The following is a 101038-nucleotide window of genomic DNA, read 5'->3' on the forward strand; positions in this document are numbered from 1 at the left end:
GCGCTGGTGCGCTTATTGGCATGATTGCAGGCTTTGGCGTTGCGCAAGTGATTGGATTTAGCGTGTTTGGTTCTGCGATTTCGCTTCGACCAATGGTATTTGTGCTGGTGTTTGTGCTTCTTGCGATTACTGTTCTTGCTGCTGCTGGCTCTTCTATTCGCTCTATTTTGCATGTGCGTCCTGCGGAGGTGCTTCATGGGCGTTAAATCTGGTTCGGGTATGACTTCTAATAGCGCAATGTTTGCGACTATGCTTTTTGGCGCGGTTTTTCGCCGAAAGTCGCGTGCGCTTATGGCAGTAGTTGCCACTCTTGTTGGTGCCGCTACGCTATTTTGCTTGGCTGCAATCTGCATTGTTGTTCCTCAACAAATGAGTAACGAAATGCGCGCATACGGAGCGAATATTATTGTGACGCCGCTTGCAGGCGAGTGGAAAAATGGCATTGATCGCGCAATGGTTTTGCACACTAACGACATGGTTCTTGCAAAAGGTGCTATGCGATCTGCTACCTACCGTTACGAAAATGTGCGCATTAATGCGGCTCCGTACGTGCTTGCTGGAGTGGATGTCTCCGCTGTTAAGTCGCTTAATAAGCATTGGAACGTGGACGGCGCTTGGCCTAGCAGTGGCAACGTTATGGTTGGGCGAGATGTTGCTTCGGCTATGGGATTGAAGATTGGTTCGCGCATTGCAATCGCGTATCGCGCTGGCGATAATTCCTCGGATTCGGATAGCCTTGCGCAAAAATCGCAAGGTAATCAAGCAGGCAATCAAACAGATAATCAAACAGATAAATCTTCTCAAAATAAGCTTGTTGAAGGCAGAGTTTCCACAGATATTATGGATACTCACGGCACAACTTTCCGCGTTTGCGGCATTTTAGATACGGGAGATGCCGAAGATTCCATGCTTTACGCAACTAACGCGGATTTGCGTGCGCTTACAGGCGTTAAGCGCGGTGCGGACGTGATTGCTTACTCGTCTTCTGCGCCGAACGTAGATGCTGTTGTGCGCAGCATTAACGATATGACTTCTATGCGTGTTCGTGCGCAACAAGTTACTAAAGTTACGGCGGCAGATACTGGCATTATTGCTATGCTTCGCAGCCTATTTTGGATTGTTTCGCTGGTTGTTCTTGCGTTGATGATGGTTGGCGTAAGCACTACGATTTCTTCGATTGTGCAGCAGCGCCGAAATGAGATTGGCTTGCGCAAAGCTTTGGGTGCGAGCGCTAAAAGCATTGGCATTGAGTTCACTGCAGAATCTGGGCTTTATGGTTTTATTGGCGGAATCGCTGGTACAGCAGTGGGGTATGGATTTGCGCGATTGCTTGCGTCAATGGTGTTTGCGCGAGATTTGAGCGTAAATTGGTGGCTGGTTGTGTTTTCTATTGTGTTTAGCGTTGCAGCGTCTTGCGTTGCTGCGTTGCCGCCTGTTTTGCGCGCTTCAAAAATAGACCCTGCGATTGTGCTTCGAGAAGAATAGCTTTTATAGTGATTTTAGAGTGTTTAGTTAAGGATTTTAGTTAAGGATTTAATATGACAGAGAATAAAGAAACTAAGCTGGAGAGCACAAAAGCTGAGCCAGAAATGCTGTTGACTTTGGACCATGTTTCCAAGATATACGGCTCTCTTCGCGCTGTTGACGATTTGTCGCTTACTGTGCCGCAAGGCGAGTGGCTTTCGATTGTTGGCTCGAGCGGCTCTGGCAAAACTACGCTAATGAACATTATTGGGTGCATGGATTCGCCGTCTAAAGGCTCCGTTGCTTTGCAAGGCCGCAAACTCGAGGATTTGAACGCGGGCCAGCTTGCAGACGTTCGCAAAAACGTAATCGGTCTTGTGTTTCAAAAGTTTTATCTTGTGCCACATTTAACAGCTGTAGAAAATGTGATGGTTGCGCAATATTATCATTCAGTTGTAGATGAATCGCAAGCAATGGAAGCCTTGGAACGCGTGGGATTAAAGGACAGAGCACATCATTTACCAAGCCAGCTTTCTGGCGGTGAGCAGCAGCGCGTTTGCGTTGCGCGTGCTCTTATTAACTGCCCGAAGTTGCTTCTTGCGGATGAGCCGACTGGTAATTTGGACGAAAAGAATGAGCAGATTGTACTCGACTTGTTTAAGCAGCTTCATTCCCAGGGAACTACGATTATTGTTGTAACGCACGATTCTTTGGTTGCTCAATGCGCGGATCGTGAAATTATGCTCAACCACGGTGTGCTTGTTGGTGAACGTTGGAATAATGAGGTTGCGCGCAAAGCGTACGAGGCGATTGGTGGCAAGCCTGCGTTTACGAGTGCACATGTTGATGAAAGCGTTGCGGAAGCTTTGCAAAATCATGAGCCTACTAAGTCACCTAAATTAGCGAATTTAGATGATTAGTTTTTAAATGATTAGTTGCGCATAGTTTTAATTTAAGATTTAAAGGCGATGATTTATGATTTTAGACAATATGTTTCACAATGTTTCACGCTGCACTAATTTGCGTGATGATTTGAAGTCTAAAAAAATTGCAAAAACGGTTGCTGCGATTGCGGTTTTGGCTAGCTCAAGTGCGTTTCTTGCATCTTGCGGCGAGCCGAGTGCCGTTCCAATGAATGATGAGTTTGCAGGAAACTCTGGTCAAAGCGAAAACGATAGTGGCAATGCTTCGAAATCTTACGATTCTGGTGCTCAACAATCGCACGCTTCCGCGCAAAGTGAGGATTCGCAAAATCAGCAAAATCAGCAAAATTCGCCTAAAACAGACACTGGCAATTACAAAGATGGCGATTACAAAATCAAAGCTAAGTATGGGCCAGTTGCAGAAGATAGCATTGACGTGAATTTAAGCGTTGCAAATGGAAATATTAGCAGTGTGCAAATAACGTCTCATCCGTTTACGCCAATCTCCAAAAAACACATGAGCGCTTTCAGTGAGGCTATTCCAGGAAAAATCGTTGGAAAACCGTTAAAAGATTTGCATATTTCGGTTGTTGCTGGAGCAAGTTGGACTAGTGATGCCTTCAACAAAGCGCTTGACGTTGCTCGCCAAGAGGCTTCAATTCAATCCGCAAAATAATCTTGAACTACCTTACTTTATTAATATAATCGTGACTATAATAATCGTGATTATATTGTTGAATATTTGCGTGTAATTAATAGGGGTTAGTAGTGCAGTTGTTTACAATACTAACCCCTATTTTGTTTGTTTTTTTCTTATGAAATTATTGTTTATTTATTTTTATGTGCTTTAATTTTTGCTATGATTTCAGCAAGTCCAAACGTTAAAATTGTAGAAAAAGCGGTTAGTGATATTGCGCTTCCTGTTTTTGGAAGTTGGTTATTATCATTTTTGCGTTTTTCTACGATTTTATTATTTGGATTTTCTTTTGGTAGTGGCGTAATGTTTGGTGTTTTTTCTGGAGTCGGCTTATATTTTGGCCATGGTGTTTTTTCTGGTGTTTGTTTTGGTGTTGGTTCAGGAACAGGCGTAGGTTCAGGAACAGGCGTAGGTTCAGGAACAGGCGTAGGTTCAGGAACAGGAGTAGGCGGTGTAGGTGGCGTTGGAGGTGTCGGAGGAGTTTGTGGATCATATTCTACGGTGAGAGAAATATCATTAGCGCCTGCTGCTGCGTCAGAGTTCTTACCATCGTTTGTTTGTGAGCCGTTCCAAGTAAAGTCAAATAATTTCGTTGTTCCATTAAATGTTGCAGCTGCGTGGAATGAGCCAGATACTGTTCCAACGATTGTAGCTTTTCCGGAGAAATCTTGATTTATCTTTATTCCCGGAATAGTGATTTTCATTGCGTCGCCAAGATTTGTTTGTACTGCTGTCTGCAATGCTGCATACGTTGTAATGCCAGATTTCAAATTAATAGTAACTGTTACAGTCTTGTCTTTAACTTGCACATCCTGGATAGCAAAAGTATCTGAGAACCCATCGAGCTTAAGTGTATTTTTTGTGATATTTTCAGGCAGCGTTAAACCGTCTGGGATAGTAAATGTAGCCATGAACGAAGATGTCATATCTTCGAGAGTAATTTTGTCATAATCTTTCGCATTTACTGTGTTAAATTTCTTTTCTATCGTCTTCATTTGGTCTTTTACTACTGAAGCTGTGATTGTGCCAGTGAAATCAATAGTTTGTCCTGGAGTAACTTTATACGCTGTAGTTGCTGTGTTCTCGCCAGTTAATAAATCTGCAGGAAGATTAATATCCTCCTGTTGTATCTGTTTAACATTTGGATTAATCTCCCACTTAAGGTAGAAGGTAAGATCGTCGTTCACTCGTAAATTGTTATCAATACTAGCTTTTTCAGTTCCATTCTTGTCTTTGAACCAATAGTAGTAACTTCCAATCGTAATTCCGAATATACTGTACGATTCATCTTTATTCTTAAGCGTGTAGTATTTGCGCGTGGCTAGATTTGTATAAGTTGTGTCTGAATCAGAATCTGCTTTGCCACTAATGCCAGGTGTGTCTATATTGACATTATCATCCAAACTTTTAATAAGATTGATTAGCGTCCTGTTTTCGCTAAATGTTGCTGTTTTCTTAACAACAGCAACATCTCCACCGCGCTTATCTTTTTTAATCTCAAATACTTTTGTATTTGTCTTAAATATACTGTTATTGGAGAAAGTTCCGCCATTTGCAGAGAATTTTACTGTAAATTCTTTTTCTTCCCAATTTGCATATAAGTCAATTAAGTTTTCACTTTGCGATATAGAAATATTGCTACCTGCTTTTACAGTCTTGCCTTTGCCGTTTTTATCGGTAGTCCAACCTTTGAAGACCATTCCCTTTCGGGCAAATTTTGCATTATTTTTAACAACTTCGTAGAATGAAAGAACTTTGCTAGTGCGTTTTGGACTAGTTTCACTAACAATGTATGTTGCATCATCTTGAGCGCAATTATGGTAGCGAACAGCATAAGATGAGGAATCTTTTTCCCACTTTGCGTACACTGTTGTGTCGCTTTTAATTATCATTTTTTCAGTAAATTTTTGCTCGCTATGCTGAGCGTTTTTGCAGAACCACCCGAGGAACTTATATCCAGGAGCAATTGGATTTGCTGGTACTTCAGTACTTCCTCCTGCCACTGTTTTTGCAAAGTTTAATGCGTAACCGCGTATAGCAAGGGATTCTTTTGCTTTAGTTGAAGAGTCAGAGAATATAGCTCCTTTAGCTTTTTTAGAATCCTCAGCTTTTGTATCATTGAGCTCGAATGTCACTTTTGCTGCTGGAACCCATACGTGCTTTTCGTTATCTTTAGAAGCTTTATTAACTGAGTATATGTAGGTATTTCCTTTTTTGTTAATTGGTTTTATCTCATTCACAGAACTATCAGCAAGAGTAAAGAGACTTAGCTTTTCGTTACCGTTTTCTTCACCGTTTACAGGAACAGTGCTTCCCTTGTTGCTGTGATATCCAGGAGCATATGTAACCATGTGTGAGCCTCCAGTCACAACATAGTTATTTCCTGTTCCAGCTCCACCGTCTGCATTTTTATTTGCTGGGCTATCTATTAAGCAGTCTCCCTTAAGTTCAATAGATCCACTGTTTTGAGCTCCAAAAAGCGCTCCACTATTTTTTCCATCACCTTTGATTGTAGAATTGGTGAGAATTACTTTTCCGGTATTTACATTTAAGCCGCCAGTGCCACCATTATTAAATTCAAGAGTAGAGTTGATAACAGTTAATTTTCCGTTTGATATTCCAACGGAAATGCCTGCAGTAGATCCTGCATTAGCAACAATTCGTGAATTATTGGTAACAGTTGAGTCGCCTTGAATTGTTAAACCAGTTGAGTGTCTCCAACCAATTTTATTAATCACAAACTCCGAATTGTCCATGTTTAATTTGTTTACATAGTATGACATTCCGAAGCCTGCTACAGTAAGTGAAGAATTTTTCAAAGTTAAATCATATGCGTCAAACCATGTGCGAATTTGTGATTTAACGTTAATAGTAGCATTTTCGAAAGTAATACCATCAGCATAAAAACCTGTATTACATTTGTCATCAGCAGTAATTTTTAATTTATCTTTGCTTGTGCCTTTTACTGTTCCCGCAAGGTAAATTCCGTGACTGTCTTCTACTGCGTTATCTTTGAAAGTGTATGTGCCATCTGTAATAAGAGAGCCTTTTTCCGCTGTAAGAGCTACCTTAAATGCAGTCATTTTCAATTCGCCGTCACCGCGAAGTGTGGAACCAGATTTCAGCGTGATGCCATCGTTGGTATTATTCGAGCCTGCTATTGTGGCGCCGGATTTATCGATAGAAAGTGTAATGCCTTGTGGAATTTCTATAGGTGCATTAAGTGAAAAATTGCCTTTAATGTTGATATTTGCAGGTTTTTGTGTGGCTTTTTCAAGAGCTTTTTGAATAGTTTTTAATGGCTTACTTTCAGATCCATCGTTTGTGTCTGATCCGTTTGTGCCATCTACAACAAGTTGTGTTTTTGGAGCTGGGTTACTTACGGTTACTTCTGTTGATGGGGGGGGGTAATAGCTAATGCACTTATTGGATATACAGAAAGTATCGACATTGCTGCAATGATAGTTGAAGCAGTAAGTATGCGCATGCCTTTATATTTATTATTTCTTCTCATTGTTAGCTCCATATTGTCCGCTGAAGTTGGGCGCTAGTTAATGCATCATATTAATACAGTTTCTACACTATACCTGTAGAAGGCAAAAGTATACTCGTATTTGTATTAAATACAATAGTTTATAAATATTTGCATAATCTAATTAATAGTGCAATAGTAGCTGCGCTGTGTTTATAACTGTAGAATGTTGAATATTTCATATAAAATATTCTCATGCAAATTCTTTTTTTGGACGAGAGTGGAACTGCTCCTAAACGTGATGCTGTAGAGCAAAATCCTTATTTTGTTTTGGGCGGATTAGTCATTCCAGAATCGCAATGGAAATCATTACAAAGTAATCTGCATGGATTAAAAAAGAAATATGGGATTGAGGGGGAAGTTAAGTGGCGTTATTTCATTAATCATCCATTAAGCAACAAGACCACGCCTCTTTCTAATTTGAGTGTTAATGAATTGAATGAATTGCGTGAGAATCTGTTTAAGCTGATTTCGGAAAATGAAGATTTTAAAATTATTGCTGCTGTAGTGAACACTAAGGAGTATTACGATAAATATAAAGATGGCAATGCTGAAAATATGTATCACACTGCGTTTGAAAAAATATGTGAACGTTTTCAGTATTATCTTCAAGATTTAAGTAAAAATGCTGGTACAAAAGTTTATGGAATGATAGTTATTGATGCTCGTAATAGTAAACAAAATAAGCAACTTGATGATTTCCATTTTGATCTACTCAATAATCATGACTCACATCGAGCTGATTATAACAATCTAATTGAAGGATTATTTATAGCAGCTTCTCATCACAGTGTAGGTGTGCAGTTTGCAGATTTAGTTGCAGGAGCAGTTTATAGAAAATGTTCTAAAAGAGATTCAACTTTTTATAATATGATAAGAAATAACGTTCGTAGAAATAGTCAAGGTAAAGCGGAAGGATTTGGAGTAGTGGCTGTACCTAGTGGCAGCCGTATTATTGAAAATTGAAATAATAAAAATAGACGCCGTGTTGAAGATTAACCTCAAACCTACAATATGGCGCAGTCACGGCGTAGTAAAATTATATCATAAATTGTTTATTGTTTGCAATATTGTGTTTTAGCGCCATAACCACCTTAATCTTTGACTTCAAAAATAGTGCCTTCGTTTCGACTCATCGTTGCTGTCATGGCTCCGGTTGTTGCCATAAATGGAATAATAGCATTACTGTATTCGTGCATGAACCGTGCAAAATCATGATTCCAAGAAATAATTGCAACGTACAAAAGAAGAAATTCGACTGCTGTAGATATTGCCCACTTAAGAATCCAAATAAGCGTTTTTTTAATAAGTTTTATAGAGTCCTTGCTCATGAGTTGTTTCCCTTCCAATTTGCTGTTTTGTTCGTGAGCATTGTAGCTAATTCATGTACATTGCTTCTCGTTCGTATGTATTTTGTATTTCTAGTATAAATATTGCAATTCTTTGCAGCAATACTATGTACTCAGAACTCAGTACTCAAGATTGCGCGGAAAATGTTTGTAATTAGACTTAAAGCAACGCACAAATATATTGAAAATATGTGTTGCGAATATAAGTTGTGAATATGTTACAAATACAAGGAGACACAAACATGAGTAGCGCAAATATGGGTAGTGTAAGCATGAGTGATTTTGGTATAAACTCTTGGCAGCCAGAAGATAACGTAAACAAAATAGGAAACGTTAGTGAAAATAGCATTAATCAAATTCAAAAGCAGGAAGATAACTTTGCGGAAAATAGTAGCGAAGAGCTTTCACAAGATGAAATTGATGAATTAGCTAAGCAATTAGAAGAATTCTTTACAAAATATATTGTGCTAGAAAATGGCTCTTTTGTTGTAAAAGAGGATGCTATTATTGCAGACGGTTATGGCGATCACATAGAATATTTTCGCAATGCTGCAAAAGGATTAAATCTTTCAATGGAAGATCAGCAATAAGCTTAAATCCTTAAAGTCTTAAATCTTTAAAAATCGCTTTCATCAATAGGGTGACCTTGTGGACGCTTTATTACTCGCCACAGAATCACTAATGTTAAAACGCCATTTGCAATTCCGTAGTAATAAATCCAAGGAACGTGAATAAGCCCACAAATAAAGCATGTAATAATATTTATTAAATTATTTGAGTAATTGTTGAGTATTTGATTATTTTGTGATTCGACTTTTTTGCGCTCTCGCTCAAGAGTCATTATGTAATCTTTGTTGTTTTCTATATTCTCAACATCACTACTTATGCTGTTAGCGCCCGCGCCGCTAAGCTTAGATATATTATTTTCTATATACGCATTTTTTGCTTTAATAACGCTTTTGAGCAAGAAAAAATATGCACAAGAATACATTGCAACAGAAAGAAGTCCTAGAACAAGCCACAAAGCGAAAAAGTCAAAGCTACGCATAAAAGCAGCTGCTGAGGCAAACGCCATCGCAGCTACTTCTGCGGAGTGCAATACTACTAGTCGTTTTTTCATATAATCCTGCTGCAATCATTATTAAAAATAAATTTTCAACGCAACCAAAAGTCACATATTGTCACTCATTATAATCACATTTGATTTACATGCATTACTTGTAATCATTTATTACTACACGATTTGCTCTATTTTGCGCATGCTTATAAAGTAGAATGTAGGAAAAGTAGCATAAGATTGCAAGAAAGCCATTATGCAAAAAACGTATGCAATAGTAGATAACGACACATTAGTTTTAGCGGTTATGCAAAACGTGCTCAGCAAGCTTTTGCCAAGCGAGTACGAGTGCAAATGGTGCGTAAAATCAGGCGTGCAAGCTTTGAAATATTGCCAAGTAGCAAAAACTACTCCAGATTATATTCTGATAGATATGTCAATGAAAGACATGTCTGGAGTAGACGTAATACGCGCAATTCGTGAGAAAAACAACAGCATTATTTTAATTGGCATGACTTCTTACGATTGTAGATCCTACGCTTCTATGGTTTCGCAAGTTGGCGGGCAAGCGATGGTTGCTAAAGACAATTTCAAAGGGCTAGCAGAAGCTTTGCAATATTGCGATAAGCAGAATGTGTATGGCTGCCGTTGCGTTAAAGACGTTGTTTACGATTTTGCTACTCCGCAAGAATCTTTTATTAGGCTTTCTAAATCAAGATCGCGCAGCGTTTTGCCGCCTCAAGAACTAAAAATTATGGATCTTCTTGCTAAAGGGTACACAACGAATCAGATTGCGTCTCAACTTGGTCTTATGCCAAACACTATTAACACGCATATTCATAGAATTTACAAAAAATTACATGTTTCTAACCGAGTGCAAGCAATATCCGCGTTTGCTGCAATGCAAAATCGTGAGCAAAATAGCAATATGCAATATTTTAATGATTCGCCGCAGAATCATCCGAATCTTTTGCAAGAAACGGATAACGCATGTTAATGAAAACATTTTCGCGCGTTATTGAGTTGGTTAAAAGCTGGAAAATTCAGCGAACTTTATTCATAATATTGGCGATTCTTGTAGTGTCAATGGATGTGCAATCTTGCAATACAGCTGGTTTGTGGCATAATCCATTACAATCTGTGTGCCAATACGTTTGGATGTTCGCAATATTTCTTTTGATTGCTTTTCCTCGTCAAATATCCCTCGTAACTCCGATTTTATATTGCGTAACGTTAGCAGTACCAGGCGTAAATGCAACTTGCTTTCTTTTTTCATTGATCGCTAGCATGTTTGTTGCAGGCTTTTACGATTCGTGGAAGTATTTGCTTTGTGCGTACATAGTTTCGCTGAATATTATGTACTTTGCAAAAATGGCGTATATTCCGCTTACTTTCCCTTGTTTTATTCTTATTTCCATGATTTGCGGTTACGCTTTGCGCAAGTATTTGAACATGTTGGAGGAAAATAATCGCGCAAAAATGGATATTGTGCGCAGTGAGTTCCAGTCTTATATTGCTTCTGTTGCATTGCAATTGCACGACGATGTGAACAATGAGATTACGGATATTACATTGCTTGCGACTGATGCTTTGTATGCCGAGAAAAGTGATCATACAAAAGAGTCGCTAGAGCAGATTGTTGAGCATTCTCGTAATGCGCTTTCTAAAACGCGACTTGTTATTAATCTACTTGAACAAGCTGAGCATAAGTATGATGATTCTTTAGATTCAAATATTGCCAGCACGCAGTTTATTTATAGTTCTAATAGCAATAATCGCATAAGTTTGACTGATTTCTTATGCAATATTCGCGCACGCTTACAGGCTGAACGTAAGATTTGCGAGCAGCTTGGGTACTATGGCTCTCTAACAGTGAATGATAAAAGTTCGGGGAGTGGTGATTTTACTGCATCTGCAACTATTAGTACTGAAAAAGCTCAATGTGCTATTCGCATGTGCAGCGAGCTGCTTACTAATATTCGTAAGCATTGCAATACTAGCGTTGATTTTTCTATGAACGTTACGGTTGATAAGCGCGAATGCAGAATAATGTGTATGAATTCGATTTCGACGTTGAATAAGTTTGGCGAAAGACTTGTTTTTGGCAAAGGTCTACTATTCCACAAAAAATCTGTGGAACGTTTAGGTGGATCTTTAAGCGCGCAAAAAGATGACGACACTTGGCTGGTCAATGTTGTTATTCCGCTAAACTAGTATCAATCAGACTCTTGCGTTATCGTGGCAAAAATCGCAAATCTAACAGAATCTGCCACGATAACTCCATAAGTACGCCTCTATTTAAAAATAATTCCAAAACGGAAATATTCTTAAATGTTGATTGTTGAGAACATACAAACTGCTAATAGTAAAAGTTTTTTAAAAGTTTTCTAAAAGCACTATCGTTAAAAATAGGTACGCTTATTTGTGTAGATAAAATCTGCACGCTAGTATGTTGGTAATTTACAAAACGAGAATCACGAGGAGGTGCTTATTATGACTAATCCTTTGCGCGGTATACGAGAAGAAGATATCGTCAAGTATTTTAAAGATCACAATCTTTCAGTTGATAAGACGTATGTATTTACAATGAAATACGACCCTTGGTGGAAAGATTTAATCAAACTATTTTTGTTACCTAAATTATTCTATGTAGCGCAAGGCGTTGTTGCGCGTATTATTGCTGCCACTAATAATGAGTTTATTATTGTTAATCCGAATGTCATTTTAGGCTCGGGTAATCTAGCTAAATTAGACGATAAGTATCTTCGTCGTATTGCGTGGAATCAACTCACTAATTTTGAAGTTATAAGTAAACCAACAACTCAAATAATTCGTTTTACTGCGAATGGCAAAACCGAAGAATGGAGTGTGCCAACGGAAAGTGCTAGCGTATGGCACTTTAATGTGTACAATCTTGATAATTTGAGAAAAACAATACAATCGCACATCTCTTGATAAGCAGATTCCAAAACAAGATATCATATATTGTATGAACACTACTTACGCAATTGTTGATAATGACACGCTTGTATTGCGATATATGCAACTTCTTCTTAAAAGTCGTTTGCCTGAAAACTTTGTTTGTGCATGGATGTGTTCTTCTGCAAAACAAGCTATTCATCGTTGCGTTGCAGAGAATACTCCTGACGTACTTTTAGTAGATATGTCAATGAGAGAAATGAGTGGTGTTGATGTAATTAAGGCAATTCGCGAGCGCAATAGCAATATTGTTTTAATTGGCATTACTTCCTACATGCTAGATGAATACGTATTGCAAGTTGCTAAGTCGGGTGGTCAAGCGCTAGTACATAAAGACAATTTAGCAGACGTAGTTGCAGCCATCCAATCGCGCGCAACAAGCTACGGTTGCCCAGAATTGCCACAATATATTGACTATTTTCACACTCCGCAAGAATCATTTAATATGATTTCTCAACTTCCGAAGACTTCAGTTTTGTCTCCTCAAGAATCGGAAATTATGCGCTTGTGCAAACAGGGATCTTCTACGAAAGAGATTGCAGATCAGCTTAATGTGAAAGTTTCAACAGTCAACACGCATTTACGGCGTATTTATGGAAAACTTCAAGTTAAAAGTCGCATGCAGGCGCTCGCTGCGCTCGCAAAATACTCGCATGACATATAACGTGTAAGAAATTAACGTGTAAAAGTAGGTAGTTATGAAATTATTAATGCGTATGATCAATTTTTTGCCGCATGATGCTTGGCAGAAAATTGGAATTGGTGCAATCATAAGTTGTACTTTGATTCTTGAAATTTGTTCCTATAATAATCTTCATTACTACTCTAATTGGCATGCAATTACAGTTGAAATAGTATGGATTGTAATATGCTTATGTATTGCAATATGGCCACGTAAGGCATCTTTTATTGTGCTCATTTGGATGCCGTTGGTAATTGTTGCACCCAATATCAACTATTCATCTATGATGCTTACCATATTGATTTGTTTGGCAATTGCTGTAATTACTCAACCTTGGTACACCGTGCTTGCTTCTTGCGGAGTATCTTCATGGCTCTTTATTATATGCGATTTTCAAAACGCTTATGTGTTGGGGTGGTGGCTTCTTATCACTCTTATTTCTAGCGCAATCGTAAAATACTATATTTCTACTATTCACCAACAGCAGGAACAGTTATTTGCACAGCGTTACAACGTTTTTCAAAAATATGCCACTATTGCCGCAATTCGCATGCACGATGAAGTAACTAATGAGCTTTCCAGCATTATGATGATGGCTCAACAATCTATTGAACCTCAAACGACTCATGACCAAGAGCATGAAAATTCGCGAGAGATTCTTCAATGTGCTACTACAACTATTCATAAAGCACGTAATATCATTTCTCTTCTTGACAATGCTACAACTGCAAGCACTGGTGATGTTATGCAATCTACTACATGTTATAAAGATTTTTGCACAGGCTTACGCGTTTTATTTGATGGTGAGCAAAAGTCATTTGAGAAGCTTGGCTATATTGGTTCCATTGATTTGAACAGTGATTTAGTTGCTGAAGATTCGAGATCAGCGCATTTGCCTTTTGAAGAATGTGCTCAAATTGAATATATTTGCCGAGAACTACTTGCAAACGTAAAAAAGCATGCTGCAAAGCCTAAAGAATACGCCATGAATGTAATGCTTAATGACAATGAATGTCATATTACGTGTATAAATAGTGCGCAACGCGGTATTCTTGCTAACTTGCAATTAGGATATGGACTGCGTCTTCATAAGATGCTTGCGGAACGGGCTGGTGGAACTTTTAAAGTTATTGAAGATGACGATTCGTGGATTATTAATGTACACGTTCCGCTTCATGTAGAGAAATAGCCATTATGAAAGAATAATTAATTATTGTGCTTTCTTGCGATTTAATCGAGTATTTGGACGCTTTTCAATCGAGTATTTGGACGCGCCTTTGTGCAGCAGATGCAAGTAAGCGGTTAATATGTGATGCAGAATGCTGTTTCGTTGCTATTTTATAAGAGTTATCGTGGCAAAAATTGCAAATCTAGCAAAAACTGCCACGATAACTCGGTTTTGTGTTTTATAAGTCCTGTAACGCAATTCTTTTATCTTCTGCAGACTGCTTAGATGACTTATCGTCCTTTTTAAGAGAATGCGCATATCGAATAAGACTTCTTGCGATAAAGAACACTAAAGCACATATAGCAAGTGCGATAAGAATGTCAATTATCGGACCAAATAATGCATAGCTCATGATTCATCCTTTCTTTTTCTATATTCGTTTATGAGTGTTCGAGCTGTGTCAACATCGTATTTATCGTCAATAGCAAGACTCTTTACTAAAAGAACGAACGGGTCTTCTGGTTCATTGTCGCTTATACGCAGTTTTTCAATGAGCCTGTTAAGCCTGATTCTCATCGTTGGGTAAGAGACTTGATACATTTGCGACATTTCTTTTAACGATCCAGACGATAATACAAAGTTCTTTATAAACGACATGTCTTCGTCTGTGAGATTAGCCATCCATCTTGGAATATGATCCATATCACCCCTTTCTTCAGCCTATAAACTTTAATTAAATTAAACTTTTATTAAAAATATTAAAGTTGCTGTATGAGTTTGTCAAGAATAAACATGGGAAATATGGCACAAAGCGACATTTTTATGTCGCCAAAATTGTCGTTTTGTCGCAAAAATAATAAAGATATATATTTACGTAACATATGAGAAGATGAAGTTATCGTGACAAAAATTGCAAATCTTATAAAAACTGACGCGATAACGCGTGATTTCGGCTGCGCGATATAGTACGTAACTATTGTCGCGCAATCAGTTAAAAAACATTGTTTGTGCGTCAACGAAGTTGATGATTGTTTTAGCATGACGAGGATTGTAAGAAGTTGGATGTTTTGTAAACAACATAAATATTTTCTTATAATCGCTATTTTTTGCATTCTCAACTAAAGTTGCGCGCTGCAACAACTTGCTCACTGCTTCAGCTTCGTTAAGATTATTACGCCACTTACATTCTGCAATAAGAAGCTGCTTGTTAATATCGTCTTCTGCAACAATATCAATATCGGTTTGCTCACGAGCAATAGGATCCGCACCCCACCATTTACCTAACTTAGTTGGCAAAAAGTCCATTCCGTCAACTTTGCATTGGTGCACAATCCACTGTTCGCACATTTTCTCAAACTGTTGACCTACAAAAGTACTAAACGCTTCATGCTCACCGCCAAGAACACTACTTGCGGCAGCGTGTGAAAGTCCGCGTTCGATCAATCCTTTATTAGGCGCTACAAACCTATACCAATACGCAAAGAATGGGTCACAAATCTGCCATAATCCTTTTTTGCAATGAAGTGGATTCATGCCAAATGGAATATTTCTTTCAATTAATCCAAGGCCTTCTAATGTTTTCAAATACACGTTCACTGATGTAGCTGGCAATCCAATGCGATCCGATATTAAAGTCGGAGTATTGCATCCCGTAGCAAGAGCATTTAGCACACTATTGTATGTTGAAGGATCGCGCAATTCCTGGCGCATGAGCATGTCTGGTTCAGCGTACAAAATTCCCGAAATGTTAAAGCATAATTGCTCAAGATTTTCCGCAAACGAAGACTTATTATCTAACTGCTCTATATAGTATGGTGTTCCTCCAAGGGATGCAAAATAGTTGATTTTATCTTCCCAAGTAGCATTATTTGGCATAAGCTCAGATGCTTCAAAAAGATTAAATGGTTGCAAGCGAATCTGTGCGGTACGTCTTCCATAAAGCGGACTCTTTTTGCCAAGCACTTCACTTTCCATGAATCCTTCGTTACTGCCGCACAAAATAAGAGTCATGTTCGCGTTTTTAAATTTATGATCTATTGCGACTTGGAATGTTGACGCTAAGGATTTATCTGCTTGAGCTGCGTACGGAAATTCGTCGAAAACTAGAATAAGTGGAGATTTAGGAGCATTCTGGTCTACGGCGTTAGATTGTTGCGCAACAAAATCGAGAGCGTCGTTCCAATTATTAAACGATCCTGTAGTTGACGGTAGATTGAAGAAGTCGTACACAGTGCGCGAGAAATCACGCAAATTCTCGATATTAGTTTGCTCGCGAGCAGTAAAAAGTATTGCGTGCTTATTTTTACAGAATTGTGAAATAAGCGAAGTTTTTCCTATTCGTCTTCGACCATAAACTATTGCCATCTGGAACGAGTGTTTGCTGTTCTCATATAATTTTTCAAGTACTTGTAACTCGTCTTGTCTGCCAACAAAAACCATATTCCACCTGCCGTTACGCCAATAATTGCAATACTTTTCAGCGCATCTTATTGCTGCTGAATCTGCACTCTAGTTAATATAATCGCGATTATTATAATCATAATTATAATAATCTAAATTATATTATTTTTCAATATGCTCAACGCAATCATGCGTTATCGTGACAGTTTTTGCTAACTAGAATAAGTCGTCATGAGATCCTAAGCGTAGGAATATAATGCAATCTTCTTTAACTTGATACAACAGTAGAACATCTCGCAGATAGATTGGACTATAAAATGGCGGTTTAGGCATTGCGCATCAGCTCAGCAAAATCGTCAACAGTACCTGCAGCTATTGGTTTTCTTTCATAGCTTCATCAATAGAGTGCTCATATGGAGAACTTTCAAGTGAAAATGGGAAACGTTGCGTATTTACAATCTGATACAAAAATAGGTTGACTGCTGAACTCATATCAAGACCATAATGTTCAAGAACTTGCGATGCACTATCTCGTATTTCTGGATTAACTCTTACACTTAATCTGCCTGTTTTAACCGTTTTTGTAGAAGTCATGTCGTTTCCTTTAAGCTTAGAATCATAAATTTGTTATTCGTGCTTTGCTTTATTGTAGCAGACATGTAGCACCCAACGTAATGCCAAAGTAGCGCCATTGTGTACACAATTATTACAAAATAACAAGTTATCATGGCAAAAATTGCAAAATTGTATCCTGCAGGATAAAATATTTTTATGGAGATACTTAAAACAGATGAGTATCGCAATTGGATGAGAAAATGGTAAATATAAGTAAATGGGATGCGAGTGAGTATCTTGAGAACGATGATGATGTTATTGCGTATCTCAATGCTGCAGCAGAACTTAACGATCCTCGCTTGTTGCAAGCCGCTATAGGCGATATTGCAAAAGCTAGAGGAATGAAAGAAATTGCTCAAAAAGCCGAGGTTGGAAGGGAAAGCCTTTACAAAAGCTTAAGACGAGACGGAAATCCTAGTTTTCAAACTATTGCGAAGGTTGTTCAAGCGTTGGGTGGACGTATTGCAATAGAACCAGCAAATGCGTGACGCACATAGTTATCGTGGCAAAAAATGCAAAATTAGCAAAAACTGCCACGATAACTCCATAAGTACGCGGATATTTAAAAATAGTTCCAAAACGGAAATGTTCTTAAATAATTAAATAAAAAAGGTTGCTTATGAAAGTGCATAAACAACCTAATTAATTAGTAAAGCGACTAGCGACTAGAAATCCCAATCATCGTCATCGGTTTCAACAGACTTGCCCATAATGTAGCTGGAACCAGAGCCGGAGAAGAAGTCGTGATTTTCGTCGGCTGCAGGAGAAAGAGCCGCAAGAATCTCAGGGCTTACGTGAGTTTCTTCTTCGCTGTACTTAGCAGGGTAGCCAAGGTTCATCAAAGCCTTGTTAGCGTTGTAACGAACGAAGTCAAAAACGTCATCGTGGAAGTCAAATCCTTCGTAAATCTGACCAGAATACTCAACTTCCAAATCATACAAAGTATCAAGCAAGTTCATAGTGAACTTTTCAAGATTCTTCTTGTCGTTCTCGCTTCTAAGCTCCAAACCGCGCTGGAACTTGTAGCCAGAATAGTAGCCGTGAATCGCCTTATCTCGCAAAATCAAGCGAATCATATCGGCAGTATTCATCATCTTGCCGCGGGAAGCAAAGTAAAGCGGAAGGTAGAAACCTGCGTAAAGAAGCAACGAAGAAAGCATAGTTGCAGCAATCTTACGCTTAAGTGGATCTTCGCTCTCGTACTCGCAAAGCACGGTGGTAACACGCTGCTGCAAAACGTCGTTTCCAACGGCCCAACGGTAAGCTTCATCAATCTCCTCGCTAGAGCAAAGAGTGGAGAAAATAGAGGAGTAGGAGCGAGCGTGAATTGACTGCATAAAAGCAATATTCGTGTAAATAGCCTGCTCGTGCTCCGTGCGAGCGTGCTCAATCTGGCAAAGCTCACCAATAGTTGCCTGGCTGGTATCAAGCAAAGTTAAGCCTGTAAAAACGCGAGTAGTTGTCTTGCGTTCAAGATCGGTGAGGGAACGCCAAGAAGGAATATCGTTGCTCAGCGGAACCTTTTCAGGAAGCCAGAAGTTAGCAATAAGACGATTCCAAACGTCCAAATCCTTGTCGTCAACAATATTATTCCAATTAACTGGGCGCACGCGCGAACCGTGATGATAGCGGTATTGAGCTGGGGTGATGGAATCTGCCATCATAGCGTCGTCTGCGATTACGCGGTTCGTGCCGAAAGGCTTATCGAGGCTACTTCTAAGCGCTGTTGGGTCGAGCTCGGTTGGGCTGAGTTCTGTCATAATTACTCCTGATTCTGTGTTTAAGTTTTATAAAATTTTTAAGTTTTTGATTTAATTTGCGAAAGATTTACAACCATAAGGTTTACAGCGTGCAGCTTACGCAACCCTCGATTTCTGTACCTTCCAAAGCCTTCTGGCGAATACGAATGTAGTAAAGAGTCTTAATACCCTTACGCCACGCGTAAATCTGAGCTTTGTTCAAATCGCGAGTAGTCGTAGTGTCTGGGAAGAACAAAGTAAGAGACAATCCCTGATCTACATGCTGAGTTGCCTCCGCGTAAGTGTCAATAATTGCCTTCCAACCAATCTCGTAAGCATCCTTAAAGTACTGCATATTGTCATTCGTCATGTATGCAGCAGGGTAGTAGACGCGGCCAACTTTGCCCTCTTTGCGAATCTCAATGCGAGAAGCAATCGGGTGAATCGAACTCGTGGAATGGTTTATGTACGAGATGGAACCAGTTGGAGGAACAGCCTGCAAATACTCGTTGTAAATGCCATCGCGCAAAATCTCGTCGCGCAACTGCTCCCAATCCGAAACGGTTGGAATTGCAACGTTAAAACGAGCAAATAAATCGCGAACAGCTTGAGTTTTAGGCTCAAGCGAGCGGCTGCCATCAGTGTACTTATCGAAGTAGTTGCCTTTTCCTGCAGGCTTAGCGTAAGCGCTAGTCTTAAAGCTTGCAAAAGCAGTCCCGCGCTCTACAGCCAAAGCGTGAGAAGCCTTATAAGCGTGGTAGGCAACCGTCATAAAGTACATGTCTGTAAAGTCAAGAGCTTCCTCGCTTCCGTACTGCATATGCTCGCGCGCAAGGAAACCGTGCAAATTCATTTGACCCAAGCCGATAGCATGGCCTTCTGCGTTTCCGCGACGAATCGAAGGCACAGAATCAATCGAAGTGTGCTCCGAAACAGAAGTGAGCGCGCGCACAGCCAAATCAACGCTTGTACCCAAGTCGCCGTCCATCGCCTTAGCAATATTAAGCGAGCCAAGATTGCAAGAAATATCGCGACCAACGTGGCTATAAGACAAGTCGGCGTTATAAGTGCTTGCCTCTTGAGTTTGCAAAATCTCGGAGCACAAGTTGCTCATAGTAATGCGGCCTTCAATAGGATTTGTGCGATTTACAGTATCTTCAAACAAAATGTAAGGGTAGCCAGACTCAAACTGAATCTCCGCAAGCGTCATAAAGAATTCGCGAGCGTCAATGTACTTCTTGTGAATGCGAGGATTTGCAACCATCTCATCGTAATGCTCAGTAACAGAAATGTCTGCAAAAGGCTTTCCGTACTCACGCTCAACGTCGTAAGGGCTAAACAAAGCCATCTTTTCCTTACGCTTAGCAAGCTCAAAAGTAATATCCGGAATCACAACACCCAAAGAAAGCGACTTAATACGAATCTTCTCGTCCGCATTCTCTCGCTTAGTGTCAAGAAAACGCATAATATCTGGGTGGTGAGCACTAATATACACGGCACCAGCGCCCTGACGAGCGCCAAGCTGATTAGCGTAAGAGAATGAATCTTCCAAAAGCTTCATAACAGGCACAACGCCACTTGACTGATTCTCGATTCGCTTAATAGGAGCGCCAAGCTCACGCAAATTCGTAAGGAGCAGAGCCACGCCGCCGCCGCGCTTAGAAAGCTGCAAAGCAGAGTTAATTCCGCGTGCAATAGACTCCATATTATCTTCCAAACGCACGAGGAAGCAGCTCACAGCCTCTCCGCGCTGAGCTTTACCAAGATTCAAGAACGTTGGAGTGGCTGGCTGGAAGCGGCCTGCAAGCATCTCGTCCAAATAGTTGAGCGCTGCTTTTTCGTCTCCGTCTGCAAGTTCCAAAGCGACTGCAGCTGCGCGCTGAGCGAAGTTTTCCAAATATTGCTTGCCGTCGAAAGTCTTCAAAGCGTAAGAAGTGTAGAACTTAAAAGCACCCAAGAATGTGCCAAAAGTGTGGTGAGCAGATTCCGCGTGCTCGTAGAACTTATCTAGAAACTCGCTGCTATACTTGCCGAACACGTTTCCGTTGTAGTAGTAGTTGCTAATCAAATAGTTCAAGCGCTCATGAGTTGAAGCAAACTTCATGCTGTGTTCTTGCACGTAACCCGAAACGTAAAGCTTTTCTGCTTCCTGATCTTTATCAAACTGAATACCTTTTTCTGGGTCGAAAAGACCGAGCATAGCGTTAAGAACGTGGTAGTCGCGGCTGTTGCGAATGCGCTCTGCTGTGCTGCTAGCAGTGTTGGTGTCGTCAGTGTGATCAAGATTAAGCGAAGTAGATTCGCTCATCGGATCCGTGCTATTCATGGTGTTTATTCCTTTCCTCGTGCGTTAGTTTTGCTTTTCAAACGCTGTTTTTTGTTTATTTGTTGATTTTGTTTATTTGTTTATTTCGTTTTTTCTGTTTCTTTTAATTGCCGTAAAAATCTTGGTATTCCCTGCGCTACTTTTTCTATATCTTCTTGAGTTCCCGTAAGTTCAAACGAGTACATATTTGGGATTGCGCATTTTCCAGCGATTTGACCTCCTGCAGCGCAATATGCGTCTCCAAAATTCGTATTTCCAGAAGATATTACGCCGCGAATAAACGAACGATTTTCGCGATTGTTTAGGAATTTTCGCACTTGCATTGGTATTGCTTTAGAAATATTTCCGCCGCCGTAAGTTGGCACAATCAAAACGTATGGCTCGCGCACGTGCAATTCTGGCTCTTTTGGTCGAAGCGGTATGCGATATACGTTCACATTGTTGCTTGGAAAATCGCAATTTTTCACGAATCGTAGTGTGTTTTCGGAGACGGAAGAAAAATAGACTACAGCTCCGATTGATTCGCCTTGTGCGCGCGCTTCTGGCTCGCTTGGTTGTGACATATTTTCTTGATCACACATTTTTATGCTTCTTGATTGCTTTGATTATTTTGATTGTTGATTGTTTATTCTTGATTCTTGATTGCTTTAATCGTTTTTATTTTCGTCTTCTAGTTGACTTGCGATTTGGGCAATCAAATCTGGGCGGTATCCGCTCCACGACGAGTTTGGAGTAATCACCACTGGCGCTTGGCGATATCCTGCTGCGCGCAACTGGTCTAAAGTAGAAGGGCTTTGAGTTAAGTCTACTGTTTCAAAATTCACGCCTAGCTTAGTGAATTGACGCTTTGTGGCATCGCACTGTGGGCAATGTGGCTTGGTGAAAACTGTAATAGTCACGGTTCTTCTCCCTTCGTTGAGTGTATTCTAAGTCTTTTTTCTTTATGATTATTTAAGTTTGTGCTTTTTGGCACGATTTAACAGTCTACTACCACTTAACACTATTTATAGTGGCGTGTTGTATGTCTAATCCCTATATTTAGTGTGTCCAAATTTTGGCTATCACGCGTGTCTGTAAGATTTAAGCGGTATTTATGTTTTTTTAATAGCGACTAATAAAAGTAAAAATGTAATCTTTATCACAAAATTGCCATTAACGCGTGGGATATGTCGTAGGCTTTGTGATCGTATGAATGACGCTTGTGCATATAGGTAGATAAACTTAAAAAAGTGTGTTTTGATTGGTTAAGTGTTAAAAATAAAGCAATCATAAAATAATAAAACGGTTATAAATATTACGGTTATAAATATTAAAAGATAGAGGTGCAAAATGGCGGAAAATCAAGCTAGAGCAAATATTGGCGTTGTTGGCTTGGCTGCAATGGGATCGAATTTAGCGCGAAATCTTGCGCATCACGGGAATACAGTTGCTGTTTACAATCGTCATTATTCGCGCACCGAAACTTTAATGAATGAGTACGGCAGTGAAGGTGCTTTCGTTCCTGCTAAAACTGTTGAAGAATTTGTGTCTTCGCTTAAGCGTCCACGCACTGCAATCATTATGGTAAAAGCTGGTGCTCCTACAGACGCTGTTATTGAAGAGCTTGCAAACGCTATGGAGCCAGGAGATATTATTGTTGACGGCGGAAACTCCTACTTTGAAGACACAATTCGCAGAGAGCGTAACATTCGCGCGCGCGGTCTTCACTACGTTGGTTGCGGTGTTTCTGGTGGCGAAGAAGGCGCGCTTCGCGGTCCTTCGATGATGCCAGGTGGCACGGAGGAGTCTTGGAAGACTCTTGGCCCTATTTTAAAGTCGATTGCAGCTGTTGCAGAAGGTGAGCCTTGCGTAACCCATATTGGCACTGATGGCGCTGGCCACTTTGTGAAGATGGTTCACAACGGTATTGAGTACTCGGATATGCAACTTATTGCAGAAAGCTACGATTTAATGCTTCGTGGTTTGGGCATGAAGTCTGACGAAATTGCGGACGTGTTTAGCGAGTGGAACAAGGGCGAGCTTGATTCTTATTTGATTGAGATTACGGCAGATGTGCTTCGACAGAAGGATGCTAAGACTGGTAAGCCTTTGGTTGAGATGATGGTGGATCACGCTGGTATGAAGGGCACGGGTACTTGGACTGTGCAGTCTGCGCTTTCTCTCGGAATACCTGTAACGGGTATTGCTGAAGCTGTGTTTGCTCGCGGACTTTCAAGCCAAGTTGCTTTGCGAGAAGCTGCTGAAAGTCAAGGCTTGACTGGTCCAGATATGCATTTTGATTTGAACGATGCTGAGCGTAAGGCGTTTATTGAGGATATTCGCCAAGCTTTGTATGCTTCTAAGATTGTTTCTTACGCTCAGGGATTCGACGAGATTGCAGCTGCTGCAATTGAGCATGATTGGAAGATTGACCAGGCTGCTGTTGCTCGCATTTGGCGAGGCGGATGCATTATTCGTGCACAATTCTTAAACCGCGTTTCCGAGGCTTTTGAATCTGGGCAGGCGAGTGTTTCCTTGATTTTTGCTCCTTACTTTAAGGATGCTATTGAAAAGTCTCAAGCTGCTTGGCGTCGTGTTATTGCGCGCGCAGTTGAGCACGGGGTTCCTGTGCCAGCATTCTCTAGCTTGCTTGCATACTACGATGGCTTGCGTTCCAAGCGTTTGCCAGCTTCGCTTATTCAGGCTCAGCGCGATTTCTTCGGCGCTCACACTTACGGTCGCATTGACGAGCCAGGAGTATTCCACACTTTGTGGGCAGAGCCTAATCGCTCAGAAGTAAAGCAAGATTAAATCAAATAATATTTATAACTAACATGCCTTTGCATTATTATGCAGAGGCATGTACTCTATTCTGATCTTTTTTAGCATATTTTATTGCTGAATTTTACTAATATTCTTAAATTGATTGATTTCCTTGATATTTCAATGGTTTTATGAAGATTTTCCCAAATGCGCCATGTTTTAAACATGCTATTTTCGCATTTGCGCCAATTTATGTAGCGCATTTAATTTTTGACTTGCTGAATATTATGCAGATTACTGAATTGCAGCGTGCAAAGTTTCTGCGGTGGTTAGCCATGCGATTTCTTCCGTGCCGTTGGCAAAAGACGCAGGATAATCTGGGTTATTATCCGAAGAAAGCGCGTTCATTAAAGCTTTTCCTTTTTGCTCTCCAGCCGTTAAGAACCAAGTGCGGCGGCTATGAGCCAGCACGGGTGCGCTAAGAGTTAATCTCATTGGCGGTTGCTTAGGGGAGTGATTCACGCCTAAAACTATGCGATCGCGATTATGAATTTGCGGCAATCCTGGGAAAAGTGAAGCCATATGTGCGTCTGGTCCCATGCCAAGAATTGCCAAATCAAACACAGGCTCTTTGCCTAGTAAGCCTATAATTTCTTCTTCGTAATCGCGTGCTGCTGCGTCTAAAATCGCATTGTTTTCAGCATCGCTAGCATTTGCCACTTCTTGCGCATTGCGATCATCTGCAGGCATTTCGTGAATATGAGACTCCTGCAAAACTTTGTGATCGCTAAGCATATTAAGAAGTAGCTCGCGAGCCTTGAGCGCATTGCGATCGTCGCTGTTATAAGCTACAAAACGTTCATCTGCCCACCAAATATGAACATTGGACCAGTTGATTGCTGGAAGCAATGGGTTGCTAGCTAACATTTGAAACATGCGAATAGAATCTGTTCCACCTGTTAGCAAAAGATGGAATGGCTTATTAAGATTTTCAACATTGTTTTGCCATTGCATAATCAAAGTCACAAGTTTTTGCGCAGCAACAGCAGCTAGAATATCTTGATTATCGTAGCCGTACACTGTTGCGTTATGCGCAAATCTAAAATCTTCAGCCATAATGAATCCTTTTATTATTTTTTACCCGTTGTATTAAAGTTCGTTATCTTGCATTGTGCAACAATCTGCGTGAACAAGTTGAGCATAGATCTCATCTGGATCGATTCTACGCAACTCCTCACTCAAGCAATCTTCTAAAGATCTAATTGGCATTGCAATTGGCTGTGTTGCTTGTCCTGGAAGACTTATCATTGCTTGTTCTTCTCCAGAAGGACGAGTCAAAGAAAGCACGCCATCTTGTCTTTTAAGACTTACCTCCGTAATTGCATGCGCACTCGAATCCTCAACAATTTCAACAGGAACATTAAGCGATATTTTTAGCCATTGTGCGAGCAAATGCATCGGAACATAATGCTTTGGACCGCTAACCTTAGCGCTAATAACAGGTAAATGCGGAGGCTGATCAAGCATAGAAGCTAGCATTGCACGCCAAGGAGTAAGACGAGTCCAAGAAAGATCAACATCTTTAGAAGACCAGTTTTTGCGCAAATTTTTCACAGTTTCAAGGGTATTGTCCGCATTTTGAGCATCAGTGATTCTGCTACTTGCCATAGTTCCAAGCAAGTCCTTAGCAGGATTTTCTGGTGCATTTGTAGGCCACCACGCAACAATCGGCGCGTCTGGAACAAGCAGAGGAATAACAAGCGTATCTGGATGTCGAACTAAGCCATTATGAGGGTAGAGAATAATGATTTCCCCAGCTCCAGCATCTGCGCCAAAGCGTACTTGCGCGTCTAAGTTTGGCGTTTCTTCGCTTTGTGAATCTGCTATATTGACTTGTGATTCGCGAACAATGGCAATAACTCTACAAGGGTGTTCGCGACTAGCTGCATTTGCTGCTCCCAGTGCGTTTTCAAGATCTTTAAGAGTGGTGTCAATAAGAAGAGTTAGCACGCGTCCAGTTGCAGATTCTCCACGCTCTTCGTGAAGCTCGTCGATTTTTGCAGAGATTTTAGACGTGTTTGTGTTAGGAAGATTAATAATCATGGCAGCCTCCAATGGCGATTATCGCGAGCAAGCATAGCGTCAGCTTCCGCTGGACCCCACGTTCCAGCACGGTATGGCTGAGGCTGTGTACCAAGCGAACTCCAAAAATCTTCAATAGGATCTAAGATTTTCCAACTTAAATCAACTTCTTGTGTAGTTGGGAAAAGCGGTGGCTCGCCAAGTAAAACGTCTAGAATAAGGCGCTCGTAGGCTTCTGGAGAGTTTTCTGTAAAAGATCTTCCATAACTAAAGTCCATAGAAACATCGCGAACTTCCATAGATGTTCCGCCTGGCACTTTTGCGCCAAATCGCATTGTTACGCCTTCATCTGGCTGAACGCGAATCACAATCGCATTACTACCAAGTTCGCGCACAGCAGTGGACTCAAAAGGCAAGTGTGGAGCGCGCTTAAAAATCACGGCAATCTCTGTAACGCGCTTTCCTAAGCGCTTTCCGGTTCGCAAATAGAACGGAACTCCAGCCCAGCGACGAGTGTCTACGTCTAAACGCACGGCAGCGTATGTTTCCGTAGTGCTATCCGGGCTAATTCCTTGCTCTTGCAAATATCCAACGGCTTTATACGATCCTTGCCAACCTTCTGCGTATTGACCTCTCGCAGTATTTGTTGCTAAATCTTTAGGCAAGCGTATAGCAGACAAGACCTTAGTTTTTTCAGCCGTCAAGTCACTAGCACTAAAACTTACTGGCTCTTCCATAGCAGTAAGAGCCATTAGTTGCAGCAGATGATTTTGAATAACATCTCTGGCTGCTCCAATCCCATCATAATATCCAGCTCTGCCGCCTATGCCAATATCTTCTGCCATAGTAATCTGCACGTGGTCAACATAATTAGCGTTCCAAATTGGCTCATACATTGCATTTGCAAAACGAAAAGCCAGCAAATTTTGCACAGTTTCTTTGCCTAAATAGTGGTCTATGCGGAATACAGAATTAGGGTCAAAAACTTCGGAAACTACGCGATCCAACTCTTGTGCGCTTGTTAAATCGTGACCAAAAGGTTTTTCTATTATCACTCGTCTCCACGCGTTTTCGGAGGAATGTGAAAGCCCCGATGCTGCTAACTGCTGTGCCACAACAGGGAAGCTAGAAGGCGGAACCGACATGTAAAACGCGTGATTTCCGCGAGTTCCGAGATCTCTGTCTAATTCGCTTACGGTTTTGCTTAAGCGCTCAAATGCGCTTGCGTCGTCGAATGTTCCGCGAACAAAACGTATGCCTTTAGCAAGGTTAATCCATGTTGATTCACGAAATGGTGTGCGGCAGTGTTGTTGAATATTTTCACGCACAAAGTTTACAAAATGTTCATCTGTCCAGTCGCGTCTTGCGAAGCCCGTTAAACCAAATCCAGGTGGCAAAAGCCCTCGATTCGCCAAATCGTATACGGCTGGCATAAGTTTTTTGCGCGCTAAATCGCCAGTAATTCCGAATATTACTAAACTACATGGTCCTGCAATACGAGCCAAACGCAAGTCTCGTGGATCGCGTAGCGGATTTTTCCAAGCTGTTGTTTCTTCGCTATGCGCAGTCGAGCATATTGCGGTTCTTAATTCAGTCATGTATACCATCGTAATGTTTCGACTTGATTTGCTGCGCAGGACTTACCAAAATTTGCGCAGGACTTACCATGATTCTTACTAGGATTTACCAGTAAATTATCCTCCGCACACGGCTAGTCTTATCATTCGCGCGTATTGTGGACCTCCAATAGGAGTCAAATGTATTCCATCGTCTGTTAAGAATTCGGAGTGTCCTGCGCTTAAACCATACCAGTCTATTATTCCAACGTTTTTGCGTTTCGCTGCAAAAGCGCGCAGTCTTGCGTTTGTTTCGTCTTGCCAAGGCTGTGGAACACGGGTTGTTACAAAATACACTGGTTTGCCACCTGTAACATTTACCATATTTTGCAAAACAGATTCGTCTCTAGGAGGTCCGTTTGTTCCAAGCTCATAGATTACAACGCTTCCAGGGTGTTTCCCAACTAAATCTTGCTGATAATCTTCCGCTCCGTGGAATATTTGTCTGCTCACTTTTCCGTCAATCCAAGCGTTTGGTAATGCTTGCATAAGGTATGGTTTTGCGCCTTCTGTTACGGAATCTCCAACCATTGTTATGTCTGCAGTGCAAACATTGCGTTTTGAGTCTATTTTCCATGGTTTTGTATTTATGTTTTCTGGCACTTTTTCTGCAATCGGGTTGAGAATCCTATGGTCAGATGGTTTTGTTGGAAGCGTTTGTTTTTCTATGTTCTCGCGCTTTCCGCCTGTTTTTTTCTTCGTATTAGCGGAATTTTTTTCTTGTGCAGTTTTGTTTTGTGCAGTTTTGTTTTGAGTATTCGCGTCTTGCGCGTTTAATTCTGGTCTTAATTGTATAGCTCGCGCTTGCGCAATACTATTCCAGTTAACTGGCGCTGCAATTATTGCTAGCCCAACTATTGCACAAATCACTATTACCGTTCTTCTTAAAACAAACGGCAATCTTATATTCTTACTTTTAACGTTTAACGTATCTGAAGATAAATCAGGAGATAAATCAGGGTTTTTCGCGTCGATATTGTCCGAGATAATATCGTCTTTCTGGCTAATACTAAAGGTTATATGCTTATTTGCAAGAGGCATCTCGAATATTCTGTAAAAAACCTCTGCTGCAATAATAACTATTACGCATTGCCCTGCCTGTTCCCAAAGAGTTATCTGTGTGGTTCTTGTAGCAGGGTTTAGTATTTCTAGAATAGGGAAGTGGACTATGTAAATCGCAAAAGATCTTAGACCTATATATTTCAGTGGAGCAATTTCAAGTATTTTAGTGCAAATACTATTTTTCTGTAGGCAGGACCACATTAAAATCGCGCAAACTATTGCGAATATCGTGTATCCGCCGTAAACAATCCAGGTTTTTGAACCGTCTTCTTTCACTAAGCACCATAGAATAAAAATTAACGCAGCCAATCCTATAATCGATTTTTGTAGTGTGCTTAGAGGTTTTTGAAGAGTTTTTGCTATTTTTGCGAATTTACCAGATTCTGATTTATTTTTTAGATCAGTTTTTACTTTATCAGTGTTTTCTGATTCGTTGGTTTGTTGCCACTTTTCCCCAGCAATTTCATTATTAGATTCATCGGATTCGTCATATTCGCCATCTTTATCAGATTCCATCATGTTTACTTGCAATCCTGCTAGTAAATCGTCTGGTATCGAGGCTTCTGAGGATTGGCTTTTATTTTGCGTATTTTGTGTATTTTGCGCTTCTATCTCTGATGAATCCTCTATTTTTTCGATTTGTGTTTTTTTGCTTTTGTTTCCAACAATATATTTACAAGCATCTGCAATAATTTTGATAATGGAACGTTCGCTAAACCATGTGCAATACATTGCTAGTAATGCACCAATTAAGAATTCTCCAGCTCGAGTGTCAATAGAGTAATACACGCGCGCAATGGTTTGGCCATCTCCATAAAAAATCGTAATTGCTAGGTTTGCCAACGAACATGCAATCATAAGAATCGCCGTAACGCACATTCTTACAAATTTAGAGTGCACAATTTTAAGAATCGCCCATAGTATAATCGGCCAAAATACAAAGATTTGCATAATAAGTCCCAAATACCAAAGGTGTTTTATTGGGGATGGTAGTCCTGATTGTTCAAAGTAAGATACTTTTCGTAAAATATACGCCATATTGCTTGTAAAGCTAGCGCCTGTTAGTGCGTCAGATTGTAGTTTTGTTAAAAGACTTGGTGAAAATAGCCACATTAGTGGGGCGCTCAGAGCAATAATCCCTATAGTAGACGGCCAAATTCGTTTTACGCGTTTAAACAAGTATTTTAAGTAGGCGAATATTTTAGACTTTACCGGTATTTTGGTTTGTTCGCTGGTTGCTGGCGACTTTTGCGCATTTGATGTTTCAAACATTTTTAGCAGAGATACAGTGCTGAAGTATCCAGCCATAACAAGAAACATTGTTACTCCCAAGAATCCTCCTGGAAGTACTATTGGACGTAGGTGGAACGCTACAATCGCAATAACAGCAATAGCACGCATGCCATCTATTGCAGCGTTGCGTTTGCTTGTAGTGTTAGCTGCGTTGTTTATCTCTGTCATTTTGCCTGCAACTTGCTAATACGTGGTTTAATTTTGGTTGTGGACATGATGTGGGTATGAATTGTTTTATGACTAACATCGCCCAAAACGTAGTCATATTATCTACGTATTAAGACACTGTAGTTAGTTATAGCGTGTCTTAGTTTTTCCCTAGTTTTTCCTTGATTTTTCTTATGTTTTTTGCAAGTTTTATGAAATTTTTTAATATGGATTTAAATATTTTTCAAGGTAATTATTCGTTTTTATTAAGATTTTTCTCTGTTATTTTTTAGTGCGGTTGCTTTCGACTTTTGTTTGCTAAAATGCCAATGTTATACAACGCGTTTTACGTGCTCTTTGCTGCGCGCTAGAGTTAGACTGAACAGTCTAATTTAGGTGTATAAACGTTAGATTGATAAACAGTGTGTTTTACGCATTATTTTACGCATTAAGGAGTAAACATGGCAGAAACATTCAATGTTGTGGTAGAAATCCCACGCGGATCCAAGAATAAGTATGAAGTTGATCACGAAACTGGTCGTGTTTTCTTGGATCGTACCCTTTTCACAGCTATGGGTTATCCAGATGATTACGGTTACATTGATGGAACTTTGGGCGAAGATGGCGATCCACTCGATGCTCTTGTTATGATTCCAAACTCTGTGTTCCCAGGATGCGTTGTTGAGTGCCGCGCTGTTGGCTTGTATCACATGGTTGACGAAGCTGGCGGAGACGATAAGGTTTTGTGCGTTCCAGCAGATGTTCGTTTCGACGACATCAAGGATATTGATGACGTGAATGAGTATCACAAGGCTGAAATCAAGCACTTCTTCGAGCAGTACAAGGCTTTGGAGCCAGGTAAGGAAGTTCTTCCTGGTGACTTCTGGGCTGGAGTTGAGCAGGCTGAAAAGGAAATTGTCGCAGCTCGCAAGCGTCTTGAAGAAAGCGAAAAGTAGTTTTCGATATTAGTCGCGAATCTTCCGAGCGTTTTAGAAACGCGTTTGCTAGTGTCTAACACATTTTTATGTGTTAGACACTTTTTTTATTCTAAAAAATTTAAGCGATTAGTAGCATTCCTAAACCAGTTGCGTAAACAACCATTCCGCCCATCATCACGGGAATCAAAGCAGTACCAACTTGTGGCAAAAGCATGTCAGTATTGTATTTTGCATCTTTAACCCAAAGATGAGAAAGTCCAGATAGAACAATCACGGCAAGCAAACCCAATACTGCTACCAGTATGCCAAGTTCTAGAATACGCACGGAGAATGTGAAACGAATAATCGAAGGCAAAAAAAGCCATCCTGGAAGAGCTGCACAAGCGATACTTGCTGTAAGAGAATGTGAAATATTTCTTACCAGATTAGATCTCTCTTCCCTAAGCATTTGACGACCAAAGCTAACAAAAGTTGCAGCAACAAGAATTAGAGCAAAGCTAACAGCCCAACGTTCATATGGGTGAATAGCTGCAATGAACTTATCCATACTAACTTCTGTATTATCTATTACGCTGCTAGGAAGCCAACCTTTTAAAGCTAATGTCGCGCACCACATGGATGCGATTCCGGCAAAAAGCGGAATAGCTTTATCTGCTGTAGAACCTTGTAACGGCCAGAAAGTAACTAGAGCAAGAAGAATAATCACGCAAACGGTTATAACGGCTTTTGTTGTTGCTATTGGCAGAATGGCTGCAATTGCTAAAAGAGCTATAGCAACGAATTGAGTTACAATAATCGTAATGTGATTGTGCATTGCATTATGTGCGATGTTATCGTTGCTCATATTACGCTCCTATCGCGTTTTATAAGATAATTTTAATAAAATGTTTAGCCGTATTAACTTATTTTATATGTAAGCGTACACTTGCATGCTTCGATTCTTATTAAGTATCTTAAGTATGGATTACAATTCTCTTTTAACAGCTTGATTTTGAATTTGTTATTCAATTCTATGCGTTCTGGAGGTATCAATATGACGGATATTACATTGATGACCTCTTGTGCCGCGCCTGCAAAAGTTTTGCCATCTTTGACTCTACTTTCGCATAGAGTGCGAGTGCTCCCAATGGAACCGTCTAGTATGCTTAAGATGCCAGAAAACACTATTCTTCTTGTAGATGCTAGAGAAGATTTGTCTTTGGCGAAATCTTTATGCTCTATTGTTCGTGCTTCTAATTTAACAATGTCTGTTATCTTAATTCTTACAGAAGGCGGATTCACAGTTGTTAATGCATCTTGGGGTGTTAGCGATGTTATGCTAACAACCGCTTCTCCAGCCGAAGTAGAAGGCAGACTTAGACTAGCTTCTCAACGGGGTGGGTCGGCTGAATCTACTTCTAAAGAACATGTAGCTGATTCTGGTAGCGTGGAAATTAACAGTAGCGGTCAAATGTGCTCTGGGGATTTAGTCGTAGATACGCAGAGTTACACGGTTAGTTTGCATGGAAAGCCTATTGATTTAGCGTATAAAGAATTTGAGCTTCTTAAATACTTTGTTCAGCATCCTCGGCGAGTATTCACTCGTGCTCACTTACTTCAAGAGGTTTGGGGTTACGATTATTACGGTGGAACTCGTACAGTAGATGTTCACATTCGTAGGTTACGAGCGAAATTAGGCGTTGAATATGAGCATGTTATTGGAACGGTTAGGAATGTTGGGTATCGTTTCGATCCTTTAGAGTCTCAGGATGAAGTTGTAGATTCTACAGATTCTGATAATAATGATTCGTCGGCGGCTTCCGACTAGAATTCCTGTAGCGGATTAGTGGTTTATTATATTGGTTAAATTACAAAGCGTGAATAGTAGTCAAGAATCATCTTCCAATTCTAGAAAATCTAAAAAAATCGCTAGGATGAGCGAAGAGTATAGGATTTTATGCGAAGAAATACCGAATCCAAAGTGTGCATTAAATTTTACAAATCCATTTGAACTACTAATAGCCACTGTTCTTAGCGCACAAACCACTGATAGACGTGTAAATATTGTAACGGAACAACTTTTTAGAACTTATCCTACGCCAAAAGATTTAGCGCGCGCACCAATATATAAGGTACAAGAGATCATCCATCAACTTGGATTTTATAGAGTAAAATCGCAGCATATTATAGAGCTTTCGCAAAAACTTATGGACGATTTCAATGGTGTAGTTCCAAATAATATGGATGATCTTACAAAACTTCCAGGTGTAGGAAGAAAAACAGCAAACGTTGTATTGGGCAATGCTTTTGGTATCCCAGGGTTTCCAGTAGATACCCACGTTATGCGTGTGACGTCAAGGCTTAGATGGAGAAGCGATTGGAAAATCGCTAAGTCAGATCCTATAAAAGTTGAGCGTGAAATTACATCTTATTTTCCGCCAGAAGAATGGACTAATTTGTCTCACCGCCTTATTCTTCATGGTAGAAAAATATGTACAGCTAGGAATCCGCATTGTGCTGACTGCCCTCTAAGATTTCTGTGCCCATCTGTTTCGTTGTAGCTATGTTGTAGGTTTTGTTGTAGCTGCGTTGTGGTTGTCGTAACGGATTTTTCTAATATCTCATATAATTAACTTTTAGAATATTCTTAGGGTATTTTTAGATTATTTTCTGCATAAATTCTACGTATGATTCAATCGATGATATACACTGTTGGCTATGTCTGAATTTGAAAGATACTCATCTGGATCACATATGAGAAAAGCACGTTATGCAAAAAAAGCTAAAAAAGGCGTGTCCTCGTGGGTTATTTTTATAGTCTTAATTGCCATTATGTCTGTTGTTGCATGGGGTGGATGGCGATTTTTAGATGGAAGATCAATAGTTCCAGAAAGTATTGTTCCAGCATCAGGCTCAGTTTTAAAAATAGGCTTGCGTACAGCCCCAGCATCCTTAGATATTAGGACTGACGACAGTGATTCACTGCAACAAGCTCTTATTGAAAACGTTTATGAAACGCTTATTAAACGAGACGGCAATAATGCTTTAAAACCAGGTCTTGCTCAGTCTTGGAGCGTATCTTCCGACGGTTTGAATTATAAGTTTAGGATTCGTTCAGGCGTGAAGTTTGCAAATGGAGACGTAATGGACTCTGGCTCCGTACTGCAATCACTTCAACAAGGTATTACAAAAAGCTATCCAGGCTATGAAAAGTTGACGAATATTACAAGCGTATCTAACTCAGGACCTGATATTCTAAACATTTCATTAAAAATGCCAGATCCATTACTGCTGCGAAGATTAGCAGGTAGAGCTGGAATTGTATATGACACTCGCGCTTCATTAAACTACGCTTCAGACGCTATGGGAACAGGACCTTTTAAAGTTAACGGCTATAGTAAAGGTTCAGACCTTGTTCTTGTGAGAAACGACAAATATTGGGGTACAGCATCTGGCTGCGCTAGAATAACTCTTAAATACTTTAATGACGATACATCTTTAGCAAATGCCATGCAGAATGGCGATATTCAAATGGCAGTTCCTCTTGATGGCAATGAAAACAAACGTATGGCGTCAATGCCAAATACTCAACTTGTTGAAGGTCAGAGCACTAGAATACGAATGATTGCTTATAACACTGGAATATCGTCTATTTTCTGCGATCAGCACGTTCGTAGAGCAAGCAGTTACGCAATGGATATAAACACTGTTTTATCGGCTGATCCATTTGGTGGTCAAATTGTGCGTGGACCAATTTCTCCATTGTCGCCAGGATACGAGGATTTAAGCGGCACTTATCCACATGATCCTCAAAAAGCTCGATCTCTATTCTCATATTTCTCTGCTGCCTACCTTGGTAAAATTACATTCCTCGTACCTCTTGGAATGAGCAATATTGGTAATGCGCTTGGTTCTCAGCTAAACGCTACTGGCGGTTTCCGTGTGAATGTCGAAGAAGTAGATGAGAACACTATGAAGCAACGGATTCATGATGGTAAATATGACTTAGCACTCACATGGATGAATCACACTTTGGATTCTGGAGCGTATGCAGACACAAAGTCTACTTATTTGTTCCAAGATCATGAGTCGCAGAAATATTTTGCCCAAGCAATGAAATCAACCAATGCAGAAGGATATGAGTCAAATATCAAACAGTATGCTAAAGAGTTGAATAATTACGCTGTTTCGAACTGGATGTATGCGCGAAAGAGCATTGTGGTAGCTAAATCTAATGTTAGTGGATATCCTACAAACATGACTGATCAACTTTTACCATTGCACGATGTAAACGTAAAATAAATCCAAGATTATTTCAGGAATATAAGTGCGTGTGGTTTGGGATTAGTCGCCAGCAACCGTTGATTTGAATAATTTTTACAAATATTTGTAAAAATATTGACGTTGTCGCGCTGAGTTTCTAATATTCAGTTCATGAGTGAACAGGATAATAACACAGTAAAACACGCACATTTAACGCCGCTTCCTAACAAAGTTGGCGTTGATGGTCTTGAAGACAAGTGGCGTAGTAATTGGGACGAAGCTAAGACTTACGCATTCCATAATTCTCGCGATCGTAAGGCCGTGTATTCTATCGATACTCCACCTCCAACCGTTAGTGGCCACTTGCACGTTGGTCACGTATTTTCTTACACGCATACGGATGTTATTGCACGATATAAGCGCATGCAAGGTTTTGACGTTTTCTACCCAATGGGTTGGGATGATAACGGCTTGCCAACAGAACGCCGCGTGCAGAATTATTACGGTGTGCGAGTGGATACTTCGTTGAAGTATGACCCTGATTTTAAGCCGCCTTTTGAAGGCACTGAAGGCAAGAAGATTGAAGCTAAGGATCAGGTTCCTGTAAGCAGACAGAACTTTATTGAGCTTTGTGAGCGCTTGACTTCTCAAGATGAGAAGCTTTTTGAAGCTTTGTGGCGTAGGCTTGGTCTTTCTGTTGATTGGTCGCAAACTTATCACACTATTGGCGAGCAGCCTCGCCGAGTTGCACAAAAAGCATTCTTGCGCAATCTTGCTCGTGGAGAGGCTTATCAGAAAGACGCTCCAGGCTTGTGGGATGTTACATTCCAGACTGCTGTTGCGCAAGCAGAGCTTGAAGCGCGCGAGTACCCTGGTTTCTATCATAAGATTGCGTTCCGTTTTGAAGATGGTACGCCAATCTACATTGAAACTACGCGCCCAGAATTGCTTGCTGCTTGCACATCTTTGATTGCGCACCCAGACGATGAGCGTTACAAGAAGTATTTTGGCAAGGAAGTTTACTCACCGCTGTTTAAGGTGAAGGTTCCGATTTTGGCGCATCCTGCAGCTCAAATGGACAAGGGTGCTGGCATTGCAATGTGCTGCACTTTTGGTGATGTAACAGACGTTGAGTGGTGGCGCGATTTGAGTTTGCCAACTCGACCAATCATTCAGCGAAACGGCCGCATTGTTATGACTACTCCTGATTGGATTACGGACGAGTCTGGCCGCGAAATGTTCGAGAAGATTGCTGGCAAAACCACGTTCTCTGCTCGCAAGGAAGTTGTTGAAGCTTTGCAAGCAGCTGGAGATATGGAAGGCGATCCAAAGCCAACAACGCGTATGACGAACTTCTACGAAAAGGGCGATAAGCCTTTGGAAATCGTCACTTCTCGCCAGTGGTACTTAAAGAACGGCGGTACGGACGAAAAGCTGAACGCAGAGCTTATTGAGCGCGGTAAGGAACTTAACTTCCACCCAGACTTTATGCGCGTGCGCTACGAGAATTGGGTTCACGGCTTGAATGGTGACTGGCTTATTTCTCGCCAGCGCTTCTTTGGTGTGCCATTCCCACTTTGGTATCCAGTAAATGAAAATGGTGAAGTGGATTACGAGCATCCTTTGACGCCTAGCGAAGATCGTTTGCCAATCGACCCAACTATTGACGTTCCAGAAGGCTTCGATGAATCTCAGCGAGACCAGCCAAATGGCTTTACTGCTGAGCAGGATATTATGGACACTTGGGCTACATCTTCCTTAACACCACAAATTGTGACTCGTTGGGAAGAGCCAGGTGAGGAAAATCAGGCTTTGTTTAAGGCTACTTTCCCAATGGATTTGCGTCCACAAGGCCAGGATATTATTCGTACTTGGCTGTTTAGTACGGTTGATCGTGCGCATCTTGAAAACGGATGCTTGCCTTGGAAGCATGCTGCGCTTTCTGGCTGGATTCTTGATCCTGACCATAAGAAGATGTCTAAATCTAAAGGCAACGTGGTTGTGCCAAATAAGCCAATCGAAGAGTTTGGTGCGGATGCTGTGCGCTACTGGGCAACTTCTGCAAAGCTTGGCTTGGATGCAACTTACGACGAAGGTCAAATGAAGATTGGCCGCCGCCTTGCGATTAAGCTTTTGAACGCTACGAAGTTTGCGCTCGCAATTGGTCGTGAGAACGAGGAACATCAGGTTCTGGAGTCTGCCAGCGCGGATTGGGATTTTGCAGACGTTACGGAAGTTTTGGATCGCTCTGTTATGGCAAAGCTTGCATCCGTTATTCGTACCGCAACTGATGCACTTGAATCTTACGAGCATTCTAAGGCTTTGGAAGCAATCGAAACCTTCTTCTGGGAATTCTGTGACGATTACATTGAGCTTGCAAAGAATCGTGCTTACGGTACTGCAGAATCTACTGGACGCACTCCAAGCGAATCTGCTGTAAAGTCTGCTCGCACAACTCTTGGCCTTGCACTCGATGCTTTGGCTCGTTTGCTTGCTCCTTACTTGCCTTACGCTACTGAAGAAGTGTGGAGCTGGATGCATGAAGGCGAAGGTTCTGTGCATCGTGCTAGCTGGCCATGCGCTAAGCCGTATGAGGCTGCTGCAAACGGTGTTTCTGCAGACACCTTGGCTTACGCGGGTGAAGCTTTGGCTACTTTGCGCAAGATTAAGTCTGAAGCAAAAGTTTCTATGAAGACTCCTATTTTGCAAGTGACTTTGAACGTAGCAGACAATGCTTATAAGGCTGTTGAGGAGACTTTGGATGACGTTGCTGAAGCTGGACGCGTTACTGGAGAGGTAAAGCTTAACGCTGTTGCGGCTGCGGCTGCTGCGGATTCTTCTGATTCTGAATCTGCGGAATCTGATGCAACTAATGTAAACGTTTCAGTTGCTCAAAGCGAACTCGGTGAAGCTCCTGCAAAAAAGAAGTAGTTGCAAGTAGTCGAAAATAATTAGTCGCAAAACAAAAGCGCTGGAAGTCAATCTTCGACTCCAGCGCTTTTTGTGTATTGTAATCGCGAAGCATCGTCATTTGCTATAAATTCTGCTGCGATGATCAATATCTACAACAAAAACGGTCAGCACATTATTTTCAATTGCACAAATTATTCTGTAATCCCTTACTCTATATCTCCAAAACCCCGAATAGTTGCCAGTTAGCGCTTTGCCTCTGATTCGAGGATTGTCGAGGTTGCTAATTTCGCGAAGTTCCTTAACGATTTGCTTAGCAATTGTTTTGTCAATTTTCCCTAGCTGTTTTTCAGCCCTTTTAGATAAATTAATCTTCCAAATCAAGGCGCTTCACCACATCGTCGAGTGGAGATGTTTCTAATTCTCCACGTTTGTATGCTTCAATATCTGCCATTAGTCCATATTCATGTTCAAGTTCATCGATTTGAGCTTCTAGCGCTTGATTCATGTAAAATGAACGAGTGCGGTGAGTGGTTTTAGCGAGCTTATCATAACGATCTAAAACGTTAGACGGTACTCTTAATCCTGTAATTGTTGCAGCCATTTCTAATCTCCATTGTAAAACATGTAAAACATATATTACCTTATATGCAGAATAACGCAATCCAATACGTTATAATCGCGAAGCATCGCGCGGTAACGCTAGACTGTAAACCATGAATCCAGAAAGCTTAAGTGAATTAATTGAAAAAATCGCTAAAGATTTAGTAGCAAGCGGTAAAGCTGGCAGTCTAACAGAAGATTTGATTCCTGCTGCCGAAAAACTCGCAGTTATGAGGCCAAAAGATCGCGCACACGGCGATTGGGCCACGAATGTTGCTATGCAACTCGCTAAAAAAGCTGGTATGAAGCCTCATGATTTAGCCGAACTTTTTGCCGAGCGTTTGCAAGAAGCGCAAGGTATTGCGCGCGTAGAAGTGGCAGGCCCTGGCTTTATTAATATAACGCTTGATTCTGCGTCTGCAGCGGCTGTTGTTGACGCAGTATTAAAGCAGGGCGCGGATTTTGGTAAGAATGCGCACTTGGGCGGAAAAACCCTAAACCTTGAGTTTGTTTCCGCAAACCCAACTGGCCCAATTCATATTGGTGGCACTCGCTGGGCGGCAGTTGGTGATTCTATGGCTCGAGTTTTGGAAGCGAACGGCGCAAAAGTTGTGCGCGAATACTATTTCAACGATCATGGCGAGCAAATTAACCGTTTTGCAAAGTCTTTAGTTGCTGCAGCTCACGGCGAAGAAACACCTGCAGACGGATACAAAGGCGCGTATATTAACGAAATCGCGGACGCTGTTATAAAAGAAGCACAAGCAGACGGCGTTGATGTTCTTTCCTTACCTCGAATTGATCTTGGTAAAGACGAGGAAGGTTTGCCGCTTGGTGAAGGCGATTCCGAGCAGCGAGAAGAGTTCCGCAAGCGTGCGGTTCCAATGATGTTTGCGGAAATTCGCAAGTCAATGCGCGATTTTCGTGTTGGTTTTGACGTGTGGTTCCACGAAAACAGCTTGTACGAGGATGGCGAAGTTGAGCGCGCTATTGCAGATTTGCGTTCTCGCGGAGACATTTTTGAAAAAGATGGCGCAACTTGGTTTGAATCTACTAAGCATGGCGACGACAAGGATCGCGTAATTATTAAGTCTGACGGCAATTACGCCTATTTTGCTGCAGATATTGCGTACTATCGCAACAAGCGTCATCGCGAACAGAATCCTGCGGACGTAGCAATCTACATGCTTGGCGCGGATCATCACGGCTATATTGGCAGAATGATGGCAATGTGCGCGGCTTTTGGGGATGAGCCAGGCGAAAACATGCAGATTCTTATTGGTCAGATGGTAAACGTTATGAAAGATGGTAAGCCTGTGCGCATGAGTAAGCGTGCTGGAAACGTTATTACGATTGACGATTTAGTTGATGCAATTGGTGTTGATGCTTCTCGCTACTCGCTTGCTCGCACAGATTACAATACAAGCGTTGATATTGATTTGGATTTGCTTGCTTCCCACAGCAACGATAATCCTGTGTATTACGTGCAATACGCTCACGCACGCAGCTGCAATGTGGCTCGTAACGCTGCGGATGCTGGAATCAGTGCAGATGGAGCCGATTTAAGCTTGCTTAATACCGAGGCAGATGGCGAAGTGTTGGCTGCTTTGGCGCAATGGCCTGCAGCTCTTGCACAAGCTGGCGATTTGCGCGCTCCACACAGAGTTGCGCATTATCTTGAAGATTTGGCAGCAAGCTACCACAAGTGGTACAACCTTGAGCGCGTAGTGCCAATGGAGTTGAGCGACCCAGAAAATCGTTTGCCAGAAGCAGAGCGCGAAGCTCAGCGCATTGCAAAGTGCCCAGAGCCAGCACGCGCTGCAGCTCGCTTAAAGCTTAACGAGGCTGTTCGCACAGTTATTGCATCTGGCCTTGATTTGCTTGGAGTTTCTGCTCCAGACAAGATGTGATTTAGTGCATTTGCTTTTTTATTTAGGACGTTAGTTTTTACGCTAGCGTCCTTTTATTTTTGACTAGTAGACACGCGCGAAATTGCAAATTTTTGTCGATTAAGTACATGCGATTGATTAGTATACCCCCTAATATTATTTTTCGGTTTCAGTTTTGTTATTCAATGCGTTAAATAATATGCTTAAACAATTTTTCACCATATAGGAGGTGTAGCATGAGCGTCACAACACAAAGTGTCAGCACAGACAGTGCCCCGAAAAAAAGGAACTTGACAATTATTGAATCCGCATACGTGGCGGTCATGTTGTTCGGCATGTTCTTTGGCGCTGGAAACCTGATTTTCCCAGTATTCCTTGGTGCTAACGCAGGAAACAATTCTGCGCCTGCAGCAATCGGTTTTATTGTTACTGGCGTTGGCTTGCCATTGTTGGGCGTTACGGCTCTTGCAATGAGTCGCGCAAACGGTCTTTTTGAGCTTTCTAGCAAAGCTAGCAAAAAATACGGCATGTTCTTTACATGCGTTCTTTATTTAACAATCGGCCCGTTCTTCGCAATTCCGCGCTGTGCAACAACTTCATACACTGTTGGATTGGAGCGAATTATTCCGCAAGACGGAAACGGACAACTATACTTGTTCTTGTTCTCTGTAGTGTTCTTTGCGCTCGCATTCTTCTTTGCTATGAAACCAAGCGGCATACTTACGTGGGTTGGTAAAGTTCTTACGCCAATCTTCCTTGTGTTCCTAGCTGTTTTGGTATTTACTGCACTATTTTCTCCTATAAGCGGTGCTTCTTCGGATGCTGCTCCTATAGGAAATTATGTTAATAAGTCATTCTTTACAGGATTCTTAGATGGCTACAACACAATGGATGCTTTAGCTAGCTTGGCATTTGGAATTGTTGTTGTTAGCACCATTCGTCAGTTTGGTGTAAAAGATCCTAAAGATGTGGCAGTTAATACTGCCCGCTCTGGATTCTTTAGCTGCTTGCTTATGGCGTTGATTTACGTTGCGATTGTTGTTGTTGGTGTGCGTAGCCGCGCGCTGTTCCCACCTGCGGAAAATGGTGGCGTGACTTTGGCGCAAGTTGCACGCTATCATCTTGGAAACGTTGGCTTATTCGTGCTTGCTGCAACTGTAACTCTTGCATGCTTAAAGACGGCAGTTGGCTTAATCGTAAGCTGTTCGGAAACTTTCTCTAAGCTATTCCCTAAAGGTCCTAGCTATCGTGTTTGGTCTGTATTGATTACGCTTGTTTCGTTTGGCCTTGCAAACTTTGGTTTGAGCGCAATCATCGAATATGCGGTTCCAGTATTAATGTTCTTGTATCCGCTGTCAATCGTGCTGATTCTTTTGGCTTTGTGTGGTCGACTTTTTGGAAATTCCAAAGTTGTGTACGCTTGGACACTTGGTTTTACTGGTGTTGCAGCTGTATTTGACTTTTTAAATAGTTTGCCATCCGCTTTGCGCAACGCATTGCATATGAACGATATGTTGTTGGTTGCTCAAAACTGGTTGCCGTTCTCGGAATTTGGAATGGCTTGGGTTTGCCCTGCTGCTGTTGGATTTGTTGTTGGCTATGTTCGTATGGTTTTATGTGACAACAAAGGTATGGAAGAAGTGGCTCGCGTAGCTGCTGGCCCAGATCTTGAAGGCAGCGTTGCTAATAGCGATGATTATTCTTCAAGCGATGCTGATTTTGACGAGTCGGATGCGTTCGCTGTATCTGCTAAGTCTACTGTTGACGAGCCTAATTTTGGCAATCAATCCTAGTGACTAATTCACAACTATTTGTATAGATAGTTGTAATAATAAATAATCGCCATATTAATGCTCATATGAGCTGCGATATGGCGATTTTTGCGAGTTGAGATTTTAGGCTTGCGACTTGCGACTAGAAGTTGCCGCCGTTCCAACCCCAGTCAGTTGTTGCAGTGTAACGAATGTAAGTGCGATCCTGTGGTATTCCAAGCTCGCGATTCAAAGCTGCCAGAATCTGCTCAGTCAACTTTTCCCAAGCGGATCCTGGTACGCTAGAACCAAACACGTTAACTTCAACGTAAGCTGCAGGCTTAGAATTGTCTCCTGCAAAATAAATTGGCATATTGTCTTCAAACGGGCACATGAGCCAATGTTCGCTTTTGCCTGGAACTGCGCTAATCGCCTTGCCGTATGCTGCTTTTAATGCATCGCGCTGTTCTGGCGTAGTGCTTACAGAAACATGAGTGTGAATAACTGGCATAATCGCTCCTTTGCTAAGTTTTATGAATTTTTTAAGTTTATAAACTTGTGCTGCGCAACATATGTTACGCAATAATAAACCTGTGTTACGCAATAATTATAGTAAATTGTTAGCCTCCGCGTGTTTAATTGAATGTATGAAAAAACTTATTGAACAGGTTGTTAAGTTTGGAATCGTAGGAATCATTGCGCTTATTATTGACGTAGTATTGCTAAATCTGCTTCTTCTTGTGCATCTTAATAACGTTGTTGCTGGAACAATATCTTTTATAATCTCACTTATTTTTAACTATATTGCCAGCATGAAGTACGTGTTTAAGCACCGCGAAGACATGGCTCGTTGGATGGAATTGCTGATTTTTGTTATTTCTGCAGTTATTGGTTTGCTTATTAACGATGCGATTATTTGGCTTAGCACGCTTGGAATGGTTGAAGCTTTGCGTGGTACTGCGATTTACATGCTTCGCACAAACATTGGCAAGCTTATTGCAACAGTTGTTGTAGCTGTGTGGAATTTTGTTATTAGAAAATGGCTTTTAGATGACACAAAGTCGCAAAAACCTGATTATGATGCCGCTAAAGACAATACTTTTGCTCACAAGTTGGGTGAATGGTCGTTAAGTCACACTCCAAAAGGCTGGAAGTAGGTTTGGAAGTAGGTTTAGAAAATATGCAAGCTACGACTATTCATTTTGTGCGCCACGGGGAAGTGGAAAATCCAAATCACGTGCTTTACGAGAGGCTTCCGGGATTTCACTTATCTAATCGCGGCTTAAAAATGGCTTGCGCTACAGCAAAATACATTGCGACTGTGCCACAAATGCGCGGAATTAGTGCGATTTACTCATCTCCTTTAGAGCGCACACAAGAAACGGCGCAACAAATCGCAAACGCTTTACAAATCAGCCCAATTATTTTAGACAGTCGTCTAATCGAAGCGGAAAACAATTTTCGAGGGAAAAGAATCGGCTATGGCGAAGGCGCTTTGTGGAAGAACAACAATTGGAAGCTTGTATCTAACTTGTGGAAGCCGAGTTGGGGAGAATCTTACAAAAACATCGCAGCACGCGTTGGCGATTTTGCGCGCGAACAAGTGAAAAATCACCCAGGTGAACAAATCGTAGCTGTAACGCACGAATCGCCAATATGGTCTTACCGTCATTTGCTAGAAACGGGTCATGCGGAGCACAATATGCTTTTACGCAAAACGGCTTTGGCGTCAATTACGTCAATTACATATGATTGCGAAAATATGAATGTGCTTTCCATCACATATGTGGATCCTGCTGCGCGTGTGCAATAGAACGTGTGGAATAATAAGCAATAGACTTAAAAATATGCATGAAAGATGCGTAGAAACTGTTTTTTACAGCTAATGCGAAGGAGCGTTATTATGGGTGATTCTGTAGAAAAGCTGGATTCAAAGGCTTTGAGTCTGCTTGAGTCTGCTGCAAAGTCGGCCGCGGATTTAACTAAATTGTGGCCTTTAAGCGAAGCTCGCCATTTAGATAATGACGCAAAATATGCTGAAAATCTTGAGGTTAGGGCGATTCGCACTATTGCTCGAATTATTACAGATTTAGACGTTACTGTTCCAGATGCAGAGTTTGTGTATGAAGGTGCAGACGAAATTCCAGGACGCCCTCAAGAGATAGTTGACGCGCTTTTGGCTGCTGCAAACGCTTACGATGATATGGATTTATGCTACGAACCAGACTACAGCGAAGCGCAAGAAGAGCTAGAAAATAACACGAATGATGTTAGCGCTATTTTTAACAAGCTTGAATCAAATCTTTCTAATGATGTTAACGCAATCAACGGTGCTGCGGATTCTTTAAGCGTTGCAGGTAATTGGAGTGTTGATAGCTTGCAAGATGCGTTTAGATGCGCAAAACAAGAGTGTGATTTTTGCGGACTTAATTCTGTAGAATCGCAAAAAATTACAGCAATACTGTCTATTCTTAAAAGTCTTATTGAAAAAACAAGCAACATTTACGAAACTTTGCCTATATTCCTATATATTAACGAAGTGTGTGAGTGCGCGGGAGTTCCGCGAATGATGTTTAAGGATAATCAATGGCGTGAGCTTGTTGATCGCGTAAAAAGTGGTAAAGCTAGCGAAAATGGCGAAAATGGCGAAAATAGTATGAGCACGCTACTTGAAATTGCAGCCCCATTGCTTGAGCGCGAATGGTTAAAGCATAAGGAAGACGTACTTTGGGATCCAGAAGAGGCTAAGAAGCTTGCAAAAGAAGAAGACGATAGAAAGTCTCGCGAGGCTCTTGCTGCAAAGTTTGCGCATGTGGAAGGTAATAAGGAATCAACGCAAGCGCTTGACTAGATAGGCACGTCCGTAACGCGCGGCACAATGGAACCTATGACTGATACAGAGGAAACTCAAGAAGTTGCTAATAATGCAACAAAATCCACAAAGCCTGAACTTCCAAAGAATGTTCGTGTGCGTTTTTGCCCTTCGCCAACCGGCACGCCTCACGTTGGCATGGTTCGTACAGCGCTGTTTAACTGGGCGGAAGCTCGCCACACGCATGGTAAATTGCTTTTCCGCATTGAAGATACAGATAATGAGCGAGATAGCGAGGAAAGCTACCAGCAGATTATTGAGGCTCTTCGTTGGCTCAATATTGATTGGGACGAAGGCATTGATGTTGGCGGAGAAAATGGCCCTTACCGCCAGTCTCAGCGTATGGAAATTTATAAGGATGTAGCGAAAAAGCTTTTTGATGCAGGATACGCTTACGAGTCCTTCTCTACTCCAGAAGAGATTAAAGAGCGCAATATTGCTGCAGGGCGCCCAGCTGAGTTTGGTTACGATGGTTATGATCGCAACCTTACTGAGGAGCAGAAGCAAGCTTTCCGCGATGGAGGTCGCAAGCCTGCACTTCGCTTGAAGATGCCAAATGAAGACATTACTTTTAACGATTTAATTCGTGGCGAAATCACCTTTAAAGCTGGATCTGTTCCAGATTATGTGATTGTGCGCCCGAATGGTGATCCGCTTTACACGCTTACGAACCCTGTTGATGACGCGTTAATGGATGTGAACGTTGTTTTGCGCGGTGAGGATATTCTTAGCTCCACACCTCGTCAGATTGTGCTTTACCGTTATCTTATGGAAATGGGTATTGCGAAGGAAACTCCGCTTTACGGCCACATGCCTTACGTTATGGGCGAAGGCAAGAAGAAGCTTTCTAAGAGAGACCCTGAGTCCAACTTGTTCTTGCATAGAGATAACGGCTTTATTCCAGAAGGCTTGCTGAACTACTTGGCTTTGCTTGGATGGTCTATTGCGCCTGATCGCGACGTGTTCACTATGGACGAGATGATTGAAAAGTTTGATGTGCGAGACGTTAAGGCAAACCCTGCACACTTTGACTTGGATAAAGCAATTTCCATTAACGCTGAGCATATTCGCATGCTTGATTCGCAAGACTTCTTAAATCGCTCTGTGCCTTATTTGCATAAGGATGGCGTAGTTAGCGCGGACAATTGGGATGCCTTAACTGACCGTGAGCGTGAAGTGCTCACCGCTGCTGCTCCTCTTGTTCAGCCTCGAGTGCGTTTGCTTGGTGAAGTTGCTGGAATGGTTTCTAGCTTGTTGAGCGAAGATGGCTATATTGAGCCAGATGACGACGCTCGTAAGCAGCTTAAGGAATCTGCTGGTGATGTGCTTGACGCTGCGCTCGCTGCTTTGCAAAGTGTTGATGCTTCTGATTGGCATACGGATTCTTTGCACGAGCTTTTGAACAAGAAGCTTGTTGAAGAAGCTGGATACAAGCCGCGATTGGCATTTGGCCCTGTGCGAGTGGCTCTTTCTGGTCGCAGAGTTTCGCCTCCGCTTTTTGAGTCCATGGAAATCGTCGGTAAAGACGTGACTTTGGCTCGTTTGACTGGATTGCGTGAGCATTTGTAAATCGCAAATAGCTTTTAAATCTTAAGTAGATTTTGTATAAAGCGGGAATGTAGTGGAATTCTGCATTTCCGCTTTTTGTGTTTTTTAGGAGTTTTAGCGTATTTTCGACACGCCGCGGTTGCGTATTGAGCTGTTATGTTGTAAAGTCGACATTTGTTGCGTCTAGAGGCGTAGCAGATAAATGAAGCCCCCGTCGTCTAGCGGCCTAGGACTACGCCCTCTCACGGCGCCAACACCGGTTCAAATCCGGTCGGGGGTACAAAGACGGAACGGTTCCAAGAGCCGCGAAGCCTGCCAATTGGGGTATGGTGTAATTGGCAACACAGGTGATTCTGGTTCATCCATTCTTGGTTCGAGTCCAGGTACCCCAGCGAATAACCCTCGTATTTTACGAGGGCTTTTTTGTATTTCAAAGATAAAAGATATAGCTTACATTGCTCGTACTTTTCTTGTTTCTTATATTTGTATCGCGTGTGAGGCATTTGTAACGTTTTTTGGCTGTTTTTCGTTATATTTGTATCATTGATGAGATGTTTGTAACGTTTTTTGGCTGTTTTTCGTTATATTTGCATCATTGGTGAGATAAATATAACGCAAGCGATATTCCATATTTGTTGCGCGAGGGCTGGGTGTTTCTACGTTCGTGCTTAGACCGCGCAAGTGATTTTCCTATTTACTGTTGTGCGAGGTTTGATGTATTTCTCTCCTCGCAAGTTCCGTCGCTACGCTCCTCTTTTATTGCTCGTATAGAAATACATCAAACCTTCTGAATATCTAGGACTTTTGCGTGGTTTTTATCACCGAGATTCTCGATTTTTCTTGCTCTCTCGGCGTGTCGCGCGTTGTGTGTGTTGAACGTTGATTTTGCAAGGATTTGGCTAATATGATGTTGGCAATCGAGTGATTCTATAATAAGTCTTATAAAAATATTTAAAAACATAAAATTCGGTGTTTTTACGGTTGAATCATTGTTAATACGCATTTTTTACGGCGAAGCTGTTGTTTGGTGTGAATTGTTTTTTAGATTATTTTATTTTCTACTCTTTAAACAATGTTGTTAAAACTTGACTTTTGCCAACGGGGGGGGGTATACATGTTAAAAGCTGCTTAAGAATCGTTGAATTAGCGTTGCGCTTTTTAAAAAGCGTTAGATTCTAATTGCTTAATTTGAGACTGAAGGTTTTACCGCTGGCTAAAAGAAACCAGTAAAGGAGAAAACGCAGTATGAAAATGCCAGTTTTCCGTAGCTTTTTTCGTTCTTTAATGCGTTCTGTTTGCGATTTTGTTGGTATTGATTATTGTAGTGCAAAAGATTATAAATCTGATTATAAGTCTTCTATTTCTAGCAAATCTAAGTGTGCATTACGCGCTGTAATCGCGTTTTTTGTTGCAAGCGCAACGCTTATTACTACGTTTGTTATTGCTCCAAGTTCCGCGTTGAGCGCTTCGCAAGATGGTGCTCAGCAAAATGTTGAGCGAAGTACTAACGCTCAAAACAATGTGCAACAAAGCAGTGCTCAAAATAACAGTGCTCAAAATGGCATTAATAAAGATGAAGTTAAGAGGCAAGTTAATTCGTATGAGCCGCCAAATTCACCTGAGCCGCCAAATTCTTACGGAAATGCTTACGGCAGTAGTGTTATGGCGGATGGTTCTAATCGAGATAATAAAAAAGAAGCTGCGCATGGTAGCGATAACGCTAGCAGCAAAGATAAAAATAAAGTAGACGCTAACGTTAGTAACAAAGTAGATAACAATAACAATATAAATAATGCGTCTAAAGATGACGAAAAGCTTAACAATGGTGTTAAGCGTAATGGAAAAGCTTCTGATAAAGCAAGTAATTTAAATAATAAAGACGATTCTAATAAAGATAATTCCAACAAAGATAATTCCAACAAAGACGATTCCAACAAGGCGGGCGATTCTGCCAAACTAGACAGCAAGCTTGAAAAATCTGCTAAACACCGCAGAGTAAAAAGGGCGCTAAATGGGAGTGAAGGGAACGAGCCCTGGCGTGAAGCCTTAAAATTATGCAAAAAAGAGGGTCGCAAAACTTTTGCTGAGTGCTATTGGTTTATATATAAGTCGCCTGATAAAATAGATAGGAGTAAATATTTTTTAGAAGATAGTTTAGGCGGCGGTTATCCTATACCGCTTTATTCGGGTAAAACATATTCTTTTGATTTAAAACTTGTTTATTATCCTTTTTATGGTGAAAGTGTACCTATTCCTGCTGGGACAAAGTTTAGAATAACCAAAATTGAATGCGATGGAGGTCATCGCATTGGAAACTCTACTGATGCGATTGTGCAGGATTGGGTTAGTATAGACAATAATGCAAGAATTACTATACATGCAACAAGCAAGTGGATTTACCCAACTACTAATTATCGCGCGAATATTGAAATAAAATATCCAGATGGGTCAATTGGAAAAGATTATTTTGAGTTTAAACATGACGATCTTGGTATAAGAAATCATGATTTAAATATAAATGTTTATAATAATCAGAATATAGATGAGAATAAGCGTAACTACGGTAGTGTTACGTTAAAAAAGAAAAACGATGGTTCTTATAATTCCTTGAATATGCTTATCGATTCAACGTCTAAGCGTGGTCCTGGAACGATTAAACATCGCATGTTATGCCATAAAGATTCTGATACTAATTATGATTTTAACTCGTATAGTTTAGATGGAATAGCAGGGTTAAAACTTAAACCATTAGATAGCAAAACTAGTAGTGGTGATAATTCTTTGAATCAGCTTGAGTGGAAGATTAATCCAGGTAAGAACCGTGCGAGTGGTAATAAAAACAGCGGTGAGGAATTGTATGAAGATGATGATTATACTGAAAGATCTCAAAGCTTATTTACAGGCACACCAAACGCGAATAGTGATGGTAATTATACGTGTAGGATTTTTGCGATAAAGAAAACTGTTCGTAAATATCAGCCAGATTTTGATCATCTAATATTTACTGAATATTCAAAACCGCGCATGAGCAAAAGACTAATCGAAAGTAGAGAGAAACTAAGGCAAAGAACTGTAAAAAATCTTTTTAAAAATACTAATGGGACTTTTCTAAGTAAACCGATTTCTGTCCTTTTTGATGATTATGGTCTTAGCGGTTTACATGTAGATATGCTTCCAGGAGACCCTGAATACGTTAGATTTTTTCGCGCTGGTTATATTCAGTCTATTTTCTCTCTTCTTGGATGTGGTTTTCAAACTATTGATTGGGATTATAAAACACTAAAAATACATATAGGCAAAGATAATCCTCCTTCTGATAACACTGGTGATCTTAATCTAAAAGTGTATTCTTCTAAGCGGCAGAATAATCCTAGCAGCGAAGCATCTAGCCAAGCGTTAATTGATAGCAATAGTGGCATTAATGTAATGAATGGAATAAAGTTCAGTACGTTCATTAATGCTACTTCTGTAAACGATAACAGTAAAATCACGCTAAAAACGCTATGTGCAAAAGGCGAATACGCAGGCAAAACATCTAGCGATAGTGATAACGATGCATCCGAAAATATTTTTGAGCAGTCCGGTAAGGGGCTTATATACCAGCATTGGAAAGATGATTTTCTAGATGTAAGTTCTCAAAAAAGTTGCACATCTAATAAAAGCGGACTCAAAACATGCGATGATGGAAAATTTGGTGCGCAAACAACAGCAGATGCAGAAGGAAAACCGTTGCAAATGAGCGAACATAAGTGTGTTGTGTACGCTTTTAAGCCAAAAGCTTTAGAAGAATTCAGCAAAATAACAACAAACATAACGCCAGATAAAGTAGATTATGCTCTCGCAACAGCTAACTTTGTTGAAGCAAAAGATTATGCAAAATTCACGTTCCCTATTCACATCAGGTTCAGTTTGCCAAATACTGGCGAACGAAATTGGAACTTGCAGCTGGGAGCTATAGCCGCCGTTATGGTGAGTGTGCTTGCAGCAGCTTTCATACTAAACCACTTAAACTGGCAGCGAGAACAAGCTGCTTTGCGGAAGGCGGCGGTGCCAATGTGAAAATTTGCTTATATTTCGGTTGGCTAATCCGATTATTTTGGATGGTTAATTCGACTGCTTCGGTCGGTTAATCTGACAGTTTTGGCTCATTAATCCAAATTATTAACAATTTAAAAATTATCCCCTAATCCCCTTAATTTTTCCAAAAAATATGCTGTAATAAGCATCGAGAAAAGGAGAAAATATGAATAAGTTAACAAGAAAGTGCGTTGCGGCGATTGCGTCGCTCGCGATGGCTGGCACGTTGTGCGTTGCTGGCGCTGTGACTATGGCTAGCGTTGCGTGGGGTACTCCTAGGCCACCAGTTATTCAAACTCCTGCCGCTAAGGCTCCGTGGGAGCAGGGCGCTCCAGGTATGGGCACTTTGAAGATTGTAAAGTGCGATGCCGCGACAGTAAGTGGCTCGAATGGAGCATCTGAATGCCCAGCTGATCATAAGCCTATTAAAGATGTTGAATTCACTGTAACAAAGATCGATAAGATCAAGGTTGACAATTCAGATGTTACTTTGAATCTTAAAGAGTATTCTTCTTGGCAAGCAATTTCGAAAATCGTAACAAAGCTCAACACGGGCGACATTGCTGCAGGTGATTTGACGCTTGCTACTACCTCTGAGACTTTAAAAACTGACGAAAATGGCAAGGCAGAGAAGACGGGTCTTGCTATTGGCTTGTACAAGGTTGAAGAAACGAAAACGCCAGAAGGATATGGCGCAAACGATGTGCAAGTGTTTTACATGACGCTGCCTCTGATCGAGTACAAAACTGAAGGCAACACAACTAAAGCTATCTACAACTACAATCCAGTAGTTAAGCCAAAGAACAAGGATATTTCCAAAAATATCACAAAGACTTTGGATAAAAGCAAGACCTTTGCTGTAGTTGGAGACACAATTGCTTATACGATTAGCGCAGAAGTGAACAAGTCTAAGCCTGCTAATGGTAATCTTACTAAGGATGATATTCAAGGTTTTGCTGTGTTTGATGATGCGCCAAACGCTGCTTTTGCGTCGGTAACTAGTGATGCTGTGAAGAAAGTTAAGGTTGATGGCGAAGAGTTGACCAATGCTGGAAACACTACTTATTACAGTGTGTCAACTATTGCTGCATCTAATGCGACTGATGGTAAAAATCTTGCTGCTAATCACACGCGTATTTTAGTTAAGTTTGAAGAAGCAGGTCTTGACAAGATTGCTGAAAAGATAAATGGTCGTACTAACACTGGCGACACGATTAAGGTTGAAGTAGATCTTGAGTTTACAATCAGCAATGATTACAAGAACACTACTGCTCCAGAAGGTGATGCTACCAGTGCTGATACAACCAAAGAAGAAATCGTTAATAAGTCTGGCTTCTTTACAGGGCATAAGAAAGGTGAGACGCCAACTCCTCCTATTATCCCAGACGGCGGAAAGTCCACTGTTGACTTTGGTTATTTGCAAGTAGATAAATACAATTCGGAAGATGATACTAATAAGCTTGAAAATGCTGAGTTCAAACTCTTTACTGATAAAGATAAAGCAGATGCATGCTCTAAAGGTCTTATGGAAAATAAGGAACTTGCAAATATTGATGCTTGCAAAGCTGCTTCAGCAAGTTTCGACGGAAAGACTAACGCTGAAGGTAAGTTCCAAACTCCGTTCAAGACAATAGCTGGCGTGCCTGTTTATCTTGTTGAGTCTAAAGCTCCTGAAGGCTATGCGAGAACTCCTGAAGTTCACACTGTAACGATAACAAAGAATAAAACCAAAGTTGAAAAATTCGCTAACTTCCCAGTAAAAGGTGGAGACGATGGAAACAAATTCTGGTTCAATCTTCCTGCTACTGGTGCCGCTGGCGTAATTCTATTCGCTGTGGCTGGCATTGGATTGATCTTTACAAGCGTGTTCCTCTATGTGCGCAATCGCAAAGAAGAACAGCGTGCGTGATTGGATGTGATTAGCCAACGCTGAATTAGGTGGCGTTTGGTTTAATCATGCAAAAGATTAGAGCACTTTGTACCAGAAGACACGCCGCAGCATTTAAAACAAAATGCATTGAGCATTTTGTTTCTACGCTGGCGTGTCCTAGTACAAAGTGCCTAAATCTTTTGCGCTGTAATTGCGCAAGCAATTTGCGTCAAGTGATGTGGAGATTCGAGATTTTTCGCAGCGGATGAAGCGAACCTCAGCATGAAATGGTGATTCGCTGAAGTAGCAAGAAAAATCGAGAATCTCGGTGATTAAGCAATACGCAATTGTTCAAGCACGTAAGAGGGCTGGGTGATTCTTGGTCGAACAGTATAAGAGCGGCAGCCGATACCAAATAATCCAAATGATCAACCACTACAAACAAACATCAACCCAAAAACAAAATCAAAGACAAAACGGAACAACCGCAACAACAACCAACACGTAAGAGGCGGAGCGTTGTGAGACAAGAATTAGCCAGCCCTCTCACAACACCAAGTAAGGAAAACACGCAATGCTTAGCAGGAGAAAAGTGTGAAAAGGAATGAAGGATAAGGAAAAAGAAAAGCACGCAAAGCGTTCTAAGTCGCGTTTGCGCCGCATCCTCGAGCCTATAGCGTTTGCAATAGCAGCAATATTGTGCTTCACGTATCCTGTGGCGTCAACGCTGTGGAATAACAAGGTGTCGAAAGAAATATCCGTAGCGTACGACAAGCTTAGTAAACAGCGGTCGAAGCGTTTGCGTAACACAAGTATGGAAAAAGCTCGAGAATATAATGCTAAGCGCAACTCGATTTTTACGGCAGACCCATATAATGGCACCGACGATTTTAAGAAAACTCCTGATTACAAAAAATATGATAGCATGCTAGAAGAGCCAATGGGGATTATGGGCATTGTAAAAATCCCAAAGATTGGCGTAAAACTGCCGATTTATCACGGTAGTTCGCAAGATGTTCTTGCATATGGTGCTGGTCACTTGTATGGTACTGATTTGCCTGTTGGTGGCAGAAGCAGGCATTCGGTTATTACGGCTCACACAGGTTTGCCTAATGCAACTATGTTTGACGACTTAACTAGTCTTAAAAAAGGCGATTTTTTCTATATTGATATTCAGGCTGAGACCTTACGCTACAAGGTTTTTCGTATTAGCGTGGTTGATCCGCATGATATTAGGCTGATTCAGCGCGAGAAGGGGCGCGATTTAGTTACACTTCTTACTTGCACGCCGTATGGAGTGAACACACAACGCTTGCTTGTTACGGGTTATCGTGTGTTGCCAAATCCTGTTGCAGCTCCAGAAGATAAGTTGCAATGGCCGCTTTGGATGACTTTGTTTGTGATTGCGCTTATTTCGTGTGCGGCTATTCTTGCCACAATGATTGTGGCTGCTGTTGGAAGGAAACACAACAAGTCTGACATTCGCGCTAAGCATTTGTCGATTCTTGCTTACAAGCTGCTTTAGTCGAAAGTCGATTCGCACGCAACCGCTATTCGCGCAATATACACAAAGCATGACACAATAGTATGTAGTGTGTTTTTTGAAGGGAGCAGGTTCCGTGGGAAGTCGACAAACCTTGCAGCGTTGGATGATTACAGTAGGTGGTGTCGAGCAGGCGCGCGTTGGAGCGGGTCAGTCTGTGGAGATTGGCAGAAAGCCTATACGACCTTTGCGCGAAGACGGTTTTATGCGTGTAGACATTGTAGACAATAAGCGCTCAATGTCTAAAAGGCATGCGCTTCTTATAGTAGACACAAGTGGCGTGGCGACTATTCGAGATTTGCATTCTACAAACGGAACTTATCTTGTAAACGAAAGCGGAGATTTGCTGCGACTAGATCCAGATGTTGATTTTCATATGCCAGATAGCATTGTTCGCATGCAATTTGGAGATGTGCCAATTGACTTTGTGCGTATAGAAGAGCCAGTTCCTTTGGCTGAAAATAGTGCGGAGCCTGTACGCGACTTGTTCTCTTATGCTGCTGACGGTTCCATTAAAGAGCCAGATGCTTCGGATTTGTCGGTCGATGATATTCTTGATATTCGTGCTGGAGAGCCAACAGGCGTTTTCCGTGCACAATCTGTTTCACACCCTAATTTAGTGTGGGATAATCAGTCCAAATTAAATGCTGCCGGTAAAGCTGATGATGTTTATAGTGCAAGCAAGGCTGATATTTCAGTAAATCCTGTAAAACAAAGCGATCCCGTGATTGCTAGTCAGGTTGTTCTTCCTGTTGTGCGTGAAGATTTTGAGTCTGCTGCAGAACCTCGTAATCTTTTTGATGATGCAGCACAAGCTAATGCATCACAAGTTAATGCAGCACAAGCTAGTAGTGACAAAACTAATAGTGATGAAACTGTAAATCCAGATAATATTGTGGATAACAGTGCTGTTGCAGGTAACGCTGCTATTTCTGACAACAGTGTTGTTGCAAATGATTCTTTTGATTCTCACGATGTTCAAGACGATTCTAAAATTCAGTACTCACAAAATGTAGATGTTGAAAACGAGGATCACACAACGCAAGATCAGAATACTGAACAAGAGGAGATAGCAGAAATTCAAATCAATTATCAAGATGAGAATGAATTACAAGATGGGGCAGAAGATGAGTCGCCAGCAACCGACGATTCATTGCAAGATGAGCCTCAAATTCAATTAAATCATGAACAATTCATTCGATCCAATTCAGTCAATATTCAAGAAGATTCGCAATACACTCCAGCTTTTGAACCAGGGTCTGTGTTTGAAAAAGTGTCAAATGGAGAATTCAACGCGCATAAAGAAATTGTACAAGCAGGTGGATTCACTTCGGAAGAAGCTCAGAAAACCACTGATTTCTCTAAGCAGTTTGAGATAGCAAAATATCAAGAATTACTTCCATTTTTAGCCATGAATACAGGTCTTTATGACGATTTATACGCTTGGCTTTCAGCTCAAGGCAATGCAGACGTAGATGAAGCTTTAGCGCAAAATAGTGGGTATAACGCTTACCGCAACGCAGTAGGTTTATAAACAGGGGAGTTTAGTAGTATGAGCGGCGAACAGAATGATTTTATAAGCCAAGTAAATCAAGCGCATAATGCGAGTGAACAAAATTATCAAGAAGCTTACGAGCAGAATGCGCAAATAAAGCATGAAAGTGCGCAGGCTACAGCTTCGCGAGATGAAAAGTTAAGGCGAATAAACTCTTGGCGCGAACAATACAAGTCAAAGCTTGCGCCTTCGCCGCTTGAAGACATAACGAAACTTTCCGCACAATTAGAATTAACGCATGCTCACCCATCTGGGATAGCGCAACTTTTTGCGAGTGGAAAAGTAACTCTTCAGGCGTTATTCCGCGATTCTGGAATGTTGCGCGCGGCAGGGCGCAGACTAGACAGGGTTTTTGAAGATAGAGATAATAAGGCGCACGAAAATGGTGTTTCGGAGCTTTCGCTTGTTGTTGGAGTGGCATCGTGGAGCGGTAATCATGTGCCAGTTTTAACATACCCAGTGAGAGTTATTCGAGACTCTGGCAAGGATGAAACATACGCAACAATCTACTTTTCTGGCAATGTGCGCTTAAACCATGCTCTTGTTCTTAGATTGCAAGAGAGAGGCGTGAATCTTAGTGAAGATGCGCTTTTTGACGGCGCAAACTATGAAAGCGGAACACCAGAAACGTCAGCTGTTTTTGATGCAATTTGTGCATCTGCTCGCAGCGTGTTCCCAGATTTTGATATTGAACGAGATATTGTTCTTGGATGTTTTACTGATTCGGGATCCAGATTTTTGGCTGAAAGCGCTCAGATTTTGCAGGCGCTTAAAGTTGGGAATGCTGGAAACACTATGATTGATGCGGTTGCTGGCGATGAGCGTGCGCTTCAAGAGTTGGCGGCAAATGATAGGCAAGAGTATTCTCCTCTAGATGTAGACCCTCATGGTGAATATGAAGTCGGTGATGTAGATAATGTTGTACGTTATGCATCTGGTTTAGCTGCTAATGGCGTTTCTCTGGCTTTAGACGTGGATGCTGGATCTGATTCTGCTTCTATCGCGGCTGCGATTTCTTCACGCTGTGTTCTTGCTGGAAAGTCCATTTTATATGTTCCAAATGTTATGGAACAACAGCGTCGATTCCGTCATGCTCTTAGTGCGAATGAGATTTCTTCGCTTGCGCTAGACGTTTCGGATTCTCACCTTGCGAAACATGTGGATTCTCAGCTCATAGCTGCAGTTGGGGCGCGTCAAAGCGTTGCTTCTAGCCGTTTTGAGCAGGTTTGTGACGAGTTAGTTGGTGTTAAAACTCGCTTAAATCGTTATTTGGGAGACTTGCACGGAGTAGATGAGCGTTGGGGTGTGTCAGCGTATCATACAATGCAAAATCTTGCTGCTATTGCAATGTTGCCTACTCATCCTTGTACTCATGTAAGACTAGATGTTGCTGCTGCAAGATCGCTTTCTGGTCATTTAGATGAATGGGCGCAAAAATTACATCAAGCAGATGAGCTTGGAGAATTTACGATAAAGCCTGAAGATACCCCGTGGTTTGGCGCGTCTTTGTTCAATGAGAATGAGGCTGTTGCTGTATATCAGCGCGTTGTAGATGTTCTACTAAAGCTTCTTCCTGCAGCACGTGAACATGTTAAATCAACTGTTCAAAACTGCGGTTTTCCTGTTCCTGCTACCGCACGCGAATGGGGTAGACAGGTTACGGTGTTAAAGAATCTTCGCCGAGTTTTAGATGTTTTCCAAGCAGATATTTTTGAACGTGATCTTAGCGCGATGATTGAAGCAAGTAAGCCTAAAGCTGTTCGCAAGCGTGAAGGTACAGTAATGGGCTTCTGGGAGCGTAGACGTCATATTAAAGAAGCTCGTAGTCTTTTGCGTGTAGGAGCTAAAGTAGATGATCTTCATGAGGCTTTGAAGATTGTTGCTCAGCAAGCTGCTCAGTGGCGTACTTTTGTTCCTCATGGAGGGTGGCCTGTGTTACCGCCTAAGTTAGATGAGATTGTTAGTACTCAGGAGCTTTTGGATCGTAATCTTGTAGCTCTTGATGCTGTTCTTTCCACCACGCGTTTGGGTGCTGATCTTGAAAATGTTGAGTTTACTAAACTTGATGAGCGTTTACAGGCTTTACATGACAATCGTGCTTCCTTAGATACTTTACCTGGTAGGTGTGTGATTGAGCGCGATTTACGCGGTGTTGGTTTAGAAGACCTTGTTTGCGATTTGCGTAGGCGTAATGTTACTGGTTCTGCGTTAGATGGTGAGCTTCACTTGGCTTGGTGGACTACGGTTTTTGAAGATATCGTTAATTCTTCCGCGATTATTTCTAACCAAGATGGTTCGGCTATGCAAGATGCTTCTGACCGTTTTGTTCAGGTAGATACTGAGCATGTGCGCTCTGTGGGGCCTATGGTTCAACAAGAGACTTTAAAACGTTTGTGTGAACTTCTTTTCTCTAGGTCTCAGGAAGCTAATCAGCTTCACACAACTCTGGCAAGTAATAGTTCTGGCGTGACTTTTACCAAATTGATGAATTCTCATGCAGATCTTCTTCTTGCTGCTAAGCCAATTATGGTTGCTATGCCTTCTACTTTGACTATGATGACTGAATTTAAGCCGATTGTAGACATTGTGATCCTTGATTCTGTTGAGCATTTGAGCAATATTGAGCTTCTTAGCATTCTCGCTCGTGCACGCCAAGTTGTAGTTATTGCTCATAAGAATACGGTAAGTTCACAGAGCGTTAACGATTTGATTAGTGTTTTGCCTTCTGTACATGTTAAATCTCGTGCTACTAGGCGTTCGCTTCGTCTTGCCAATTTCCTTGAAAATCATGGGTATGGTTCGCTTCGTCACGATGTTCCTGTAGATAGAATGCAAGGTAAAGTTAAGCTTCACCAAGTTGAGGCTTCTGGTGTTCCTATTATGTCTACTGGTTTGATTGAGAGTAGTCAGAGGGAAATTGACGAAGTTGTTTCCTTGATAAAACAGCGTGCTACGACTTTCACGGTAGTTCCTTCCAGCTATGTTCTTGCAGTTGTAACTCTTACGAGTGTGTTTAGGAATCGTTTAGGAGCTGAGCTTAAGGCTCTTGCTATTAAAGATGAAAATATGAATAGATTCCTTCGCCATGTTCGTCTTGTAGATGCTAGTGAGTCTGTTGGTGCTGCCGCTACGGATGTTATTCTTTCCTTATGCTATGCAAAAACTTCTCACGGTAGGCTTTTGCAACAATTTGGTGTTTTGGAAGAAGAAGGCGGTAAGGGTATACTTCTTGATTCGTTAGCATTAGCTCGTAGGAATTTAGATATTGTTTGCGCGTTTAAATCTAGTGATATGGAAGATGAACGTTTGCATCAGGATGGTCCTAAGCTGCTTAAAGAATTGCTTATTTGGGCTGAGCAGTTGGATGATAGTCCAGTAAATCCAACTGATTTTGATGAAGCAAAATCTGAATATGATCAAGATAAGGCAGAAGATAAGGAAGAAGCTGCAGGTGCGCGTGCGGAGGCTTTTGATTCTTCAGTAGACAGTTTTAATAATGTTTTGTTTACTGATTTGGCGGATCGTATTCGCGCTCGCGGATTGTGCGTAGCGGTGAATTACGGATTTGATAAGGAACACAGTATTCCTCTTGTTGTTGGTTTGCCAGATAAGCCTTTTGCTCTTGCTGTTTTAACGGATGATATGAGATTCATGAATATAGAATCAACGCGTGAACGTCATCGCATGTTTGCTCAAGATTTGGAGTATCTTGGCTGGTCTGTTATGAATGTTTGGAGCGTTGGAGCATTCGTAAATCCTGAAAAAGAGGTTGAGCGGGTCGTTTCTAGAATAGGCGAGCTTTACGGTGAAGATCAGTGAGCCGTGATAGGTGAGTGACTATAAGTGAGTGACTATAATCCTAATCGCAGATGTTCTAGAACGCATAATCGAGTAGTTCGTAAAGGCTCTGAGCTTTTTGATGCTGATGGCGTTAAGCTGGAGCCTTCGGATTTTCAGACTTTAGACCAGCGCTCTAAAGATGACGATAATCGTATTCTTGGAGAGCTTCCGCCTCATTGGGCAGTTTTTAGTGAACGTGGTAGGTAAAACTGTTTTATCCTCGTATTGCAATAACCGCAAGGTTTGGAATAATAGATTGTGTATTTATTATCTGTAATGCAGACTCTGCAGGCATGGCTAGTAACGCGTTTTGAGATGAATTGCCTGTTTTGACTACTATTACGTCGTGGATAAAAGAAATGTTTTTATTTTCTTGAACAATGTCATTCTCGTTGTGATCTCCTCTTGAAACTTTGCTAAATGCTATCGAAATATTTTCTCCAATGTTTAAATCTTGGTTGTTGCTTGCCAGTTTTATTGAAATCGTTGTGAATCCTGGTGGAATTTTTGCTTGTTGCGTAATCTGACTAGTAAAGATAGGCATACCATATTTGATATTGCAGGTTGCGATAATAGCATTTTTGATCAAATCTTTGTTAATAACATGATTAAAAACACTGTTTTTGGGCACGTTAACATAAGACAAATCATCTTGTTTAATAAGAGTGCCTTTAGATATATCTCTAATTGCTACAGGTATGATTTGCGTTTCTTGACAGCTCGTAATCATATTTATTGCAATAAGTGTTGCAACGCTAATAAAAAATATGGTAAGCGTATTTAACAAAAGTGCTTTCTGCCTGCGTTTTAAAAGCATGGCTGGTACTTGATTTTCGTGCGCATCATGCGTGCTAGATGTGTTTTTTAATATTGATATCATGCTCATAGAAGCATCATCTAATAAAAGGTGATGCTTCTACAAGATATTTTTGTCAATGTGGTTAAAGGTTATTTTCTATTGTAAATCAGATGATTTTTATACACTTTTCCACAAATTGGTTAATAAGCGAAATTGTTTATGCACATTTCCACAAATTGTTTGTACCTGCTTGAAAAATTATTTATCAGTGCGATAAAATCCGCTACCTTTAAAATTGATTGGTGGCGCAGAAAACACCTTACGAAGTTCTGGTTTTCCGCATTTTGGACACACTGTAATTGGGTCATCTTCAAACGATTGATATTCCGAAAAATCATATCCACATTGCTTGCAACGGTAATGATAAGTAGGCAACGGTTCCTCCGATCTTTATTTCCATCACATATCCTAGCTCATTCCCGCACCGCATGAAAGATGACTTAAAATATATGCAAAAAGATGCAGTAATTTGTAAAAATTTAATGTAATAATTCCTATAATTGCGACACGCCGAATTGGTTTTGGCTCTTCACATCCGTAACGCACTTTATATTTATACGTATGGGTTATGAATCGGTGAGTGCGTTAATTGTATTAATCATCATCATAGCCTTAATGTTTGGTTGGTTGCCTAAGCGCACTGTTAACAGCATGAAGTCAATGTTGGAACACAGCGAAGATAGGTATTCACCTTCGCTGCATATTGTGGATGAGCGTAGTGCTTCGCTATTCCATGAGTGTAGTGGTGCGATGGCGAAAGGGGTTGGAATGCAACCGTCAGAGAAGCGATCGAATAAAAATAAGAACACTAAAAATAAGAGCAATAAGTCAAAGGTGTTAAGAGATAATTTTACTCCGCAACATGTGGCTCGTATTCGTGCTCTTCGTCGCGCTGCGGTTCGTCGTCGCCGTATTTTGGTTTTTTCGCTTGTTTTCTTGACACTTGTGGTTCTTGTAGCTGGTTTGTCTGGATTATATTCTGCTTGGTTCGCTCTTATACCATTCGCTATGGTGTCAACAGTTCTTTACTTTGGCTCTATTGCGGCAAAGCATGCGCGAGATTGGGAAGCGCGCGTTGCTGCTTATAACAAATCTGCTGGAGTGCCGCAAAACTATGGTAAAAAAGGTTATGGCGAATCTAGTGAATCTATTGTGGAACCAGTTTTTGATGCGATTGTCAATTCTGTTGTAGCTCATGAAGAAGAGTATCAAAATTATTCATCAGGTTCTGTTACACAATATTCGTCGAATACTCAAGACAATACAGAAACTTCTGTTATGCAGCAGCGTGAAATTAGTATGGCTTTAGAACGCGTCAATTCGCAGAATGCTAATGGTTATGTATCTGCTGGTAATCAGTCATCGTCTTTGCCTGATGTATCTTATTCTTCTGGCGCGTCTGATTCGTCTGAATCTCATCAAGATTTAATATCTTTCTCGTTTGGGTCTGATTCTACAGAATCTTCTTCAAATGACAAGAATAATGGTCCGTTAAGCTTGGAAATAAAGTCCACTAAGCAGGTTGCTAAGGCAATTTCAGCTAAAAAACCGCTTTCTACTAAAGAAGCTTCCGATAATAATGTGGAACCACCAGTTATTACTGAAGATTCATTAGGAAAAGCTGATTTGCGAGATGTTTTAGCTCGTCGCACCGCATGAAAATAAGTTTAAAAATAGATTAAGATACACATATTTTTAAAAAATTTTCCAAAATTTTAGCACTCTAGTTGGTAGAGTGCTAAAAACGCGCTATTATAAATCACAGTGCGCGATAGTTTTGACGTGATCGTCAGCCTCGTCAATATTATTTGTGCGAATAGTTACATTTCTCTTAAGAAAGAGGTGGCGACAGTGTCGATTAAGCTCACACCGTTGGAAGATAAGATTATTGTTAAGCAAGCTCAGGCAGAAACTCAAACTGCTTCTGGCTTGTATATTCCAGATAACGCTAAGGAAAAGCCACAACAGGGCGAAGTATTGGCTGTTGGGCCAGGTCGTCGCGACGACAAGGGTGAGCGCATTCCTATGGACGTTAAAGTTGGAGACAAGGTTCTTTACTCCAAGTATGGCGGCACAGAAGTTCATTACGAAGGCGAAGATTATTTAATTGTTTCGTCTCGTGACGTTCTTGCAATCCTTGGCTGATTTTTGATTAATTGTTTGGTTGATTGCTTTGCTAATCGCTTGTAATTAATCAAATAATATTTGAATCTATTTAACGCTGAAAATAACGGTTCGCCGCTGTTTTCAGCGTTTTTGCTTAATTTGTTTAAGACGCGACTATTATAAAATCATGGATTACAAACACCGCAGTATTTTAGATAGTTTGCCAAATTACAAGCAAGGCAAACCAGCGCCCGCATTAGACGGCATTCGCGCATATAAGATTTCGAGCAACGAAAACCCATTTGAGCCGTTAGAAAGCGTAAAAGACGCTATTTCTAACCGCGCGCTTGGTGTTATTAATCGTTACCCAAATATGCGTGGAACAGAAGTTGTAGAAGAGTTAGCTAAAAAGTTTAGCGTTACTCCAGATGAAGTTGTGCTTGGCTGCGGCTCCACGGAGGTTATTACGCAGCTCGTAGACTTAGTCGCGGGTCCTGGAGACGAAGTTATATACCCTTGGAGAAGCTTTGAGGCATATCCAATTATTGTTACGGGTGCTGGTGCTACAAGCGTTAAAATTCCTAATCGCGCAGATGGATCACACGATGTGGACGCAATGATTGATTCAATTAATGAGCGCACGCGTCTTGTTATTTTGAACAATCCAAACAATCCTACATCCGCGCAACTTTCTGATGAGGATGCTAGAAAGGTTTTGGATGCTGTACCAAGCGACGTTTTGGTGCTTATTGACGAAGCGTATGTGCAATTTAACAACGCAAAAGGCACGGCAGATGGCATGCAACTTTACCGCGAATATCCAAACGTTGTTGTTGCTCAAACATTCTCTAAGGCATACGGTTTAGCTGGCTTGCGCATTGGATACGCTATTGGCGCTGCAGATGTCGTAGACGGCATGAGAAAAGTGGCTGTTCCGTTTGGAGTAAGCCAAATCGCACAAGTGGCTGCCATTGCATCTTTGGAACCTCAAGCGCTTGTAGAGATGCGCAATCGCGTAGATGCGCTTGTTAAGGAGCGTGCACGCGTTGTAAGCGGCTTGCGTGAGCAAGGTTGGAATATTGCTGAGCCGTATGCAAACTTCTTCTGGATGCCGTTTGGTGAAGGCACAGAGCGAGCTAATCAGCGTTTTGTTGAGGCGGGTCTTTCTGTGCGAGCGTTTGCTGGTGAAGGTATTCGCATCACAATCGCAGAAACCGAAGCAAATGACCGTGTTCTTAAAATATGCGAGTCTTTAAAGAAAGATGGTTTTTCGCTTAAATAATCATATTTTTGACCGCATTTAGATGTGATTTTTGCCTTTCGGCGTGTCTTAATCTTGCATTAGTCTCGCGTTCGTGGCAAAATAACAAAGTTGCCGTTTGGAGATATTCTTCTCCGCTCGGAAACATTGGCGGGTTACCAGAGCGGCCAAATGGGACTGACTGTAAATCAGTTGCTTCGTGCTTCAGTGGTTCAAATCCACTACCCGCCACGCCTCGATAGCTCAGTGGTAGAGCACTTCCTTGGTAAGGAAGAGGTCGTGAGTCCGATTCTCACTCGAGGCTCTCTGGCGGGGTAGCTCAGCTGGCTAGAGCGTACGACTCATAATCGTAAGGTCAAGAGTTCGAGTCTCTTCCTCGCTACAATGGCCAGCAGGAGTTGGTCAACACACAACATTCTAGAGGTGAACGAAATGGCAAGTAAGAGCGCAGACATCCGTCCAGGCATTACGCTTGCATGCACGGAGTGCAAGGAGCGTAATTACATCACGACGAAGAATCGTCGTAATACGCCTGATCGTCTCGAGTTGAGCAAGTTCTGCCCACGTTGCGGCAAGCATACTCTCCATCGCGAGACTCGCTAAGCGAGTGAGCTTCGGCGAAGTTTTGTAGCTTTATTTACCCCGCGTTTTGCGGGGTTTTTTGTTATTTAGTGCTGTTAGGATTAGGCATATGAGTATGCAATCATCCTTATCGAAATCTGATAATCCAACTTTCGCAGACCTTACAACAATTGGGGTTGGGGGTAGTATTGCTCGTTTTGTAGAACCTAATAGCAGGGTGGCTGTTATTGAAGCTGTAGAAGATGCCGATTGTGCGGGATTGCCATTGTGCGTTATTGGTGGTGGATCTAACATGCTCGTTAGCGATGAGTCGTTTAACGGAGTTGTTGTGCGCGATGCTCGGCGTGAAATTTGTGTTTTAGATGAGGCTGCTCCTAGCGAAGATGGCGTTGATAAGGATAGTGGAGATTGTTTAGTTCACGTTAGTGCAGAAGCGGGATGCAATTGGGATGATTTTGTATCGCACACGATTCAGCTTGGATTGGAAGGCGTAGAAGCACTTTCTGGTATTCCTGGAACTGTTGGGGCATCTGTGGTGCAAAACATTGGCGCATATGGGTCAGAAGTAGCGAAAAGTGTTGAATCCGTAGAAGTTTGGGATCGTAAAGACAAAACCACTTTTTATATTGGTCTAAAAGACCTTAAATTCGGTTACCGCACGTCTGTTCTTAAGCAAAGCATGTATAGGGCGCCTGGTGTTCCTGCTGATTGCTTTTTCCCAACGCCTAGATACGTTGTTTTATCTGTTACTTTTTGCTTAAAGCATTCAAAAACGGGGATTGTTGCTCATTCGCAGCTTGCTCACGCGCTTGGCGTGCAAGTTGGAGATAGGATGGGAACATCTAAGATTCGTCGCGAAGTTTTGCGCGTTAGAGCGTCTAAGGGCATGCTTGAAGATGCTATGCGCTATGCAAACAAGTGGATGTGCTACGCAAAAAATGAAGGCGGTGTTGAGTCTGCGATTAGTCTTCAAAATGAAGACTATGTTTGTGGAGATTTGTTAGACGGCGATTCTAAGTATGCCGATCGTCATAGTTGTGGAAGTTTCTTTATGAATCCGATTTTGACAGAATCTCAGGCAGATTTGCTCCCAGAAGACGCTCCGCGATTTGACGCCACTTTGCCAGATGGTTCTAAGGGTGTTAAGACTTCTGCCGCATGGCTTATTGATCATGCAGGATTTAATAAAGGATTTAGGCTTACGCAAAACAATGGTATAAAAAGTGAGGCTGGGTTGTCTTCTTTGCATACTTTGGCATTGACCAATCGTAATAATGCAAAATGCAAAGATATTGTTGATTTAGCGCGCAAAATCATAGATGGTGTTTATGATTCTTTTGGCGTAAAACTTGTTCCAGAGCCTGTACTGATTGGCATTAACTTAGATTGTTAATGTAAGTTGTTAACACAAATTTAGCATAATTTAACATAATAAATCGCGATTTGTGTTGTGATTTTCCACTGAACACAGTACTATGCTCTTTTAATATCGTAAAAATTATTGTTTGATGGCACTTAATGTGTGTTGAACTGTATTTTTTTGTGATTAATAACATATATACCCTTATATGGAATGTTTTAGACGTAGTTTTAGAGAAGGTTGGATTATGCAAATATGGAGAAAAAAGTCTGTTGAACAGACTATTGCAGAAACAATGGATGGTGATCGCCATCTTAAGCGTACGTTAAATGCATGGGATCTTGCCGTTATGGGCGTAGCTGTGGCAGTTGGTGCTGGCATCTTCTCCGTTGGTGCTCAGGCTGCAGCGTTCCACGCAGGTCCTGCAGTTATTATTAGCTTTATCATCGCTGGTATTGTTTGCGGAACGGCTGCAATGTGCTACGCGGAGTTTGCTTCGATGATTCCTGTTGCTGGTTCTGCATACACATTTACGTATACCACAGTAGGCGAGCTTGTTGCTTGGATTATTGGTTGGGATATGATTCTGGAAATGCTTATGGCAGGATCCGTTATAGCCAAATATTGGGGCGTTTATCTTAACGATTTAATGCACTTGTTTGGTCTTAATGTATCTACTTCTGTAAAGCTGGGTAATTTTACTTTCGATCTTGCTCCAGTAGTTATCGTTGCATTCTTTACGATTATGCTTGTTGTTGGAACAAAGCTTTCTGCTCGTTTTGATGGCGCTTTAACAATCTTGAAGATTGGTATTGTTCTATTCGTTGTCGTTGTTGGATTCTTCTACATTAAAGCTTCTAACTTCACTCCATTCGTTCCACCTGCAACAGACGTTGCTAGCGTTAAGGGAATCCACGTTTCTGGCACCATGAGCCAGCCGCTTTGGCAATGGATTACTGGCATGCAGCCAGCTGTTTACGGTGTTACTGGTATTCTTTCTGGCGCAGCTCTTGTGTTCTTTGCTTTTATTGGTTTTGATGTTGTTGCAACTACTGCAGAAGAAACTAAGGATCCACACAAGAATATCCCTAGGGGCATTGGTCTCGGTCTTTTGATTGTGACTGTTCTGTACATTCTTGTGGCTGTTGTTACAACTGGCATGGTTTCATACAAGGATTTAGCTAAGCAAGAGGCTCCTTCGCTTTCTACAAGCTTTGAGCTTGTAGGCGCAACTTGGGCAGCAAAGATTATTTCTCTTGGCATTGTAATCGGCTTAACAACTGTTGTTATGGTTCTTCTTCTTGGTCTTACGCGTATCGTGTTTGCTGTGAGCCGCGATGGTTTGCTTCCACGCAGCTTCTCTAAGGTGAGCAAACGCGGAATTCCTGCACGTATTCAGATTGTTTCTGGCATTGTAGTTGCTATAATCGCTTCTACATTAGATATTGGAATTCTTTCTGATATGGTGAATATCGGTACGCTTTCTGCATTCTTGCTTGTTTCTGCAGGTGTTCCGATTATGCGTATGCGTAGACCAGATTTGCACCGATCCTTTATGGTTCCATGGAATCCAGTTTTGCCTATTTTTGCTGCGCTTTCTACGTTCTGGCTTATGCTAAACCTTTCCGTGCTTACATGGATTCGTTTTGCGATTTGGCTTGCGATTGGCTTTGCAGTATACTTCGGCTATTCCTACCGCAATTCTTTGCTTGGAAGGCAGTTACGCAAGGCTAAGAAGCTTGGTGTTCCTGTAGAGTCATTGTTTGCTCAAGATGCTGTTGCAGCTGAAAAGATGGCTCAGGGAGAATCTGAAGATCAGGCTCGTGCAGAAGCTGCTCAAGAGACAGGTAATAATTGATTATAAAATCTTGAATTAAGATATTATCTTATTTTTAGATTTATTGATTCTAATCACGTTGAGTCGGCATGCGGTTTTACGCGTGTCGACTCAATTAGTTTTGCGCGCCGTGTTTGCACTATAATAGAAAAGTTAAATTGTTTCATTAGTGCAAAATTAATGCAGAAAGGGGGCGTTTGTTATGCCTTATGTTATTGCAGAACCTTGTGTTGACGTTAAGGATAAAGCTTGTGTTGACGAGTGCCCTGTTGATTGCATTTATGAAGGCGATCGTACGCTTTATATAAACCCTAATGAATGTGTTGATTGTGGTGCTTGTGAACCAGCTTGTCCTGTAGAAGCCATTTTCTACGAGGACGATGTTCCAGAAGAGTGGGAATGGTATAAAGACGCTGCAGTAGAGTACTTTAACAAACTTGGTGATTTAGGTGGAGCGCAAGAAGCTGGTCCATCTGGCTGGGATGAAGATCGTGTAGCTGCTCTTCCTAAAAGAGATGCTTAAATACCTAGTTGCGCCGCATTGTTTCCATATTTTTCTCTTACAGCATCTAAAACATGTTCTGCGTGACTTATTCGTGCATAAGTATTTTTTACTGCGTTTTCTCTAATTGATGTTGAATTTTCGTATGTATCGTTGTTTATTGCGGTTTCTCTTTTGCTTTCTTCGAGAATGTCATTAATAGTTGGTTGAATGAACGTTTTGCTGCATTTTACAAGATTGCTAGCGCTTACTCCTGCCAGTCTAACTGGGCTTAATAAGCAAATATTATTTCCGCCTAATTTATGATTGTGTACTACAGGGTTTGCGTCCATTAACAATGCGTCAACGTGTTTATATAATTCATGGGAAGAATCCGTTGCATTTCTTAACGTTTTAGATCTAGTAACATAGTGCAAATCGCTGAATCGTAGCTTTAACGTAACAGTTTTGGTTGCCATATTGCGTTTGCGTAGTTCTTGTGCCACATCATTGCAGCAGTGCCTGATCAGGTTTTTCACTGCTGCAATATCTGTGGTGTCAGAATTGAGAGTTTGTTCTGTACCAATGGATTTTTCTGGAACATGGGGCATGACTTGCCGATTATCGATTCCGCGCGAAGTGTTATAAAGCATTTGTGCAACAATCTTAGAGCCGGCAATTCGTTCCAGAGTCTTTTCATCTATATTTCTTAGTGTTTCTATACTATTTATTCCCCATGCTGCTAGCTTTTTTGCCAGAGCTGGTCCAATTCCTGGTATTGCTCGTAATGGCATTATTGACACAAAGTCAGCGTTGCGGTTCTGGGGGACAACCAGCATTCCATTTGGCTTTGCATTTGTTGATGCCATTTTTGCTATTAATTTATTGGATGCTATTCCCACTGAGCAGGTGATATGAAACTTACGCGCGACTTCGCTTCGTATCCATTCGCCTATAACAATAGGCGAATGCCAGCGTAAAAGTGCGGAGTTAACATCCATATAACATTCGTCTACAGAGACTCGTTCAACCCTATCTGTGATTTTTGAAAAAACCTCCTTAAAAATCCTAGATGAAATGGAAACGTAGTATGGCATATCTACCGGTAAGAAAATGCCATTAGGGCACAAGCTTCGTGCTCGCGCTGTAGGCATAGCTGAATTGACGCCATACTTACGTGCCTCGTAGCTGGCTGCCGAAACTACGGAGCGCGAGCCTGTACCAATAATCACAGGTTTACCAAGCAACCTAGGATTACGCGCCGCCTCGAGTGATGCATAAAACGCATCCATATCGATATGAAGTATTGTGCAGCCAGACGTGTCATGCCCCCAGTCGCGTTTAGCTGCTGTAACTCGCGGTGCTGTGCTCATGGATTTATGGTAGAACAAACGTTCGATTTTATCTATAGTGTGTCGCAATAAATTTTACGAAAAATATAGTCAAAAATATGCAAATATAACTACTGCCGTGTAGGGTATGCTGTATGAAACAAATCATAGTGAACGCGCTAAATCGCATGCCTGTTTTGCTGATTGTTGTTGTAGAAGCAGCGATGGTTTATTTAGCAACATCAATAGCGAAAGTCGCGTTTAGTCAGCTCGATCCGTTGTATTCTGTGTGGTATCGCGTTGGATTTATGGCTTTGTTTTTGATTGCTTGGAGAAGACCTTTTTCGCACCATAAGCGCGCGCGCAATTCTTTGCCTAAAACGTTAAAAGAATGGTTAATTGTTGTTGCAGTAGGAATTTCCGTTGTTCTTATGAACACCATGTTTTATTTAGCTATTAGTTGCATGGCTGTGGGGGTCGCAGTAACTATCGAGTTTGTAGGACCTTTAATGGTTGCTGTTATAACAGGTAAAACGTGGCGTGAGCGTATTGGTATAGTTATTGCCGCGTGTGGAATAGTGCTTCTTGCAAGCGCTTCTATGGGTTCTAATGAAAGCCCGCATTTCCTTGTTGGATTAGTTGCAATTCTTATTGGCGGATCCATGTGGGGAATGTATATTGTCTCTGGGCGAATGTTGGCTAGAGGTTCTAATGCCATAGACAGAGTTAGTGTAGCTATTTTAATTGGATGGTTGTTGCAGTCTAGTGTACTTGCCGTTCCTGCGATTTCTCATGTTATATACCCTAAGCCAGGAGCTACTTGGGCTGCACAGTCTGGCGGTTCTATAAAGCTTTTAGCTTTGATGGTTGTTATTGCGATATGCGCATCTTTTATTCCTACGCTGTTGGATCAAGTTCTTTTAAAGCGCGTGTCTTCGGCAAGATATTCTGTTATGCAGGCTTTATATCCTGCTATTGCGGCAGTTGTGGGAATGGGATTTGGAGAAGTGCCAACTTGGATTGATGTTTGTGGAATGGCTCTAGTTATGTTGGCTGTTGCGATTACATTTTCGGGAGACCATAATCCTGCATAAATCTTGCTGTTTGGCTATTCAATCCACTTTTGTGTGTTTGGTGTGTCGCTGAAGCATTGTGCACGTCCTCAAGAGGTGATATAGTCTGAATCTGTTGCTATCTTGAATAGCTACAAAGTGGAGTCATGCCTGAGTGGCCGATAGGGGCACCCTGCTAAGGTGTTAGTCGTGTAAGCGGCTCGAGAGTTCGAATCTCTCTGACTCCGCGGTTTTAGCTCTAAATCGTTGATTTTTCAATGATTTAGAGCTTCTTGCGTTTGTGCAGATTCCCGTAATTACAATTTTTCCTTGAGATATTTTGGGCTATTTCTCAGGTTGTTTCCCATTGAATAGTCGCCAGCAACCGCAAGAATTGTGTATAACAATGTGGATAACTACCCTCTAAAATAGCCTTTAACCACATTGATAGATTTTTATTTACATAATTAAATCCCTAAATCATAGTTAGAGCATGAGCGATTTTTCGTTCATCGTGGCTAGCAAAACGTTTGTCACGTAAGAGAAAACAACGTTTAAGGAGTTGATATGGGAAAACATGGATGTAAAAAGATTCCAATCTTTTTACGCAATAAGCGCACGCGAATGTTCTCTTTACTGACAGCGTTGCTGGCGACTATTGCAATTGTTGTTGGAAATGGTGTAATTAGCGGAGCATATGCGTTTGACGATATTCCTACGTATATAAGCAATTACTCTGGTTGCGGAGCTGAAGGTGACTATAAAGGATTGTATTCAGTTAATGACGACATTACATATTGCGTTGATCTTCATGAGTCTGGAAACGCGTTTGCAGATACTTCTTGGGGTCCTGTAGTAAATAATCGTGATGTTGCGATTGCTGCAATGATGATAAAACTGAGCGTTAATGGAAAGTATTGGCGCGGTGACTATAGAGACAGAGTCGCAATTGCTTATGCTATTCATGAACATTTTGAAGATAAAGACAAATGGAATAATGCGAAACAGCATTCGTTCACCAGTACTAAAGATTTTAGTGAAATAGCTGCTAAAGCTGATGAACTTTGGAATGAAGCTGCTAGCAAAATTCCTACAAAAGTTTCATTTGAAAATTTGTATGGGACTTCAGGCAGTTCTGGTGAAATAAAAGTAAAAGCAGAAGGAGTTCTAAGAACAGCATATAACGGTGATGACGGTGTTGATTTTAAAATAACTGCATCGAATGGAAATATTATGTTCAAAGATAACTATTATTACAACAATAGTGAATTAAAAGCAGAACGCAAAGGTTTTATACGTACAGACAAAGATTATTCAGATGAATTTGTTTGGGTTGCGTCTGGAGAAGGCAAAGTTGATATTAATGGCGAATATTATCTTCCAAACTTGGAGAGAAGAGATACAAAAAGCGGTTGCTACTTGCTTAGATTATCTCAATCTCCTGTGAAATATAATATTGATAGTTCGATTTCTATTGATGCGCATAGAGATTTTTACCCAGCTGTTACATCAAAATCTGAAGTTAAAAAGTTAAAACTAGGCGATTCTGTAGAAGGTAATGTAAAAAGTAGCGTTAATAACGAAGAGAATAAGCCTTGGATTGAAAATAAGAAGATTCGTGCGCGCGGATACTACTTTGTAGGATCGTATGAAAATATTCTAAAAGAACGTGCAGTGGGTAGTAGCGTAGATGACTACATAAAAGAGTTGCGCGCTGATTCTAGCATTAGACAAGTAGGTGCAAGTGACGTTTACTTTACTAAATCAGGTGAAGAAGCTAAAACAGTTGTTCATGTAACAAATGGAGATATGAAACCAGAAAATCTTGAAAAAGCAACAGAATATAAAGTTGGTGAACAAGATGCTGGACTATTTGGTACATGGGTTTGGACTATTGCTAAAAACGAGCAAGATAATGACGTTAAAGATTTTGTTTCTAGTGATTTTATTGAAGGTTTTGGTAAAGCACAATCTACTTTAACTCATATGGCAAAAGTAAACATAAAACATGTTAAAAATGCTAAAAATAAAGATTCAAATGAAGTATCAGATACGATTGTTGTTAGTGGCGCGCCAAAAGATTACGGAATGTTTAAAGGCAATAAAGAGTATGGATTTGATGGCGATGAAAATATGAAAGTTCGCTTGTGGTGGATTGGGTATGAAAATGGCACTGTTGATAAAGAGTCTATGAGTAAGTTAAATCCAAAATCAGATAAAGAGCCTGAGGAAGACGATAATCACAAGAAAATTGGCGAATGGTCAGTTCCGCTTAGAAATGGCGTTTATACGATTGCTAACGGAAAAGTGATGCTAAAGGAAGATTCTGCGGATGGCGCTGGTAATAGTGGTGCTGTTGGCAATAGTGAAAAGGGTAATGAAAAAGAAGAGTCAGAGCTTGGAAAGAAAGTTGCCGATATTGTTAATTTGAAGTCTGGCAATTCGGGCGAAAGTGGAATGTATGTGTTTGTATATGATTTCCCTGGTTCTTCTAGAGCAGAAGCGTTTAAAACAGCGTTTAACGATGAAGACAGTAGAAGAAGATTTATTCAAGAAAAAGAAGAGCATAAAACAGTAAATAATAATTCTGAAGGTAATACTGGTGACGCAAAGCCGAATAGTGATGCCAAGCCAAGTGGAGACGCAAAGCCGAGTGGTGAAAGTAAGCCAAGTGGTGACGTTAAACCAAATGGTAATAAGCCAGATGGTGATGCAAAGCCGAGCAATAATAAACCAAGTGGTGATGCGAAGCCGAGCGGTGACGTTAAGCCGAATGGTGGTGATAAACCGAGTGGTGAAAGTAAGCCAAGTGGTGATGCGAAGCCGAATGGTGGTAATAAAAGTGATAACGTATCTACGAATAACAATGATAATAAAGTAAACAACAATGATAATAAAGTAGAAGAATCTGGTGAAGTCACTAAGAATGAGATAGATCCAAAAACGTCTGCTGGAGGCGCTGTTGTAGACAATATCGTCAACAAGCAAGACTCTCATGATCAAGGTGCGCAACAAAATAATAAACAAGATACTCAGTCAAATACGCAGCCAAATACTAATCAAAATACACAAAGTCAAGGCAATAGTGCCCAAACTGCGCAGAATCAAGGTGGTCAAAATGCTGGTTCGCAAAAACAACATAAGCAAACTGGTGATGTTGAAGGTAAACAAAATAGCAATATTAATGTAGATAGTTCTCAGAGTGGTTCTGATTCTCATTCTGCTGTTAATAGTGATAATACAAATGTAAACGGTTCTTCGCAAAAGAATAATGAAAGTAACAAAGTCGATAAAAGTGATAAAGAAAATAATGCTGGCGTAGTAGATAAAACAAACGCAGGTAAATCAGGTAAATCAGATAATGCTGGGAATGCTGGTAACACAGATAATGCTGGTAAATCAGATAATGCAAGAAACGCTGGTAGTGCTGGTAAATCAGATAAATCTGTGAATGCAGAGAATACGGACAATGCTGATAATGAGAATTTGAGTAGCAAAAATGTTCACAGTGATAAAGCAGATAAGTCATCTAAGAAAGATTCTGGTAGTAGTGTAACTGTGCATAAAGGCAATACGAATAGTGATAAAAAAGATGGTCGCACAACAAAGAGAACAGCTTCTGCAGCGGTTTCCAACCTAAATACTGATGAACAGAATGATAATAAATCTAAAAAAGAAGCATCTGATTTAGGATCTGAGTCTCTTGCAGAAAGCCAATCAGAGTATACAAATACAAAAAGGAATAAGCGCAGGCATGCTCGTGCAGGTGTTGTAAGTGCCACATCTTTATTTAATGCTGGTATAAAAATTGAGAGTGTCTTGATGTTTTCTATGGCAGTATTACTTATTGCTGGTGCTATAGTTTTGGGAAAAAATATATATCGCGTTGTATATTAACAAAATATTAAATACAAATAAAATTGTTGCGTTGTATAATATGCATAATTTATTCTATAGATATCGTTTTCTATAGATATAGTTTATTGACGTGGCGTAGTTTATGCATGCATACTATACAACGCACAATTTTGATATAGACAATATGTAAGAAGTGCTGTTTATATTACGAGGTTTTATATGAGCGACTACAACATAGATAAAGAAAAAATGTTGGTTCGTCTACATAGGGTATGTGGACAGGTTCATGCTGTTGAGAATATGATCGAAAAGGGAGAAGATTATACAAATATTCTTATGCAGCTTTCTGCTTCTACTGCAGCTCTTAGAGCTGTTGCCCTTATAGTTGCTCATCAGGAAATCTCAAAAGCTTTAGAGGCTGCTCAAAATGCTTCAGATCAAAAAGTTACCGACAAGAAAGTTGCCGAACTTGTTGATGTTGTAGATCATTTAATGAGATACGATAAATCGTGATTTGTGATTCTAACGGTTTCGTATAATTTATCGATAGCGTTTAAAACTGTTTGAATTGAAAACGATTTGAATATTAAGTATGAATAATATGCGAACCGTAACTGATTTATGCGAAAATCCTGCGCACTTTGCCTTCGTGGAAAAGAAGTCTGAATTTATTTCAGATGCTTGCCATATAACAACTCTTGAAGAAGCAATAGATTTTGTAGAGTCTATTAGGCTAAAACATCCTAAGGCGCGGCACGTGGCTTATGCTGCTGTGTGCGGAGACAATAATGGCAGACTGTGTGAGCGCATGAGTGACGACGGAGAGCCTTCAGGTACTGCTGGGAAGCCTATTCTAGATGTTGTAAGGGCTTCTAATCTTACAGATACAGTTGTAACAGTTACGCGTTATTTTGGTGGGATTTTGCTTGGCTCTGGTGGATTGATGCGCGCTTACTCACATGCAGCAGCTGGCGCTATACAGTCGAGCAAAATGGCAGATATCATAGAATGTAATTGTTTTTCTTGCAAAGTCGAATATGCTCAGCTAAGAATGTTTAAACGCTTATTGCTAAAGCATAACGCAGAAATTATGGATGAAGAATACGGAATTTCTGTAGATTTAAAGGTTTGTGTTCCTTTTGAAGAATCAGATAGATTTTTAGAATCAGTGAAAAATACATTTTCAGCTATAATAATTCCTAAATCATGTGGTGTTTACAGTAGGATTTCCTGATAAAGTTTTCTCACCTTGTCTGTTTTAGAATTTGTGGCGTAAAACTGATACATTATATTGGATATTGGTAGCTAAAAGGTTGGTGAGTAGATTATGAGTGATATACAAGATCAAAATAATCTTGAACACAATGATGATTCGCGTAGTAATTCTCATGACGATTCTCATGAAATTTATGAGCCTTTGACATCTATTTATGAGCGTTTACGCCACTCCAGTAACTCTAAAGAGCTTCACGAATTTGCTGTAAAAGAACTCCCAGATAGAGCAGATCAAGCAGAATTTTCTAGGGCTACGGCATTACTAGAAGCTGTAGCAGGCAACATAAATACTCCAGAAGAAGATCGTATTCATCTAGCAACAGTGATGCCATTCCCTAATATTTTGGTTAAACTTTCACAGGATAAATCTGATAACGTTCGTTTAGCTGTTGCTAAAAATCGTAATGCTAAAAATTGGCTAGTAGGAAGACTTACTAAAGATTCTTGCGGAGAAGTTAGAGATGCTGCATTGTGCAATCCACAGACATCATGGAAAATGCGTCTCGAGGGTGCTCAAACCGAAGGCGTTGGGGCAAAAACATTAGATTACTTAGCCTCACTTGGTGTAGATGAAGAAAGTAAGGATTCGCCAGTACTTTCCGCAATGGTAAGAAGAGCAGTGGCGCTTAATCCTGGTGTGTCGCAGTCAACATTGATGTCTTTGTCAAAAGACAAAGACCCAGATGTTTCCTCTGCCGCATTAGAAGTTTTAAATAAATAAAGTTTTAAATAAATAAAAAAATTTAGATAAGTCTTGAGTGTAAAATTAAATTAAACAATAATTACATACGTTTGCATAAAAAACTCACATATATACTACGATGGAAACTATGAACAATACAAATGAAGAAAGTACTCAGCAGACAAGCCCATTAAGGCGTTTGGCTGAGTTAATGGGAGTACGCTCCAAATTCGTTGGATCGGATGGAATAGAACATCAGATTGCTGATAACGTGCTTGTAAAAGTATTGCGCTCGCTGTGCGTAGATGCAAGCACCGATAAAGCGATTGAAGAATCAATGCAGAAGATTCTTTTGGAACGTCATACACGTTTAATTGCTCCAACGGTGTTGCATACGGTTGGTAAAGAAGACACCGTTATAATCAACACAGGTATTTTGGAGTATCCTACAGCAACTTTGATATTGGAAGATGGAGAACAGTACAAAGGTGACTTGCAGATTTCTCCATGCAAAGATGATGTTGCGTTCCCTGTTAATGGTACTTTTGTGGCAAGCTCTTTGTTGACGATTCCAGCAGACGTGCCTATGGGGTATCACACTCTACGAGTAAGCGTCGCGGATCGAGTAGAAGAGGCGTCACTTATTAGTGCTCCAGAAAGCATTGATACTCTAGAAAAGCTTGAAAAAGATGGAAAGCAGATTTGGGGATGGATGGCTCAGCTTTATTCCATTCGTTCTTCTAAGTCTTGGGGTGTTGGCGATTACGCAGATTTAGCTGATCTTCTTGTGCAATCAAAGAAAAAAACAGGTGCAGATTTTGTGCTTGTAAACCCATTGCATGCAGGTGAACCAGTTGCTCCATTAACACCATCTCCTTATTTGCCAGTTGCAAGAGGAATGGTTAATGTAACCTATATTCGCCCAGAAATAATTCCAGAATATGATTCGCTTAATGATAAGGATCGTAAGACTGTTGACGATCTTCATAACGAAGTAGAGCCTCTTAATAATGATGCTCAAATTGTTGATCGTGACTCCATGTGGCGAGTAAAAATGCATGCTTTGTGGATTATTTTTAAGTCTGGGCTTTCTGCTGAACGCTCCGAAGAATTTGAAGCATTTAAGCAGGACATGGGTGAGCGTCTTGAATCTTATGCAACTTGGTGCCTTTGCTACGATAAGTGGGGTGCTCCTAAGGGAGAAGACTGCTGGGAGAAGCATCTTACTAAAGATTCCGATGAGATTAGCGCTTTATGTAAACAATTCCCAGATACTCTAGAGTTTTATCGTTGGCTTGAGTGGATTGCGTTTATGCAATTGCATGATGCTCAAGTTGCAGCTAAAAATGCGGGTATGCGCATTGGCATTATGTCGGATATGGCTGTTGGCGTGCACCCATCAGGATCCGAGGTTTGGTGGAATCCAGAGCGATTTGCCAATGGTGCTTGCGTAGGTGCGCCTCCTGATTACTTCAATCAGCAGGGTCAAAACTGGTCTCAGCCTCCGCTTAATCCATTCGAGCTTGAGCGCACTGGATTTAAAGTGTACAAAGATATGGTTCACGGAATGTTTGCGTCTGCTGGCGCTGTGCGAATTGACCATATTCTTGGGCTTTTCCGCTTATGGTGGATTCCAGAAGGATCTACTCCAGGTGACGGAGCTTACGTTTACTACGATGCAGATGTTATGCTTGGCATTCTTGCGATTGAAGCCACGCGCGCAAATGGTGTTGTAGTTGGAGAAGACCTTGGTGTTGTGCCAGCTGAAACTTTGGAAGTTTTGGCTAAGAATAAGGTTCTTGGATGCACAGTTGAGTGGTTTGAACAAGGGGACGGCGAATTCCGCGAGCCTAAGAAGTGGCGCGAAATGACACTTGCTTCTGTAAACACTCACGATTTGCCACCTGCTGCAGGCTACTTAAACTACGAGCACGTTAATATTCGCGAGCGTTTGAATCTTCTTTCGGGATCCGTAGAAGAATTCCGCGCTGGTGCTGTTAAAGAGCATAATGCGATGCTGAAAATGCTTGTTTCTGGAGGTTTCTTAGACAAGAAGGCTCTAGAAAATGAATCTGAGCATGAGCAAGAGATTGTAGAAGCATTATATCGAGCACTTAAAGCTGCTCCTTCCAAGCTGCTTGCTGCATCCATTGTTGATGCAACGGGTGAGCATCGTGCTCAGAATCAGCCTGGCACCAATGATGAATATCCAAATTGGCGTATTCCTTTGGCTGATGCTAATTGTAATCCTGTTCTTTTAGACAACTTATTTGACTTGCCTAGAGTTAAGTCTTTAGCGCAAATCATGAATAAGTAGTTCTAGATGCGTGATTAATTGCGGGCTGCAGCGTTTGTTGATATTCGTGAGCGTTGCAGTCCGCATTGTATGTAAAATAGAAACTTGCAAATAGTCGTCATATGGCGATATACTTGCAGATTGTTGTGTTTCCCTAAGGGGTCCTTCAAAGCGCTTTTCCCACTCGCCATCGAGGACTTTCAGGGAGCCCACGGATTATGAGCAGCATATCTCCTATAAACCAAGAAGATATAAAGCTCGAAACACAATAGAGAAAAGGTACGATTGTGAAGACTTTCACACCGAAACCAGCAGATTTAACTCATGACTGGTATATTATCGACGCCACTGATGTGGTGCTTGGTCGTTTGGCTTCCCAAGTAGCCATTTTGCTGCGTGGTAAGAATAAGCCAACATTTGCTCCTCATGCTGATTCTGGCAATCACGTCATTATCATTAATGCAGATAAGATTGCTTTAACTGGCAATAAGTTGAGCAAGGAATTGTATTCTCACTCTGGTCGTCCAGGTGGACTTCGTCGCGACAGCTATGCTGAGCTTTTGGAGAAGAATCCAAAGCGCATCATCGTTTCCGCTGTGAGGGGAATGCTTCCAAAGAATCGTCTTGCTAAGGTTCAGCTTGATCGCCTTCGTGTGTTCACTGGTGCTGAGCATCCTCATATTTCGCAAAAACCACAGGTCTTCGAGATCTCTCAGGTCTCTCAGCAGGCTAAGTGAATCGTAAGGAGAATATGATTATGGTAGATAACAACAACTCCGCGGTTCTTGAGAATGAAGAAGAACTGACTAGCTATACAACTGAGACAAACGCTGGCGCAGGTACTGGTACTTCTGCCGTTGCTCCAGGCTATGGCACTGGTCGTCGTAAGGAAGCCGTTGCTCGCGTTCGTTTGATTCCAGGCACTGGCAAGTGGACTATTAATGGTCGCGCTCTTGAGGAATACTTCCCATCTCGCTTATTGCAGCGTGAAGTTAATTCCCCATTTGTGCTTTTGAAGCTTGAAGGTAAGTTCGACGTTGTCGTCTTGGTAGACGGTGGCGGCACCACTGGTCAGGCAGGTGCAATCCGTTTGGGTGTTGCTCGTGCTTTGAATGCTATTGACCGTGATGCAAACCGTGCTTCCTTGAAGAAGGCTGGCTTCTTGACTCGCGACGCTCGCGTTGTGGAGCGCAAGAAGGCTGGTTTGCACAAGGCACGTCGTGCACCTCAGTTCTCAAAGCGTTAAGCTGCGAAGAATTTATATTTTCAATGGCTTCTGGCTTTTGCTGGAAGCCATTTTTGTATCTAATGCGGTTGAATGTTCTAAATGTTATTAATCGTTTATAAGTAATCATTAAATCTAACATTCTAGAAAATTTAGAGGATAATCGCACATAAATAGTCACAAATAATAACAAATAACGAACATTAGAGGATAAACCTCGCTCATAAATAGCGCAACTCGCTGCAAATCCAAAATAGTACAGTAAATCAAGTAGATTGTGAACTGTATCACATTGTTAGACATTTAAGATGTGTTTATAAAGAAGATTCTTCATGTAAATGTCTGCATATGAAATGTAAATATAAAAATATATGAATGATCGAGGAGGACCAAATGGCGCAGGCGCAAGAAAAGGCGCAAGAAACAGTGCTTGATGAAAAAGAGCAAGCCGCATTAGCAGCCAAACGAGAGGTAGATGAATTAGCTAAAAAAGCAAAGGTTGCTTTAGAAGAGTTTGAAAAATTAAATCAGGAGCAAGTAGACAGAATCGTAGCAAAAGCGTCTATTGCAGCGTTAAACAAGCATTTAGTATTAGCAAAAATGGCTGTTGAAGAAACAGGCAGAGGATTAGTTGAAGATAAAGCCACAAAAAACATTTTTGCATGCGAGCATATTACCCATTATCTTGCAGGCCAGCGCACAGTAGGCATTATTCGCGAAGATGATGTTCTTGGAATCGATGAAATCGCTGAGCCAGTTGGCATAGTAGCAGGCGTGACTCCAGTCACAAACCCAACATCTACAGCCATTTTTAAATCGCTAATTGCTCTTAAAACTCGTTGCCCAATTATTTTTGGCTTCCATCCATTCGCTCAAAAATGCTCCGCAGAAGCGGCAAGAGTTGTGCGCGATGCAGCGATAGAAGCAGGCGCGCCAGAAAATTGCATTCAGTGGATTGAACATCCATCAATCGAAGCTACGGGAGCTTTAATGAAGCACCCAGATGTTGCAACAATTCTTGCAACAGGCGGTCCTGGAATGGTTAAAGCTGCTTATTCTTCGGGAAAGCCAGCACTTGGCGTTGGTGCAGGAAACGCTCCAGCATATGTTGATGCGGACGTAGATGTTGTGCGCGCTGCAAACGATTTGGTGCTTTCAAAGCATTTTGATTACGGCATGATTTGCGCAACAGAGCAGGCGATTATTGCGCATAAAGACGTGTATGAGCCATTGTTAAAGGAATTGAAGCGTCGTAAAGCATATTTCGTTAACGCTGATGAAAAAGCGAAACTTGAACAGTATATGTTTGGTTGCACTTCGTATTCAGGTCAAACTCCTAAGCTTAATTCAGTTGTTCCAGGAAAATCTCCTCAATATATTGCGCATGAAGCTGGGTTTGAGGTTCCTGATGATGCTGTGATCCTTATTGCCGAGTGCAAGGAAGTTGGCGAGATGGAGCCTCTAACAATGGAAAAGTTGGCTCCTGTTCATGCTTTGCTTCGCGCAGATAACAAGGAACAAGGCTTTGAAATGTGCGAGAAGATGCTTGTTCACGGAGCTGGTCACACTGCTGTGATTCACACTAATAATCAGCAGCTTGCTCGCGAATATGGCAGCCGCATGCACGCTTGCCGAATCATTTGGAACTCCCCAGGGTCCTTGGGTGGCGTTGGAGATATTTACAACGCAATCGCGCCTTCTCTCACTTTGGGCTGTGGTTCTTATGGTGGAAACTCTGTTTCTGGAAACGTTCAAGCAGTAAATCTTATTAATATAAAGCGCATAGCGCGAAGGAATAACAATATGCAATGGTTCAAGATTCCGGCCAAAACGTATTTTGAGCCGAATGCTGTTCGCTATTTGCGAGACATGTATGGCATTGAGCGCGCAGTTATTGTGTGCGATAAAGTTATGGAGCAGCTTGGCATTATAGACAAGGTGATTGATCAGCTTCGTGCTAGAGACAATCGCGTAACGTTTAGGATTATTGACTACGTTGAGCCAGAGCCAAGCGTTGAAACTGTTGAGCGCGGCGCGGAAATGATGCGCGAAGAGTTCCAACCAGATACGATTATTGCTGTTGGCGGCGGATCTCCTATGGATGCTGCAAAAATTATGTGGCTTCTTTACGAGCACCCAGAAATTTCCTTCGCTGATTTGCGCGAAAAGTTCTTCGATATTCGTAAGCGCGCGTTTAAGATTCCGCCTCTTGGTAAAAAGGCTTGCTTGATTTGTGTACCAACGTCTTCTGGAACAGGATCGGAAGTTACTCCGTTTGCAGTTATTACAGATCATAAGACTGGCTACAAGTACCCGATTACTGACTACGCAATTACGCCTTCGGTTGCAATCGTGGATCCAGTTTTGGCGCGCACACAGCCTCGTCGTTTGGCTTGCGATTCTGGTTTTGACGCTTTGACGCACTCTATGGAAGCTTTTGCTTCTGTTTATGCTAACGACTTTACGGACGCAATGGCATTGCATGCAGCAAAGTTGATTTGGGATAATCTTAACGATTCTGTGAATTCCAATGATTCTGAGCGCAAGATTCAAGCTCAAGAAAAAATGCATAATGCGGCTACTATGGCTGGAATGGCGTTTGGTTCGGCGTTCCTTGGTATGTGCCACGCAATGGCGCATACAATTGGAGCTTTGTGCCATGTTGCGCACGGCCACACAAATGCGATTTTGCTGCCTTATGTGATTCGCTACAATGGTCAAATTCCACAAGAGCCTACAAGCTGGCCAAAGTACAATCGCTACATCGCTCCGGAGCGATACCAGCAGATTGCAAAGAATCTTGGCATAGATCCTGGTAAAACTCCTCAAGAGGGCGTTGAGAATTTGGCGCGCGCTGTTGAAAATTATCGAGATAATCTTCTTAGTATGGATGCTTCGTTTAAGGCATGCGGTGTGGATGAAGAATACTATTGGTCTTTGTTGGATCAGATTGGCATGCGTGCTTACGAAGATCAGTGCGCTCCTGCAAATCCTCGTATTCCTCAAATCGAAGATATGAAAGATATTGCGATTGCAGCGTATTATGGTGTTTCCCAAGAAGAAGGACATCGTATGCGTTTGGAGCGCGAATCTAAGTAGAATCTAAGTAGAATCGAAATATTTTAGATCACGAATCTAAGTGATTTTCGAATGATTATTTAGATGATTATTTAGATGATTATTGAATAATTATTGTATATTTAGTTGCAAATGGCAGAGGCTGCACTAGCTGTAGTTTCTGCCATTTTTCGTTGGAAAATAGCCGACACGCCCGATTTTTGTTAATCCAAGGTTGATGGTTTAATTACTTAGTTGCCTGTTTTTAAGGCTCGCATATTGTAATTCAAAAAAGCGAGCGCAGAAACAGAAATCGCAATTTTTGTTGATTTTTGTAGGCTGCGCACTGATGTGGAATGACCTTTAGTGTCTATTCTCCCGGTGCCCTTTGATACAGGTTGGTAAACAGTAAACGAATCGCTAGAAAGGGCGGACGGCAATGGCGGGACAGAAAATCCGCATCAGGCTTAAGTCCTATGACCATGAGGTCATCGACCAATCGGCGAAGAAAATCGTCGAGACGGTGACGAACGCGGGCGCCACAGTAGTGGGTCCGGTTCCTCTGCCGACCGAGAAGAACGTGTTTGTTGTTATCCGTTCTCCTCACAAATATAAGGATTCTCGCGAGCATTTCGAGATGCGCACTCATAAGCGCCTCATTGACATCGTTGATCCAACGCCAAAGGCTGTGGATTCTTTGATGCACATTGACCTGCCTGCGGATGTAAATATCGAGATTAAGCTGTAGGAAGGGGGGTAAATAATGTCGCAAAATAAGAATCGCACTGCTTTGCTCGGCCGTAAGCTGGGCATGAGCCAGGTTTGGGATGAAAACGGCCTTTTTGTCCCCGTAACTCTGGTTGAGGTTGCTACTAACGTAGTTACTGCTGTTAAGACCGAAGAAACTGACGGTTATTGCGCCGTACAGCTCGGTTATGGCCAGATTGATCCTACCAAGGTTACCAAGCCATTGGCTGGTCACTTTGCAAAGGCTGGCGTGACTCCTCGTCGTCACCTCGCTGAGGTGCGCACTGAAAATGCAGCAGATTACAAGCCAGGTCAGGAATTGACCGCTGAAGTATTTGCTGAAGGTGCCGAAGTCGACGTAACGGGTACTACAAAGGGTAAAGGCTTTGCTGGCACAATCAAGCGTTGGGGCTTCAAGTCTTACCGTCGTACTCACGGCTCGCACAAGAATGAACGTCGTCCAGGTTCTGTGGGCGCATGTGCAACTCCAAGCCGCATTTTGAAGGGCAAGCGTATGGCTGGTCGCATGGGTCATGTGACTTCTACTGCGCTCAACCTCACAATCGTTTCTTCGGATGTTGAGAACGGTATTTTAGCTATTAAGGGTGCTATTCCAGGACCTAAAGGTGCTATCGTTCTCGTCCGTTCGGCAGTGAAGGGAGCCTGATTTAAATGGCAAACGTAACTCTGAACGTAACTGACACCAAGGGCAATGCAAACGGAACTGTTGAAGCTCCTGCTGAGATTTTCGGCATCTCCAACGAAGACGTTTTGGCTCACGGTCCATTGGTTCATCAGGTCGTTATTGCTCAGCTTGCTGCTGCTCGACAGGGTACTCACGCGGTTAAGAATCGCGCTAATGTATCTGGCGGCGGTAAGAAGCCATGGAAGCAGAAGGGCACTGGTCGTGCTCGTCAAGGCTCCATTCGTGCTCCACAGTGGGTACATGGTGGCGTTGTACATGGTCCAGTTCCTCGCAAGTACGATCAGCGTACTCCAAAGAAGATGAAGGCAGCTGCTCTTCGTTATGCTCTTTCGGATCGTGCAAATGCTGGTCGCATTGCAGTTGTGGACTTTGGTATTAAGGATGTTCCATCCACCAAAGCAGCAGTTGCAGCACTTACGCCAGTAACTAAGGATCAGTTCACCACTGTTGTTCTCTCTCGTGAAAACATCAATGAGTGGATGTCTGTTCGTAACATTCCAACGGTGCATGTGATCTTCGCTGATCAGCTCAACACCTACGATGTCATCACCGCTCAGTACGTAGTCTTCTCCAAGGAAGGTTTCGAAGCCTTCGTTGCAGCTAAGACCGAGCCTGAAGTTAAGGAGGCCTGATTTAAATGGTCGCAGTCCATAACCCAGCACATGACATCATTTTAAAGCCAGTTGTTTCTGAAAAAAGCTATACAGCTTCCGATCGTGGTCAGTACACCTTCGTGGTAGCTCCAAATGCTAACAAGGTTCAGATCAAGCAGGCTATCGAAGAAATCTTCAAAGTCAAGGTAACGAATGTTAACACCTTGAATCGCGCTGGCAAGCTTAAGCGCTCTCGCACCGGCTTCGGTCGTCGTGTGAATCAGAAGCGTGCTATTGTCACCGTGGCACAAGGCCAGACAATCGATATCTTTGGTAACTGAAGGCTAGCCGAGAAAAGTAAAGGAATACTACATTATGGCTATCCGCGTTTATAAGCCTACGACTGCAGGACGTCGTAACGCATCCGTTTCGGACTTCTCCGAGATTACGCGTTCCACTCCTGAAAAGTCGTTGGTACGCAAACTCAGCAAAACTGGCGGTCGTAACTCTTACGGTCGCATGACTTCCCGCCATCGCGGCGGCGGACACAAGCGTCAGTATCGTCTCATCGATTTTAAGCGTTGGGACAAGGATGGCGTGCCAGCAAAGGTTGCTCATATTGAGTATGACCCTAATCGTTCCGCTCGCATCGCATTGTTGCATTATGCAGATGGTGAGAAGCGCTACATTATCGCTCCTGAAGGCATTTCCCAGGGAGATGTTATTGAGACTGGCGCCCAGGCTGATATTAAGCCAGGCAACAACTTGCCTCTTAAGAACATCCCAACTGGTACCGTGGTGCACGCAATCGAGCTTCGTCCACTTGGTGGCGCAAAGATTGCACGCTCCGCAGGTGCTGCCGTTCAGCTCGTAGCTAAGGATGGCGCTTACGCTCAGTTGCGTATGCCATCTGGCGAAATTCGTAACGTGGACGCTCGTTGCCGCGCTACAATCGGCGAGGTTGGCAACTCTGACCACGCTAATATCGAGCTTGGTAAGGCAGGTCGTGCTCGTTGGCTTGGTCGCAGGCCAATCACCCGAGGCGAATCTATGAACCCTGTTGATCACCCTCATGGTGGTCGTACCCGTGGTGGTAAACCACCTGTTTCTCCATGGGGCAAGGGCGAGGTTCGTACCCGCCGTCCGAAGAAGGCTTCGAACAAGATGATTGTTCGTCGTCGTCCGAATGGTAAGAACCGCAAGTAAGGGAGTGTCGAACAGATGACTCGTAGCATCAAGAAGGGCCCTTTCGTCGACGCCCACTTACAGAAGAAAGTCGACGAACAAAACGACAAGGGCACGCATAACGTCATCAAGACGTGGTCGCGTCGTTCGATGATCACTCCTGATTTCATTGGACACACCTTTGCCGTACACGATGGCCGCAAGCATGTGCCGGTATTCGTTACCGAAGCAATGGTTGGTCATAAGCTCGGTGAATTCGCCCCAACCAAGACCTTCAAGGGTCATGTGAAGGACGACAAGAAAGCACGCCGCTAAAGGAGAGTTAGGACACATGGAAGCTAAAGCAATCGCTCGTCACGTACGTGTGACGCCGCGCAAGGCTCGCCGCATGGTCGACCTCATCCGAGGCAAGCGTGCAAGCGAAGCTATTACCATTTTGAAGTTTGCTCCTCAGGACGCATCTTTACCAGTGCGTAAGGTTCTTGAAAGCGCGATCGCTAACGCTCGCGTTAAGGCTGAAAAGGCTGGAGAACCATTCCGTGAGCAAGACTTGGTCATCAAGGAAACCTATGTGGATGAGGGTGTAACGCTTAAGCGTTTCCGCGCTCGTGCACAAGGTCGCGCTGCGCGCATTAACAAGCGCACAAGCCATATCACTGTTATCGTCTCGCTTAAGGAAGGGGATCGCTAAAGATGGGTCAGAAGATCAATCCTTTCGGCTATCGCCTGGGCATTACCGAGAATCATCGCTCTAGGTGGTTCTCTGATTCTACTAAAGCCGGCGAGCGTTACCGTGACTTCGTCCTTGAGGATGACAAGATTCGCAAGGAAATGAGCCATGACCTCGAACGTGCAGGCGTGTCCCGCATCGTTATCGAGCGTACTCGTGACCGCGTTCGTGTTGATATTCACACCGCTCGTCCAGGTATTATTATCGGTCGTCGTGGCGCAGAAGCCGAGCGTGTTCGTGCAAAGCTTGAGAAGCTCACTGGTAAGCAAGTACAGCTCAACATTTTCGAAGTGAAGAATGCTGCACTTGACGCTCAATTGGTTGCTCAGGGAATTGCGGAACAGTTAACCAATCGCGTTACATTCCGTCGCGCTATGCGTAAAGCACAGCAGGATGCAATGCGCGCAGGTGCAAAGGGTATCCGTATTAAGCTCTCTGGTCGTCTTGGTGGCGCCGAAATGAGCCGTTCTGAGTTCTATCGTGAGGGTCGCGTTCCACTGCAGACCCTGCGTGCCCTTATTGATTACGGCTTCTTTGAAGCTAAGACTACCTACGGCCGTATCGGCGTAAAGGTATGGATTTATAAGGGTGATATGACCGAGCGTGAGTTCGAAGAGCAGCAGGCCCAGCAGGGTAAGCGTGAAGGTCGCCGTGGCGATCGTCGTCCACGTCGTGGCGCACGCTCTGCCAACCAGCAGAAGGCTGCCGAAGCACAGGCTGAGAAGCCAGCTGAAGCTGCAGCTGCTGAAGCTCCTGCCGCAACGGAAACGAAGGAGTGAGCAGATGCTTATCCCAAAAAGGACTAAATATCGCAAGCAGCACCGTCCTACCCGTAGCGGCATGTCTAAGGGTGGAACCGCTATCGCTTTCGGCGATTTCGGTATTCAGGCGCTGGCTCCGGCGTACATCACTAACCGTCAGATCGAGGCAGCCCGTATCGCAATGACCCGCTATATTAAGCGTGGTGGTCGCGTGTGGATTACGGTTTTCCCTGATCGTCCATTAACCAAGCACCCGCTTGGTGCACGAATGGGTTCCGGTAAAGGCGCTCCAGAATTCTGGATTGCTAACATCCATCCAGGTCGTGTAATGTTCGAGATCGGTGGTGTTTCTGAGGACGTCGCTCGCGAGGCTTTGCGCCGCGCTATCGACAAGCTCCCAATGAAATGCCGTGTTATTGCGCGTGAAGGCGGTGACATCTGATGCCAGTCGGAACTGCAGACTACACCATCAAGAATTTAAACGAGAAGACTAATGCTGAAATCGAAGGCTTCTTAAAGAAGTCTAAGGAAGAGCTTTTTAACTTGCGCTTCCAGGCAGCAACTGGTCAACTCGAAAACAGCGCTCGCCTCAAGGCGGTCAAGCACGACATAGCCAGGATGTATACTATCCTGCGTGAGCGTGAACTCGGCATCAGCCAAGAGCCTGGCGCCACTGAGGTCAAGGAGAAGTAAGCATGGCTGAGAACCAAGAGCGCAACTTCCGCAAGGTTCGTCGCGGCTACGTCGTGTCCGAGGCCATGGACAAGACAATTGCCGTGGAGCTGGAGCAGCGTTCGACACACCCACTTTACGGTAAAGTCGTCCGCTCCACACGCAAGGTCAAGGCACATGATGAACACAATGAGGCGCATATTGGCGATCTCGTGAGTATCATGGAAACTCGGCCTTTGAGCAAGACCAAGCGTTGGCGTCTCGACTCGATTATCGAGCGCGCCAAGTAAACAAGTTCAGCAAGGCTCCGCGCTTCACCTGTGCCTGTTGTTTAGTAGGTACGGGTGAGCGGGGAGAACCAGCTCGACTAAGGAGAATCAATGATTCAGCAGGAAACGCGGCTTCATGTCGCCGACAACACGGGTGCTAAGGAATTGCTTGCCATCCGCGTGCTCGGTGGATCGAAGCGACGCTATGCCGGCATCGGCGACATCATCGTCGCCTCCGTTAAGGATGCTATTCCTGGCGGGTCGGTCAAGAAAGGCGACGTAGTTAAAGCTGTCGTCGTCCGTACTGTCAAGGAACATCGTCGTGTTGATGGTTCCTATATTAAGTTCGACGAGAACGCCGCTGTTATTCTCGGCTCTGGCCGTGAACCAAAGGGCACTCGTATCTTTGGACCAGTCGGTCGTGAATTGCGTGATAAGCGCTTCATGAAGATTGTGTCCCTCGCCCCGGAGGTGATCTGAGATGGTAGCCAAGATTAAGTCCGGCGACCAGGTAAAGGTTATCCGCGGCAAGGATCGCGGTAAGGAAGGCAAAGTACTTCGTGTACTCGCCGAAGACCGTTTGATCGTCGAGGGTGTTCAGGTTGTTAAGAAGCATGTGCGTGCTACCCAGCAGGGTCAGCAGGCAGGCATCGTCTCTGTTGAGGCTCCAATTCACCGTTCTAACGTTATGGTGATTGACCCAGAGACCAAGCAACCAACCCGCGTGGGCGTGATTGTTAAGCAAGAAGCTCGCGACGGCAAAGTAAAGACCGTGCGCGTGCGTGTAGCTAAGAAGTCCGGAAAGGAGCTGGCATGACCGATACTACAGTTGAGGCGCCGGCAACTCCGCGCTTAAAGCAGCAATACAATGATCAAATCGTTCCAGCTTTGGAAAAGGAATTTGGCCACACTAATCCTATGCAGGTGGCTCGTTTGCAGAAGGTCGTCGTCTCTATGGGCGTTGGCGCTGCAGCTCGCGATTCCAAGCTTATCGAAGGTGCGATTAAGGATCTCACTTTGATCACTGGTCAGAAGCCAAAGGTTACTAAGGCTAAGAAGTCTGTTGCGCAGTTCCATTTGCGCGAAGGTCAGGCTATTGGCGCTTACGTAACTCTTCGTGGTGATCGTATGTGGGAATTCTTGGATCGTTTGCTCACTCTGGCTTTGCCACGTATCCGCGATTTCCGTGGTATTAATGGCAACCAGTTCGACGGTCAGGGTAACTATAACTTTGGTCTTACGGAGCAGTCAATGTTCCACGAGATTGATCCTGATTCGATTGATCATCAGCGTGGTATGGACATCACCGTGGTGACCACCACCAAGGACGATGTGGAAGCGAAGTCGCTACTTAAGCACCTCGGTTTCCCATTCAAGGAGAACTGATATGGCAAAAACCGCTCTGAAAAACAAGGCGGCCGCTAAGCCGAAGTTCAAGGTGCGCGCTTATACGCGTTGCCAGGTTTGTGGTCGTCCTCACTCCGTGTATCGCAAGTTCGGTCTGTGCCGTGTATGCCTTCGTGAAAAGGCACATCGCGGTGAGTTGCCGGGTGTTACGAAGTCCAGTTGGTAAATATCGACGCTGAAGGTCCACTGCTTTAAGAATAACTAAAACAGGCGGTGGAAACCACGGCGAGAAAGGGCGTTAGCCCAACATGACAATGACAGATCCTATCGCAGACATGTTGACACGTCTGCGTAATGCGAGCGCGGCAAAGCACGATACCGTGGAAATGCCGTACTCCAAGTTCAAGGCGAATATCGCCGAGATTCTGAAGCGTGAAGGCTATATTAAAGACTTTGCTGCTAAGGAAGCCAAGGTTGGACAGACTTTGGAAGTCACATTAAAGTATGGCTCCAATGGTCAGCGTTCCATCCAGGGCATCAAGCGCATTTCTAAGCCAGGCTTGCGTCGTTACGCAAAGTCTGATTCTTTGCCTATGCCTCTTGGTGGTCTCGGTATCGCTATTATCTCGACCAGCTCGGGATTGTTGACTCAGAAGGAATGCCTCGACAGAGGCATTGGCGGCGAAATCGTCGCCTACGTATGGTGAGAAAGGAGAGCTGAAAATGGCATCGCATATTGGTAAGCTCCCCGTCGACATTCCTGCAGGCGTGGAAGTAAAGATTGAAGGTCAGTCCTTTAGTGCTAAGGGCGCTAAGGGTTCTGATTCCTATGTAATTCCAGAAGGTATTACCGCTGAAGTTGCTGATGGCAAGATCGTTTTAACCCCAGCTGATGATTTGCGTCCAACTCGTGCAAAGCACGGTTTGGCTCGTGCAATCGTAGCGTCCATGGTTAAGGGTGTGCATGAAGGCTACACCAAGACTTTGGACATTGTTGGAACTGGTTATCGTGCTGTGATGAAGGGTAAGGGCATTGAGTTCTCACTCGGATATTCTCACACTATTACCGTTCAGCCACCTGAGGGTATTGAGTTTGAATTGCCAAACGCAAATCAGGTAATCGTCAAGGGTACTGACAAGCAGGCCGTTGGTCAGGCTGCCGCTAACATTCGCAAGCTGCGTGCTCCAGAACCTTATAAGGGTAAGGGCATTAAGTACAGCGATGAGCGTATTTTGCGCAAGGCTGGAAAGGCTGGTAAGTGATATGAGCGTTAAGATTTTCGGTAAGGGTACCAAAGTCGCGCGTTTGCGTCGTCACGCCCGTCTTCGTAAGCGCATTTCTGGCACTCCAGAGCGCCCACGTTTGGTAGTTTCTCGTTCTAACCGTCACATGGTTGCTCAGATTGTGGATGACACTAAGGGTCTTACCCTTGTAAGCGCTTCCACCTTGACTTCTGACTTCGCTGGTTTTACTGGTACGAAGACTGAAGCTGCTACCAAGGTTGGCGAGTTAATCGCTGCCAAGGCGAAGGAAGCGGGTATTACCGCTGTAATCTTCGATCGTGGCGGTAATAAGTATCATGGTCGCGTCGCAGCAGTAGCTGAAGGCGCCCGTCAGGGAGGTCTAGCACTGTGAGCGATAACGAAAAGGAAACCCAAGTGGCTGAAGAAACTCAGAACACTCAGGCATCCGCCGAGGAGCGTACTGACGATCGCCGTTCCCGTCGCTCTAAGGGCGAAGGTAAGCGCGGAGAGCGTCGTAACCGTCGTGAAGAAAACCGCGGCGAAGAGCTTCTGGATCGCGTAGTTACTATTAACCGTGTTTCCAAGACTCACAAGGGTGGTCGTACCTTTAGCTTTGCAGCACTTGTTGTTGTTGGCGACGGTAAGGGCACTGTTGGTGTTGGCTACGGTAAGTCTCGCGAAGTTCCAGCAGCTATCGCTAAGGGTCAGCTTGATGCTAAGAAGCATATGTTCACTGTTCCACGTATTCGTGGTACCGTAACCCACCCTGTGTTGGGTCACGATGCTGCTGGCACAGTTTTGCTTCGTCCAGCTGCTCCAGGTACTGGTGTAATTGCTGGTGGCGCTGTGCGTGCTGTTATGGAGTGCGCTGGCATTACCGATATCCTCACCAAGTCCATGGGCTCTGCAACCGCTGTTAACGTGGTTCGCGCTACTGTGGATGCTTTGAAGAAGCTTGAAGAGCCAGAGGAGATTTGCGCTCGTCGTGGACTTTCCCTCGAGGAAGTTGCACCAGACGCATTGCTTCGTGAGCGCGCTGCAGGCATTGCCGAAGCTCGCAAGGCTCGTGAAGAAGCTCAGGCTGCTAAGGCTGCCCAAGCAAAGGATGGTGAGTGATGGCTAACTTGAAGATCACTCTGGTGCACGGTTTGGTTCATTCCACCGAGCGTCAGCGCGCGAACGTTCAAACTCTCGGTCTTCACAAGATTGGCCAGAGCGTTGTTCGCGAGGACAATCCAGTCAATCGTGGCTTGGTTATGGCCGTTCGCCACTTGCTGAGCGTTGAGGAGGTTGACTGATTATGGCTAATGAAGAACCAATGTTGCACATGCACACGTTGCGTCCAGCTCCAGGAGCTAAGAAGGATCGCATTCGCGTGGGTCGTGGTGAAGGCTCTAAGGGTAAGACTTCGGGTCGTGGCGATAAGGGTACGAAGAAGCGTTACCAAGTTCGTCCAGGCTTTGAAGGCGGCCAGCTTCCACTTTACATGCGTTTGCCTAAGCTTCGTGGCTTTAAGAGCCCATTCAAGAAAGAGTTCCAGGTTGTTAATGTTGCAGCCCTCGAAGAGCTCTTCCCAAATGGTGGCGAAGTTACTGTTGCTGATTTGGTAGTTAAGGGCGCTGTGCGTGATGGTTACCCAGTTAAGGTTTTGGGTGATGGCGATCTTAAGGTTGCTTTGACTCTTAAGGGAGTTAAAGCTTCTGCATCTGCTAAGGCCAAGATTGAAGCTGCTGGTGGCTCTGTTAGCGAAGAGTAATGTACTCAGCTGATAATGCTAATTAACGCAGTGATTTGACTGTTTAATAATCCCTCTAGTTTTGGCTGGAGGGATTATTTTTTATTGTCTAAACTCACGGAATGACTGTATCGGTATGCACCGTGATATAAACTATTGCCTCAGAGTTTGTTTTTTTACTGTTGCGCCTAGATCGTAGCGCAAAAAAGGGAGGAAGACCCAGGTGAAAACGTTAATCCAGGCCTTCAGGACGAAGGAGTTGAGGAATAAGATCCTCTTCGTCTTCGCAATGATTATCATCTACAGAATTGGTTCCTTTATTCCAATTCCTGGCGTTGATTACAAAGTTATACGTGCTTGCACAGCTAAGCTTGCCTCTTCTAGTGAAAACTTTATTGGTTTGGTGAACCTGTTCTCTGGTGGTTCGCTTTTGCAGCTGTCTATTTTTGCATTGGGCGTTATGCCTTATATTACGGCGTCTATTGTTATTCAGCTGCTTAGGGTTGTGATTCCTCGTTTTGAGGCTCTTCACAAGGAAGGTCAGTCTGGAGAAACAAAGCTTACTCAGTACACTCGTTATTTGACTATTGGCTTGGCAATTTTACAGTCCACAACCATTTTGGTTACTGCACGTTCTGGTGCACTATTTAATTATCAGTGTGGTCAGGTTATTCCAGATGGCTCTATGTGGAGCTTACTGGTTATGGTTTTGATTATGACTGGTGGCACTGGTTTGATCATGTGGATGGCAGAACTTATTACGGATAAGGGTATTGGTCAGGGCATGTCAGTGTTAATCTTCATGTCTATCTGCTCTGGCTTCCTTCCAAAGCTGTGGGAAATTGGTTGGGGAACCAATGGTACTAATGGCGATTGGACCAAGTTCTCTATTGTCGGTGGCGTTCTGCTTGTAATTCTTATTTTTGTTGATTTCGTGGAGCTTGCTCAGCGTAGAATTCCTGTACAGTATACGCGCCGAATGATTGGTCGTAAGATGTATGGCGGTTCTTCTACATACTTACCTCTTAAGGTCAATATGAGTGGTGTTATCCCACCAATTTTTGCATCCTCGATTCTTGCTATTCCAACTCTTCTTGCTCAGTTCGGTGATAGTCGTAAGGATTGGGTGCGTTGGATTAATGCCAATTTAGCAAACTCTACTTCTGTGTGGTACATAGCCTTGTACACAGTTATGATTGTGTTCTTCTGCTTCTTCTACACTGAGATTACTTTTAATCCAGATGAAACTGCAGATAACATGAAGGAATACGGCGGTTTTATTCCAGGTATTCGTGCTGGTAGTGCTACAAGTCGCTATCTTAGCTATGTCATGAATAGATTAAACACTGTTGGTGCTGTCTATTTGCTATTCGTAGCGTTGATTCCAACAGTTTTGATTATGTCTTTGCACCTTAATATGAAGCTTCCATTTGGTGGTACTACGATTCTTATTATCGCAGGTGTTGGTTTGGATACTTTGCGTCAAGCCAAGGCTCAGACCGAGCAGTTCCAATATGCTGGATTCTTGTTTGATCATAACGATAGTAAGCAAGTTGCTAAATAGTATTACTAGATAGGTTTTGTTGTTAAGATTTGCGATGGAGCATAAAGAAACAAGGAGATTAATATGCGATTGCTAATTATGGGACCACAGGGCGTTGGTAAGGGCACTCAGGCTGCTTTGCTTGCAGAGCATTATGGGATTCCTGCTATTTCTACTGGCGATATTTTCCGTTACAACTTGAAGAATCAAACGGAGCTTGGTAAGAAGGTTCAGGGTTATCTTGATAAGGGTGAGCTTGTTCCAGATGAATTGACAAATAGCATTGTTAAGGATCGTCTTGCTCAGGATGATGCTAAGAATGGCTGGATTCTTGATGGATATCCACGTAATGCGTCTCAGGTTAAGGCTTTGGATCTTATGCTTGAGGAGCTTGGTACTCCTTTGGATCACGTTGTTGCTCTTGAAGCGGAGCGTGAGGTTTTGCTTGAGCGTATGAAGAAGCGCGCAATTGAGCAGGGTCGTTCAGATGATACTCCTGAGGTAATTGCTACTCGTTTGGAAACTTACGAGAAGGAAACTGCTCCTCTTCTTGATATTTATGAAAGCCGTGGTCAGCTTGTTGAGGTTGATGGTGTTGGCGATATTGCTGAAATCAACAATCGCATAGTTGAGTCTTTGGTATGAGATTTATTTAAAATTTAGATTTTCTCGTATTTATAATGCGCCTTTTGCGACACGCCGAGTGTTGTATTGGGCGCATTTACTGTATCATAGAAGATTGGCGTGTCTTCGGATACGTAAAGTAGTACGTCCAAGGAACGGAACGAGGCTCATGGCAAAAGACGGTGTGATTGAAGTCGAAGGCACGGTAGTTGAAGCACTGCCAAACGCGATGTTTCGCGTTCAGCTTGAGAACGAGCACATTGTACTGGCTACGATTTCTGGAAAGATGCGTAAGAATTATATTCGTATTCTTCCTCAAGATCGTGTTGTGCTGGAGATGAGCCCTTATGATTTGAACCGTGGTCGTATTACGTACCGCTATAAGTAAAGGTACAAGCAAAGGAAAACCATGAAGGTCAGCCCTAGCGTGAAGAGGATCTGCGAAAATTGCCGCGTGATCCGCCGTCACGGTCGCGTCATGGTGATTTGCATCAACCCACGTCATAAGCAGCGTCAGGGCTGAGTGGATCCCCACCGCGAAGATAAAGGATAAGGCGCTAAGTCGCAGCTAAAGCTGAACCCTGGGTGCGCAGGCCCAGGCCGCAGGATTGCGGGAGACTTGGTGCACGACCTGCGTAATAGTAAAGGAATTACAATGGCACGTCTTGCCGGAGTAGATATTCCCAATGAGAAGCGCATTGAGATTGCCCTCACCTACATTTTTGGTGTAGGCCGTACTCGCGCTAAGGAAACGCTTGCCGCGACCGGTGTTAATCCGGATACTCGCGTCAAGGATCTTACGGATGAACAGTTAATCACTTTGCGTGATTATCTTGAAGCTAATTATAAGATTGAAGGCGATTTGCGTCGTGAAATCGATGCAGACATTCGTCGTAAGATTCAGATCAACTGCTATCAAGGCCAGCGTCATCGCAAGGGTCTTCCTGTGCGTGGTCAGCGTACTAAGACTAATGCTCGTACTCGTAAGGGTCCGAAGCGTACTGTCGCCGGGAAGAAGAAGGCCACCAGATAGTAGTCGGTGGTCGGCTCTAGGCCACGAGTTAATTCTCATCGCCTAGACATACCAACTAATTCGTCATTAGGAAACGAGGGTCAATGGCAGCTGCAAAGCAAGCCTCGCGCAAGCCGCGTCGCCGGGACCGCAAGTCGGTACCGGTTGGGCAGGCGCATATTAAATCAACATTCAATAACACGATTATTTCCATCACCGATCCATCGGGCGCAGTCCTTTCTTGGGCTTCCGGTGGCGATGTCGGCTTTAAGGGTTCCCGCAAGTCGACTCCTTACGCTGCAGGTATGGCTGCTGAGTCTGCTGCTCGTAAGGCAATGGAACATGGCCTGAAGAAGGTCGACGTGTTTGTTAAGGGTCCAGGTTCTGGTCGTGAAACCGCTATCCGTTCCCTTCAGTCCGCGGGTCTTGAAGTCGGTTCTATTACCGACGTCACCCCACAAGCGCATAACGGCGTTCGCCCACCAAAGCGTCGCCGCGTCTGAGCACTCTTACGAATCCATCCATCCAACCCGCTTATGGGCGGCGAGTGCACCACCGACCAGAAGCTGAAAGGATACAAAAGTGCTTATCGCACAGCGTCCAACACTTACCGAGGAATCACTGAATCCCCAGCGTTCTCGCTTTACAATTGAGCCGTTGGAACCAGGTTTCGGATACACGCTCGGCAATTCGCTGCGTCGTACCCTATTGAGCTCCATTCCAGGTGCTGCCGTAACTTCGGTACGCATTTCTGGTGCTCTCCATGAGTTCACGACTCTGCCAGGTGTTGAAGAGGATGTCACTGAAATCCTGCTGAACATTAAGGGTATCGTACTTACAAGTGAGTATGACGAGCCAGTAGTGATGTATCTTCGCAAGAGCGGCAAGGGTGAAGCAACAGCTGGAGATATTACTCCTCCTGCTGGCGTCACTATTGCCAATCCAGAGATGCATATCGCTACACTTGCTGAAGATGGTGAGCTTGAAATTGAGTTCACCGTGGAGCGCGGTCGTGGCTATGTACCTGCTCAGATGAACAAGCAGGAAAACAGCGAAATCGGTCGCATTCCAGTGGATTCGATCTACTCACCAGTTTTGAAGGTGAGCTATAAGGTCGAAGCTACCCGCGTGGAACAGCGCACGGACTTCGATAAGCTCATCCTGGATGTGGAAACTAAGCCAGCTATTACACCACGAGATGCAGTTGCATCTGCTGGTTCGACTTTGGTTGAGCTTTTCGGTCTTTGCCGTGAGCTTAACGTCGATGCAGAAGGTGTTGAAGTTGGTCCAGCTCCAGTCATGGGAGAAGTTGATTCTCAGATGGCTACTCCGATTGAGGATTTGAATCTTACGCAGCGCAGCTACAACTGCTTGAAGCGTGAGGGAATCCACACTGTTGGTGAGCTGGTAGTACACACTGAGCAGGATTTGCTCGATATTCGTAATTTCGGCATGAAATCCATCGATGAGGTTAAAGAGAAATTGCAGTCTATGGGATTGTCTCTTAAGGCCTCGCCGCTTGGCTTTGACGCCAATAATCTCGAAGGTGGCACGTTCTTCTCGCCAGAAGACGAGTAAACAGTCCACCGCCAATCGTCGTGGTTTTTGGATGTTCGGGTTTTTGCCCACCTGAATTCTGCGACAATAAGGAGTAATAATGCCTACACCGAAACAAGGGCCTCGTCTGGCTTCTAGCCCAGCGCATGAGCGCCTGATGCTGGCCAACATGGCTACTAGCCTCTTCCAGCACGGTCGTATTGTGACTACTTTGCCAAAGGCAAAGCGTCTTCGTCCACTTGCTGAGCGTTTGATAACATTCGCTAAGCGTGGCGACTTGCATTCGCGCCGCCGTGTGTTGCGCGTGATCCGCAATAAGTCCGTTGTTCACATGCTTTTCACTCAAATTGCTGAGCAGATGAAGCAGCGTGAAGGTGGCTATACCCGCATCGTTAAGATGGCTCCTCGTCGTGGTGATACTGCTCCACAAGCTATTATTGAGCTTGTTGTTGAGCCAGTAAGCCCAAAGAAGGCTGTCGTTAAGGAAGCTGAGTCTGCTGCTAAAGTTGCTGCTAAAGAAGAAGCAGCCGAGTAGCTTAGATTAGCATCTTGATGCATCGGTAAGTAAATCTTTCGACGAGTAGTCGTCGTGTTTTAGATTTATTGAACGGGTTGGAGTTTTATCTCCAGCCCGTTTTTCTATATCTGATATATCTTTTCTATATCTGGTATCAATTATTATTGAAATATGACAAATATTCTCGATTTAGTGAATAACGATTTTACTAACTTTAAAGATAGAAAATTCAACGCCGTAGATTCGCTTATTTTATGCGAGTTGGCGTATGTTTGCATGCCTGAATCGATTCCAAAGTATAATGACGATTCTAACGCACTAGCAACCGTTCCTTTAAGCGAATTGCTTCGCGGTGAGGATTTTTCTTCAATGTTTAGCTCTGGTTCAGCTAAAGTTGATGATTTTCGTAAGAGTCTTCTTCTCGCTGTTGCAGCTAGTCCGCGATATAGGGGAATGCGAGTCGGCGAGGTTCTTGAGCGTTTTGATGAGTCGAAGGTTGATGATTCGTGTGAACAGCAGTTTGCTGCAGTTACTTTTGATTTGACTGATTGTATTGGCTATAGATGTTTTGTTGTTGCTTTCAGGGGGACTGATAACACTCTTGTTGGGTGGAAGGAAGATTTTAATATGGCTTTTCGCTGCCCAGTTCCAGCTCAAGAGTCTGCTGCAGAATATTTGCTCTCTATATCTAGGCGCGCGTGTAAAGATTCTTGCAAAAGTGGCGGTATTCGTGGGATTTGTAGCAGTGTTGCCGATTATTTCGCGAATTTGTTTAATAAGAAGAGTGATTTTAAGAATATCGATCTGGATAAGGTCGATCTAGAAAATAGCGATAATAAGAATAGCAATCTAGAAAATAGCAATGATTGCGATTTAAGTGATAATCCTAAAATATTTGTTGTGGGTCATTCAAAAGGCGGGAATATGGCTGCATATGCGGCAATGCGTTTGGATGCAGAAAATCAACAACTTGGTGATCTTGTCAGTAAAATTTATTCTATGGACGGTCCTAGTTTTGGCTCGGATGTTGTTGATCCAAAGGTTTTTTCTCGCGTTGTTTCCAGGATTGAAAAAGTCGTTCCACAATCTGCTTTTATTGGATTGATTATGGATACTGGCGTACCGTATAAGGTTACGCTTGCTGATTCTATTGGATTGATGCAACATTTTGGCATGTATTGGCAGGTTAAAGATGGAGATTTTGACTATTGTGATCATGTAACTCCGCGTGCACTTGCTGTTTCTAAAGCTGCTAATGATTGGATGTTGAATTTGCCTTTCGAAGAAAGAAAACGCAGAATCGATAGTGTTTACAACGCTTTAACTAGCTTAGGATATCCGACTTTTGACGAGATTTCTGCGCATTGGTCTGAGCTTTTGCCGAAAATATTGAGCATAGCAACGCATATGGATTCAAAGACTTATGAGTTAATTCGTAATATTATGAGTGCGTTTACTGGTGTTGGTGGAGCAGAACATAAGAATTGAAAAGATTATTGTTGCAGTCTGGCGACTAGGGCAACTAATATTCGGTTTTTATAATAATTGTTTTGGAAGGTTTTTTTGATGCGTCTTCGTTTGGATTTAGCTTATGATGGCGGTGATTTTTACGGTTGGGCTAGGCAGCCGAATTTAAGAACAGTGCAAGGCACTTTGGAAGACGCTTTATATAAAGTTTTGCGTGTGCATGATGGCGATTCCTGTTTTCCGCTTCGACTAACAGTTGCTGGGCGCACGGATACTGGCGTTCATGCTTCTTATCAGGTTTGTCATTTAGATGTAGAAGATGATATTTTACAAAATTGTGTTGGTCACACAAATTTGACGCCTGTAAAAGCTTTAGAATATAGGCTTCGTGGGGTTTTGCCTAAAGATATTTCGATTCACAGTGTAAGAATTGCACCAAGCGGTTTTGATGCTCGTTTTTCTGCGCTTGATCGCACATACGTGTATAGGATTAGTGATGCGGCAAATCGCGAGAATTTGGATCCGCGTATGCGTGGTTTTGTGTTGCAAATTGATTACGATTTAGACGTCAATTCTATGAATCAGGCAGCACAGATGATTGTTGGTTTGCATGATTTTGGGTCTTTTGCTCGTCCAAATCCTGGTGGAACTACGATTCGCTGTGTTAAAAAAGCGGTTTGGAATCGCGTTTGTTTGGATGGTTGCGCGTCTGTTGGTTCGGATATTGTTTCTAGATCAACTGGCAATATTCCGCCTATTGAGCATGGTTTGATTGAGTTTACTATTGTTGCTGATGCGTTTGCACATAATATGGTTCGTTCTCTTGTTCAAGCTTGTGTACAAGTTGGTTGCGGTAAGCGTTCCGTTGACTGGTTTAAGGATAAGATTGAAAATCCGATTCGAGAAGGATCTACTGGTCCTATTGCGGCTAATGGTTTGACTTTGGAATATGTTGAATATCCTCCGAAAGATCAACTTGAAGTTAGGGCTAATGCGATTCGCGCTCGTCGAACTCTTGAAGAACTTGATTGATTGTTTGCAAAATTCTCAACACAAATTTGTGTATATTCTAGGGTTGGTTTACAATTGAAAAGTTGCGTTTCTTTCTGCGTTTTGCAGTTTGCGCAAAATGGATGAATGTCCGAGCGGTCTAAGGAGCACGCCTCGAAAGCGTGTGAGGGTTACACCCTCCGCGAGTTCAAATCTCGCTTCATCCGCAAGCAGGGTTTCTAGCGATTGGCTAGAAGCCCTTTTTGTTTGCGTTTGTGTATTTTTGCATGCGTTTGTTTCTTTTATCCCGCGTTTGTTTCCAAAATCGCCAAATACGTAAACAATCTCGGGAAAATGTTCTTGCTTTCGTTTCTTTTTGCCCGCATTTGTTGTCATATTTGCTAAAAAAGGGAACAAACGCGGGATAGTAGGTGTTGTGTTGGTGTGGTGTCGGCGTGTTGCGTGTGTGGGTTGTGTGGAATGTTGATTTTTCAATGGTTTTATAGTGTTAGTGTTCTTGTTCGAGTAGTTTCCTGAGAAAAGTCTGGGAAAATTCTTTAAAAAG

At 42.6% G+C, this 101038-nt stretch carries 100 protein-coding genes and 7 tRNA genes (1 of these 107 only partly in view); 85 read left to right on the forward strand and 22 right to left on the reverse strand.

Features of this window, described 5'->3' with window-relative positions:
* The 4 genes in view from P0106_RS05300 to P0106_RS05315 are tightly spaced (at most 55 nt apart) and all read left to right on the forward strand, a layout consistent with a single transcriptional unit that may run on beyond the window.
* Nucleotides 1-206: the end of an ABC transporter permease gene (locus P0106_RS05300; protein WP_473730534.1), read on the forward strand. Its footprint begins 1165 nt before the window's first position; the window shows 206 of its 1371 coding nt (coding positions 1166-1371); its start codon lies beyond the left edge, outside the window; it ends in the stop codon at nucleotides 204-206.
* A complete protein-coding gene (locus P0106_RS05305) occupies nucleotides 196-1485 on the forward strand; it encodes an ABC transporter permease (protein WP_473730535.1) in 1290 nt (429 codons plus the stop codon). Before P0106_RS05300 ends, P0106_RS05305 begins: the two co-directional genes overlap by 11 nt.
* Nucleotides 1486-1538: 53 nt before the next feature.
* Nucleotides 1539-2384, forward strand: a complete 846-nt coding sequence (locus P0106_RS05310; RefSeq protein ID WP_004114240.1) for an ABC transporter ATP-binding protein — start codon at nucleotides 1539-1541, stop codon at nucleotides 2382-2384.
* A gap of 55 nt (nucleotides 2385-2439) precedes the next feature.
* Entirely contained in the window at nucleotides 2440-3063 is a 624-nt protein-coding gene (locus tag P0106_RS05315) for an FMN-binding protein (protein WP_004114241.1), read from the forward strand.
* 152 nt (nucleotides 3064-3215) lie between these two features.
* Here the strand turns inward: P0106_RS05315 and P0106_RS05320 are convergent, their stop codons facing one another.
* The gene (locus tag P0106_RS05320; protein ID WP_473730536.1) at nucleotides 3216-6167 is read right to left on the reverse strand and encodes an InlB B-repeat-containing protein; all 2952 of its coding nucleotides are present in this window, start codon (nucleotides 6165-6167) and stop codon (nucleotides 3216-3218) included.
* Nucleotides 6168-6192: 25 nt separating this feature from the next.
* Between P0106_RS05320 and P0106_RS05325 the strand changes: the two genes are divergently transcribed.
* Both P0106_RS05325 and P0106_RS05330 read left to right on the forward strand, forming a co-directional pair.
* Complete coding sequence (locus P0106_RS05325; protein ID WP_133296253.1) at nucleotides 6193-6372, forward strand: hypothetical protein; 180 nt, start codon at nucleotides 6193-6195, stop codon at nucleotides 6370-6372.
* A 439-nt stretch (nucleotides 6373-6811) separates the two neighbouring features.
* Nucleotides 6812-7582 (forward strand): DUF3800 domain-containing protein, encoded by a 771-nt coding sequence (locus P0106_RS05330; protein ID WP_016812092.1) that lies wholly within the window; start codon nucleotides 6812-6814, stop codon nucleotides 7580-7582.
* A 128-nt stretch (nucleotides 7583-7710) separates the two neighbouring features.
* On the opposite strand, the gene P0106_RS05335 is transcribed toward P0106_RS05330, so the two are convergent.
* On the reverse strand, nucleotides 7711-7947 hold the full coding sequence (locus tag P0106_RS05335) for a hypothetical protein (protein ID WP_180946772.1): 237 nt from the start codon (nucleotides 7945-7947) through the stop codon (nucleotides 7711-7713).
* Between the two features lie 260 nt (nucleotides 7948-8207).
* Here P0106_RS05335 and P0106_RS05340 point away from each other — a divergent pair, with 260 nt between their 5' ends.
* Nucleotides 8208-8555, forward strand: coding sequence for a hypothetical protein (locus P0106_RS05340; protein WP_004131572.1), 348 nt, complete (start codon nucleotides 8208-8210; stop codon nucleotides 8553-8555).
* A gap of 26 nt (nucleotides 8556-8581) precedes the next feature.
* Here P0106_RS05340 and P0106_RS05345 read toward each other — a convergent pair whose 3' ends face one another.
* Complete coding sequence (locus P0106_RS05345) at nucleotides 8582-9085, reverse strand: hypothetical protein (protein WP_014554325.1); 504 nt, start codon at nucleotides 9083-9085, stop codon at nucleotides 8582-8584.
* A 193-nt stretch (nucleotides 9086-9278) separates the two neighbouring features.
* Here P0106_RS05345 and P0106_RS05350 point away from each other — a divergent pair, with 193 nt between their 5' ends.
* The 5 genes from P0106_RS05350 (at nucleotide 9279) to P0106_RS05370 (ending at nucleotide 13872) form a co-directional block, all read left to right on the forward strand.
* A complete protein-coding gene (locus tag P0106_RS05350; RefSeq protein ID WP_174190773.1) occupies nucleotides 9279-10019 on the forward strand; it encodes a response regulator transcription factor in 741 nt (246 codons plus the stop codon).
* Nucleotides 10013-11236, forward strand: a complete 1224-nt coding sequence (locus P0106_RS05355) for a sensor histidine kinase (protein WP_248902680.1) — start codon at nucleotides 10013-10015, stop codon at nucleotides 11234-11236. The genes P0106_RS05350 and P0106_RS05355 overlap by 7 nt, the downstream gene beginning before the upstream one ends.
* Nucleotides 11237-11515: 279 nt before the next feature.
* Complete coding sequence (locus P0106_RS05360) at nucleotides 11516-11977, forward strand: hypothetical protein (protein ID WP_004114257.1); 462 nt, start codon at nucleotides 11516-11518, stop codon at nucleotides 11975-11977.
* Nucleotides 11978-12011: 34 nt separating this feature from the next.
* The gene (locus P0106_RS05365; protein WP_004114259.1) at nucleotides 12012-12665 is read left to right on the forward strand and encodes a response regulator transcription factor; all 654 of its coding nucleotides are present in this window, start codon (nucleotides 12012-12014) and stop codon (nucleotides 12663-12665) included.
* A gap of 34 nt (nucleotides 12666-12699) precedes the next feature.
* A complete protein-coding gene (locus tag P0106_RS05370; protein WP_473730537.1) occupies nucleotides 12700-13872 on the forward strand; it encodes a sensor histidine kinase in 1173 nt (390 codons plus the stop codon).
* A gap of 217 nt (nucleotides 13873-14089) precedes the next feature.
* Here P0106_RS05370 and P0106_RS05375 read toward each other — a convergent pair whose 3' ends face one another.
* From P0106_RS05375 to P0106_RS05390, 4 genes are all read right to left on the reverse strand, one after another.
* A complete protein-coding gene (locus tag P0106_RS05375) occupies nucleotides 14090-14263 on the reverse strand; it encodes a hypothetical protein (RefSeq protein ID WP_004110365.1) in 174 nt (57 codons plus the stop codon).
* A complete protein-coding gene (locus P0106_RS05380; RefSeq protein WP_004114263.1) occupies nucleotides 14260-14553 on the reverse strand; it encodes a DUF2089 family protein in 294 nt (97 codons plus the stop codon). Before P0106_RS05380 ends, P0106_RS05375 begins: the two co-directional genes overlap by 4 nt.
* 285 nt (nucleotides 14554-14838) lie before the next feature.
* The gene (locus P0106_RS05385; RefSeq protein ID WP_004114264.1) at nucleotides 14839-16290 is read right to left on the reverse strand and encodes an ATP-binding protein; all 1452 of its coding nucleotides are present in this window, start codon (nucleotides 16288-16290) and stop codon (nucleotides 14839-14841) included.
* A 333-nt stretch (nucleotides 16291-16623) separates the two neighbouring features.
* The gene (locus P0106_RS05390) at nucleotides 16624-16845 is read right to left on the reverse strand and encodes a type II toxin-antitoxin system RelB/DinJ family antitoxin (RefSeq protein WP_009994046.1); all 222 of its coding nucleotides are present in this window, start codon (nucleotides 16843-16845) and stop codon (nucleotides 16624-16626) included.
* Nucleotides 16846-17066: 221 nt separating this feature from the next.
* Between P0106_RS05390 and P0106_RS05395 the strand changes: the two genes are divergently transcribed.
* Nucleotides 17067-17354, forward strand: a complete 288-nt coding sequence (locus P0106_RS05395) for an addiction module antidote protein (RefSeq protein WP_009994045.1) — start codon at nucleotides 17067-17069, stop codon at nucleotides 17352-17354.
* Nucleotides 17355-17531: 177 nt separating this feature from the next.
* Here the strand turns inward: P0106_RS05395 and nrdF are convergent, their stop codons facing one another.
* From nrdF to P0106_RS05415, 4 genes are all read right to left on the reverse strand, one after another.
* Nucleotides 17532-18626 carry a class 1b ribonucleoside-diphosphate reductase subunit beta gene (nrdF, locus tag P0106_RS05400; protein ID WP_101890001.1) on the reverse strand — a complete coding sequence of 365 codons (1095 nt, stop codon included), beginning with the start codon at nucleotides 18624-18626 and terminating at the stop codon, nucleotides 17532-17534.
* Between the two features lie 82 nt (nucleotides 18627-18708).
* Nucleotides 18709-20931, reverse strand: a complete 2223-nt coding sequence (gene nrdE, locus P0106_RS05405) for a class 1b ribonucleoside-diphosphate reductase subunit alpha (protein WP_473730538.1) — start codon at nucleotides 20929-20931, stop codon at nucleotides 18709-18711.
* A gap of 80 nt (nucleotides 20932-21011) precedes the next feature.
* Complete coding sequence (gene nrdI, locus P0106_RS05410) at nucleotides 21012-21512, reverse strand: class Ib ribonucleoside-diphosphate reductase assembly flavoprotein NrdI (protein WP_004573691.1); 501 nt, start codon at nucleotides 21510-21512, stop codon at nucleotides 21012-21014.
* Between the two features lie 66 nt (nucleotides 21513-21578).
* Nucleotides 21579-21830, reverse strand: coding sequence for a glutaredoxin family protein (locus tag P0106_RS05415; protein ID WP_004114274.1), 252 nt, complete (start codon nucleotides 21828-21830; stop codon nucleotides 21579-21581).
* A gap of 430 nt (nucleotides 21831-22260) precedes the next feature.
* Between P0106_RS05415 and gndA the strand changes: the two genes are divergently transcribed.
* Complete coding sequence (gene gndA, locus P0106_RS05420; protein WP_473730539.1) at nucleotides 22261-23721, forward strand: NADP-dependent phosphogluconate dehydrogenase; 1461 nt, start codon at nucleotides 22261-22263, stop codon at nucleotides 23719-23721.
* A gap of 246 nt (nucleotides 23722-23967) precedes the next feature.
* Here the strand turns inward: gndA and pgl are convergent, their stop codons facing one another.
* From pgl to P0106_RS05440, 4 genes are all read right to left on the reverse strand, one after another.
* Nucleotides 23968-24789 (reverse strand): 6-phosphogluconolactonase, encoded by an 822-nt coding sequence (gene pgl, locus P0106_RS05425; RefSeq protein ID WP_004138753.1) that lies wholly within the window; start codon nucleotides 24787-24789, stop codon nucleotides 23968-23970.
* A gap of 33 nt (nucleotides 24790-24822) precedes the next feature.
* Nucleotides 24823-25776 (reverse strand): glucose-6-phosphate dehydrogenase assembly protein OpcA, encoded by a 954-nt coding sequence (locus P0106_RS05430; RefSeq protein ID WP_004114280.1) that lies wholly within the window; start codon nucleotides 25774-25776, stop codon nucleotides 24823-24825.
* On the reverse strand, nucleotides 25773-27353 hold the full coding sequence (gene zwf, locus P0106_RS05435; protein ID WP_004116127.1) for a glucose-6-phosphate dehydrogenase: 1581 nt from the start codon (nucleotides 27351-27353) through the stop codon (nucleotides 25773-25775). The genes P0106_RS05430 and zwf overlap by 4 nt, the downstream gene beginning before the upstream one ends.
* A 96-nt stretch (nucleotides 27354-27449) precedes the next feature.
* A complete protein-coding gene (locus P0106_RS05440; RefSeq protein WP_020759929.1) occupies nucleotides 27450-29894 on the reverse strand; it encodes an acyltransferase family protein in 2445 nt (814 codons plus the stop codon).
* 440 nt (nucleotides 29895-30334) lie between these two features.
* On the opposite strand from P0106_RS05440, the gene P0106_RS05445 reads away from it, so the two are divergent.
* Nucleotides 30335-30829 (forward strand): inorganic diphosphatase, encoded by a 495-nt coding sequence (locus P0106_RS05445; protein ID WP_004105658.1) that lies wholly within the window; start codon nucleotides 30335-30337, stop codon nucleotides 30827-30829.
* 100 nt (nucleotides 30830-30929) lie between these two features.
* Here the strand turns inward: P0106_RS05445 and P0106_RS05450 are convergent, their stop codons facing one another.
* Nucleotides 30930-31655, reverse strand: coding sequence for a beta-carotene 15,15'-monooxygenase (locus tag P0106_RS05450; RefSeq protein WP_473730540.1), 726 nt, complete (start codon nucleotides 31653-31655; stop codon nucleotides 30930-30932).
* 189 nt (nucleotides 31656-31844) lie between these two features.
* Between P0106_RS05450 and P0106_RS05455 the strand changes: the two genes are divergently transcribed.
* From P0106_RS05455 to valS, 4 genes are all read left to right on the forward strand, one after another.
* Nucleotides 31845-32618, forward strand: coding sequence for a response regulator transcription factor (locus P0106_RS05455; protein WP_004114288.1), 774 nt, complete (start codon nucleotides 31845-31847; stop codon nucleotides 32616-32618).
* Nucleotides 32619-32649: 31 nt separating this feature from the next.
* Nucleotides 32650-33351, forward strand: coding sequence for an endonuclease III (nth, locus tag P0106_RS05460; protein WP_004116115.1), 702 nt, complete (start codon nucleotides 32650-32652; stop codon nucleotides 33349-33351).
* A 193-nt stretch (nucleotides 33352-33544) separates the two neighbouring features.
* On the forward strand, nucleotides 33545-35092 hold the full coding sequence (locus P0106_RS05465) for an ABC transporter substrate-binding protein (RefSeq protein ID WP_473730554.1): 1548 nt from the start codon (nucleotides 33545-33547) through the stop codon (nucleotides 35090-35092).
* Nucleotides 35093-35224: 132 nt separating this feature from the next.
* Nucleotides 35225-37984, forward strand: a complete 2760-nt coding sequence (gene valS / locus P0106_RS05470) for a valine--tRNA ligase (protein WP_473730541.1) — start codon at nucleotides 35225-35227, stop codon at nucleotides 37982-37984.
* A gap of 96 nt (nucleotides 37985-38080) precedes the next feature.
* On the opposite strand, the gene P0106_RS05475 is transcribed toward valS, so the two are convergent.
* Together P0106_RS05475 and relB are read right to left on the reverse strand one after the other, a co-directional pair.
* Nucleotides 38081-38347, reverse strand: a complete 267-nt coding sequence (locus P0106_RS05475) for a type II toxin-antitoxin system RelE family toxin (protein WP_101890004.1) — start codon at nucleotides 38345-38347, stop codon at nucleotides 38081-38083.
* The gene (gene relB / locus P0106_RS05480; protein ID WP_101890005.1) at nucleotides 38331-38567 is read right to left on the reverse strand and encodes a type II toxin-antitoxin system RelB family antitoxin; all 237 of its coding nucleotides are present in this window, start codon (nucleotides 38565-38567) and stop codon (nucleotides 38331-38333) included. The genes P0106_RS05475 and relB overlap by 17 nt, the downstream gene beginning before the upstream one ends.
* A gap of 112 nt (nucleotides 38568-38679) precedes the next feature.
* Between relB and argS the strand changes: the two genes are divergently transcribed.
* Together argS and brnQ are read left to right on the forward strand one after the other, a co-directional pair.
* A complete protein-coding gene (gene argS / locus P0106_RS05485; RefSeq protein WP_004114295.1) occupies nucleotides 38680-40476 on the forward strand; it encodes an arginine--tRNA ligase in 1797 nt (598 codons plus the stop codon).
* A 215-nt stretch (nucleotides 40477-40691) separates the two neighbouring features.
* A complete protein-coding gene (gene brnQ / locus P0106_RS05490) occupies nucleotides 40692-42248 on the forward strand; it encodes a branched-chain amino acid transport system II carrier protein (protein ID WP_013399771.1) in 1557 nt (518 codons plus the stop codon).
* Between the two features lie 121 nt (nucleotides 42249-42369).
* Here brnQ and P0106_RS05495 read toward each other — a convergent pair whose 3' ends face one another.
* Nucleotides 42370-42717 carry a phenylpyruvate tautomerase MIF-related protein gene (locus P0106_RS05495; protein ID WP_473730542.1) on the reverse strand — a complete coding sequence of 116 codons (348 nt, stop codon included), beginning with the start codon at nucleotides 42715-42717 and terminating at the stop codon, nucleotides 42370-42372.
* A 136-nt stretch (nucleotides 42718-42853) separates the two neighbouring features.
* Here P0106_RS05495 and P0106_RS05500 point away from each other — a divergent pair, with 136 nt between their 5' ends.
* The 12 genes from P0106_RS05500 to P0106_RS05555 all read left to right on the forward strand — a co-directional run bounded on the left by P0106_RS05500 (nucleotide 42854) and on the right by P0106_RS05555 (nucleotide 59718).
* Nucleotides 42854-43363, forward strand: coding sequence for a GtrA family protein (locus tag P0106_RS05500; RefSeq protein WP_016796990.1), 510 nt, complete (start codon nucleotides 42854-42856; stop codon nucleotides 43361-43363).
* 23 nt (nucleotides 43364-43386) lie between these two features.
* Nucleotides 43387-44019: a histidine phosphatase family protein gene (locus tag P0106_RS05505; protein WP_473730555.1), complete on the forward strand. Its 633-nt coding sequence runs from the start codon at nucleotides 43387-43389 to the stop codon at nucleotides 44017-44019.
* A 90-nt stretch (nucleotides 44020-44109) separates the two neighbouring features.
* Nucleotides 44110-45057, forward strand: coding sequence for a hypothetical protein (locus P0106_RS05510; RefSeq protein ID WP_473730543.1), 948 nt, complete (start codon nucleotides 44110-44112; stop codon nucleotides 45055-45057).
* A gap of 27 nt (nucleotides 45058-45084) precedes the next feature.
* Nucleotides 45085-46647 (forward strand): glutamate--tRNA ligase, encoded by a 1563-nt coding sequence (gene gltX, locus P0106_RS05515; protein WP_285070444.1) that lies wholly within the window; start codon nucleotides 45085-45087, stop codon nucleotides 46645-46647.
* 186 nt (nucleotides 46648-46833) lie between these two features.
* Nucleotides 46834-46906, forward strand: a tRNA-Glu gene (locus P0106_RS05520).
* A gap of 40 nt (nucleotides 46907-46946) precedes the next feature.
* Nucleotides 46947-47018, forward strand: a tRNA-Gln gene (locus P0106_RS05525).
* Nucleotides 47019-47871: 853 nt separating this feature from the next.
* Nucleotides 47872-50685: a hypothetical protein gene (locus tag P0106_RS05530; protein ID WP_473730544.1), complete on the forward strand. Its 2814-nt coding sequence runs from the start codon at nucleotides 47872-47874 to the stop codon at nucleotides 50683-50685.
* A 184-nt stretch (nucleotides 50686-50869) separates the two neighbouring features.
* Nucleotides 50870-52612, forward strand: coding sequence for a SpaH/EbpB family LPXTG-anchored major pilin (locus tag P0106_RS05535; protein ID WP_473730545.1), 1743 nt, complete (start codon nucleotides 50870-50872; stop codon nucleotides 52610-52612).
* 565 nt (nucleotides 52613-53177) lie between these two features.
* Nucleotides 53178-54098: a class C sortase gene (locus tag P0106_RS05540; protein WP_473730546.1), complete on the forward strand. Its 921-nt coding sequence runs from the start codon at nucleotides 53178-53180 to the stop codon at nucleotides 54096-54098.
* 94 nt (nucleotides 54099-54192) lie between these two features.
* Nucleotides 54193-55650, forward strand: a complete 1458-nt coding sequence (locus tag P0106_RS05545; protein WP_473730547.1) for an FHA domain-containing protein — start codon at nucleotides 54193-54195, stop codon at nucleotides 55648-55650.
* Nucleotides 55651-55668: 18 nt separating this feature from the next.
* The gene (locus P0106_RS05550) at nucleotides 55669-59490 is read left to right on the forward strand and encodes a helicase (protein ID WP_473730548.1); all 3822 of its coding nucleotides are present in this window, start codon (nucleotides 55669-55671) and stop codon (nucleotides 59488-59490) included.
* 24 nt (nucleotides 59491-59514) lie between these two features.
* Nucleotides 59515-59718, forward strand: coding sequence for a hypothetical protein (locus P0106_RS05555; protein ID WP_004114310.1), 204 nt, complete (start codon nucleotides 59515-59517; stop codon nucleotides 59716-59718).
* A gap of 7 nt (nucleotides 59719-59725) precedes the next feature.
* Here the strand turns inward: P0106_RS05555 and P0106_RS05560 are convergent, their stop codons facing one another.
* Together P0106_RS05560 and P0106_RS05565 are read right to left on the reverse strand one after the other, a co-directional pair.
* Nucleotides 59726-60397 (reverse strand): CpaB family protein, encoded by a 672-nt coding sequence (locus P0106_RS05560; RefSeq protein ID WP_004138559.1) that lies wholly within the window; start codon nucleotides 60395-60397, stop codon nucleotides 59726-59728.
* Between the two features lie 171 nt (nucleotides 60398-60568).
* Nucleotides 60569-60745: an FmdB family zinc ribbon protein gene (locus P0106_RS05565; RefSeq protein ID WP_004114314.1), complete on the reverse strand. Its 177-nt coding sequence runs from the start codon at nucleotides 60743-60745 to the stop codon at nucleotides 60569-60571.
* 240 nt (nucleotides 60746-60985) lie between these two features.
* Between P0106_RS05565 and P0106_RS05570 the strand changes: the two genes are divergently transcribed.
* The 10 genes from P0106_RS05570 to fdxA all read left to right on the forward strand — a co-directional run bounded on the left by P0106_RS05570 (nucleotide 60986) and on the right by fdxA (nucleotide 68039).
* The gene (locus P0106_RS05570; RefSeq protein ID WP_004114317.1) at nucleotides 60986-62029 is read left to right on the forward strand and encodes a hypothetical protein; all 1044 of its coding nucleotides are present in this window, start codon (nucleotides 60986-60988) and stop codon (nucleotides 62027-62029) included.
* Nucleotides 62030-62221: 192 nt separating this feature from the next.
* A complete protein-coding gene (gene groES, locus P0106_RS05575) occupies nucleotides 62222-62515 on the forward strand; it encodes a co-chaperone GroES (RefSeq protein WP_004114319.1) in 294 nt (97 codons plus the stop codon).
* A gap of 148 nt (nucleotides 62516-62663) precedes the next feature.
* Nucleotides 62664-63758: a histidinol-phosphate transaminase gene (gene hisC / locus P0106_RS05580; RefSeq protein ID WP_473730549.1), complete on the forward strand. Its 1095-nt coding sequence runs from the start codon at nucleotides 62664-62666 to the stop codon at nucleotides 63756-63758.
* A gap of 128 nt (nucleotides 63759-63886) precedes the next feature.
* Nucleotides 63887-63968 (forward strand) — tRNA-Tyr (locus tag P0106_RS05585).
* A gap of 1 nt (nucleotide 63969) precedes the next feature.
* Nucleotides 63970-64041 (forward strand) — tRNA-Thr (locus P0106_RS05590).
* Between the two features lie 4 nt (nucleotides 64042-64045).
* Nucleotides 64046-64119: transfer RNA gene (locus P0106_RS05595), tRNA-Met, on the forward strand.
* A gap of 50 nt (nucleotides 64120-64169) precedes the next feature.
* Nucleotides 64170-64340, forward strand: coding sequence for a 50S ribosomal protein L33 (rpmG, locus tag P0106_RS05600; protein WP_004114322.1), 171 nt, complete (start codon nucleotides 64170-64172; stop codon nucleotides 64338-64340).
* 88 nt (nucleotides 64341-64428) lie between these two features.
* Nucleotides 64429-65712, forward strand: coding sequence for an FAD-binding protein (locus P0106_RS05605; RefSeq protein WP_410310068.1), 1284 nt, complete (start codon nucleotides 64429-64431; stop codon nucleotides 65710-65712).
* 214 nt (nucleotides 65713-65926) lie between these two features.
* Nucleotides 65927-67537, forward strand: coding sequence for an APC family permease (locus P0106_RS05610; RefSeq protein WP_174143091.1), 1611 nt, complete (start codon nucleotides 65927-65929; stop codon nucleotides 67535-67537).
* Between the two features lie 181 nt (nucleotides 67538-67718).
* Nucleotides 67719-68039 carry a ferredoxin gene (gene fdxA / locus P0106_RS05615; protein ID WP_004114327.1) on the forward strand — a complete coding sequence of 107 codons (321 nt, stop codon included), beginning with the start codon at nucleotides 67719-67721 and terminating at the stop codon, nucleotides 68037-68039.
* On the opposite strand, the gene dinB is transcribed toward fdxA, so the two are convergent.
* Nucleotides 68036-69370 (reverse strand): DNA polymerase IV, encoded by a 1335-nt coding sequence (gene dinB, locus P0106_RS05620; RefSeq protein ID WP_410310069.1) that lies wholly within the window; start codon nucleotides 69368-69370, stop codon nucleotides 68036-68038. The two genes, fdxA and dinB, sit on opposite strands and share 4 nt — an antisense overlap.
* Before the next feature lie 113 nt (nucleotides 69371-69483).
* Here dinB and P0106_RS05625 point away from each other — a divergent pair, with 113 nt between their 5' ends.
* The 42 genes from P0106_RS05625 (at nucleotide 69484) to P0106_RS05830 (ending at nucleotide 100700) form a co-directional block, all read left to right on the forward strand.
* Nucleotides 69484-70422 (forward strand): EamA family transporter, encoded by a 939-nt coding sequence (locus P0106_RS05625; RefSeq protein WP_065189500.1) that lies wholly within the window; start codon nucleotides 69484-69486, stop codon nucleotides 70420-70422.
* Nucleotides 70423-70541: 119 nt separating this feature from the next.
* Nucleotides 70542-70628: transfer RNA gene (locus tag P0106_RS05630), tRNA-Ser, on the forward strand.
* Nucleotides 70629-70947: 319 nt separating this feature from the next.
* Nucleotides 70948-74277: an MSCRAMM family adhesin gene (locus P0106_RS05635; protein ID WP_473730550.1), complete on the forward strand. Its 3330-nt coding sequence runs from the start codon at nucleotides 70948-70950 to the stop codon at nucleotides 74275-74277.
* Nucleotides 74278-74457: 180 nt separating this feature from the next.
* The gene (locus tag P0106_RS05640; RefSeq protein WP_004114342.1) at nucleotides 74458-74751 is read left to right on the forward strand and encodes a metal-sensitive transcriptional regulator; all 294 of its coding nucleotides are present in this window, start codon (nucleotides 74458-74460) and stop codon (nucleotides 74749-74751) included.
* Nucleotides 74752-74830: 79 nt separating this feature from the next.
* Nucleotides 74831-75472 carry an IMPACT family protein gene (locus P0106_RS05645; RefSeq protein WP_101891734.1) on the forward strand — a complete coding sequence of 214 codons (642 nt, stop codon included), beginning with the start codon at nucleotides 74831-74833 and terminating at the stop codon, nucleotides 75470-75472.
* Between the two features lie 93 nt (nucleotides 75473-75565).
* Entirely contained in the window at nucleotides 75566-76234 is a 669-nt protein-coding gene (locus P0106_RS05650) for an AbrB family transcriptional regulator (RefSeq protein WP_473730551.1), read from the forward strand.
* A gap of 109 nt (nucleotides 76235-76343) precedes the next feature.
* Nucleotides 76344-78512, forward strand: a complete 2169-nt coding sequence (malQ, locus tag P0106_RS05655; protein ID WP_473730552.1) for a 4-alpha-glucanotransferase — start codon at nucleotides 76344-76346, stop codon at nucleotides 78510-78512.
* Nucleotides 78513-78778: 266 nt separating this feature from the next.
* On the forward strand, nucleotides 78779-79228 hold the full coding sequence (gene rplM, locus P0106_RS05660; protein WP_004114349.1) for a 50S ribosomal protein L13: 450 nt from the start codon (nucleotides 78779-78781) through the stop codon (nucleotides 79226-79228).
* A 20-nt stretch (nucleotides 79229-79248) separates the two neighbouring features.
* A complete protein-coding gene (rpsI, locus tag P0106_RS05665; RefSeq protein WP_004114350.1) occupies nucleotides 79249-79737 on the forward strand; it encodes a 30S ribosomal protein S9 in 489 nt (162 codons plus the stop codon).
* 372 nt (nucleotides 79738-80109) lie between these two features.
* Complete coding sequence (gene adhE / locus P0106_RS05670; protein ID WP_014554347.1) at nucleotides 80110-82815, forward strand: bifunctional acetaldehyde-CoA/alcohol dehydrogenase; 2706 nt, start codon at nucleotides 80110-80112, stop codon at nucleotides 82813-82815.
* Between the two features lie 397 nt (nucleotides 82816-83212).
* Nucleotides 83213-83521: a 30S ribosomal protein S10 gene (gene rpsJ, locus P0106_RS05675; protein WP_003808013.1), complete on the forward strand. Its 309-nt coding sequence runs from the start codon at nucleotides 83213-83215 to the stop codon at nucleotides 83519-83521.
* Nucleotides 83522-83536: 15 nt separating this feature from the next.
* Nucleotides 83537-84187: a 50S ribosomal protein L3 gene (gene rplC / locus P0106_RS05680; RefSeq protein WP_004116043.1), complete on the forward strand. Its 651-nt coding sequence runs from the start codon at nucleotides 83537-83539 to the stop codon at nucleotides 84185-84187.
* Between the two features lie 5 nt (nucleotides 84188-84192).
* On the forward strand, nucleotides 84193-84858 hold the full coding sequence (gene rplD, locus P0106_RS05685; protein WP_004114353.1) for a 50S ribosomal protein L4: 666 nt from the start codon (nucleotides 84193-84195) through the stop codon (nucleotides 84856-84858).
* A gap of 5 nt (nucleotides 84859-84863) precedes the next feature.
* Nucleotides 84864-85160 carry a 50S ribosomal protein L23 gene (rplW, locus tag P0106_RS05690; RefSeq protein WP_473730553.1) on the forward strand — a complete coding sequence of 99 codons (297 nt, stop codon included), beginning with the start codon at nucleotides 84864-84866 and terminating at the stop codon, nucleotides 85158-85160.
* A 34-nt stretch (nucleotides 85161-85194) separates the two neighbouring features.
* Nucleotides 85195-86025 (forward strand): 50S ribosomal protein L2, encoded by an 831-nt coding sequence (rplB, locus tag P0106_RS05695; protein WP_004114355.1) that lies wholly within the window; start codon nucleotides 85195-85197, stop codon nucleotides 86023-86025.
* 15 nt (nucleotides 86026-86040) lie between these two features.
* The gene (gene rpsS, locus P0106_RS05700; protein WP_004114357.1) at nucleotides 86041-86319 is read left to right on the forward strand and encodes a 30S ribosomal protein S19; all 279 of its coding nucleotides are present in this window, start codon (nucleotides 86041-86043) and stop codon (nucleotides 86317-86319) included.
* Between the two features lie 16 nt (nucleotides 86320-86335).
* Nucleotides 86336-86695: a 50S ribosomal protein L22 gene (rplV, locus tag P0106_RS05705; RefSeq protein WP_004114358.1), complete on the forward strand. Its 360-nt coding sequence runs from the start codon at nucleotides 86336-86338 to the stop codon at nucleotides 86693-86695.
* Between the two features lie 2 nt (nucleotides 86696-86697).
* Entirely contained in the window at nucleotides 86698-87513 is an 816-nt protein-coding gene (gene rpsC / locus P0106_RS05710) for a 30S ribosomal protein S3 (RefSeq protein WP_004114360.1), read from the forward strand.
* A gap of 4 nt (nucleotides 87514-87517) precedes the next feature.
* Nucleotides 87518-87937 (forward strand): 50S ribosomal protein L16, encoded by a 420-nt coding sequence (rplP, locus tag P0106_RS05715; protein WP_004114362.1) that lies wholly within the window; start codon nucleotides 87518-87520, stop codon nucleotides 87935-87937.
* Complete coding sequence (gene rpmC / locus P0106_RS05720; RefSeq protein ID WP_004105502.1) at nucleotides 87937-88188, forward strand: 50S ribosomal protein L29; 252 nt, start codon at nucleotides 87937-87939, stop codon at nucleotides 88186-88188. Before rplP ends, rpmC begins: the two co-directional genes overlap by 1 nt.
* Before the next feature lie 2 nt (nucleotides 88189-88190).
* Nucleotides 88191-88457 (forward strand): 30S ribosomal protein S17, encoded by a 267-nt coding sequence (gene rpsQ / locus P0106_RS05725; RefSeq protein ID WP_004114365.1) that lies wholly within the window; start codon nucleotides 88191-88193, stop codon nucleotides 88455-88457.
* Between the two features lie 90 nt (nucleotides 88458-88547).
* Nucleotides 88548-88916, forward strand: coding sequence for a 50S ribosomal protein L14 (gene rplN, locus P0106_RS05730; RefSeq protein ID WP_004114366.1), 369 nt, complete (start codon nucleotides 88548-88550; stop codon nucleotides 88914-88916).
* A 1-nt stretch (nucleotide 88917) separates the two neighbouring features.
* The gene (gene rplX / locus P0106_RS05735) at nucleotides 88918-89253 is read left to right on the forward strand and encodes a 50S ribosomal protein L24 (RefSeq protein WP_004114367.1); all 336 of its coding nucleotides are present in this window, start codon (nucleotides 88918-88920) and stop codon (nucleotides 89251-89253) included.
* Nucleotides 89250-89822 (forward strand): 50S ribosomal protein L5, encoded by a 573-nt coding sequence (gene rplE / locus P0106_RS05740; RefSeq protein WP_004114368.1) that lies wholly within the window; start codon nucleotides 89250-89252, stop codon nucleotides 89820-89822. Before rplX ends, rplE begins: the two co-directional genes overlap by 4 nt.
* A 1-nt stretch (nucleotide 89823) precedes the next feature.
* Nucleotides 89824-90009 carry a type Z 30S ribosomal protein S14 gene (locus tag P0106_RS05745; RefSeq protein WP_004114370.1) on the forward strand — a complete coding sequence of 62 codons (186 nt, stop codon included), beginning with the start codon at nucleotides 89824-89826 and terminating at the stop codon, nucleotides 90007-90009.
* Between the two features lie 82 nt (nucleotides 90010-90091).
* Complete coding sequence (gene rpsH, locus P0106_RS05750; protein WP_004114372.1) at nucleotides 90092-90490, forward strand: 30S ribosomal protein S8; 399 nt, start codon at nucleotides 90092-90094, stop codon at nucleotides 90488-90490.
* A 16-nt stretch (nucleotides 90491-90506) separates the two neighbouring features.
* Nucleotides 90507-91046: a 50S ribosomal protein L6 gene (rplF, locus tag P0106_RS05755; protein ID WP_004114374.1), complete on the forward strand. Its 540-nt coding sequence runs from the start codon at nucleotides 90507-90509 to the stop codon at nucleotides 91044-91046.
* A 1-nt stretch (nucleotide 91047) separates the two neighbouring features.
* A complete protein-coding gene (gene rplR, locus P0106_RS05760; protein WP_004114376.1) occupies nucleotides 91048-91419 on the forward strand; it encodes a 50S ribosomal protein L18 in 372 nt (123 codons plus the stop codon).
* Entirely contained in the window at nucleotides 91416-92144 is a 729-nt protein-coding gene (gene rpsE / locus P0106_RS05765) for a 30S ribosomal protein S5 (protein ID WP_004114377.1), read from the forward strand. The genes rplR and rpsE overlap by 4 nt, the downstream gene beginning before the upstream one ends.
* Nucleotides 92144-92326 (forward strand): 50S ribosomal protein L30, encoded by a 183-nt coding sequence (gene rpmD / locus P0106_RS05770; RefSeq protein ID WP_004114379.1) that lies wholly within the window; start codon nucleotides 92144-92146, stop codon nucleotides 92324-92326. Before rpsE ends, rpmD begins: the two co-directional genes overlap by 1 nt.
* A gap of 2 nt (nucleotides 92327-92328) precedes the next feature.
* Nucleotides 92329-92784, forward strand: coding sequence for a 50S ribosomal protein L15 (rplO, locus tag P0106_RS05775; RefSeq protein ID WP_004114381.1), 456 nt, complete (start codon nucleotides 92329-92331; stop codon nucleotides 92782-92784).
* Nucleotides 92785-92986: 202 nt separating this feature from the next.
* Nucleotides 92987-94327: a preprotein translocase subunit SecY gene (secY, locus tag P0106_RS05780; RefSeq protein WP_004116039.1), complete on the forward strand. Its 1341-nt coding sequence runs from the start codon at nucleotides 92987-92989 to the stop codon at nucleotides 94325-94327.
* Between the two features lie 63 nt (nucleotides 94328-94390).
* A complete protein-coding gene (locus P0106_RS05785) occupies nucleotides 94391-94951 on the forward strand; it encodes an adenylate kinase (protein ID WP_004114385.1) in 561 nt (186 codons plus the stop codon).
* A gap of 148 nt (nucleotides 94952-95099) precedes the next feature.
* Nucleotides 95100-95318 carry a translation initiation factor IF-1 gene (gene infA / locus P0106_RS05790; RefSeq protein ID WP_004105485.1) on the forward strand — a complete coding sequence of 73 codons (219 nt, stop codon included), beginning with the start codon at nucleotides 95100-95102 and terminating at the stop codon, nucleotides 95316-95318.
* Between the two features lie 21 nt (nucleotides 95319-95339).
* Entirely contained in the window at nucleotides 95340-95453 is a 114-nt protein-coding gene (rpmJ, locus tag P0106_RS05795) for a 50S ribosomal protein L36 (protein WP_003842636.1), read from the forward strand.
* 132 nt (nucleotides 95454-95585) lie between these two features.
* Nucleotides 95586-95963, forward strand: coding sequence for a 30S ribosomal protein S13 (gene rpsM, locus P0106_RS05800; RefSeq protein ID WP_004105472.1), 378 nt, complete (start codon nucleotides 95586-95588; stop codon nucleotides 95961-95963).
* Nucleotides 95964-96046: 83 nt separating this feature from the next.
* The gene (gene rpsK, locus P0106_RS05805) at nucleotides 96047-96445 is read left to right on the forward strand and encodes a 30S ribosomal protein S11 (RefSeq protein WP_004105468.1); all 399 of its coding nucleotides are present in this window, start codon (nucleotides 96047-96049) and stop codon (nucleotides 96443-96445) included.
* A 79-nt stretch (nucleotides 96446-96524) separates the two neighbouring features.
* Nucleotides 96525-97520, forward strand: a complete 996-nt coding sequence (locus P0106_RS05810) for a DNA-directed RNA polymerase subunit alpha (RefSeq protein ID WP_004114387.1) — start codon at nucleotides 96525-96527, stop codon at nucleotides 97518-97520.
* A gap of 79 nt (nucleotides 97521-97599) precedes the next feature.
* Nucleotides 97600-98034: a 50S ribosomal protein L17 gene (gene rplQ / locus P0106_RS05815; protein WP_004114389.1), complete on the forward strand. Its 435-nt coding sequence runs from the start codon at nucleotides 97600-97602 to the stop codon at nucleotides 98032-98034.
* 153 nt (nucleotides 98035-98187) lie between these two features.
* Complete coding sequence (locus tag P0106_RS05820) at nucleotides 98188-99504, forward strand: Mbeg1-like protein (protein WP_174160434.1); 1317 nt, start codon at nucleotides 98188-98190, stop codon at nucleotides 99502-99504.
* 78 nt (nucleotides 99505-99582) lie between these two features.
* The gene (gene truA, locus P0106_RS05825; RefSeq protein WP_048730660.1) at nucleotides 99583-100515 is read left to right on the forward strand and encodes a tRNA pseudouridine(38-40) synthase TruA; all 933 of its coding nucleotides are present in this window, start codon (nucleotides 99583-99585) and stop codon (nucleotides 100513-100515) included.
* Nucleotides 100516-100614: 99 nt separating this feature from the next.
* Nucleotides 100615-100700, forward strand: a tRNA-Ser gene (locus tag P0106_RS05830).
* Nucleotides 100701-101038: the final 338 nt, after the last annotated feature.

The organism is Gardnerella sp. c11Ua_71 (assembly GCF_055818025.1).

Coding starts and splice junctions, on each gene's coding strand:
- P0106_RS05305 (WP_473730535.1), top strand. CDS start 196: ATGGGCGTTAAATCTGGTTCGGGTATGACTTCTAATAGCGCAATGTTT.
- P0106_RS05635 (WP_473730550.1), top strand. CDS start 70,948: ATGGGAAAACATGGATGTAAAAAGATTCCAATCTTTTTACGCAATAAG.
- P0106_RS05510 (WP_473730543.1), top strand. CDS start 44,110: ATGGGTGATTCTGTAGAAAAGCTGGATTCAAAGGCTTTGAGTCTGCTT.
- P0106_RS05455 (WP_004114288.1), top strand. CDS start 31,845: ATGACGGATATTACATTGATGACCTCTTGTGCCGCGCCTGCAAAAGTT.
- P0106_RS05535 (WP_473730545.1), top strand. CDS start 50,870: ATGAATAAGTTAACAAGAAAGTGCGTTGCGGCGATTGCGTCGCTCGCG.
- rplQ (WP_004114389.1), top strand. CDS start 97,600: ATGCCTACACCGAAACAAGGGCCTCGTCTGGCTTCTAGCCCAGCGCAT.
- rplW (WP_473730553.1), top strand. CDS start 84,864: ATGGTCGCAGTCCATAACCCAGCACATGACATCATTTTAAAGCCAGTT.
- P0106_RS05560 (WP_004138559.1), bottom strand. CDS start 60,397: ATGAGCATGATATCAATATTAAAAAACACATCTAGCACGCATGATGCG.
- P0106_RS05310 (WP_004114240.1), top strand. CDS start 1,539: ATGACAGAGAATAAAGAAACTAAGCTGGAGAGCACAAAAGCTGAGCCA.
- P0106_RS05380 (WP_004114263.1), bottom strand. CDS start 14,553: ATGGATCATATTCCAAGATGGATGGCTAATCTCACAGACGAAGACATG.
- P0106_RS05440 (WP_020759929.1), bottom strand. CDS start 29,894: ATGACAGAGATAAACAACGCAGCTAACACTACAAGCAAACGCAACGCT.
- P0106_RS05500 (WP_016796990.1), top strand. CDS start 42,854: ATGAAAAAACTTATTGAACAGGTTGTTAAGTTTGGAATCGTAGGAATC.
- rpsQ (WP_004114365.1), top strand. CDS start 88,191: ATGGCTGAGAACCAAGAGCGCAACTTCCGCAAGGTTCGTCGCGGCTAC.
- pgl (WP_004138753.1), bottom strand. CDS start 24,789: ATGGCTGAAGATTTTAGATTTGCGCATAACGCAACAGTGTACGGCTAC.
- relB (WP_101890005.1), bottom strand. CDS start 38,567: ATGGCTGCAACAATTACAGGATTAAGAGTACCGTCTAACGTTTTAGAT.
- rplV (WP_004114358.1), top strand. CDS start 86,336: ATGGAAGCTAAAGCAATCGCTCGTCACGTACGTGTGACGCCGCGCAAG.
- adhE (WP_014554347.1), top strand. CDS start 80,110: ATGGCGCAGGCGCAAGAAAAGGCGCAAGAAACAGTGCTTGATGAAAAA.
- rpsK (WP_004105468.1), top strand. CDS start 96,047: ATGGCAGCTGCAAAGCAAGCCTCGCGCAAGCCGCGTCGCCGGGACCGC.
- rpsS (WP_004114357.1), top strand. CDS start 86,041: ATGACTCGTAGCATCAAGAAGGGCCCTTTCGTCGACGCCCACTTACAG.
- rpsC (WP_004114360.1), top strand. CDS start 86,698: ATGGGTCAGAAGATCAATCCTTTCGGCTATCGCCTGGGCATTACCGAG.
- dinB (WP_410310069.1), bottom strand. CDS start 69,370: ATGAGCACAGCACCGCGAGTTACAGCAGCTAAACGCGACTGGGGGCAT.
- P0106_RS05540 (WP_473730546.1), top strand. CDS start 53,178: ATGAAGGATAAGGAAAAAGAAAAGCACGCAAAGCGTTCTAAGTCGCGT.
- malQ (WP_473730552.1), top strand. CDS start 76,344: ATGAACAATACAAATGAAGAAAGTACTCAGCAGACAAGCCCATTAAGG.
- P0106_RS05785 (WP_004114385.1), top strand. CDS start 94,391: ATGCGATTGCTAATTATGGGACCACAGGGCGTTGGTAAGGGCACTCAG.
- rpsI (WP_004114350.1), top strand. CDS start 79,249: ATGGTAGATAACAACAACTCCGCGGTTCTTGAGAATGAAGAAGAACTG.
- rplC (WP_004116043.1), top strand. CDS start 83,537: ATGTCGCAAAATAAGAATCGCACTGCTTTGCTCGGCCGTAAGCTGGGC.
- P0106_RS05370 (WP_473730537.1), top strand. CDS start 12,700: ATGAAATTATTAATGCGTATGATCAATTTTTTGCCGCATGATGCTTGG.
- P0106_RS05430 (WP_004114280.1), bottom strand. CDS start 25,776: ATGATTATTAATCTTCCTAACACAAACACGTCTAAAATCTCTGCAAAA.
- gndA (WP_473730539.1), top strand. CDS start 22,261: ATGGCGGAAAATCAAGCTAGAGCAAATATTGGCGTTGTTGGCTTGGCT.
- zwf (WP_004116127.1), bottom strand. CDS start 27,353: ATGACTGAATTAAGAACCGCAATATGCTCGACTGCGCATAGCGAAGAA.
- rplP (WP_004114362.1), top strand. CDS start 87,518: ATGCTTATCCCAAAAAGGACTAAATATCGCAAGCAGCACCGTCCTACC.
- rpsM (WP_004105472.1), top strand. CDS start 95,586: ATGGCACGTCTTGCCGGAGTAGATATTCCCAATGAGAAGCGCATTGAG.
- P0106_RS05495 (WP_473730542.1), bottom strand. CDS start 42,717: ATGCCAGTTATTCACACTCATGTTTCTGTAAGCACTACGCCAGAACAG.
- P0106_RS05625 (WP_065189500.1), top strand. CDS start 69,484: ATGAAACAAATCATAGTGAACGCGCTAAATCGCATGCCTGTTTTGCTG.
- P0106_RS05640 (WP_004114342.1), top strand. CDS start 74,458: ATGAGCGACTACAACATAGATAAAGAAAAAATGTTGGTTCGTCTACAT.
- truA (WP_048730660.1), top strand. CDS start 99,583: ATGCGTCTTCGTTTGGATTTAGCTTATGATGGCGGTGATTTTTACGGT.
- rpmJ (WP_003842636.1), top strand. CDS start 95,340: ATGAAGGTCAGCCCTAGCGTGAAGAGGATCTGCGAAAATTGCCGCGTG.
- P0106_RS05505 (WP_473730555.1), top strand. CDS start 43,387: ATGCAAGCTACGACTATTCATTTTGTGCGCCACGGGGAAGTGGAAAAT.
- P0106_RS05330 (WP_016812092.1), top strand. CDS start 6,812: ATGCAAATTCTTTTTTTGGACGAGAGTGGAACTGCTCCTAAACGTGAT.
- P0106_RS05605 (WP_410310068.1), top strand. CDS start 64,429: ATGAGTATGCAATCATCCTTATCGAAATCTGATAATCCAACTTTCGCA.
- P0106_RS05450 (WP_473730540.1), bottom strand. CDS start 31,655: ATGAGCAACGATAACATCGCACATAATGCAATGCACAATCACATTACG.
- P0106_RS05340 (WP_004131572.1), top strand. CDS start 8,208: ATGAGTAGCGCAAATATGGGTAGTGTAAGCATGAGTGATTTTGGTATA.
- rplD (WP_004114353.1), top strand. CDS start 84,193: ATGGCAAACGTAACTCTGAACGTAACTGACACCAAGGGCAATGCAAAC.
- brnQ (WP_013399771.1), top strand. CDS start 40,692: ATGAGCGTCACAACACAAAGTGTCAGCACAGACAGTGCCCCGAAAAAA.
- P0106_RS05320 (WP_473730536.1), bottom strand. CDS start 6,167: ATGACTGCATTTAAGGTAGCTCTTACAGCGGAAAAAGGCTCTCTTATT.
- P0106_RS05445 (WP_004105658.1), top strand. CDS start 30,335: ATGGCAGAAACATTCAATGTTGTGGTAGAAATCCCACGCGGATCCAAG.
- P0106_RS05820 (WP_174160434.1), top strand. CDS start 98,188: ATGACAAATATTCTCGATTTAGTGAATAACGATTTTACTAACTTTAAA.
- P0106_RS05315 (WP_004114241.1), top strand. CDS start 2,440: ATGATTTTAGACAATATGTTTCACAATGTTTCACGCTGCACTAATTTG.
- P0106_RS05350 (WP_174190773.1), top strand. CDS start 9,279: ATGCAAAAAACGTATGCAATAGTAGATAACGACACATTAGTTTTAGCG.
- P0106_RS05550 (WP_473730548.1), top strand. CDS start 55,669: ATGAGCGGCGAACAGAATGATTTTATAAGCCAAGTAAATCAAGCGCAT.
- valS (WP_473730541.1), top strand. CDS start 35,225: ATGAGTGAACAGGATAATAACACAGTAAAACACGCACATTTAACGCCG.
- P0106_RS05650 (WP_473730551.1), top strand. CDS start 75,566: ATGAGTGATATACAAGATCAAAATAATCTTGAACACAATGATGATTCG.
- nrdI (WP_004573691.1), bottom strand. CDS start 21,512: ATGTGTGATCAAGAAAATATGTCACAACCAAGCGAGCCAGAAGCGCGC.
- argS (WP_004114295.1), top strand. CDS start 38,680: ATGAATCCAGAAAGCTTAAGTGAATTAATTGAAAAAATCGCTAAAGAT.
- rplX (WP_004114367.1), top strand. CDS start 88,918: ATGGTAGCCAAGATTAAGTCCGGCGACCAGGTAAAGGTTATCCGCGGC.
- P0106_RS05365 (WP_004114259.1), top strand. CDS start 12,012: ATGAACACTACTTACGCAATTGTTGATAATGACACGCTTGTATTGCGA.
- rpmC (WP_004105502.1), top strand. CDS start 87,937: ATGCCAGTCGGAACTGCAGACTACACCATCAAGAATTTAAACGAGAAG.
- P0106_RS05375 (WP_004110365.1), bottom strand. CDS start 14,263: ATGAGCTATGCATTATTTGGTCCGATAATTGACATTCTTATCGCACTT.
- rplB (WP_004114355.1), top strand. CDS start 85,195: ATGGCTATCCGCGTTTATAAGCCTACGACTGCAGGACGTCGTAACGCA.
- rpsJ (WP_003808013.1), top strand. CDS start 83,213: ATGGCGGGACAGAAAATCCGCATCAGGCTTAAGTCCTATGACCATGAG.
- P0106_RS05610 (WP_174143091.1), top strand. CDS start 65,927: ATGCAAATATGGAGAAAAAAGTCTGTTGAACAGACTATTGCAGAAACA.
- hisC (WP_473730549.1), top strand. CDS start 62,664: ATGGATTACAAACACCGCAGTATTTTAGATAGTTTGCCAAATTACAAG.
- fdxA (WP_004114327.1), top strand. CDS start 67,719: ATGCCTTATGTTATTGCAGAACCTTGTGTTGACGTTAAGGATAAAGCT.
- rplR (WP_004114376.1), top strand. CDS start 91,048: ATGAGCGTTAAGATTTTCGGTAAGGGTACCAAAGTCGCGCGTTTGCGT.
- P0106_RS05395 (WP_009994045.1), top strand. CDS start 17,067: ATGGTAAATATAAGTAAATGGGATGCGAGTGAGTATCTTGAGAACGAT.
- infA (WP_004105485.1), top strand. CDS start 95,100: ATGGCAAAAGACGGTGTGATTGAAGTCGAAGGCACGGTAGTTGAAGCA.
- nrdF (WP_101890001.1), bottom strand. CDS start 18,626: ATGACAGAACTCAGCCCAACCGAGCTCGACCCAACAGCGCTTAGAAGT.
- rpmD (WP_004114379.1), top strand. CDS start 92,144: ATGGCTAACTTGAAGATCACTCTGGTGCACGGTTTGGTTCATTCCACC.
- rplE (WP_004114368.1), top strand. CDS start 89,250: ATGACCGATACTACAGTTGAGGCGCCGGCAACTCCGCGCTTAAAGCAG.
- P0106_RS05570 (WP_004114317.1), top strand. CDS start 60,986: ATGTTTGGTTGGTTGCCTAAGCGCACTGTTAACAGCATGAAGTCAATG.
- rplN (WP_004114366.1), top strand. CDS start 88,548: ATGATTCAGCAGGAAACGCGGCTTCATGTCGCCGACAACACGGGTGCT.
- P0106_RS05530 (WP_473730544.1), top strand. CDS start 47,872: ATGAAAATGCCAGTTTTCCGTAGCTTTTTTCGTTCTTTAATGCGTTCT.
- P0106_RS05345 (WP_014554325.1), bottom strand. CDS start 9,085: ATGAAAAAACGACTAGTAGTATTGCACTCCGCAGAAGTAGCTGCGATG.
- P0106_RS05465 (WP_473730554.1), top strand. CDS start 33,545: ATGAGAAAAGCACGTTATGCAAAAAAAGCTAAAAAAGGCGTGTCCTCG.
- rplO (WP_004114381.1), top strand. CDS start 92,329: ATGGCTAATGAAGAACCAATGTTGCACATGCACACGTTGCGTCCAGCT.
- rpmG (WP_004114322.1), top strand. CDS start 64,170: ATGGCAAGTAAGAGCGCAGACATCCGTCCAGGCATTACGCTTGCATGC.
- P0106_RS05360 (WP_004114257.1), top strand. CDS start 11,516: ATGACTAATCCTTTGCGCGGTATACGAGAAGAAGATATCGTCAAGTAT.
- rpsH (WP_004114372.1), top strand. CDS start 90,092: ATGACAATGACAGATCCTATCGCAGACATGTTGACACGTCTGCGTAAT.
- P0106_RS05645 (WP_101891734.1), top strand. CDS start 74,831: ATGAATAATATGCGAACCGTAACTGATTTATGCGAAAATCCTGCGCAC.
- rplF (WP_004114374.1), top strand. CDS start 90,507: ATGGCATCGCATATTGGTAAGCTCCCCGTCGACATTCCTGCAGGCGTG.
- gltX (WP_285070444.1), top strand. CDS start 45,085: ATGGAACCTATGACTGATACAGAGGAAACTCAAGAAGTTGCTAATAAT.
- P0106_RS05355 (WP_248902680.1), top strand. CDS start 10,013: ATGTTAATGAAAACATTTTCGCGCGTTATTGAGTTGGTTAAAAGCTGG.
- P0106_RS05745 (WP_004114370.1), top strand. CDS start 89,824: ATGGCAAAAACCGCTCTGAAAAACAAGGCGGCCGCTAAGCCGAAGTTC.
- P0106_RS05385 (WP_004114264.1), bottom strand. CDS start 16,290: ATGGTTTTTGTTGGCAGACAAGACGAGTTACAAGTACTTGAAAAATTA.
- P0106_RS05390 (WP_009994046.1), bottom strand. CDS start 16,845: ATGACTTCTACAAAAACGGTTAAAACAGGCAGATTAAGTGTAAGAGTT.
- P0106_RS05335 (WP_180946772.1), bottom strand. CDS start 7,947: ATGAGCAAGGACTCTATAAAACTTATTAAAAAAACGCTTATTTGGATT.
- nrdE (WP_473730538.1), bottom strand. CDS start 20,931: ATGAATAGCACGGATCCGATGAGCGAATCTACTTCGCTTAATCTTGAT.